Raw genomic sequence first — 110,491 nt, 5'->3', positions numbered from 1 at the left:
ATCGGGCCGAAGTACCCGATCCAGGGCGTCTTCCACAACACCAACGCGTTCCTGCAACCGGACCCGTACCACTCCTACGTTGCGGCCACCGACGAAGGCGCAGCCGAAGGGCTGCGGCTCGAGCTACCGGATCCGCGGCCGAAAGTGGTCTTCGGCTACTCGATGGGCGGCGACACCACCCGCAAGTTCCTCAACCGCTGGCCGGCCGATCGGCGCGGCGAGATCGAGGCGGTTGTCACGTTCGGCGACCCGTCGATGCCGCCGGAGGGCTCACTGTTAGGCGATGATCCCGGCGCGGGAATCTCCGGCGACTATCAGCCGGCGTGGGTGCGTGACCGGTACTGGTCGTTCTCGATCGACGGGGACTGGTATCCCCGCTCCCGCGGCTTGCTGCCGTTCCTCTATCAGATCCTCATCCGGGCAGCTTTGACGCTGGACTTCGCGAACTTCCTGTTCACGCAGCTGCCGACGCTGGCCGGCAAGCAGCTTCTCGGCATCGAAGCGACCAGCGACCCGCTCGGCGGCGCGTTGTCGGGTCTGGCTGGACTGGTCACCACTGGGCCGGCGAACAGGATCGGGGCGCTTCTGAACCCGATGGGGATTTTCGCGATCCTGCCGCAACTGGTCGAGCTGCTGTTCGACGCGGTCAAGTTCGTCGCCACCGGCGCTCACGGCCGCTACGGCGACCCAGCCTTCGCGCTGTGGGACGGGATGACCGCCGTCGACAAAGCCGCCGCGCTGGTCCGTGAACACGTTCCGGGCGGGGCGGTGCTGATCCTGTTCCCCGGAACGTGGTCGATGTGGAACTTCGGTTTCCAGTTCGACGCCGCCGCCCGGCTTCAGTAAACCCTCGGTGAAAGGGGCAACCCCGGTGAAGGAATACCTGGTCTATCTGGCGAAGTCCGTGCTGGCGTTCCTCAGTTTGGTGCTGACCAACGCGGCGACCGATCTGATGGTCAACGGCCATCCCTGGCCGGCCGACTGGCATGCCGGGCTGCGCTGGGGTGTTTCGATTCTGCTGGGCACGTGGCTGGTGTACCGGACACCCAACGGGCCGAAACCCGCCGCAGCCAGGTCCAGGAAGAACACAAGGCGACGGAAGCGCGCGTGACCTGGCGGCGCGTCGACCCCTACTTCGCGCGCCGAGTCCAACTCGTCGTCTTCCTCATCGCGATCAGCTTCGGTGTCGATTACCTGTTCACCCCCGCCGGGTCGTCATCCGCGCTGACCGCGATCGAACGCACCGTGATCCCGCTGCCACTGTGGGGGGCGGTCATCACCGCGTGCGGTGTCGCCGGCTTCCTCGTGGAGAAGTTCGTGCTCGGCGACGACCACCCGATCACCGCCACACCGCAGCGGCGGCGTTGGGGCTGGGTGTCCAACACCGCGCACGTCATCTTGTTGGCGGCGTTCGTCGCCCTGTCGGGCTCGGCGCTGCTCGACGTCGTCGCCCGCGGCATGCAGACCGGCGACTGGTATGGGTGGCGCACCGCCGCGCTGTGGGGCGGCTACGCCTACCTGAACCGCGAATTCGTACGCAGGCTCGGCGACCCGTTGTGACCGCCGACAAAGCGATCACCGATCTGATCGACAACTCGCCGCTCATCGTGGCGATCGCCATCGCCGTCTGGTTATCGCTTCCGCAGCTCGCCGAACGCTTCGCGATCATCGGCAAACTGCTGCGGCCGCTGTCGCGGCGCTGGCGGGAAAAAGCCGCGCGCCTGGAAGCCGAACGCCGCCAGCTCGCCTTGGAGGAAGCCCGCCGCCTGGCCGCCGCCGCGATGGCCGAAATGACCCCGCCGGACATCGCGCGGATGGAAGAACGGATGAAACGGCTCGACGAGCAACTCGACATCGTCCAGGACGCCGAGAATCTGCTGCGCGCCTACGTCATCTACGACGAGCTGTGGCACTTCCACGACGACCGCTCCGCCGCGCGCCACGGGAAGCGACCCAAGCAGCGGCTCACCTTCGACGCGTTCGAACGCAAATGGAAGTCGGGGTGGCGGCCGTTCGACAACGACGGCAATTTCACCGGCAACGACGACCTCGACAGCGGCGACGGAAACGGCTCGTGAACCGAACACCCGCAATGGTGCGACCATCGAGACGTGGCTGACCTGGCGGAGCTGTCCTACTTCCAGCTCGACGGCACCTACAACGGCATCATCCCCGACACGTTCGACCCCGGCCTGGACCCCGACTTCTTCAACGTGTGGTGCGACGTCACCCTGACTTTGCGGGTCGAGGGCGGACCGAAAGACGGCGCCCTGGAGTTGCGGCTCACCACGACCACGCCGCCGCGCACTGTGCTGCTGGTGCCTATCCCGGCGCGTATCGAAACCGGGGTTTTGCGGCTACCCCGCGCGGCCGCACCCGCAACGGAGACGCCGACCGCCGACCAGTACAACCAGCAGCTCGCCGCCACCGGCGTGCGGGTCCTCGCGAAGTCCGCGGTGCTCGAGCTCGGCGCGGGCAGGCTGCTGTGCGATGTGAGGTTCGGGCGGGCGAGCATCCTGGGCCAGCAGTGGCAGTTCCGCGACTTCACGTTCGAGGTGCCCACCGTCGAGGACTACGACCCGGCCGATCCGGTGAAGCTCGATTTGACGACCGTCCCCCGCTACATCCCGCCGGCGACGTGACCGTGCGCCGTGCGGTGGCCGCGATCATCGTGGGGTTGCTGTTCGGCTGGGCGGCCGGGTTGGCCGCAAGTTACATCGCGTTATGTGTGATCGGCGTCGGTGACTAGGCCTGCCGCTGCGAGTGATTCGTCGGTCGGCTGCGGATCGTGTGGATTGTCGATCCAATCGGCGCGGTCCAGATGCGCCCAGCGTGAGATCGTCGCGTCGCTGTGGGTGTCGGCCACCGAGTAGAGGCGGATCTTGCCGCCACACACCTCGCACACGCCGTTACGTTGCGCCCTGGCCACGGGTCACACTTTATGCCACGGCTGGCAACCGTAGCTGGCGAACGCGTAGTCACTAGGGTCGATGCGCACCCGCAGAGGGCCTTGCGAAATGTCGACGATCTTGCCGGTGTCGATCGTGTTCTCGATCGTCAACGTCGGCCCCGACAGCCGCGCCCAGGTGCAGCCGCGGCTCCCGGGTCGCGGCCCAGCCGTTTCGATCCAACCCGCCATGATGCCGGTGCTCAGCACACCGCCGCCGGAGACGCGGTAGATGCCATCAGCTTTCGGGACGGCATCGCACGTCGGGCCGATATTGCCGCAGCCGCGCGGTTTCGTCTCGGTGGGACCAGCAGAAGATGCCCGGCTCGTCGTCGGCGTCGGCGCGGCGCCGGAATCCTGATGCTGCGAGCAGCTTCTGACCGCGCCCACCAGCATCAGCACCGCGATCACGACGGCGCCGATCCGTGCCCACACCGGAATCCGCGCAACCACGTCGCTGAACGAATCCATCGCGCGGAAACTCAGCGCTTGGTGTCAGGGCACAGCGCCGTCTGCGCGGCGTCGACCATCGCCCGCGCCAACCACGGCTGCACATACACCGGCACCACCAGCTGGTTCACCGTGTCGTCGTGCGAAACCCCCGACCGCAGCAGATCACAGGCACGGTGCCCCTGCGAGACGTAGATGGCGTTGTTGACCGGGCCGCCGATCACGCCCGGCGTGTTGCCCATGATCGCCAGATAGTCGCCGTCCGGATCAGCGTGCGCGACACCCGCCCCGAAGACAGCAAACACAGCTACTGATGCGGCGATTCCGGTAGTCCACCCCTTGGTCCCCATGTTGGCGAAGCGTAACAGCTAACACTCAGGCAGCGCCTCGGAATGGATCGAGACGACCAATGGCATCGTGGCGGCGCATATCGGGGACTTTCGTGTAGATCTGCGTTGTCGCCACAGACTTGTGTCGCAGCAGCTCCTGCACGGTTCGCAAATCGGCACCGTCTTCGAGCAGCGTCGTCCCAGTCCAGTGCCGCAACGAATGTGGTGTCCCGCGAGCGCCAGCCCGCCGCATCGCCTGCCCGATGATGTCCGACACACTCTTGCCGTGAACATGGTCCCCGAGCCGGCGGCTGTTGGCCGGGAACCACCAGCCGCGCCGCGGCATGGTTTCGGCCACCTCGACCAGCAGCGGATGCAGCGGCAGCCAATTTACCGACCCGCCCTTGCCTTCCACATACAGCCGCGGGCCGAGGACATCGACATGTTCGCCGCGCACCCGCGCGATTTCTGAAACCCGCAGACCGGCCAGCGCCGCGAGCAGAATCATGACGCGGGTGCGGTGGTGCATCGGCGTCAGCAGCAGTCGCACCAGGTCGTCATCGGACACCGGCCGCGGAACGCGATCGGGATACCGTGGCGGCGCGACCTTCACCATCGGGTTGTCGGTGCGGTATCCGACGATCGTCAGCCATTTGAACCAGGCCCGCAGGTAGCTGTTGTAGGTGGCGGCAGTCGCCGCCGACCATTCGGTGTGGCGGCTCAGCCAGCGCACCACGTCGATGGCCTGGGCGGCCAGCGGTGACACGTGCTGCTCTTCGGCGAATTGCTCGATAACACGCACGCGCTCACCGACTGTGACCGGTGAGAGTTTCCCGGCCAGCTGCCACAGCATCCATTCCTGCACTACCGGATCAGGCACCATTGCCCCCTCAGCAAATCTATATTTGCCCCGACCGAGGCAGCAGTGAACCACCTTCTCGTTTGCGCCCGCAAACTTACGTCACCGTCAGTCAAGAATGTTTCGGACAAAACCCATCGCTCCGTCCGAAACGTCAGCTCAGCCAAGCCAAAATGAGACGGCGCCGCGAAGCCAGCGCGCATGATGCTCAGCGACCTCCGCGCGGCACATAACCCACGCCGTCAGGGCCGAAACACCGTCATCGCCGATCCCGTCCGGCAAGTTCTCGCCACGCCGAAAGTCAGCCGCATCACTGCGATCCTGGGCAGCTTCCCGCTCCCAACGCGCAGCCGTATCCGCCAGCTCCCGGAGTAGGCCAGTGAACGCTTGGCTTTCAAGCAGCTGTGTGGCACTGTCCGTGTCGCCTTTGTCGGCGAACAACCTGCGCGCGGTCACCACATGCCGGCTGTCTTTGCCCATCAGCCCGATCTCCGCCGCGAAGCCGTGTATTGCGCCAGGTTGCAGCCTTGCCGATGCGCCCAGCGAAGCCGCTTATGCCGACCGCAGAACCATCGTTTGCAATGCCGACAGAAGTGCGTTGCAGTGCTTGAGCACCGGGCATCGTTGATTGGGTCGACGGTCGCGCACTTCTCGATCGCTTCACCCGGCGACTTCATGCGGCGACCCTCGACGGCTCGAGACGGCCAACTTCCGAAAGTCTGCGGCGATGAATCGGTCTAGTAATCCGCAGGTCCTAGGTTCGAGTCCTAGTGGGGGCACTGAAGAGTCCAGGCGTTTGCCGCACGCTGCGAAGGCCTTGGTTCGACGGACGGTCCCTGGCTAATGCGATTTGCTGGGAAACTCCTGAAAGCGGTGGCGGATCCGCCGAGACGCGATAAACTCCTCGATGTCCGTCACGATGAGGTCGCGGGCAGCCACCAAGGCCGTAACACTCGGCGCCGTCGCTCGAGGGCGCCGAAAGTTCCCGAAGGAACACGATGAAGATTCGCGTCACCTTGACCGCTGCCGCTGTGGCCGGGTTCGCCAGCCTAGGCTTCGCACTTGCTGCACCCGCGTCCGCCACCTGCGACGACGGCAGCCACGAGCCGTGCTTCACAGGAGACGGACCCTTCTGGCTGGACACGCCCAATAACTACGCGAAGTTCGTGCCGAAGACCATCAACAACTGGGCGAATTTCCCGGCCGACACGGTCCAGGGATATCAGAACGCGTTCGCCCAAACCATCAAGCAATACACCGGAATCGACATCGCCCCGAGCTCGCAGACCGCAACGTCGAGCAGCGTGACCGGCGCCAAGACACCGTCAACCGGCACCGGGTCGTCTGCGAATTCGACCGCGGGAACCTCCTCGTCCACGAAGTAAAACGCATCGGGTTGTCGCCGTCGATCCTGAGCCGACGAATCAGGTTCTCCGACAACGCTTTTGAAGCTCACGATTAGTGTCCGCGCAGCCGTCTAGTCGCCCTCGCTATTGCCCTTCTTGCCCGGCTTGTTGTGCCCTGGCGGCACCTTCGGCGGCACGGGCGGAAGCACGATCGACGACGGCGGCGACGTCATCGCAGGAGTGCTCGGCGGCGGTGGCGACGGCACCGTCGTGCTGGTGGTGACGGGCTGGGGCTGCGGCGTTCCGCCCGAGTCCACTGCGAGCAAAATCACACCGAGTACCAGAGCGGCGAACACCAAACCGAGCACCAGCAGCAGCCCCCGTCGGCTCGGAGGTCCGACTGTCGGCATCGGCGGAGGTATCGCCACGGGCACCGGCGTCGTCATCACCCGAGTACCCGGGCGGCCAGCCGGCATGGGCGGCTGGCCGTTGAGCGCAGCACGCATCGCCCGCGCGTTCGGGAAGCGCAGAGCCGGATCGCGCGCCATAGCCCGCTCGATCACCGCGGCTAGCGCCGGGCTCACGTCCGGACGCAGCATCAACAGCGGTGGCGGCTGCTCATGCAGAATCGCTTGCGCCAGCGCTGCGATGTTCTCCTGCATGAACGGCCGGCGGCCCGTCAGCGCCTCGTATCCCACCACGCCCACGGCATAGACGTCGTCAGCGGCGGTGGCCGGCCTGCCGAGCACCCGGTCGGGGCTGAGGTACGCCATCGTGCCGAACACTTGGCCGGCTGCCGTGAAGTTGGTGCTTCCCGCCGTCTTCGCGATCCCGAAGTCGCTGACCTTCGCCTCGCCCGAGGAAGTGAACAAGATGTTGGCGGGCTTGATGTCGCGATGCAGAATGCCCGCATCGTGCGCGGCGGACAGCGCAGCGAGCACGTCGTCGAGCACAGCGCACACCAGCGGCTGCGGCAGCGGGCCGCGCACGATCTTGTCGTGCAACGATTCCCCGGTCAGCCGCTCCATGACGATGAACGGGACGCCATTGTGCTCGCCCGTATCGTGCACGGCGACGATGTGTGCGCAATCCAGTGCAGCGGCCGCACGCGCCTCGGCTTCGAACCGGCGGCGATTGTCCGCCTGCGCGTCGATCGCGGGGTGCAGCAGCTTGATCGCCACCGGCCGGGCCAATCGTGTGTCCCAGCCGTCGCGGACCTCCGCCATACCGCCACGACCCAGCACGCCACGAAGCTCGTAGCGGCCACCGAGCAACTCGGGGGCCTTCACCCTGGCTACGTTAACCGGACGGTGCCCGGCTAAACCCCGGCGACTGGGCAGTAGTGGGTGGGCTTGTGCCGCTCGTCGAGCGGCGGCAGGTTGCGCGCCGGCGTTTCTGGCAATGGTGCGTCCGCCGGTATCCGCCCCGCCGCGCGGTCCAGGCCCCCCCGGGCCCGCGGGTGCTTGCGCAGACGCGGCGGCAGCAACGAGAACACCACCCGCACAAGTTCGCCGAACCGCCGGTGCAGCCATTCGTCGCGGGCTGACCAGCTGAAGCCCAGCAAGTCACGCACCGGCTGGTCGTACAGCCCCACGCACAGCCACACCATGAACGGCGCGACGACGTGGCGCTGTAGCGGAGTGAACAAGAAGTCCGGAATCCATTTCGCGAACCAAGGTTTGGGATAGTGCGCCAGGTCGAGCACGTCCCGCGTCGCCTTGTTGTCCTCCAGCACCTCGCGGCACATGTAGTCCCAGTACTCCTGGAACTCCTCCCACGTCTTGGGCACCGGACGCATGCTCATGCCATACATCCGGTACCAGGTGACGTGCTCGTCGAACAGCTGGCGCTTCTCGTCTTCGGTGATGCCGCCACAGAACCGCTCGGCCACGTGGATGGTGCCCATGAAGAACGTGGCGTGCGCCCAGTAGAAGACGTCAGGGTTCAGCGCGTGATAGCGGCGGCCTTTCGCGTCGACGCCCTTGATGTCGGTGTGATAGTCGCGTACCTGGGCGCCGGTGAGCGGCGCGCGGTCGCCGTCGAACACCACGCCGCCGATCGGGTACAGCGACCGCAGCACTCGGGGCCACGGCTCCCGTGGGAAGGTCGAATGCTGCTCGACGGCCGCGCCGAGTTGCGGGTGCATGTTCTGCATCGAGCCGGCCCACGGCCCCTGAAGCATGCCGCGCCAGTCGCCGAAGTACTTCCACGTCAGCGAGTCGGGACCCAACGGTTCGGGTGGCGCGTCGTAACCGCCAGAGGTCACCGGACAGCCGGCGGCAACCGGTTCGCTGGTCAGCGCGCGAGCATCAGACGTATGTTGAGTCACTGGTGACGAGTCCCCATCAGGGCCGGAGCCAAAACTGACTACGTGCGTTGTCAATCGTGGAGTCTAGGAGAGCCGTGCCGACCGGTCAACGAGGGACCCGTGTTCCCGCGAAGAGCGATAGGCGCGGCCGCTGGTCGGGTGTGCCGATCGAGGACCGCCAGGCGCTGCGCCGCGGCGAGCTCGTGGCGGCGGGCGTCACGTTGCTCGGCCGCGCCGACGGACCCGCACTCACCGTGCGGGCGGTGTGCCGCGAAGCCGGGCTAACCGAACGCTATTTCTACGAAAGCTTCTCGGACAGAGACCAATTCGTGCGGGCCGTCTACGACGACGTGTGCGCGCGTGCGATGGCGACGTTGATGTCAGCCACCACCCCGCGTGAAGCGGTCGAGCGGTTCGTCGCGCTGATGGTCGACGACCCGGTCCGCGGCCGGGTACTGCTGCTGGCCCCCGAGGTCGAGCCGGTTCTCGTGCGCTCCGGCGCGGAATGGATGCCCAGCTTCATCGAGCTGCTGCAGCGCAAGCTCACCACGATCAGCGATCCGGCGCTGCAGAACATGGTCGCGACGGGGCTGATCGGCGCGCTGACCGCTCTTTTCACCGCTTACTTGGACGGCCGGCTGACCGCCACGCGCGAACAGTTCATCGACTACTGCGTCGCGATGCTGCTGAGCCGGGCCAGTTATCTGGAGCGTTCGTCGGCAACCTGAGCGTCTAGCGCTGGTTCTCGGCGGTGACGTTCTGCTCGGACTGCGCCTGCTGCTGTTGCTGGGCCTCATACGCGGCCCGGCCGAGCTGCGACTGCCGCGAGTAGCCCGGCTGCTGCGGAGACGCCACATTCGCGTAGCAGTTGAGGTAGACGTACACCGTGTTCTCCGCGGCGGTGCCGGTGCCGTTGACGAAGTTGGCGTGCTGGATTCGGTCGATCACGCACTTGTCTTCGTCGGCTTTGTCCCCCACCCTCGTCGCCACGATCGGCGTCAGCCCCGCCTGCGACAGCACTTCCTTGGCCTGCCCGTAGTACTTACCCGTGACGTCGCTGAGTGTGTCCGCGCTCGCCAGGCCCTGGCCCAGCAAGGCCATCGCCACACCGGCGACCCCCACGGCGCCTACACCGACAACAATGAGGTTCCTCACGTCTGGCGACCTCCGGTATTCGTCTTGCGGCGGGATTTATTCAGCCTCATCAGGGCAGACGCCCCACGCGGATATTATCGCCCGCCGCCCTGCCGCGCATTACCCCGAACGGCGCGGTGGCTTGAATGTCACCGGCGTACACAGATATATTGCGTGCAACCAATAGGTACAGATAACTGGGAGGGTCTCCCGGACGCGAGGAGGACAAAGCGCCCATGCCGCAAGACCTCACCGACTTGCACCTTCTGCACGAGCTGGAGCCGGTGGTCGAGAAGCTTCTCAACCGTCACCTGGCGATGTCGAAAGAGTGGAACCCGCACGACTACATCCCGTGGTCGGACGGCAAGAACTACTACGCGCTCGGCGGGCACGACTGGGATCCCGAGGAAGCCAAGCTGTCAGACGTCGCCCAGGTGGCGATGGTCCAGAACCTGCTGACCGAGGACAACCTGCCGTCGTATCACCGCGAGATCGCGATGAACTTCGGCATGGACGGCGCCTGGGGCACCTGGGTGAACCGCTGGACAGCCGAGGAGAACCGGCACGGCATCGCGCTGCGCGACTACCTCGTCGTCACCCGCGCGGTCGACCCGGTAGAGCTGGAGAAGCTTCGCGTCGAGCAGATGACCCGCGGGTTCAGCCCGGGCCAGAACCAGCAGGGTGACCTGTTCGCCGAGAGCCTCTTCGACTCCGTCATCTACGTGACGTTCCAGGAGCTGGCCACCCGCATCTCGCACCGCAACACCGGCAAGGCCTGCAACGAGACCGTCGCCGACCAACTGCTGCAACGGGTTTCGGCCGACGAGAACCTGCACATGATCTTCTACCGCGACGTGTCCGAGGCCGGTCTGGAGATCGCGCCGAACCAGGCGATGAAGTCGCTGCACCGGGTGCTGCGCAACTTCAAGATGCCCGGCTACACCGTGCCGGAGTTCCGCCGCAAGGCCGTGATCATCGCGGTCGGCGGCGTGTACGACCCGCGCGTGCACCTCGACGACGTCGTGATGCCGGTGCTCAAGAAGTGGCGGATCTTCGAGCGCGAGGACTTCACCGGCGAGGCGGCCAAGCTGCGCGACGACCTCGGTGTGCTGGTCGAGGAGCTGGAAGAGGCCTGCGAGAAGTTCGAGGAGTCCAAGCGCCGGCGGCTCGAGCGCGAGGCTCGCCGGGCCGAGAAGCTGACCGCCAAGCGGGTCCTGGCGTCGGCTCGGGGCTAGTGCATGGCCCAGTGCAGGGCGTGAAGCATCCAGCGCCCGCGGCGGCGTTGCGGATCGGGCCCATCGCGTTGCGCAGCCCGGTGGTGCTGGCGCCGATGGCCGGGGTCACCAATGTCGCCTTCCGAACGCTGTGCCGCGAGCAGGAGATCGCCCGCGCGGGCACCGTCAGCGGGCTCTACGTCTGCGAGATGGTGACGGCCCGCGCGCTCGTCGAACGCCATCCGGCGACCATGCACATGATCACGTTCGCCCCCGACGAACAGCCGCGGTCACTGCAGCTGTACAGCGTGGACCCGGATACCACGTTCGCGGCGGCGCGGATGATCGCCGACGAGGGCCTGGCCGACCACATCGACATGAACTTCGGCTGCCCGGTGCCCAAGGTCACCCGACGCGGCGGCGGCGCCGCGCTGCCGTTCAAGCGCCGGCTGTTCGGGCGGATCGTCGGCGCCGCGGTGCGGGCCACCGAACACGCCGGAATCCCCGTGACGGTCAAGTTCCGGATCGGGATCGACGACGCACACCCCACGCATCTCGATGCCGGCCGGATCGCCGAGCAGGAAGGCGCCGCCGCCGTGGCACTGCACGCCCGCACGGCCGCCCAGCGGTACTCGGGCACCGCCGACTGGAGCCAGATCGCCGCGCTCAAGGAGCACGTCCGCTCGGTCCCGGTGCTGGGCAACGGCGACATCTTCGACGCCGACGACGCCGTCGCGATGATGGCCACCACGGGCTGCGACGGCGTGGTGATCGGCCGCGGCTGCCTGGGCCGGCCATGGCTGTTCGCGGAGCTCTCGGCCGCGCTGACCGGCGCTACGGCGCCGACGCCGCCCACGCTGGGCGAGGTCGCGCAGATCATCCGGAGGCACGGCGAGCTGCTGGCCGCTCACTTCGGCGAAGACAAGGGCATGCGCGACATCCGCAAGCACATCGCCTGGTACCTGCACGGATTCCCGGCCGGCGCCGAGCTCAGGCGGGCGCTGGCCCTGGTGAAGACGCTCGCCGAGCTCGACAGCCTGCTCGCGCAGCTGGACCCCGACGTCCCGTTCCCGGCCGCTGCGACCGGACCCCGCGGCCGGCAGGGCTCACCGGCGTCCGTGGCGCTGCCGCACAACTGGCTGTCGGATCCCGACGACTGCGCGGTGCCGGCCGGCGCGGAGCTTATGCACTCTGGAGGCTGAACCGAGACGGTTCCGAAATCGCAGCGCTCAGCATGCCTCAGTACGATAAGGCCCGGGCTGCGTCCCGCTCAGGTGGCGGATGCAAGGCTTTGCCTGCTACAAGACATAGTGCTGCGTGTAGATACGTCGCGCACCGTGAGCACGCGGTAGCGCCCAAGCTGTACCCATTTCGTAGGTCGGAGGCCGGTAACACATGAGTGATGGCGACAGGATCTTTCCTGATGCCACTCCCGGTTCCGGCGGCTCCGACGACAGTCACTGGCTTACCCGAACTCCGCGGCCCGCGACGTTAGCCGCGCCGTGGGAACGCGCGGGAATTCTGAAATCCGAGGCGCCGAGCGGCAACCACGCCGACGGCGTGCCCGTCGCCGAGCTTCTCGCCAAGGTGGGCGCGACGACGAACGGCCGGCGGACGTCGCGGCGCCGCGCCGGCGACGAGCCCCGATCCCAACCACCCGACGAGCAGGATGCGGTCACCGCGACCATCCCGGCCGTCCCGCCGTCCGAGATCCCTGATCTCGCCGTCGCGCGGCCACCCCGTGCCACGGTGGTCCTGCCGCGAGTAGACGACGACGCTGTCGCCGAGCAGCCGAACCGCAGAAAAAGGCGCCGCCGACCCGCGGCCACGGCCGGCCGCGCTGCTGCCGCCATCCTGTCCGTCGCCGCGCTGGCGATGACGGGAGCGGCCTGGCACTGGAGCACCTCCAAGGACAACCGGCTCAACCTGATCTCGGCGCTGGACCCCAACTCGCACGACGTCGTCGACCCCAACGCCCAGTACGGCGACGAGAACTTCCTCATCGTCGGCGTCGACAGCCGGTTCGGCGAGAACGCCAACATGGGCGCCGGCGACACCGAAGAGGCAGGCGGCGCCCGCTCGGACACGGTGATGCTGGTCAACATCCCGGCCAGCCGCAAACGCGTTGTGGCCGTGTCGTTTCCGCGTGACCTCGCGATCAAGCCGACGCTGTGCGATGCCTGGGATCCGCAGACCGGCAAGTACGGGCCCGTCTACGACGAACAGTCCGGCACATACGGGCCGCGACAGGTCTACACCGAGACCAAACTGAACTCGGCGTACTCGTTCGGCGGGCCGAAGTGCCTGGTGAAGGTGATCCAGAAGCTCTCGGGGTTGTCGATCAACCGGTTCATGGCGATCGACTTCGCGGGCTTCGCGAAGATGGTCGACGCGCTCGGCGGCGTGAAGGTGTGCAGCACCACCCCGCTGGAGGACTACGAGCTGGGCACGGTACTGCCCAAGGCCGGGTGGCAGACCGTTGACGGCCGCACCGCGCTGAACTACGTCCGCGCGCGGCAGGTCACCACCGAGAGCAACGGCGACTACGGCCGCATCAAGCGCCAGCAGCTGTTCCTGTCGTCGCTGCTGCGGTCGCTGATCTCCAACGACGTGTTCTTCAACCTCAACAAGCTCAACGACGTCGTCAACACGTTCATCAACGACAGCTACGTCGACAACGTCCAGACCAAGGACCTCGTCGACCTCGGCCAGTCGATCCAGGGCATCTCCGCCGGCCGGATCACGTTCCTCACGGTGCCGACGGGCCAGACCGACTCCGAGGGCAACGAACCGCTGCGCACCGAGGACAACCGCGCGCTGTTCGACGCGATCATCAACGACGACCCGCTGCCGGGCGAGAACAACCAGAACGAGACCACCACCCCCACCTCCGGCCCCACCGGTGGGTCGAGCTCCGTTCTCGCCAGCAGCAGCCCACCGGCCGCAGCCGCCCCACGCGACACCGGCGAGCTCGTCGACGCAGTGACCACCGAGCCGCAACGCGTCACCGTGCACGTCTCCAACTCCACCGGTCAAGACGGGCTCGCCGCGACCGCGGCAAATGAATTGGAGCAGCACGGTTTTCGAGTCCTCAGCCCCGACGACTATCCCAGCTCGCTAGAGTCCACCACGGTGTTCTTCTCGCCGGGCAACGAAGAGGCGGCTGCCACCGTCGCCGCGGCGTTCCCCCACCCGCAGATGGAACGGAAGACGGGAATGGGCAACGTCGTGCAGGTGGTGCTGGGCAACGACTTCAACGCTGTCAATGCGCCGCCGCCCAGTGGGTCCTCGGTACAGGTGCACCTGACGCACAACGCCCACACCACGCCCACCCCGCTGCCCGAGGACCTGAGCGTCACCAACGCCGCCGATATCCGCTGCGAGCGGTAACGGCCGTTCACCGCGTGTTCATGCGCGGCTCGTGACCGCGACAGATGTCAGAACGTAGGGTGGGAACATGCGCACGGCCTACCACGAGCAGCTCGACGCACTGACCGCGCAACTCGGTGAGATGTGCGGGATGGCCGGTGTCGCGATGGAACGTGCGACCCAGGCGCTGCTGCAGGCCGATCTGGTGCTGGCCGAACAAGTCATCGACGACCACGACCAGATCAGCGCCTTGAGCGTGCGGGCCGAGGAGGCCGCTTTCGTGCTGTTAGCGCTGCAGGCCCCGGTCGCCGGCGATTTGCGGGCGATCGTCAGCTCCATTCAGATGGTTGCTGACGTCGACCGCATGGGCGCGCTCGCGCTGCACGTCGCCAAGATCGCTCGCCGTCGCCATCCGCAGCATGCACTGCCGGAGGAAGTCAACGGCTACTTCGCCGAAATGGGCCGTGTCGCAGTCGAATTGGGTAACGCCGCACAAGAGGTGGTGGCGTCGCGCGATCCGGAGAAGGCCGCCCGGCTACGCGAAGAAGACGACGCGATGGACGACCTGCACCGTCATCTGTTCAGCGTGCTGATGGACCGCGAGTGGAAGCACGGCGTGGCCGCCGCGGTGGACGTGACGCTGCTGGGCCGGTTCTACGAGCGGTTCGCCGACCACGCAGTCGAAATCGGCCGGCGTGTGATCTTCCAGGCCACCGGCAAGCTGCCGGAAGAGGACGGTTTGCCCACCGGGACCCAACATTGAGTGTGCGTTGAGGACGCGGACCTCTCGCACTTCAGCGCCCTGAACGCACACTCAACGCATGCGGTCAGCCGAAGCGGCCGGAGATGTAGTCCTCCGTCGCCTTCTGGCTCGGATTGGAGAAGATCTTCTCGGTGTCGTCGAGCTCGATGAGCCGGCCCGGCTTTCCGGCGGCCTCGAGGTTGAAAAACGCCGTCTGATCGCTCACCCGTGCCGCCTGCTGCATGTTGTGCGTCACGATCACGATCGTGAAATCCAGCTTCAACTCGGCGATCAGGTCCTCGATGGCCAGCGTGGAGATGGGGTCCAGCGCCGAGCACGGCTCGTCCATCAGCAGCACGTCGGGCTGCACCGCGATCGCCCGCGCAATGCACAGGCGCTGCTGCTGACCGCCCGACAATGAACCGCCGGGCTTGTCGAGGCGGTCCTTCACCTCGTTCCACAGGTTCGCCCCCTTGAGCGAACGTTCGGCGACCTCGTCCAGCGTCTTGCGGTTGCGCACACCCTGGAGCTTCAGCCCGGCCACCACATTGTCGCGAATCGACATGGTAGGGAACGGATTTGGGCGTTGAAAGACCATGCCAATGGTCTTGCGCACACCGACCGGGTCGACGCCGGGGCCGTAGATGTCCTCGCCGTCGAGGAGCACCGAGCCCTCGACACGGGCGCCGGGGATGACCTCGTGCATGCGGTTGAGCGTGCGCAACACCGTCGACTTGCCGCAGCCCGACGGACCGATGAACGCGGTGACGCTGCGCGGCGGCACCGACAGCGAGACGTCAGCGACGGCGTGGAACTCGCCGTAGTAGATGTTGACGTCCTTGAGGTCCAGACGCTTGGCCATGGCCGGTGCCGTCCTCCTAGGTCTTCTTCGGGGCAAACAGCTTCGCGACGAGTCGCGCCCCGATATTCAGTATGGCAATCAACAGGATCAGTGTCAGCGCCGCGCCCCAGAGCCGGTCGGTGGGCACCGGATTGGCGCCCGCACCCGCGGACGTCTGGTCGTACATCATCCCGGGCAGCGAGCCCATGAACCCGTGGAACATGTCGAAGTTCATCGCCTGCGAGTAACCGACCAGGATCAGCAGCGGGGCGGTCTCGCCCATGACCCGCGCCAACGCCAGCATGACGCCGGTGACGATGCCTGACAGCGCGGTCGGAACCACGATCCTGGCAATCGTTTTCCACTTCGGCACGCCCAATGCGTAGCTGGCCTCGCGCAGGTCCATCGGCACCACCCGCAGCATCTCCTCGGTGGCCCGCACGATCACCGGAATCATCAAGAGCACCAATGCAAGTGACACCGCAAACCCGGACCGTTGAAAGCCCAGCGTGGCCACCCACAACGCGTAGACGAACAATGCGGCGACAATCGACGGCACGCCGGTGAGGATGTCGACCATGAACGTGGTCAGCTTACCCAATCGCGTTGCGCCGCCGTACTCGACGAGATAGATGGCGACGAAGATTCCGACCGGGATCGAGATCGCCGCGCACACCAAACCTTGCAGCAGGGTGCCGACGACCGCGTGGTAGACACCCCCGCCGGGAGTGAACGCCGTCATGCCCGCCTGCGAATGCCACCACCAGCCGGCGGATGCGACGGTCTTGAATCCCTTGACCACCACAGCGACGAGCACCCAGATCAGCGGTATCAGTGCGACGACCATCGAGAGCGCGACCAACGTGGCGGCAAGGTAATTGGCGGCCCTACGACGCAGGCTGACGCTTTGGAACGTCGGCACCTTCACCGGCCGGTCGAGCGTCGTCACGTCGACTTCTTTCCGGTAACAGCCGCTCGCGCAAGGGAATTGACGACGAACGTCAGGACGAACAGCACCAGGCCCGCGGCGATGTAGGCGCCGGCTTTGTATTGGTCGTTGAATTCCGATGCGGCAGCGGCGATCTTGCTGGCGAACGTGTACCCGCCGTCGAAGAGCGACCAGTGGAATGCGGCCTGGGTGCCACGCAGGATGATCAGCAACGCGATCGTCTCGCCGAGCGCCCGGCCGAGGCCGAGCATCGCGCCGCTGACATACCCGGACCGGCCGAACGGCAGCACCGTCGTCTTCACCACCTCCCACCGGGTGGCGCCGAGCGCCAACGCCGCTTCGATCTGCCCGGTGGGGGTCTGCACGAACACCTCCCGAGTAACCGCGGTGATGATCGGCAGAATCATCACCGCAAGCACGATGCCGGCGGTGAAGATTGTCCCGCCGCCGATCACCGAGGCATTACCCGTCGCGAAAAGCGGTATCCACGAGAGGTTTTCGTTCAGCCACGCTGCCAGCGGCCGCAGCTGCGGCGCCAGCACGTACAGGCCCCACACGCCGTAGATGATCGACGGCACCGCCGCGAGCAGATCCACCATGTAGGCCAGCGGCCCGGCGACGCGGCGCGGGGCGTACTGGGTGAGGAAGATCGCGATGCCCAAAGCCACCGGCATCGCCAACAGCAGTGCGAACAACGAGACCAACACCGTGACCTGAAGCAGTTCGGCCACGCCGAACTTCATCGCCGACGTGTCGGTGGTCACCCAGTTGCCGCCGTAGAGCAGGAAGTTCTCGGTGTTGCGCGCCAACGCGGGGATTGCGCGCCACAGCAGGAAGAACCCGATCGCGGCGATCAGCACCACGATGAGGATTCCGGAGCCCTGCGCCAGCCACTGGAACACGCGATCGCCGAGCCGGACTTTTGCGTGCCGAGACGGGTCCAGCGACAGCGGCGGCGGGGAACCGAACGGCTGGGCCAGGGCCTCAGCCGAACCCGAATTCAGTGGATTGATTTCTGACACGCCGACACTATCGCTGTTGACCTCGGCTTCCATTCTCACAGCAGACCCACCGCTTGCCCACACCGGCTATTGGATCGCGTCGACCGATTGCTGCAATCGCTGCTTGAACACGTCGGGCAGCGGAATGTAGCCGGCCGACGACAGCGCTGACTGACCCTGGTTGGCCGCGACCGTCAGGAAGGACTTCACCGCGGCGGCGGTGTCGGGGTCGTAGCCCTTGGAGCAGACGATCTCGTAGGTGGCCAGCACCAGCGGGTAGGCGCCCGGCTCCTTCGAGCCGTACAGCGAGTCCAGGTCTAGGACGAGGTCTTTGCCGTCGGAGGCAAACTTGGCCCCGGCGATCGCCTTGCCGGCCGATTCGTCGGTCAGCGCCACCGCGCCGCCACCGCTGTCGATCTGCGCGTACGGCAGATTCGCCTGCGTAGCGAAGCCTTTCTCGACGTAGCCGATGCCGCCCGGTGTGGCCTGCACCGCCTGGACCACTCCCGCGGACTTCTGCGCGCCTTCGCCCGCACCGCCCTGGAACTCCTTGCCGGCGCCTTTGGTCCACGATTCGGGCGCGGCCGTCGTCAAGTACTTCTGGAAATTGTCGGTGGTGCCCGACGAATCCGAGCGGTAGATCGCGGTGACCTTGGTGTCGGGCAGCGACACCCCGCTGTTGAGCGCGGCGATCGCCGGGTCGTTCCACGTGGTCACCACACCGGTGAAGATCTTCGCGATCACGTCGGCGTTGAGAGCGAGCTTGTCGACGCCCGGCAGGTTGTAGGCCAGCGCGACCGGGCCGAAGACCAGCGGAAGGTTCCAGGCGGGGTTGCCGCCGCAGCGCTTGGCGGCCGAATCCACCTGGTCTTTGGCCAGCGGCGAATCGGAGCCGGCGAAGTCGACTTGCTTGGCGATGAACTGCGCAACGCCGGCCCCGGAGCCCGTCGGGTTGTAGGACAGGTTCTTGCCGGGGCAGGCCTGGCCCCACGTCTGGTTGAAGACCCCGATCGCGTTCTGCTGCGCGGTGGAGCCCTCCGCTGTCAGCGAATTCTTGCCGGCGCAATTGGGCTTCGCGCCGTTGCCGGGCGACGCCGTGCCCGCGTTGTTGTCGCTGCCGCATGCCGACAGCGACAGCGCGGCGATCACGGCCGCTGACGCCGTCGCAGCACACGCCTTCCCGAACCCGTTGAGCTTCACCGTGTGTTGACCCTTTCTGAGCCGAAGCCGGAACCGGCCGCCGATACCTCCGGCAACGTATGCGGCCGGGGTAGACGAACGGCTCATGGCACGTGAACGGAGGGTGAACAGGCCCGTGAACACCGCGGATAGGGCCGACTACCGGCTTTGAGCGTAGGCGGTGTCCACGCCGAAGACCTCGAACCCGAGCCGCCGGTAGGTGCGCACGGCGGCCGCGTTGTCGGCTTCCGTGTAGAGCATCACCGTCGGCTCAGGCGCACCGGACAGCCGCTCCGCGAGGTAGTGCAGCCCGACCAGCGTCAGCGCTGTGCCCAGCCCGCGATTGTGGGCGTCGGGGTCGACCCCGAGCACGTACACCTCGCCCAGGTGGTCGGAATGCACCTTGGTCCAGTGAAAACCCAGCAACTTGTGGGTGTGCTCGTCGAACGCCAGGAACAGCCCCTGCGCGTCGAACCAGGATGCGGACCGCCGCTCGGCGAGGTGGTCGGGTGTCCAGCCGCCCTGCTCGGGATGCCACGCGAAGGCCGCGTTGTTGACCCGCAGCAGCTCGGCGTCGTCGTCGGCACCGCGATAGGTGCGCACCTGCACGCCCGCGGGAACCGTGGCCGGCGGCAGGTCGCGCAGTGGGCGGCTCATCTGCCATAGCTCGCGAACGGGCGTGAAGCCGAGCGCGGCAGCGGCTGCGCGGGCCGGCTCGAGGTTGCCGTGCGCCCAGAACCGAGTGGTGGCACCGGCCTCGTCGACCGCGGCTTTGACCAGCGCCGCGCCGACGCCGCGACGCCGGGCATCGGGGGCCACCACCAACTCGGCGACCGGCTCGGCGGTGTCGGTGCGCGGGGCGAGGTTGAGGTAGCCGACGACGCGGTCGCCGTCGGCGGCCAGCAGGTGCTTGGTCCGGCTCAGCGGCAATTCACGCAGCACCTGCTCGCCCACCGGCGCGATGCCGTCTTCGCGCGTGGCCGCCGCAACCACGTCGCGTATCTGGTCTTGGTCGCCCGGCGACAGGCTCGTCCGCCAGCCGAGCTCGGTCACGGAGTGCGCAGCGCGTCGGACACCGGGCGGGCCAGCTCGTCAGGCGCAGGAGCGTACTCGGCCTCCTCGTCGTCGTCGAGGTCAGCTTCAGCGGACGGCCGGCCGCGGGCGGGACGCACCGCCTTGTAGCCCACGTTGCGTACGGTGCCGATCAGCGACTCGTGTTCGCTGCCCAGCTTGGCCCGTAGCCGCCGCACGTGGACGTCGACCGTGCGTGTGCCGCCGAAGAAGTCGTAGCCCCACACCTCTTGCAGCAGCTGAGCCCTGGTGAACACGCGCCCGGCATGCTGCGCGAGGTATTTCAGCAGCTCGAATTCCTTGTAGGTGAGGTCGAGCGGCCGACCGCGCAGCCGTGCCGTATAGGTGCCTTCGTCGATGACCAACTCGCCCAGCGTGATCTTGCCGGCGTTTTCCTGGTTGGCTGCGCCGCCGCGGCGACCGACGAGCAGACGCAGCCGCGCGTCGATCTCGGCGGGTCCGGTGCCCGGCAGCAGGATGTCGTCGAGACCCCAGTCGACATTGACCGCGACCAGACCCCCTTCGTTGACTACGGCGACCACCGGCACCGAGCTTCCCGTGGTGCCCAGCAGCCGGCACAGTCCCCGCGCCGCAGCCAGGTCGGTGCGCGCGTCGACGATCGCCACATCGGCACTGCCCGCCTCCAGCAGCGACGACACCTCGCTGGGCGCCCTGCGCACGTGGTGCGGCAGCAGCGACAACGACGGCAGCACTGACTCCGGATGCGGGTCGGCAGTGAGTAGCAGTAGATCCAACACACCCTCCAGCGCGCGGGTGTACGACGCTTCGACGTACCTGCGATATCAGCACGACCGCGGGCTGACACCCTTGTTCGCTTGCCGCTTCTGCGCCGCCATCACTGTTCGCCGCATCCGCTCAAGCAATCTAACGATAACGCGCGACCTGCGAATTAGCCCTCCGGGATGCCTGCTCGTCGGGCCGAACCGCCAGAATGTGCGGGTGCGCGGACTGCTGATCGGGCTGACGGTGATGCTGGTCGCAGTGGCCGGCGGCGTCGGAGTGGACTTCGGCACCGCGATCTACGCCGAGTACCGGTTCGCGCGCACGCTGCGCGCCGAGGCGGGGCTGGGCTTTGACCCGTGGGTCGGCATTCTCGGATTTCCGTTCATCCCGCAGGCTCTGCGCCACCACTACGACGAGGTCGAGATCAAGGCCACCGGGGTCGACCGGCCCGTGATCGGCCGGGCCGGCCTCGAGGCCACCCTGCACGGCGTCGACCTGACTTCGGCATCGTGGCTTGTCCGGCCGCACGCAGCGCTACCGGTCGGCAAGACCGAAAGCCGCATCATCATCGACTCGACACATCTGGGCCGGTTCATGGGTATCAACGACCTGCTCGTCGAGGCCCCGCCCAAAGACACCAACGACGCGACCGGCGGTACCACGGAGTCGGGCATCTCCAGCAGCATCGGCCTGGTCTTCACCGGCACTCCGAAGTCAGCGGGGCTCGGCAAGCGGGTGAGCGTGTCGGTGGACCTGTCGATGACCGGGCCGGACCACACCACGCTGGTGTTCACGGCGACGGGCATCGTCACCGGCCCGGGTACCGCTGACCAGACGGTGCCCGACGACAAGCTGCCTGCCGTGCTCGCCGCCTTCAGCAAGCACCTGCCAGGCCAGAAGCTGCCGTTCGGTATCGCCCCGAACCGGGAGGGTGCTCGGGGCTCGGATGTGATCATCGAAGGCATTGCGCAGGGACTAACCGTGCGGCTGGACGAGTTCACAGTGTCATGACGCCTTCTCTGGTCGCCGTGCTGTGGGTGATCGCTGCGGCCCTCGCTGTGGCCGTCGTGGTCGGGGTGCTGATCAACCGGCGTTCCGGGGCGCTGCGGGACAGCACTGAAGTCGATGCCGTGCCGGACACCGCAGATCTGGGGCTGTCCCGGACGGGACCGACGATCGTGCACTTCAGCGCGGTGTGGTGCGGGCCGTGCGCGGCGGTGCGCCGGGTGGTCAACCAGGTGTGCCGCGACCTGCCCGACGTGGCGCACGTGGAGATCGATATGGACGCGAATCCTGTTGCAGCGCAACGTCTTTCGGTGTTGTCGCTGCCGACCACGGTCATCTTCGACGCGGACGGTCGGCAGCGCTACCGCACGGCCGGCGTCCCCAAGCCCGCTGACCTGCGGTCGAAGCTGGTACCGCTGTTGGCTCGATCGCACCGCGATTAGGTAAGCTTGCCGACGTGTCCGCCCGCCTCGAGCAGATGCTCACCAAGCGCCGCGCAGTCGATCTGTGCCGCACCGCGGGTTGTTTCTGTCGCTGTTGCCGCTGAGCGCGTCTCGCTCGTCGCGGCACGGAGCCGTGCGATTCCAGCCAGCTCGTCCAGCACAGGAGTATCTGTATGTCGACCACCACCAGTGAAGTAGATGTTCGCGGTCCCCGGTTCGCCGCGTGGCTGACCAGCGGCGTCCTGGTGGTCACGCTGCTGGTGTCAGCCGTCAGTCCGTCGGCTGCCGCGGTCATCCTCGCGCTGCAGGCCGCGGTGTTCGCCGTCAGCGCACTGCGTGGGCCGCGGCGCAGCCCGTACGGGCTGATCTTCGCCAAGCTCGTCGCTCCCTGGCTCGGGCCGGTCACCGAACGCGAGCCCGTCGCGCCGCTCAAGTTCGCCCAGCTCGTCGGCTTTGTGTTCGCGGTCCTCGGCGTAGCAGGATTCGCTGCGGGGTGGGTGCTGCTCGGCGAGATCGCCACAGCGTTCGCATTGGTGGCCGCGTTCCTCAACGCGGCGTTCGGCATCTGCCTGGGCTGCCAGCTGTATCCGCTGGTCGCCCGCATTCGACACCGTCAGGTAAGGAAAGGAAATTCATGGCTCGCTCCGACGTCCTAGTCACAGCTGACTGGGCGGAGAGCAATCTCGACGCTCCCAACACCGTCTTCGTCGAAGTCGACGAGGACACCAGCGCCTACGACAACGGCCACATCCCCGGCGCGATCAAGCTGGACTGGCGCAAAGACCTGCAGGACCCGGTGAAGCGCGATTTCGTCGACGCAGAGCAGTTCTCGAAGCTGCTGTCCGAGCGCGGAATCTCCAACGACGACACCGTGATCCTGTACGGCGGCAACAACAACTGGTTCGCGGCGTACGCCTACTGGTACTTCAAGCTGTACGGGCACGAGAAGGTGAAGCTGCTCGACGGTGGCCGCAAGAAGTGGGAGCTCGACGGGCGTCCCCTGTCCACCGACACCGTGCAGCGTGAGCCCACCAGTTACACCGCCAAGCAGCCCGACAACAGCATCCGCGCTTTCCGCGACGAGGTGCTCGCCGCCATCGGTGAGAAGAACCTCGTCGATGTGCGCTCCCCCGACGAGTTCTCGGGCAAGATCCTCGCGCCCGCGCACTTGCCGCAGGAGCAGAGCCAGCGCGCCGGCCATATTCCGAGCGCCATCAACGTCCCCTGGAGTAAGGCCGCCAACGAGGACGGCACCTTCAAGTCCGACGAGGATCTGAAGAAGCTGTACGCGGAAGCCGGTCTGGACGACTCCAAGGAGACGATCGCGTACTGCCGCATCGGGGAGCGGTCGTCGCACACCTGGTTCGTGCTGCACGAGCTGCTCGGGCATCGAAACGTCAAGAACTACGACGGAAGTTGGACGGAATACGGCTCTCTGGTGGGGGCCCCGATCGAGTTGGGAAGCTGAATATGTGCTCTGCACCAAAGCAAGGACAGACGCTGCCGGCCAGTGTCGACGTCGAAAAGGAGACGGTGATCACCGGCCGGGTGGTCGACGGCTCCGGACAGCCGGTGGGCGGCGCGTTCGTGCGCCTGCTGGACAGCTCCGACGAGTTCACCGCCGAGGTCGTCGCGTCGGCAACCGGTGACTTCCGGTTCTTCGCAGCGCCCGGCCAGTGGACCGTGCGGGCGCTGTCGTCGGTGGGCAGCGGCGACGCGGTCGTCGCCCCGAACGGCGCGGGCATCCACGAGGTCGACGTCAAGGTCGCCTGACCGCACCACCCCTTCACCGCGAGGGTGCGTGTCGGTACACCGACACGCCGGTGCTCGGTGTACCGCAGCGCACGCTCGTCATGGCGCGGCCGTGCGTCGAGACCAGCCGGCACTAGACTCGTGCCCGTGGTGCTCTTCTACGAGATCCTGCTGGTGGCGTGCACTGTGGTGATCGCGTGGTTCGCGCTGTATGTGGTGTACCGACTGATTTCCGACGACTCGTGAGCTCATCTCATCCAGAGCCTGGATCCGGTGACCGGGCGGTGGCCGCGGCGGCCGAGCGTGCCAAGACGACGGCGTCGCGCAACATCCCCGTCTTCGAAGACCTGCCGCTGCCCGCAGACACCGCGAACCTGCGCGAGGGCGCCAATCTGCACGGCGCGTTGCTGGCGCTGCTGCCGCTGGTCGGTGTCTGGCGCGGCGAGGGCGAGGGCCGTGGACCGCACGGCGACTACCGCTTCGGCCAGCAAATCATCGTCTCCCACGACGGGCGCGACTACCTGAACTGGGAGGCGCGGTCGTGGCGGCTCACCGACAAGGGTGAGTACGACGAGCCCGCTCTGCGTGAGACGGGCTTCTGGCGGTTCGTCAAAGATCCCACCGACCCGGCCGAAACTCAGGCGATCGAGCTGCTGCTCGCGCATTCGGCCGGTTACGTCGAGTTGTTCTACGGCCGCCCGCTGAACCAGTCGTCGTGGGAATTGGTCACAGATGCGTTGGCGCGCAGTCGATCTGGAGTGCTCGTCGGCGGCGCCAAGCGACTCTACGGCATTGTCGAGGGCGGCGATCTGGCCTACGTCGAGGAGCGGGTCGACGCTGACGGCGGTCTGGTGCCGCACCTGTCGGCGCGGCTGTCGCGCTACGCGGGCTGACACGTAAAGACCCGGAAATGGGGCGGCCCCCGAGCCGTGGTTCCCAGTTGGACAGACCGGGAGCTCGGGGGCCGGGTGACTGCGGGGAATTACCAGCGCCTGCCGGCGGGGGATTCTCCGCTGGCGGCTGCTAGCCGGCAGTCACCTCACGTGTCCATAAGCCAATCAATTCTCGGACCACCTCCTTTCCCGTGTACGCGCGAAGGTACCACTGACGCCGAAAGAGCCGGTAGCGATTTTCTTCCGGGCCGCGCCGGCCGCCTTGCGACGGTTCCAACTACGCGGCCTGTGCTGGTCGCAAAGAAGGACCGCGTCGCCTACCGCCTCGAGGTTTCGCTCAGCGGTCGCTGACGATCGCGAGGTCGACGAGCTCGCGTAGCTCCGCCGCCTGCGGCGCTTCCGGTAGCTCCCGGCCGTCGAGGGTGTGCACCCGCGCGGCCAGAGTGATACTCGATACTAGCCAAACCCCGTGCGCGCCAAGCAGATCGGCAAGCCGAAGGGGCCGGTACTCACAGCGGTAGCCCTTCTCGGCGGCCACGGTGAACAGCGCCTGCTGCGTGGTGCCATGCAGAATCGGCATCGTCGGCGGCGGTGTCTGCAGTCCGTCGGGCGTCGCGATCACCACCGTCGAGCGCGGCCCTTCGAGGACGTAGCCGTCGGTGCTGACGAAGATCACGTCGCCCGCGCCGCGCTCGGCCGCGTACCGCAGCGCCGCCATGTTCACCGCGTACGACAGCGTCTTCGCGCCTGCCAACAACCACGGCGCGCCCGCCGCCGTCGTCGGCATGCCGCGCGCCAATGTCAGCGCGGCCAGCCCGTCACGGCGCGCCGACGCCACGCGGTCCGGCAGCTGGCCGACGGTGACGTACGCGGTCGGCGGCCCGCCGCTTTCGCGGCCGCGGCTGTACACCCAGCGCATGACGCCTTCGTCTGCACTGTGCGCCGCCCACCGCGCCGAGGCCGCCGCCGCGGTCTGGCGCCAGGCGTCGGCATCCGGCGCGGGCAAGCCCATCAACGAGGCCGACTGCTTCAGCCGCTGCAGATGCGCGTCGAGCAGACATGGCGTTCCGTCGCGCACCAGCAGCGTTTCGAAGATGCCGTCGCCCCGCACGGCGGCCAGGTCGTCGGCGAACAGCAGCGGCGCCTGCGGATCGTGGAACTGCCCGTCCAAGGTGACGAGAACTGACATGGGCAACACCGTAACGGCTGACCGTACAGTTGAATGCGTGACAGCCGTTCCAGCCCCAGCCCCCGACAGCGGGGTCACCTGGCATTTCGGCGACCCTTTCGGTGAGCAGCGTGCCGCGCTCACAGACGCGGTCGTCGTCGACCGCTCGCACCGCGGGGTCATCACGCTGACCGGTGGTGAGCGCCTGTCGTGGCTGCACCAACTCTGCTCTCAGCACGTCGCGGACCTTCCTGACCGCGCGACCGTCGAGAACCTCAGCCTCGACGGCCAGGGCCGCGTCGAGGACCACTGGCTCCAAACCGAACTGGGCGGTGTCAGCTACCTCGACACTGAGCCGTGGCGGGCGCAGCCGCTGCTGGCCTACCTCCAGCGGATGGTGTTCTGGGCCGACGTGGCCCCCGAAGCCGCCGACTACGGGGTGCTGTCGCTGCTGGGTCCCGCGCTCACCGACCCCAAGGTGGCCAATGCCCTCGGTGTCGACGACCTGGAGCAAGACGCGGTGACACCGCTGCCGGAAGGCGGGTTCGTGCGCCGCATGCCCACCAGCGCCGACGGTCCGGCCGTGGCGCTGGACGTGGTGATCCCACGCGCGCAGGTGGCCGCGGTACAACAGCGGCTGCAGGCGAATGGAGTCAGGCCCGCGGGCATCTGGGCGTACGAAGCACATCGGGTGGCGGCGCTGCGGCCGCGGCTGGGCGTGGACACCGATGAGCGGACGATTCCGCACGAGGTGGGCTGGATCGGTGCCGCCGTCCACCTCGACAAGGGCTGCTACCGCGGACAGGAGACCGTCGCGCGGGTGCACAATCTCGGCCGGCCGCCTCGCATGCTGGTGCTGACGCACTTGGAGAGTACCGAGAAGCGTCCCGTCACCGGAGCGCCGCTCACCGCGGGCGGCCGGACCGTCGGGCGGGTCGGCACCGTCGTCGACCACGTCGATCTCGGCCCCGTGGCGCTCGCACTGGTGAAGCGGGGCGTGACGGCCGACACACCGCTGACGGTCGGCACCGAGGACGGCGAGCTGGCGGTGGCGATCGACCCGGACACCGTCCCCGCTGACGACGGCTTGGGCGCCGGCCGCGCCGCGGTCGACCGGCTGCGGGGCGTCAGCAGGTGAGTGCGTCAGACGGGCAAGCCCTGACAGCGCATGGGGCGCGGGCACGGTAAAGTGTTGGCAGGACTAACAAACACACACTCAGATCGGAGCCGCCTTCAGATCGGGCCGCTCCGTTATTGCGCGAGGGGGTTCCCCCATGGGCCGCGGCCGGGCGAAGGCGAAACAGACGAAGGTTGCCCGGGAGCTGAAATACAGCTCCCCGCAGACTGATTTCGAGCGGCTCCAACGCGAGCTGTCGGGCGGTGCCGACGACGTCGACGTCGACAGCGGCGATCGCTGGGACGACGACGGCGGCGACTGGCGGCGCTGACCCTCCCGCTGAATCCGGCTCAGAAGCGCGGATGCCGTCCCACAAGTTCCACCCGGGTACTGCTTTTTCCAGCTTTGTTCACCGTGCCCAGCACCCAGCAGCTCAAATGACGGGCCGTCAGGACGGCCAGCGCACGGTCCGTGTCGTCGGGGCTGACCACGGCGACCATGCCGACGCCCATGTTGAAGGTCTTCTCCATCTCGGTGCGGTCGATGCGGCCGCGCTGGGCGATCATCTGGAACACCGGCGCCGGCGTCCAGGTTCCGCGGTCGAGTTCGGCCCGCAGGCCGTGCGGGATCACCCGCGCCAGGTTGCCCGCCAATCCTCCGCCGGTGACGTGGCAGAACGTCCGCACCTGCGTCTCGGCGGCCAGCGCTAGGCAGTCTTTGGCGTAGATGCGGGTGGGCTCGAGCAGTTCTTCACCGAGTGTGCGCCCGAATTCCTCGACATGGCCCTCGAGGTTCATCCGGTCGATTTCCAGCAGCACGTGGCGAGCCAGCGAATAGCCGTTGGAGTGCAATCCCGTCGACGCCATCGCGATCACCACGTCACCGGGACGCACGCGGTCGGGCCCCAGCACGTCGTCGGCCTCCACGATCCCGATCCCGGTGGCCGACACGTCGTACGCGTCTGGCGCCATCAGGCCCGGGTGTTCGGCGGTTTCACCGCCCAGCAGCGCACAGCCGGCCTGCACGCAACCTTCCGCGATGCCCGCTGCCAGGGCCGCGATCCGCTCGGGGACGACGCGGCCGACGGCGATGTAGTCCTGCAGCAACAGTGGCTCGGCGCCGCACACCACGAGGTCGTCGACGACCATTGCGACCAGGTCCAGACCGATGGTGTCGTGCTTGTCCATCGCCTGGGCGATCGCGACCTTGGTGCCGACGCCGTCGGTCGATGCGGCCAGCAGCGGTTCGCGGTAGTTGCCCTTCAGTGCGAACAGCCCGGCGAACCCGCCGAGACCGTCGACCACCTCGGGCCGGCTGGCCTTCTGCGCCAGCGGTTTGAGCAACTCCACGGCTCGTTCGCCGGCCTCGATATCCACCCCCGAGGACGCGTACGAGATGCCGGGATCCCGAGCCCGTTCGCTCACGTGGCGTCGATCCGCCCGGCCACTTCGATCATCGCGTGCAAGGCTACCGGTATGTGCCGCCGCGATGTCTGAACGGCGGGCGATCCGGTGCTCAGCTCGGCCGCTTCCCGCGCACCCACTGCAGCGAGCCGACATTCTTCGTGCGCACGCCCACGAACCCGTGTTCTTCGAGGATGTCGCCGAGTTCGTCGTCACCGAAGAAGCGGGCACCCGCGTTCGGGAGCATCTGCCACAGCCTTCCCGGCTGGCCGACCGTGGGGACCATGACGGCCAGCCGCCCGCCGGGCCGCAACACGCGTGCGATCTGTGCGATGGCAGCCGCGGGCTCGGGAACCAGCTGCAGCACCGCGATCGACACCACGGCATCGACGGTGTTGTCGCGCAGCGGCAGCCGCTGGGCGTCGGCCCGCAAGAATGCGACATTCGGCTTCCGGTTGGCGCGAACCGCCCGGGCCAGCATCGGCTCGGAGATGTCGATGCCCAGCGCCAGCCCGTCGGGGCCCGCGGCCTCTGCCAGCGAGGCGGTGACGTTTCCCGGGCCGCTGCCGACGTCCAGCGCGACTCCCCCGCGCGGAATGTCCAGCCAGTCGACGGGGTGCTGCCACGCGCTGAACAGCTTGCGCGCCAATGCCTGCGCGTTGTCGTAGAACAGCGACCCGAGCGTCGACGCCCAGACCTTCTGGATTGCGCCGGTGTTCGTGGGGACTTCGGCGGAGCTGCCCAGCAGGTCAAGGTAGCCCTTGCTGATATCGGGGTCGGTCGGAGGGTCGGCGAGCAGTTCCAGGGCTCGGCTCAGGGCTGGCGGCATCGTGGCGGTCATGCGTTCAATCCTGCCGTGCCGCAGCTCCGAATAGCATGCGGGAAGCGTCGACGCGAGGGGAGCCGGGATGCGCTGCGTGGTGACGGGCGCGACGGGGTACGTCGGTGGCCGGCTGATCCCGCGCCTGCTCGAGCGGGGTTACGACGTGCGCGCACTGGCCCGCACGCCCAGCAAGCTCGCGAACGTGCCGTGGCGTGACGACGCCGAGGTGGTCAGGGCCGATCTTGCCGACGCGGACTCGCTGGTGGCCGCGTTCGACGGCGCCGACGTCGTCTACTACCTCGTGCACTCGATGGGCACGTCGCGCGATTTCGCGCGGGCCGAAGAGCGTGCGGCCCATAACGTCGTCGCGGCAGCGCGCCGTACCGGTGTCCGTCGGCTGGTGTACTTGGGCGGGTTGCACCCGCGCGGCGCCCAGCTCTCCCCGCATTTGGCGTCGCGTACCAGGGTCGGCGAGGTGCTGCTGGCCTCGGGCATCGAAACCGTGGTGCTGCAGGCCGGCGTGATCATCGGGTCCGGCTCGGCGTCGTTCGAGATGATCCGCCACCTGACCGACCGGCTGCCGGTGATGACGACGCCGAAGTGGGTGCACAACAAAATCCAGCCGATCGCGATCAGCGACGTGCTGCACTACCTCGTCGAGGCGGCCACTGCCGCCGTTGCAGAATCGCGGGCGTGGGACATCGGCGGTCCCGACGTCCTCGAGTACGGCGAGATGATGCAGATCTACGCCGACGTCGCGGGTCTGCATCGGCGCGGAATCGTCGTTTTGCCGTTCCTCACCCCGGCAATCGCCAGCTGGTGGGTGGGACTGGTGACGCCGATCCCGTCGGGCCTGGCCCGGCCGCTGGTGGAATCCCTGCACTGCGACGCGGTGATGGACAACCACGACATCGACGCCGTGATCCCGCCCCCGTCGAGTGGGCTGATCGGCTACCGCGAGTCAGTCACATTGGCGCTCAAGGAGATAGAAGACGGCCGCGTCGCGGCGTCATGGTCCAACGCACCCTTCGAACCGCTGCCCAGCGACCCGGACTGGGCAGGAGCGGTGGCTCACACTTTGAAGCGGTCGGGGTGGACATCGGCCGGCGAAGACCAGCTCTGGGCAGCGATCGAAAGCGTTGCGACTCAAGCTGATTGGCGGGTCGCGTCGGAGGAACCGGGCCGGCTGCTGCTACTGCGCAAAGATCTCCGCGTCGGTGTCGCGTGGCTGCAGCTGCGGGTCGGGACGGTAGCCGGCAGGGGAAGCACGTATCACCAACGAATGCTGTTCTACCCCAGGGGGACTCCCGGGTCCGCATACTGGTACGGCGGGCTTCGGCGGCACCGCAGGAAGTTCCGGCGGACCTTCCGCGAGGTGTTGGACCGCGCTACCGCTTCGCGGCCGCTAGGGGCGGCGCAACGCTGACGCGTTGTCGTTCTCGGCTACCACCGCTGCGCCGCTGCGGGCTGCGTTCTCCAGCATCTGCTCGATCACGTTCTTGCCCAAGGCTGTTTCACTGGGCAGCTCGATCGGATACACACCGTCGAAGCAGGCGCAGCACAGTCGCGAAGCGGGCTGCTCGCTGGCGGCGATCATGCCGTGCAGCGACACGTAGCCCAGGGTGTCGGCGCCGATCGCGTGCCGCACCGCCGCCACCATCTCGGCTTCGTCGGCCTGATTCCTCGGCGCGTTGGCGATCAACTCCGCAGGGGTGGCGAAGTCGATGCCGTAGAAGCACGGCCACTTCACCGGTGGGGAGGCGATGCGCACGTGCACTTCGACAGCACCGGCTTCGCGCAGCATCCGCACGAGCGCGCGTTGCGTGTTTCCCCGCACGATCGAATCGTCGACCACAATCAGCCGCTTGCCGCGGATCACTTCGCGCAACGGGTTGAGTTTCAGCCGGATGCCCAGTTGACGGATCGTCTGCGAGGGCTGGATGAACGTGCGGCCCACGTACGCGTTCTTGGTCAGGCCCTGGCCGTACGGGATGCCGGACTCCTGCGCATAACCGACCGCGGCCGGCGTGCCGGATTCCGGCACGCCGATCACCAGGTCGGCGTCTACCGGATGCTCGCGGGCCAGCCGTCGGCCGATGTCCACCCTGGTCTTGTGTACCGAGCGGCCGGCGATCGTGCTGTCCGGGCGGGCCAGGTAGACGTATTCGAAGATGCAGCCCTTGGGGGTGGGGTTGGCGAACCGCGACGACCGCACCCCGTCGGCGTCGATGGCCAGCAGCTCCCCCGGCTCGATGTCGCGGACGAACGACGCACCGACGATGTCCAGCGCGGCGGTCTCGGAGGCCACCACCCAGCCACGGTCCAGCCGGCCCAGCGACAGCGGCCGCACGCCGTACGGGTCACGCGCGGCGTACAGAGTGTTTTCGTCCATGAAGGTCAGGCAGAACGCGCCGCGGACCGTCGGCAGGAGCTCCAGGGCAGCCTGCTCCAACGTGGAGTCGGCCGCGCCGTGAGCTAAAAGCGCGCCCATGATGTCGGAGTCGGTGGTCGCGGTCCCGTGCCGGCGCGTGTCGACCAGCCCCAGGTCGCGTGCCTTCTTCACCAGCTCGCTGGTGTTCACCAGATTGCCGTTGTGCCCGAGCGCCACGCCCGTGCCCGCGGCGGTGTTGCGGAACACCGGCTGGGCGTTTTCCCAGGTGGTAGACCCGGTCGTGGAGTAACGGCAGTGCCCGATCGCGACGTGACCCTGCATCGCCGCGAGCGTCTGCTCCTCGAACACCTGGCTGACCAGGCCGAGGTCCTTGAACACCAGCACCTGGGAGCCGTCGGCGACGGCGATGCCGGCCGCCTCCTGCCCGCGGTGCTGCAGGGCGTAGAGGCCGTAATACGTGAGTTTGGCGACTTCCTCGCCGGGCGCCCAGACGCCGAAGACGCCGCATTCCTCGCGGGGTGGATTGTCAGGGCCGTCGGTGTGCTGGCCGGTCACGGTATGGCTGCTCCCAGAGGGGTCGGTGACATGGCCGAGTCTACGGTCATCACGGTCAAGTCACGAAAAGCGCGGCGTGGTGTCGTGAGCGATTCAACACAATTTCCGGCGCATCCATTTCACGGGAGCGCCACGAGTGGCAGATGTGCCGCGATGTCACCGGCGCGCGAGCCGGACAGCTGCAGCGCACCCGACTCGGCAGCCTCGACCGCCGACACCAGGCCGGTGACCAACAACAACCACGTTCTGGCGTCGGTTTCGACGACATTGGGCGGGGTGCCGCGGCGATGCTGCGGCCCGGCGATGCACTGCACGGCGACGAAGGGCGGAATCCTGAGTTCGACGGTGGCGCCGGGAGCCGACGCGGCCAGGGTGCGAGCGGTCAGCCGGACCGCCGCCCCGAGCTGCTCACGCCCCGGTTGCGGAAGCGAGCCGTCGCGCAGCCAGTCGGCGACGGCGAGCACCGCGGCGCGCGTCTGCGCGGGATCGACGGGTCGACGGGAGGGCACGCCGCGGGATCCTACGGCGTTCGGCGGGCAGGCTGCCGCGTCGCCAGCACGGCGACCGCGCCGGCCTCGTTGATCGCGAGATGGGCGAGCATCGGCGCCGCAAGGCTGCCGGACCGCTCGACCAGCCAGCCGAAGGCCCAGCCGGCCGCGCCGGTGACGGCGACGGTGCCGATCACGGGTTCACCTGCCGCACGCGCGTCGGGAATGTGCGACAACCCGAACACGACCGCCTGCACCAGCCGGCCGGTCCGGCCCCCGAACGCGTCGGCGGCCAGCGTCGCCAGCACTCCCCGGTAGGCGGACTCCTCGGACCACACGGTGCCGACCGGGATCTGCAGACAAAGCCAACGAGCCGGCCTGGTCGGCGCGCCGCGCTCGGCCATGTGATTGCGCACCTGCGGGATCGCGGTGCTCGCCGCGACAGCCCCCGCTATACCGACCGCCGCAGCCGTACCGAGGCGCAACCCCGTCCACAGCGCGGGCGGCCGCAGACCCAGCGGCGGTTTGACGGCCACCACCAGGCCAGCGGCCAGTGCGGCCTGCAGCAGCGGATCGCGTCGCGGCACCGCGCGCCAGGCAAGCAGAGCCGCTGCCAGTGCGAGGGTTTGAATCCCGCGAAACGAGTTGTGCCGCATCAGAATTCGGGACCGCCCGCCGCTTCGGCTTTCTCCAGTGCGCGCCGGATGCGTTCGGTGTCGGCGGCGGTCCAGCCCTCCGGCGGGGCGACCGCGGCCCAGCCGTCCAGCACGCTGTTGCCGTAGTTGTGGCCGTGGCCCGCCGGCATGCCGGCCGCATTGGTCATGTCGAACCCGACTTGCCAGAACGTGATGATCGGGTACCACCGCATCGTCGCGGTGCGGTGGTAGCCAGGTGGTTCACGCAGCCAGTCGGGCCGGTCGAACAGCAGATCGGGCGACCACCACACGATCGGGTCGGAGGCGTGCTGCAGGAACAACACCCGCGTGCCCCGCCACGGCGGTGCGGCGACCTGGGCCACGTCGTAGCCCTGCGAGAACCTCACCGTGCGTCCGTTGTCGTAGCGCGGCTGGACCTCCGGAGTGCCGGGGTCGCGACGCACGGTCAGCGCATGCCACAGCGGGCTCGCGTTGGGCGGGCCGACCCACAGCACCGACGAGAACCCCATCTGCTCGATGTCGGGCAGGAACCCGAACGCGGCTTGACCCGCCATCGAGCCGAGACTCTCGCCGTAGAGCGCCAACTTGGGCCGCCGGTCTGGCGGATGCTGTGCCCAAAGCCCGTGCACCGCGTCGATCAGGTGCTTGCCGGAGTTCATCGACGTCTGCCGGTCGGCCAGGAACGAGATCCAGCTCGGTAGATACGAATACTGCAGCGCGACGATCGCCGTATCGCCGTTGTACATGGACTCGATCGCGCGAGCGGCGATCGGATCGACCCAGCCGGTGCCGGTGGTGGGGACGATCACCAGCAGCTTGCGGTCGAACGCACCGGTGCGGCGCAGTTCGGACAGGATCACGTTCACCCGCTGGTCTTCGGTGTCGGCGGTGGCGAGTCCGGCGTAGACCCGGATGGGTTCTTTGGCAGGGCGGCCGTTGAGTTCGGTCAGCTCGTCGGCGTGCGGACCGGTGGCCACGAAGTTCCGGCCCTGGTAGCCCAGCGTATCCCAGTCGGCGAAAGAACTTGCGCTGCCTGACCTTTCGGGTTGGTTCGGCTGGACGACCCCTTCTTTGGTGCTGAGGTTCTGGGGCTGAAAGATCGCGCTCGCCCCGGCGATGAACCCGCGAAACAGGACACCGTTGACCAGGGTGACGACGACCGCGACGACGATTGCGGTGCCGATGAACAGCGCGACCTCGTCGTTGACGCGCCACCGCCGAATGAAGTAGCGGGCCAGGGTTTTGACGGTGTCGAGCAGCACCCGCGACACCCCGACGAGCACGCCGCCGACCACCAGCGCGATCAGCAGCGTGCGCAGATAGCCCACGGTGGACGGGCCCTCGATGCCCATCAGCTCGGACACCTGCCGTTGCCAGGTTGCCGCGGGAATGATCATCAGCACGCTGGCCGACGCGGACAACGCCACCGTGGCTGCCTTCAGCCCGTACAGCACCCGCGGGCTCGGCGGCCACCAGTCCCGCTGTCTTATCAAGGGCCGCAACAGTTTTGCCAGCACCACGCCGAGGCCGTAGCCGATGCCGGCGTTGATGCCACCGATCAAGCCTTGGAACAACCAGTCCCGCGGCAGCAGCGACGGCGTCAGTGACAGGCAGAAGAACAGCGCGCCCACCGCGACACCGACGAAGTCGAGCCGGACCAACCCCCACGCCCACACCAGCACCGGATGGCGTCGGCGGGTCTGCTCGACGTCGGTGCCCGGTGCTGCGGTGCCGGACTCTGCGTCGGTGATCTGGGCGGCGGTCTTCACCGAAAGTCCGCCTACCCGAACAACTCTGGCAGCACCCGCTCGGAGGTGGTACGCAGTTCCTCGAGCGACACCGCGAACAGACCCCGCACCTCCACCGCAGCGCTGTGCCGATCCACGACGCCGATGCGGGTGGCCGGCAGGCCGTGCGCCTGGCACAGCGCCTGCACCTGGTCCACCTGTGTCTGCGGGACCGCGACCAGCACACGGCCGGCCGATTCGGAGAACAGCGCGACGAAGGGATCGGCCCCACCGAAAAGTTCTATGCGGCAACCGATTTCACCGCCCAGCGCCGACTCGACCACCGCCTGGATCAGCCCGCCTTCGGACAGGTCGTGCGCCGCGGACACCAGCCCGTCGCGCGAGGCGGCGGACAGCACGTCGGCCAGCGCGCGCTCACGCTGCAGGTCGACGACGGGCGGCCGCCCGCCCAGATGGTCGGCCGTCACTTGGGCCCACACTGATCCGTCGAACTCGTCGCGGGTCTCGCCGAGCAGGAACAGAATCTCATCGGCTCGGGTGCCGAAAGCGGTAGGAATGCGCCGTGATACGTCGTCGAGCACGCCGAGCACACCGACCACTGGAGTCGGAAGGATCGGGGTGGCGCCGGTCTGGTTGTAGAAGCTCACGTTGCCGCCGGTCACCGGGATGCCCAGCTCGGCACAGCCGTCGGCCAGGCCGCGAACCGCCTGCGCGAACTGCCACATCACACCGGGGTCTTCGGGGGAGCCGAAATTCAGACAGTTGGTGACGGCCACCGGGGTGGCCCCCGTGACGGCGACGTTGCGGTAAGCCTCCGCGAGTGCGAGTTGGGCGCCGGCGTACGGGTCGAGTTGGGTGTAGCGGCCATTGGCATCGGTGGACACCGCGATGCCGCGGCCGGTCCGTTCGTCGATGCGCAGCACACCGGCGTCGGCACGCACCGCCAGCACGGTGTTGCCGCGCACGTAGCGGTCGTACTGTTCGGTGATGAACGCGCGGCTGCACAAATGCGGACTGCCAAGCAGTGCAAGCAAAGTCGCGCGCAGTTCCTCGGCTGTCGCTGGCCGCGGCAGCCGGGCCGACGTGTCGGCGTTCAGCGCGTCCTGGCTGTCGGGCCGCGCGACGGGACGCTGATACACCGGGCCTTCGTGAGCGACCGTGCGGGGCGGAACGTCGACCACGGTCTCGCCGTGCCAGGTGATGTGCAGCCGGTCGCCGTCGGTGACTTCGCCGATCACCGTGGCGGGCACCTCCCACTTGCGGCACACCGCCAGAAATGCGTCGACGTTGTCCGGCTTGACCACCGCACACATCCGCTCCTGCGATTCGCTGGCCAGCACCTCGGCGGGTGTCATGTTCGCGGTCCGCAGAGGCACCTTGTCCAGCTCGATCGCCATGCCTTGTCCGCCGGCAGACGCCAATTCCGATGTGGCGCAGGATAATCCGGCGCCCCCGAGGTCTTGGATGCCCACCACCAAATCGGCGGCGTACAGCTCCAGGCAGCACTCGATGAGCACCTTCTCCATGAACGGGTCGCCCACCTGCACGCTGGGCAGCTTCTTGCGGCCCGACCCGCTCTCGTCACCGGAGAACGTGTCGGACGCCAGCACGCTCACCCCGCCGATGCCGTCCAGTCCCGTGCGGGCGCCGAACAGGATGATCTTGTTGCCAGTGCCGGACGCGAACGCCAGGTGCAGGTCCTCTTTGCGCAGGGCGCCCACGCACAACGCGTTCACCAGAGGGTTGCCGGCATACGACGCGTCGAACACCGTCTCGCCGCCGATGTTCGGCAGGCCCAGCGAATTTCCGTAGCCGCCGATGCCGCGGACCACCCCGTCGACCACGCGGCGGGTGTCCGGCGCGTCGGCGGCGCCGAAGCGCAGCTGGTCCATCACCGCCACCGGCCGCGCGCCCATCGCCATGATGTCGCGCACGATGCCGCCCACGCCGGTCGCCGCGCCCTGGTACGGCTCCACGTAGCTCGGGTGGTTGTGCGACTCGACCTTGAATGTCACCGCCCAACCGTCACCGATGTCGACCACGCCGGCGTTCTCGCCGATGCCCGCCAGCATCGCCTTGCGCATCTCGTCGGTGGTGGTCTCGCCGAAGTAGCGCAGGTGGACCTTCGACGACTTGTAGGAGCAGTGCTCGCTCCACATCACCGAGTACATTGCCAGCTCGGCGTCGGTGGGCCGGCGGCCGAGGATGTCGCGGATGCGGGCGTACTCGTCGTCCTTGAGGCCCAGCTCACGGTACGGCTGGGGCAGGTCCGGCGTGGCCGCCGCGTGCTTCACAGTGTCCAGCGTGGCCGTCGTCTGCGATGACCCGCTTGCGCGAAGAGCATGTCCAGCCGTCACCCCGACAGCTTAAGTTCTCGGGCCGACGAGGACCTGCCGGCCACGCGCCGGGCGCCGGGCTAGCTGCTGCCGGCCACGCAGAAAGCGTTGCCCTCCGGGTCCGCCAGCACCACCCAGCGGAAGTTGTCCCCGATGGAGTGCCGCCCCGTCTCGGAGGCACCCGCCGCTGTGAGGCGTTGCACTTCGGCGTCGACGTCGGCGGCGGAAAAGTCCAGGTGCACGCGGTTCTTTCCGGGAGTGGGGTCGGGGACCTTCTGGAAGCCGAGCCGTGGGCCTTCCGAGCGGATGACGACGGTGAACTCGCCGGGAATCAGCTCTTGGGTCTTGCCGTCGAACTGCTCGGCCCACCACGCCGCGAGCGTCGCAGGATCGGTGCAGTCGAAGGTGACCATCTCGACGTTGAGTGCCATCCCCTCAATTTATCGACTCATTGAGGTGACAGAAAGGCCTGCAGGGCGGCCGAATACGCCGCCACGTCGTCGGCACCCATCAGCTCCCGGGCGGAGTGCATGGCCAGCTGCGGGGCGCCGACGTCGACGGTCGGGATCCCGGTGCGCGCCGAGGTCATCGGACCGATCGTGGACCCGCAAGGCAGATCGGCGCGGTGCTCGTAGCGCTGCAACGGCACCCCCGCCTGCTCGCAGGCCAACGCGAACACCGATGCCGATCGTCCGTCGGTGGCATAGCGCAGATTGGGTTGCACCTTGAGCACCGGGCCCGCGTTCACCTCGATCAGGTGCGCGGGCTCGTGGCGGTCGGGATAGTTCGGGTGCGTGGCGTGGGCCATGTCCCCCGAGGCCACCACCGAACCCCGCAGGCGCCGCAGGTAGTCTTCGCGAGTCCCGCCCTGCGCCAACACGATTCGCTCAAGAACGGTGGTCAGCAGGTTGGACTGGGCGCCGTGGTCGGAGGTCGAGCCCACCTCCTCGTGGTCGAACAGCGCCAGCACCGGCAGGTACCCGTCGGGCTCGGCCGCCACAAACGCCTCCACGCCCGCGTAGCAGGTGGCCTGGTTGTCCAGCCGCGGCGCGCTGACCAGATCGCGTTCGGCCCCGATCAATTGCGACGGCTGCACGTCGTGGGTCATCAGGTCGGCGCCGAGCACGTCGTCAACGTCCACGCCGGCCCGCTCGGCCACATACGCCAGAAAAGAGCGGCCGCCACTGCCCACACCCCACACCGCGTTCACGTGCCGCTGCGGGTCCAGCTTCACGCCGTTGCGGTCCTCTGCGAGGTGGATCGCCAACTGCGGCACCCGAAGTAGCGGCTCGTCGACGCACACCAGCAGCTCGCGCACCGAACCGCCGTCGCGCACCACCAACCGGCCGCTGATCCCCAGGTCCCGGTCCAGCCACGAGTTCAGCCACGCACCCCCGTACGGTTGCAGCGCGACCACCTGCCAGCCGCTGACGAACCGGTCGGGGTGTTGCTTCACCCGCAGGTTGGGGCTGTCGGTGTGGCCGCCGAGGATCCGGAACCCAAGTCCCGCACCGTCGGCCGCATTCCAAGCGACCAACGAGCCGGCGCGCACCGTGAAGTAGCGTCCGTCGCCGGGCCACCGATCGGTCTCCGCGAGTTCGGTGTAGCCGGCGGCGCTCAACCGCTCAGCGACGGTGGCGCAGACGTGGTACGGCGACGGCGACGCGTCGATGAACTCGCACAGTCCGATCGCACTGGCTCGCGACATGTTGTCCATCTTCGCTGCCGTCGTGCGCCGGGATCGGACTAGGGTCGTTTCGTGCCCCCGGCTCTGCCGCAACCCGTCCTGGCGCCGCTGACCCCGTCGGCGATCTTTCTGGTCGCAACCGTCAACGAAGGCGGCGAGGCCACCGTGCACGACGCGCTGCCAGAGATTTCCGGACTGGTACGCGCGGTGGGTTTCCGCGACCCCACCAAGAACCTGTCGGTGGTGGCGTCGATCGGATCGGACGCGTGGGACCGGTTGTTCTCTGGTCCGCGTCCGGCGGAGCTGCATCCGTTCGCCGAACTGCGCGGGCCACGCCACGTCGCCCCGGCGACGCCTGGGGACCTGCTGTTCCACATTCGCGCGGAGAGCATGGATTTCTGCTTCGAACTGGCCGCCAAGATCGTCGACGCGATGGGTGAGGCGATCACCGTCGTCGACGAGGTGCACGGTTTCCGCTTCTTCGACAACCGTGATCTGCTCGGCTTCGTCGACGGCACCGAGAACCCCGACGGCCCGCTGGCCGAGGCCGCGGTGTTCGTCGGCGACGAGGACCCCGAGTTCGCCGGCGGCAGCTACGTGATCGTGCAGCGCTACCTGCACGACATGGCGGCGTGGAACGCCCTGACCGTCGACGAGCAGGAGCGCGTGATCGGTCGGACCAAGCTCGACGACATCGAGCTCGACGACGACGAGAAGCCCGCCGACTCGCACGTCGCACTGAACGTGATCACCGACGACGACGGTCGCGAGCGTAAGATCGTCCGGCACAACATGCCGTTCGGGGAAATCGGAAAGCCGGAATTCGGAACGTATTTCATCGGCTATGCAGCCACACCGGATGTCACCGAGCAGATGCTGCGCAACATGTTCTTCGGCGATCCGCCCGGCAAAACCGACCGGATCCTCGACTTCTCCACCGCAGTCACCGGCGGCCTGTTCTTCAGCCCGGTACTCGACTTTCTCAACAGCCCGCCGCCGCTGCCCGCAGCCACCGCCTCGAGCTGTGACGGGTCACTGGTAATCGGCAGCCTGAAAGGAATCAGCGGATGAACAACCTGTATCGGGAACTGGCTCCGATCACCGAACTTGCTTGGGCGCAAATCGAATTGGAGGCCAGCAGGACGTTCAAGCGGCACATCGCCGGCCGGCGCGTGATCGACGTCAGCGAGCCGGGCGGGCCGGTACGGGCGGCCATCAGCACCGGCCATCTGCTCGACGTCGCGCCGCCCAGCGAAGGCGTGGTGGCACATCTGCGAGAGAGCAAACCCCTTGTGCGCCTGCGGGTTCCATTCACGCTGCGCCGCTCCGACATCGACGACGTGGAGCGCGGCTCCCAAGACTCGGACTGGGATCCGGTCAAAGACGCCGCGAAGAAGCTGGCGTTCGTCGAGGACCGGGCGATCTTCGAGGGTTATCAGGCCGCCGGCATCGCCGGGATCCGCCAGACGACGTCCAACCAGGTGCTGACGCTGCCTGAGGACGCCCGCCAGATTCCCGACGTGATCAGCCAAGCGCTGTCGGAATTGCGGCTCGCCGGCGTCGACGGCCCGTACGCGCTGCTGTTGTCGGCCGACACCTACACCGCGGTCAGCGAGACCACCGAGCACGGTTATCCGATCCTCGAGCACCTCAACAGAATCGTGCGCGGCGACATCATCTGGGCGCCGGCCATCGACGGTGCGTTCGTGCTGACCACCCGCGGCGGCGATTTCGACCTGCAGCTGGGCACCGACGTGTCGATCGGTTACACCAGCCACGACGCCGACACCGTGCAGTTGTACCTCGAGGAGACGTTGACGTTCTTGGTTTACACCGCCGAGGCGTCGGTCGCGCTGACACCCCAGTAGCCCCCGTGCTCCTCCTGCCCCGCGAGCGGGCGTGTCTGCACGCCGACACGCCGGTGCTAGCCGTGCACCAGCGCACGCTCACGCCCGGGAGCTAAGCCGCCAGAACCGCGTCCAGCGCCGAGTGGAACAGCCCCAGACCGTGATCGGACGGGCCGGTGAGCGGCTCGGTGGCGTGCTCGGGATGCGGCATGAGCCCGACGACGCGGCGGTTGGCCGAGCAGATGCCCGCGATGTCACGCAGCGAACCGTTCGGGTTGTCGCAGTAACGAAACACCACCCGGTCCTCGGCCTCGAGCTTGTCCAGCACCGCCTCGCTGGCCACGTAGCGGCCCTCGCCGGACTTCAGCGGCACCAGCAGTTCCGCACCCGGCTCGTAGCGCGACGTCCACGTCGTCGCCGTCGACACCACCTCGAGCCGCAGATCGCGGCAGACGAAATGCAGTCCGGCGTTGCGGGTCAGCGCCCCCGGCAGCAGACCGGCTTCGCACAGCACCTGAAAACCGTTGCAAATACCCAACACTGGCATGCCGCGGCCGGCGGCTTCGATCACCGCGCCCATCACCGGCGCGAACCGCGCGATCGCGCCGGCGCGTAGATAGTCGCCGTAGGAGAAGCCGCCCGGCACCACGACAGCGTCGACGCCCTTGAGGTCGGCGTCGGCATGCCACAGGCTGACGGCCTGCGCCCCGGCGAGCCGGGCCGCGCGGGCGGCGTCGACGTCGTCGAGGGTGCCGGGGAACGTGATGATCCCCATGCGTGCGGTCATGACGGCTCCCTGGTGACGGTCCAGTCCTCGATCACGGTGTTCGCCAGCAGGGACTCGGCGATCTCGGCGACCGTGGAATCGTCGACGGTGTCGTCGACCTCCAATTCAAACCGCTTGCCTTGCCGCACATCTGAGATGCCTGCATGACCCAGCCGGTTCAACGCGCCGACGATCGCCTGCCCTTGCGGGTCGAGGATCTCGGCTTTGGGCATGACGTTGACCACCACCCGCGCCACGCGCTGCTCCTCGCTTGTCGTTTCGACCTTCGGCGACAACTCTACCGACGAGCGCGCCAGGTCACCGGCATGAGGCGATGTACGCGCCGCAGAGCGGGGCCACCAGCGCGTCCAGTACCTGCTGGTCAGGGACCATCGGCCAGCTGACCGCCGGTGGTGACGACGCCCACATCGCCAACTCGACCACCGAACTGCTCTGCGGGTGCGACACCAGATACTGGTGCAGCACCATCGGTGCGGTGCCGGCGACGCTGAACACCGCGGCCAGCTTGCCCGGCTCCTCGAGCGTGATCGACGGCGACGCATATGGCGCAGTGACCTGGCACGCATGCAGCGACGCGGTGGCGGCGCGCACCACGTCGTCGGCAAGCTGGCCGCCGTACCAAGACTCGCCGCGCCAGTGCAGCACCTGCACCTGAAGTTGCCACTGCCCAGGCGGATTCGCGACGGTCGCCTTGGCCGCGACCGCGAAACCCCTGGGGTCGTTGAACACCGGCGGGCTGGCGCACACCTCCTCGAAGTAGAACCGCGGACGCTGTTGCGGCACCGCAATACCCGCCGGATGGGGCCAGGAGTAACGGTTGAACAGCGGAATCGCGGCCGGGTCCACCCAGGCCGTCGCCGGAATGCGGTCGCAGTTCGGTGGGCAGGTGGTGGGTTCGGCGCGGGCGAACGGCTGGCCGAACAAGCTGAAAGCTGCCGTCATCGCGGCTACGCTCACGGCTGCCAGCACCCGGGTCACCGACCACCCCCTAACCGGCCAGGATACCCAGCGGGCGGCGCGACGGCGCACAATCGGGAACATGCAACTGACGCATTTCGGTCACTCCTGCCTGCTTGCCACGTTTCCCGGCGACGGCGCCGACACGACGCTGCTGTTCGACCCCGGTGTGTTCTCGCACGGGTTCGAGGGCATCACCGGCCTGTCGGCGATCCTCATCACGCACCAGCATCCGGATCATGTCGACACGTCTCGGCTTCCCGCGCTGATCGACGCCAACCCCGACGCGGCGCTGTACGCCGATCCACAGACCGCCGCACAGCTCGGCGAGCCCTGGCAGCCGGTGCACGCTGGCGACGAGCTGACCGTGCGCGGCTTGCGGGTGCGCGGCGTCGGCGGAGTGCACGCGGTCATCCACCCGGAAATCCCACTGGTGGACAACATTTCGTTTCTCGTCGGCGATGCCGACCATCCGGCGCGGCTCATGCATCCGGGTGACGCGCTCTACATCCCGCGTGAGCCGGTCGACGTGCTCGCGCTGCCCGCCGCCGCTCCGTGGATGAAGATTTCCGAAGCTGTGGAGTACTTGCGTGCCGTAAATCCCAACAGCGCCATACCAATTCACCAGGGCATCGTCAACCCTGCGGCCTACGGCATCTACTACCAACGCTTCGCGGAGATGGGCAGCGCAGATTTCCGGGTGCTGGAGCCGGAAAACGCGACTGAATTCTAGGTGACGCGCTAGGCGGCGTCGACGAGCGATGGCCGGTCCGGACGGTTCGGCCGCCAGTGGTAGACGCCTGGCGTGGCGCCGTGCATCAACGCCAGGTCGACCGCGTCGATCATGGCTTGCCGTGGTCCCGGACTACGCAATTGCTTCGCCGACACCGTAATCCGGACGATACCGCCACGCCGTGCCGTCCGCTCGGCCGCGGTCACGACCGTACGGCACCACCACGGCTCGGTGAGGAAGCCGGCTCCGATCCCGACGACGCGTGCGCGTTCGGTCGTGTGCCGCACCAGGTCGCTGACACCACTCATGCTGGCTAGGACGCGAAAGCCGTTGCGCGGCAGCACTTGTTCGGCGCCCTTCGATGCAAACCAGCCGGGCGGGGCGAATAACCTTGTGCGCAGGCCTATTTGCTCCATGGCCCGATTGGCAGCAATCAGCCGCAGATTCGCTTCATGTGCCGCCAATGCCGCGAACTCCGGCAGCCGCCGCTTGGTTGCGGTGGCGTCATAGCCGTGCAGCACCACTGCGTCGCCCTGGCCGCGACGCGACCTCAGCCACTCGACGGTCGCGCCGTCGTCGCAGAGCCGGTAGCCGGCCAGCCGCGGCGCGACCAGGAACGACACCGGCACCTTGCGCACGTCCAGCAGGTCGCAGAATTTCCCGACGTCTTCGACATTGCGGTCGCGGACACCGGAGATCGACACGATGAGCTCTCCAGGCACGCCGTGAGCGTGGCGTCTCGAGGTGTCCGCCCGGTGTCGTACACGCCGATCCCAAGTGGCTAACCCGCGAACAGGATCCGCGCGATCCGCTCCGCGGTGGTCAGCGGATCGGTCGCAGCGACCTCGTCGGGCACCGCGCGGTTGAGCCACAGCATCGCGAACCCGTGCACCAGCGACCACGCGGCGAGCTCGGCGCCGGTGGGGTCTGCCTTGGCGTGGGCGTCGACCAGGGTCGCCACCCCACGCGAGAGCTCCGCTCCGGCTGCCGCCTGGGCCGCTGACAGCTCCGCGTCGGCGGGGTTCACCAGTGAGCGGTCGAACATCACCGCGTAGTGCCCGGGATGGTCTATCGCGAAGCGCACATAGGCCAGCGCCGCGTTGACGAACTCGCCGCGGGCCGCCTTCAGCGCCTCGCACAACAGCCAAAAGCCTTCCGCCGCAAGCGCTGTGAACAGACCGCGACGATCCGCGAAGTGGTGGGCCGGCGCGGCGTGCGAAACGCCCGCCTTGCGTGCCAGCTGCCGTAGCGAGACACCGTCGGCACCCTGCTGGGCCACCAGGCGGGCGGCCTCGGCCAGGATCACTGCCCGCAGATCGCCGTGGTGGTACTGCGGGCGGGTAGCGGCGCTCATCAGTGCATCGTAGCCGGCCAACTTGACACTGGCTAGATAAAGCGCTTACGGTCGGAGGATACATCTTGTCACTGTCTAGATCGGAGGCCGCTCGATGGCTCCCCTGCTGACGCTTCTCGTCGTCACGCTGACTGCCCGCTGCGCAGGTTGGCTCGGATGGGGCTACGCGGACGGCTGGCCGGCCGCCACGGCCGTCGGCCTGGCGGCGATGTTCGCCGTGACCGGGGTCGCGCACTTCGTCAACCCACTGCGCGACGGGCTGATCGCGATCGTGCCGCCGCGGCTTCCGGCGCCAAGCCTGCTCGTCACGGTCACCGGTGTTCTGGAGCTGCTCGGCGCGGTGGGGCTGCTCATTCCACAGACCCGGGTCGCGGCCGCCGTCTGCCTCGCGGTGCTGCTGGTGGCAATGTTCCCGGCCAACGTGTACGCCGCCGGGGCCAAGCGGTCAGAGCACGCTCCCAACACCCCGCTGGTTCCGCGCACGCTGATGCAGGGGCTATTCCTTGCCGGCGCGGTGCTGGTCGCGGTCGGGTGACCAGGCTCCTGCCGTGGCCAACACCCACGCGTACTGGAATGCGACTTCTTTCCACCGCTCATAGCGCCCGCTGATACCGCCGTGCCCGGCGCTCATCTCGGTCTTCAGCAGCACCGGCCGGTCGTCGGTCTTGGTATACCGCAGGGCCGCAACCCATTTCGCAGGCTCGACGTAATACACCCGCGTGTCGTGCAGCGACGTCATCGCGAGGATGTGCGGGTAGTCCACGGGCGCCACGTTCTCGTACGGCGAATACGACTTCATGTAGAAGTAGACGTCCTTGTCCCGCAACGGGTTTCCCCATTCGTCCCATTCCGTCACGGTCAGCGGCAGCAACGGGTTCAAGATCGTGGTGAGCGGGTCGACGAACGGCACCTGCGCGAGGATTCCCGCGAACAGCCCGGGGGCCATGTTCGCCACCGCGCCCATCAAGAGTCCTCCGGCGCTGCCGCCCATCGCCACCAGGTTCCGCGCCTCGGTCACTCCGGTGTCGGCGAGGTGCGTTGCGGAGCTGACGAAGTCGGTGAATGTGTTCTTCTTCTTGAGCAGCTTTCCGTTTTCGTACCACAGCCGGCCCATCTCACCGCCCCCGCGCACGTGGGCGACGACGAACACCATGCCGCGGTCCAGCAGTGACAGCCGGGCGATCGAGAACCTGGGGTCCTCACACAACTCGTAGGCGCCGTAACCGTAGATCAGTGCAGCCGCCGGCAACGTCACGTCACGACGGTGGATGATCGACAGGGGCACCCGCGCGCCGTCGGAGGCCACGGCCCAGTCGCGGCGTTCGACGTAGTCGTCACGACGGTAGTCGCCCAGCACCGGCTGTTCGCGCAGGAGTGTCAATTCACCAGTGGCCAACTCGAGGTCGTACACCCGCACCGGGGTGATGAACGACGTCGCGCCGATGCGCATCATCGGCGAATCCCAGGTGGGGTTCGCGCCCAGGCCGGCCGACGTCAACGCGGAATCGAACGAAATCTCCTCCGGTTCGCCGTAATTGCCGTCCTCGCTCACCGGCCATACTTGGATGCGGGGCAGCGCCTCACGCCGGTAGCTGACCACGAAGTGCCGGGCGAAGGCGTCGACGCCGTCGATCCGTACGTCGTCTCGGTGAGCGATCAACGTGCGCTGCGCCGACGGGTCGGACACCGGCGCCTCCACCAACGTGAAGTTCACCGCGCCGTCGTTGTGCACGATCAGAAACTTGTCCTGGCCGCCGATGACGGCATGGTCCAACGAGTACTCCACCCCTTCCCGACGCGGCAGCACGACGGTGAACGCAGCCTGCGGATCCGTCGCATCGGCGTAGCGGATTTCCGACGTGATGGCAGATCCAGCGGCGATCAAGATGTAGGCGTCGCTGCGGGTGCGTCCGACCGCCAGCCAGAACCGCTCGTCGGGCTCGTGGTACACCTGCTCGGCGGGCTGTCCCGAGCCCAGCCCGTAGCGCCACACGGTGTCGGGGCGCCACGCCTCGTCGACGGTGACGTAGTACACGGTGCGGCTGTCAGCGGCCCAGGTGACCCCCGCGCCTATCCCGGCGATCTCGTCCGGGTAGCGCTGCGTGGTACGTAAATCCTTGAACCGCAAGGTGTATCGCTCGTCACCGACCACGTCAACGGAGTAAGCGAGGATGTGTCCGTCTTTGCTGACGCTGCACGCACCGAGCGCAAAGAACGTGTGTCCCTCCGCTTCCTCGTTCTCGTCGAGCAGCACCTGCTCGCCGGGGACCTCGGTGTGCTCGTCGAATTTCGGCGGCGACCAGTCTGCGGAATCGGCGACGGGACAGCGGCATTGCACGGCGTACTGCTTTCCTTCGAAGCTGCGGCCGTAGTACCACCACGCCCCGCGCCGCGTCGGTACCGACAGATCCGTCTTTTTGGTGCGCGACTTGATCTCGTCGAAAATGTGCTGTCGCAGCGGCGCAAGGTGCTCGGTCAGCTTCTCCGTGTAGTCGTTCTCGGCGGTCAGATGATCGATGACCTCAGGGCTGGACTTGTCGCGCAACCACTCGTACGGGTCGACGAACACATCGCCGTGGTGCTCGCGTACATGGTCGATGCGCTTGGCCTGCGGGGGCACCGGATGCGTCATGCCGGGCCGATCCACTCGTCGAACCGCAGACCCGAAATGCGTTCGTAGGCTTCGATGTAACGGTCTCGGGTGGCGTCGACGATCTCAGGGGGCAAAGGCGGAGGTGGCTCGCCGCTGTCACGGTCCCAGCCGGACTCTGGACCCGTCAGCCAGTTGCGGACGAACTGCTTGTCGAAGCTGTGCTGCCGTACGCCGGGCCGGTACTCGTCGGCCGGCCAGTACCGCGACGAGTCGGGCGTGAACACCTCGTCGGCGAGCACCAGCGCGTCGTGCTCGTCGACGCCGAATTCGAATTTGGTGTCCGCGATGATGATTCCCCGCTGCAGCGCATGCTCGGCGGCTTGCCGGTAGATCCGTAACGTCAGGTCGCGAAGCGCAGCGGCGCGGTCGGCGCCCACCAGCGTGACGACGTCGTCGTACGTGATGTTCTCGTCGTGCAGCCCCAATTCAGCTTTCGTCGCCGGTGTGAACAGCGGCTCGTCGAAGCGGCTGGCTTCCGCCAGACCTGGCGGAAGCTCGATGCCGCACAAGGCGCCGGTCTTCTGGTAGTCCAGCAGTCCCGATCCGGTGAGGTAACCGCGCGCCACGCATTCGACCGGCAGCATGGTCAAGCGGCGCACCACCAGCGCGCGGCCGAGCACGTCGCCCGGGATGCGGGGATCATCGGGCGGCCCGGCTAGGTGGTTGGGCGCGTCGACCAAGCTGAAGAAGAACACGCTCATCGCAGTGAGGATGCGGCCTTTGTCCGGGATCGCCGACTGCAGCACATAGTCGAAGGCGGAGATCCGGTCGGTGGCGACGAACAGCAGGTGCTGGTCGTCGACCTCGTACAGCTCGCGTACCTTGCCGCTGGCCAGATGACGGTAGTCGCTCAGTTCGGGACGCACCACCGCGTCAGCCTAGACGCCGATGCGCTGTGTTGGGATCGTGGCCATGAGTAGCCGTCATCTGCCTTACGCCAGCAGACCCGCTCGCACGGCCGGTCAAATCGTCAGCGACATCGTCGCGGTGGGATGGACGGCGCTGTGGGTGTGGATCGCGATGGCCGTGCACGCCGCGATATCGACGATCGCCGAGGCTGGCCAGCGCGTGGAAACCGGCGCCACCGGGGTGGCCAGCAATCTGGAGTCCGCTGGCCACAGTGCAGGCAGGGTGCCGTGGATCGGCCAAGCGCTCAGCAAGCCGCTCAGCGCCGCGGGTGATGCGGCCCATGACATCGCCGGCGCGGGCCACAGTTTGGACACCACGGCCAGCTGGCTGGCGGTGCTGCTGGCCGTGGCGGTGGCTGCACCGCCATTCCTGGCGGTCGTGACGCCCTGGCTGCTGCTGCGTCTGCGGTTCTTCCTTCGCAAGCGCCGGCTGATCGAGCTTGCCGCCACCCCCGCCGGCGAGCAGCTGCTCGCGTTGCGCGCGCTGGCCAATCGGCCGCTGCGACGGTTGGCTGCGGTCAGCGCGGACCCGGTAGGCGCGTGGCGCCGCGAAGACCCACGGGCAATCCGCGGCCTGGCTGCGCTGGAACTACGAGCGGCCGGCGTCGGCACCATCCGGAGCGACGTGTAGCAGACGAAGTTCGAGTAGACACCCGCACAACGTCGCTTTCGGCAATGTCAAGCGGTCAGTACGACACCGCGAGCACGACGACGTCGACCGCGAGCAGCACCAACGCCAACACCGGCACCACGACGCCCCAAGCGCGCTTGGCCGTGAAGAACGACGCAATGATCGTCGCCGCCGCGACCACGGGCGCGCCGTAGAACAGCACGCCGAATACCGCAGAACCGGGGCCCTCGCAGGTCTGGCCCGTGCAACCAGCCGTGCTGATCACTCCGGCGATGCCGACGATCACCGCGACGATCGCCACCGGCACGGTCGCCAGCGCGAGCACCCAGTTGACCAGTACTTTCGCCCGGCCGCTGCGGTGCTCGCGGGCGGTCACAGGGTCGGCAGTTGCGACGTTCGATTGCACCTCTTGGTCAGCCATAGGCGTCGGGTACCCGCGACGGCGGGTCACTGACACCCCATCCGATGATCAGTGCCGCCAAGCACGCGCCGCAGCCGCTGCCACTGCGCACGTCACCAGCGTCCAGGCAGCCAACGCCATCCAGAAGACGACCCACGAGATCATGAGGAACGGCCGCCAGCCGGTTTCGACGCACATCGCGAATGTGGCACCCGAGTACATCCCCAGCGGGAACACCGTGGCCCACCACGCACCGGTGACTGGGAAGCGAAAATGGCGGACGGTCAGGTAAACCAGCGGCGCCAGCCAGAGCGAGGCCAGAACCCACGTCACGACGGTCACCGAACGGATCGTGCCGAGCAACGCGTCGCCGGTGCCGATCACCAGCGCCGCCCGGTGCAATCGATCGCCGGCAAGCGTCACGATCGCCAAACCGCCCATCAGAATCCAGCTGTCCGGCCGCCAGATGTCGTCAGTGGGTGCCGTTGCGGCGCGCCACAGAATCAGCCAAGTCATCAGCCCGTAGATGGCGATGGCCAACACCCATGCCGCCAACGCGACTTCGAACGCCATGCGTGAGCGGGTCAGTACCGCGATGTGTGCAGTCACGATGGAGAGCCCCGCGGTCGCAACGCTGGACAACTCCCATGCGCCGCGGGCGCGGTCGCGCAGGCCCCTCCATCGGTACGGCCACATGGAGCGAACCAGCAACGGCGCCAGCACAATCCATGCCACCCACGCGAGCACACCCAATGTCCAGATCACCGCGCGACGATCCTCGAACCGGGCGCCCACCACCGCGCACGCCGCGACGAACGTGAACAGCCGGACCGTCACGTCAGGATCGGACAGTATGAACGGAAAGCGCTGGGCGGCAACGTCTTTGGCGGCTATCAGCAACACCATGATCACCAGCGCGAGCACGGCGACACCGGCCAGGACGTCGCTGATCACCTCGTAACGGTGGTCGTGGGCCGAGACCGACACGATGCCGGTGGCCATCACGGCGGCGAAGACGTCAGGCGACAATCCGACGTCGGCGACGCGAAAGCCCACGAGGCGCTACAGGATTGCGCCGGGACTGTATTTCGCCGCTTCCGGGTAGTGGCTCACCAGGTCGTCGACGGCGGCCACCACGGCGTCGACCTGGTCTGCGGCGGAACCCACGAACGCGGTCCGGTCGGCCAGCGCGGCGTCGAGCGCCGCACGATCCAGCGGCAGCCTCGGATCGGCGGCCAACCGGTCCAGCAGATCCGGCTCGGCGCCGCGCTCGCGCATCGCCAGCGCCACCGCGACCGCGTGCTCCTTGATCACCTCGTGTGCGGCTTCCCTGCCCATCCCGGCACGCACAGCCGCCATCAATATCCGGGTGGTCGCCAGGAACGGCAGATAACGGTTGAGCTCGCGTTCGACCACCGCGGGGTAGGCGCCGAACTCCTCGAGCACCGTCAGGAACGTCTCGATCTGCCCGTCGATCGCGAAAAACGCATCCGGCAATGCGACTCGGCGGACCACCGAGCAGAACACGTCGCCCTCGTTCCACTGCGCGCCGGCCAGTTCAGCGGCCATCGACGCATACCCCCGCAGCACCACCTGAAGCCCGTTGACGCGTTCGCAGCTGCGGGTGTTCATCTTGTGCGGCATCGCCGAGGAGCCCACCTGGCCGGGCGCAAATCCCTCCGTGACAAGTTCATGGCCGGCCATCAGCCGGATGGTGTGCGCCAGCGACGACGGTCCGGCGCCGAGCTGGACGAGCGCCGAGACGGCGTCGTGGTCCAACGAGCGTGGATACACCTGGCCGACACTGCTGAAAACCTTTGTGAATCCTAGGAAACCGGCCACCCGGTGCTCCAGCTCGGCAACCTTGCCGCCGTCGCCGCCGAACAAGTCGAGCATGTCCTGGCCGGTTCCCATCGGGCCTTTGATGCCTCGCAGCGGGTAACGGTCGATCAACTCCCGCACCCGGCTCAGCGCGATCAGCGTTTCTTCGGCAGCCGACGCGAAACGCTTGCCCAGCGTGGTCGCCTGCGCCGCGACGTTGTGGCTGCGGCCTGCCATCACCAGGTCGCGGTACTGGACCGCGCGCTCGGCCAGGCGGGCGGCCACCGCGACGCCGTGGGCGTGGACGAGTTCGAGGGACCGCCGTACCTGGAGTTGTTCGACGTTCTCGGTGAGGTCGCGGCTCGTCATCCCCTTGTGGACGTGCTCGTGGCCGGCCAGCGCATTGAACTCCTCGATGCGGGCCTTGACGTCGTGGCGCAGCACCCGCTCCCGCTCGCGTATCGACGCCAAATCCACGGCATCGACCACGTTTTCGTAGTCCGACAAGCACGACGGCGCAACGTCGCCGATCTGAGCGCCCAATTCGATCTGGGCGCTCAGCACCGCGAGCCACAGCCGCCGCTCGGCGACGATCTTGGCCTCTGGCGACCAGATGGCCACCATCTCGTCGCTGGCGTAGCGTGCGGCCAGCACGTTCGGAATCGTCACAACGACACAGCTTACGGTCGTGCGGCAGGGTGATGGCATGTACTTCGTCGGCCTCGACCTCGCGTGGTCGGCAGCCAACCGATCCGGCATCGCGGTTCTCGACGTGAACGGCCGACTCAGACACCTCGACACAAAGGTCCATGACGCTGAAATCCTCAGTGCCATTGACCCGTTCGCTCGCCGTGACTGCGTGCTCGGCATCGACGCACCGCTGGTCGTGGCCAACTCCGCCGGGCAGCGGCCGGCGGAGCGCGCGCTGAACGCCGATTTCCGGCGGTTCGAGGCGGGCGCCCATCCGGCGAACACCACATTGCCGGTGTTCGCCACAGGTATCCGCGGCGGCCGCCTCGCCGGAGCCCTCGACCTGGACATCGACCCGCACTCGAGCGCACCGCGGCGCGCGCTCGAGGTCTATCCGCACCCGGCGACGATCGTGCTGTTCGGGCTGGCCAAAACGCTCAAGTACAAGCGGCGCCGCGGCCGAACAGTGGCCGACCGCAGAACAGCGCTGTTGCGTCTGATGGCGCTCACCGAAGGACTCCTCGGCGCCACACCCACACTGCATGTCGCCGACGAGCCGGCCTGGCAGGCGCTACGCGACGCGGTCACCGCGGCCACCAGGCCGTCACAGCTGGACAAGGCGGAGCACCCCGTCGACGCGGTGCTGTGTGCCTACGTCGCCCGATATGCGCACCACCGACCCGACGACGTCACCGTGTACGGCGACGTCCACACCGGCTACATCGTCACGCCCGCGCTGCGGGCCGGTGAATTCGCAAGGGACGCAAGCTCTTAAGCCAGCGGGGCAAGCACATCGATCACGTCGACCAGGGCGGCCTTGGCGGTGGTGCGCAGATTGCCGCCGTCGTCGACCAGCGCCGCCACCACGGCCCCGTCGACGGCGTACATCAGCGCGTTCACCCGGTCCCCGCGCACCGTACGTCCGCAGCGTTCCAAGGCTTCGACGACGCCGGTGGTGCGCTGCTCGCGGATCCGGCGCTGGACGTCACGCAGCCACGGATGCCGTGCACAGGCGACGTACCGCTCGTAGCGCGAAATCAGCTCTTCGCTCATGTGGGCAGGCGCGTTGTCGTCGAGAAGCAGGTCGACGAGCACGTCAGCGGTGGCTTCCACACCGCGCCGGCGCCGCGGCAGGTCGGTGACGCGGGCACGTAGTTTGGCGATCTCCTGGGCACCGACGTACTCGACGGCCTGAGTCAGCAGATCGTCGAGAGACGAGAAATAGTAGGTCGTCGACGCCAGCGGCAGGCCAGCCCGGCGGGCCACTGCGCGATGACGGACTGCGTCGAAGCCGCCCTCGCACAGCAACTCGGCGGCTGCGCTCACCAACGCGTGCCGCCGGCGCTCGCCCTTGGGGGTGACCGCAGCTGTCACGCCCCTGATGCTGCCAGCCGCATAGCCGCTTATCTGTGGTTTCGGAAATACGTAATGGGGGCAGCAAAAGCCGCGAACTCGCGATGGCAAGATGTGCGCCATGCCTAGCCTGAGTCGCCGCGCGGTTCTGCGACTCAGCGCCAGCGCCGCGGTGGGCGCGGCGGGTGCCGTCGCGTTCGGCACCGCGCTCGAGTCCAGACCGTCGACGGCCGTGCCGGACGTGGCCATGACCGGCGTCGGCGCGCCGCTTGCCCCGCCGCCGTCGGAGCCGCAGCCGACAGCCGCGCCCACGATGGTCACCGGGTCGTTCGTCTCTTCGGCCCGCGGCGGCGTCTCGACCAATTGGGCGATAGCCCGCCCGCCCGGGCAAACCGCAGCGCTGCGGCCCGTGATCGCGTTGCACGGCAAAGGCGGTGACGCGGCCAGCGTGATGGCAGGCGGCGTCGAGCAGGGGCTGGCACAGGCGGTCGCCTCTGGTCTGCCGCCATTCGCGGTGGTCAGTGTCGACGGCGGCGGCAGCTACTGGCACAAGCGGGTTTCAGGTGAGGACTCCGGCGCGATGGTGCTCACCGAGCTGCTGCCATTGCTACAGACGCAGGGACTGGACACTTCGCGGGTCGGTTTTCTGGGCTGGTCGATGGGCGGCTACGGCGCATTGCTGCTGGGAGCGCGGCTCGGCGCGGCCCGCACCGCCGCGATCTGCGCGGTCAGCCCGGCGCTATGGACGACGCCTGGTGCCGCGGCACCAGGTGCGTTCGACAGCGCCGAGGACTGGTCGGCGAACACGGTGTTCGGCCTGCCCGCGCTCGCGTCGATTCCCATTCGCGTGGACTGCGGCACCAGCGATCCGTTCTATTCGGCCACCAAGCAGTTCGTCGCCCAGCTGCCCAATCCGCCGGCGGGTAGCTTCTCGCCCGGCGGGCACGACGCGGGCTTTTGGAGTCAGCAGCTTCCTGGCGAACTGCAATGGATGGCTCCCCTGCTCACCGCTTGAGCGCAGGCCTAGAGCTTGATCCGGCCCTCAGCGGCCGCCAATGCGATATCACTGCGAAAATGCCCGCCAGGCAAGCGAATTGACGCGATCTTTCGGTAGGCCGCTTCCCGGGCGGCGGCCAAGTCCGGGCCGGTGCCGACCACCGACAACACCCGCCCGCCGGTGGAGATCAACGCGCCGTCGTCGCGACGGCCGGTCCCGGCATGCAGCACGCCGTCCTGCTCGGCGCCGACGATCACGTCACCCAGCCGCGGCCGGCCGGGATAGTTCTCCGCGGCCAGTACCACCGTCACCGCGGCGCCGGGACGCCACTGCGGGGCGGGCTGCTCGGCCAGCCGGCCGGTTGCGGCCCCATGCAACAGCTGACCTAGCGGGCTCTCGAGCAGGGCCAGCACCGCCTGCGTCTCCGGATCCCCGAAGCGGCAATTGAACTCGACCACTGCGGGGCCGGCGGAGGTGATCGCCAGCCCGGCATAAAGCACTCCGCTGAACGGGCAGCCGCGTCGTACCAGCTCGGCGGCCACCGGCGTGACGATCTCGGAGACGATCTGCCGCGTCAGGTCGTCGGGCAGCCACGGCAGCGGCGAGTAGGCGCCCATGCCGCCGGTGTTCGGCCCAATATCGTTGTCGCCCACCCGTTTGAAGTCCTGCGCGGGCAACAAAGGCACGACGGTCTCGCCGTCGACGACGCACAGCATCGACACCTCGGGCCCGTCGAGGAAGGATTCCAGCAGCACCGGATGGCCGTCGTCGAGCAACCCCGCGGCATGCGCGCGAGCGGCAGCGCGGTCGGCGGTCACCACCACGCCTTTACCCGCCGCTAGACCGTCGTCCTTGACCACCCAGGCTTTGTCTTGTGTGTGCTCGGGGCCGAACCGGTCCAGCGCGGCGTCCAGATGCGCGGGGTTGTCGACGATTTCGCTGCGCGCAGTGCGCACACCGGCTGCGGCCATCACGTCTTTGGCGAAGGCCTTGGACCCTTCGATCTGAGCGGCGGCGGCGCTCGGGCCGAAGCACGCAATGCCGGCGGCTCGCACGGCATCGGCGACGCCGAGCACCAGCGGCACCTCGGGGCCGATCACCACCAGGTCGGCGTTCGTCGCGTCGGCAAGCTTGGCGACGGCCTCGCCGGAGCTGACGTCGACGGCGTGTTGCTCGGCGACCGCGGCAATACCCGCGTTGCCGGGGGCGGCGATCAGCGCGTCGACGCCGGGATCGCGGCGCAGCGCCATGACGAGTGCATGTTCGCGGGCACCGGAGCCGATCACAAGAACGCGCACAGCAGCCCACCCTAATCGCTCTCCCCTTGCGCGCGGACCATACACCTAGCGGCATGGTGTATGGTCGTTGTGACGCCGCTTACAAGGAGGTCTGCGATGAGCCGCTGTCCGTTCGGTCCCGGTTTCGACTTCACCGACCCGGATGTGCTCCTGCAGGGCATGCCCGTCGCGCAGTTCGCCGAGCTGCGCAGGACCGCGCCGGTCTGGTGGAACGAGCAGCCGCCCGGCTCCACTGTCTTCGACGACGGCGGATACTGGGTGATCAGCCGTCATGACGACATCAAGGCGATCAGCAGGAACAACGACGCATGGTCGACGCATGCCAAAGGCGCGGTGATGCGCTTCCCCGAAGGCATGACGCCCGAACAGCTCGAGCTCACCAAGGCGCTGCTGATCAACCACGACGCGCCGGCGCACACGCGGCTGCGCAAGCTGGTCTCGCGGCTCTTCACGCCCAGAGCAGTCGCGACGCTCGAGGACAAGCTCGCGAAGGCGGCTCACGAGATCGTCCGGTCCGCCGCAGAGAAAGAGACCGGCAACTTCGTCGACGACATCGCGATGAAACTTCCGCTGCAGGCGATCGCGGACCTCATCGGCGTGCCGGAGACCGACCGCGAGCGGTTGTTCGAATGGACCAACTCGATCATGAACACCGACGACCCGGATTTCGACGACGACCCGACGGCAGCCAACGCGGAGCTGATGGCCTACGCCTACACGATGGCTGAGGAGCGGCGGCGCTGCCCTGCCGACGACATCGTCACCCGGCTGATCCAGGCCGACATCGACGGCGACGTGCTCGACGACACCGAATTCGCCTTTTTCGTGATCCTGCTCGCGGTCGCCGGCAACGAGACCACGCGCAACGCGATGACGCACGGCATGAACGCGTTCTTCGACAACCCCGACCAGTGGGAGCTGTTCAAGCGGGAGCGGCCCGACACAGCCGTCGACGAGATCATCCGCTGGGCCACCCCGGTGCACTGCTTCCAGCGAACCGCCCTGGTAGACACCGAAGTCGGCGGCGTCACGATTCGCAAGGGCCAGCGCGCCGGGCTGTTCTACAGCTCGGCCAACTTCGACGAGTCGGTGTTCGAGTCGCCGTTCCGGTTCGACATCATGCGAAATCCCAACCCGCACTTGTCGTTTGGCGGCAACGGCGCCCACTATTGCATCGGCGCGAACCTTGCCCGCATGGAGATCAAGCTGATCTTCAACGAGATCGCCGATATCATGCCCGACATTGCGAAAATCGGCGAACCTCAGCGGCTGCGGTCCGGGTGGATCAACGGCGTCAAGGAATTGGCGGTCGCCTACCGGCCGTGACGAACCACGCGTGAAGTACTACATCAGCACCGGCTATCTCGACACCACCGAGATCGTCGAGATCGCCAAGGTCGCTGACGACCTCGGTTACGACGGACTCGGAATCCCCGAGCACGTCGTCAATCTGGAAACTCTGGCCACGCCGTACCCGTACACGAAGGACGGGCGACGACGGTGGGAGCCGTTCACCGACTGGCCCGACCCGTGGGTGCTGATCGGTGCGCTCGCCCAGGTCACGACGCACCTGCACTTCGTCACCACCGTGTACGTGCCCGCACTGCGCGATCCGTTCGTCGCCGCCAAGGCGATCGGCACGGCGGCGCTGTTGTCGGGCGGCCGCGTCGAGCTCGGCGTCGGAGTCGGTTGGTGCGCCGAGGAATTCGAGCTTCTCGGTGCGGCGTTCGCCGATCGGGGCAAGCGCACCGAGGAGATGCTCGCGCTGATGCGGGCGTTGTGGTCGCCGGGCTGGACCGAGTTCGACGGCGAGTTCTACCACGTCCCGCGGCTGGAGATGTCGCCCGCGCCACCGCACATCCCGGTCTGGGTCGGCGGACTGAGCGACGTCGCGCTGCGCCGCGCCGCCCGCTACGACGGCTGGGTGGGCGATCTGGTCACCACCGAACGCGCCGTCGCGATAGCACAGCAGCTGCGGCAGTACCGTGCCGAGATCGGGCTCCCCGTAGACGATTTCGCGATTCTGGCCCCTCTGGTCGACGCGTTCTCACCCGACGACTACGCTCGCGCTGAGCAGGGCGGGGTGACGCACATCTTGACGATGCCGTGGATGTTCTACACCGGGGCCGACGCCACGCTCGCCGAGAAGGTCGACGGCATGAAGCGGTTCCGCCGAGACCAGGGGTTGGACCGTCAGCGGTAGTAGATGTCGAGCGTCTGCACCAAGCCGTTGTCGTTGAGCGTGAAGATGTCGACGGTATGCACGGTGGTGTCGTCGTTGAGAGGGCTGGTCCCTTCCAATTGCGCCACTTCGACATTGCCCTGCTCGATACTGCGCGCCAGCGTCATCCGCACCTGCCCGGCGAAGATCACGTCGGCGTGAAAGTCGGCGATCTCCGTGTGCCCGTGGTCGGTGCCCACCGGGTGCGTCAGTGTGGCGTCTTCGGCGAAAAGCGCTAGCAATGCGGACGTATCGGCGTTGTTGACGGCTTCGACGTACCGTTCGGCCACGCTCATGCGTCCTCCAGTCCCCGACGGCATGCCGCCTACTGCGGCACGTGAACTACCCGCACCCAATGTAGCGTCAGACGTCGCGCAGTAGAGCCATCGATGCCGACTTGCGACCATACGACATTATGCTCGACGTATGGTCGGTCGTGGCGAAGCTCGCGCCTGATGCGCACGCACGGCTGGTCCGGGTCCGCGCCCGCCAGCGACGAGGAGGCCGTCGCGCGCATCCTCGCCGCGGCCAGCAACGCGATCGACACTCACGGCGCCGACATCAGCATCGCCGACGTGGCCCGCACGCTCGGCGTGACCAGGCAAACGGTGTATCGCTACTTCCCCAGCACCGACGCGCTGCTGGCCGCGGCCGCCACCAACGCCGCGATGGGCTATCTCGACAGGCTGGCCAATCACATCGCGGGCATCAACGATCCCGCCGAAGCCGCGGTCGAAGGTATTGCCACCACACTGGAATGGCTTCCGCACGACAAACACATCGGTCTTCTGCTGGGCCCCGACCGGGCGAGCGCATTCAGCGCTGACGTCACCTCCGACGTCGCTTTGGAGTTCGCCCGCACCATGCTCGGCCGGTTCGACGTGGATTGGGCCGCCGCCGGATTCACCGATGCCGAGCTCGACGAGCTGGCCGAGCATCTGCTGCGCATCATCCAGTCGTTCGTGATCGACCCCGGGCGGCCGCCGCGCACGGGCGCGAAGCTGCGCCGCTATCTGCGCCGCTGGGTGGCGCCGGCGCTCTCCGCGAAGGACGCCTTGAACGCCTGACAGCAACGTTGGCCAACTGCCCCCATCGCGCGCGGAATGGCGGTTATATGGTGACTGGCCAGTCGAGGACGGGGGCGCCAATGAAGCGACTCAGCGGTTGGGACGCGATGCTGCTGTACAGCGAGACGCCCAACGTGCACATGCACACGATCAAGGCCGGCATCATCGACGTGTCCAGATTCGACGGCACGCCCGACATCGACACGTTCCGCGAGATCCTGCGTCACCGCCTGCACAAGCTCGACCCGCTGCGATTCCAGCTCGTCGACATCCCGTTCAAGTTCCACCACCCAATGTGGCGCGAGCACGTCGACGTCGACCTCGACTACCACGTTCGGCCGCTGCGGCTGCCCAGCCCGGGCGGTCGTCGCGAGTTCGACGAGGCCGTCGGCGAGATCGCCAGCACGCCGCTGGACCGCAGCAAGCCACTGTGGGTGATGTATTTCGTCGACGGACTCGCCGACGGCAACGTCGCGGTCGTCAACAAGGTTCACCACGCTCTGGCCGACGGCGTAGCCTCGGGCAACTTGATTGCCCGCGCGATGGACATGTGGAACGGCCCCGACGACGACGGCACGTACGAAACCGATCCTCCCCCAAGCCGATCCGAGCTCATCAACGCTGCGTTCCGCGATCATCTCCGCCAGATCGGGCGCATCCCGGGCACCGTCAGGTACACCGCTGAGGGCATCGGCCGGGTGCGTCGCAGCTCGCGCAAGGTCTCCACGCTCACCCGGCCGTTCACTCCGCCACCGACATTTCTGAACCACGCCCTCACCCCCGAGCGCCGGTTCGCCACCGCCGCGCTTGCGCTCGACGACGTCAAGGAAACCCGCAAGGAGCTGGGCGTCACGATCAACGACGTGGTGCTGACGATCGCGACCGGAGCAGTGCGCAAACTGCTGCTGAAGTACGACGGCCACGCGCCCGGGCCGCTGCTGGTGTCGGTGCCGGTGAGCATCGACCCGGACCCAAACCGCATCTGGGGCAACAAGTTCACCACGCTGTCGGTCGCGGCGCCCACGCACATCAGCGATCCCGTGCAACGCGTCCACGAGGTGCACGCCGCTGCGCAGTCTGCCAAGGAGGCCCACCACCTCATGGGGCCTGAACTGTTCGGGCGGTGGGCGGCCTACTTCCCGCCGGCTCCTGTCGAGCTGATGTCCCAACGGCTGGCGCGCAGCGAAAAGCCGACGAAACTGCTCAATTTCGCGGTGTCCAACGTTCCCGGTCCGCGTGAACGTGGCACGGTGGCGGGTGCGGTGGTGCGCGAATTCTATTCCGTCGGTCCACTCATCGCCGGCAGCGGGCTGAACATCACGGTGTGGAGCTATGCGGATCAGCTCAGCATCTCGGTGCTCACCGATGGCGCCACTGTCGACGATCCGCATGAGGTGACCGAAGCGATGGTCGACGACTTCCGCGAATTACGCCGCGGTGCAGGGCTTTCCGAGCAGCTCACCCCACTGGCCAACGCGCTGTAGTCGCGTTCCGCGAGCGTGCGTGTCTGCCCACCGACACGCCGTGTCGTGGTGTGCAAGACCGCACGCTCGCGGCGCCCGAACGTGCGCCGCCGTCACACGACGGTCAACGGCAGCGAGCGGCGCGGCTCGAACTCGAACGTGGCGCCGCGGCTGACCTTGGCCACCGACACCTCACCGAACTCCGGTGCCGGCTCGTCGCGCCGGACGACGCGCGCTGACCACTCGGTGTCGGACCCGTTGACCTCGACGTCGAGGTACGGGTCGACCGCCCGGACAATCGCTTGCAGCGGTCGAACTTCCGCCGGCGTGCACAACGCGATCCACGCCCCGTCGTCGTGGGCCGGTGACCGACGAACCCGCACGGTGTCGGCACTGAACTCCGCACCGACGTAAGCGGCGGGGTTGAACAGCGGATGCAGTTCGAGGACACGCAGCACCGGCACGTCCAGCGCCCGGTGGATGCGTTCGGCGGCCACGCCCGCGATGCCGATCAGCTGCTTGGTGCAGATCTCCCGAGCCTGCTGTTCGTCGCGCGCACGTTTGCCTACCGCAAGCACGAACGACAGGTTCAGCAGATGCATTTGCAGACACACCTCGTCGGCGATGCGCACCAACGCCGAATGGGAGAAGGCGCCGAAGTCGAGATCCGACACCAGCGGCCCCGAGTAGTCGGCCTGTCCGTCGTCGTCGGGATCGATCTGGTCGAGATCTATTGTGGCTGCGCTTTTTTGGCTGATCGTCGCCAGAGCCGGATGGTCGGGCACCGGTGGATACGAATCGTCGATGACGACGGTCCACCGGCAGTGCGGGTGCCGGTCAGCCGGCACGCGCGGCGGCCGGTGCACCGGGCGGATCTGGGCCTTGCGGTTGGTCGCCACCGCGGTCGCGTCGAACGTGGGGTCTTCGATGTCGTGGCACATGCCGCGCACGTATTCCTCGCCCATCGGCTCGACGTCCAGCAGCGCCCCGCAGTGGTCGAGGTGGAATTCACCGTGCCAACGGTCGTGAACCGTGTATCGGAAATCCATGAACTGCGGAGGGGCACCGATGTCGAGCTGAAGGCCCTTGAAGATCGTGATGACGTCGTCGCCTTCGTAGCGCAGCGCCTTCTGCATTCGCTTGGTGTAGATCGGGCTGGACCCCATCCACTCCTCGATTGCGATCTGCAACATCTCCGGACGGCCGAAAGCCTGGATGCACCAGGCCATTCCGGATCTGTCGATCAGTTGCCCGATCAGCAACAGCTCCGGTACCAAGCGGGCGAGCTCGTTGCGGCTGAGGCTGGCGTACCTACTGGTCATCGAATGTCTTGCCGGTGTGCATCTTGACCGCCGCGTTCACGTTGGCCTTCTTGTCGACGCCTTCGCCCTTCTCAGCGGCCTTCTTGTGCTTGGCGATCACGCGTTTGACCACGCCGTTGAACCCCGAGCCGCGCGGGAATCCGAGGTAGTGCGTGAGGAAGATCGACATTTCCAGCAGCTCGTGCTCGGTGAGCTCACCGTTCTGCAGCGCCGCATTGACCTGGATTTCGGCCAGGCTCTGTTCGCCGAGCGCGGTCACCACCGACAGAGTCATTATTCGCTTGTCGCGCATCGACAGCCCCGGCCTCGTCCAGATGCTGCCGAAGAGGTGCTCGACGGTGAGGTCGAAGAACTCGTCGCCCTGCACGTCGGGCATCTCCCAGCCGTAGACCTCGTTCATCTTCTCGAGGCCCTTGCGGCGCAACTCGTCCATGGTCACTCCTTCGATCCAGACTCGGCGGTGTGCGGCACACCAAGTCCTTCGGCGAGTCGTTGCAAAGCAACTTCCGCCAGCGGCAGATCGACGTCGACCGCGTCACCCAGCGCCAGCGCCAGACTGAGATCCTTCTCACCCAGTCCGCGGGTGTGAGTGAACGCGTCGTAGAGCCAGTGGTCCGGTGGCAACGGCTTCATGTCCTCGCGCACCATGATCGCCCCCGGTCCACCGGTGAGCGCGTCGGTGTGACGGACCACCCGGCCCAGCGCCTGCAAGCTCAGACCCGACGCTTCGGCAAGCTTCATCGCTTCGCAGGCTGCCGCATAGGAGGTGAACGTCAACATGTTGCGCGCCAACTTCATTCGAGTTCCGGCACCCGGCTCGCCGGCGTGGATCACCAGCGATGCCCATTGCTTGAACACCGGCTTGATCCGCTCATAGACATCGCGCTGGGCACCGACCATGGTGGCCAACTCACCCTTCTCGGCCGCTCCCCCGCCACCGCTCACCGGGGCGTCGACGATGTGGATGCCTTGCGGCTCGAGCTCTCTGGCGAGCTCCACCGCGGTCACGTCGCTGATGGTCGAATGGATGGCGATCACACTGCCGCGCTTGGCGTTCCGGGACAATTCACCCACCACGTCGCGCACCTGTTCGTCGTTCAGCACCGTCACGCTGATGACGTCGGCGGCCGCCACGTCGGCAAGGCTGTCAGCCGCCTGAGCTCCCGCCTCGACGAACGGGGTCATCGCCTCGGCGCGAACGTCGTACACGATCAGTCCGCCCGGCCAGTCGACCAGTCGCCGAGCCATCGGCGCGCCCATGTTGCCCAGACCGATGTAACCCAGTTTCGGTGTGCTGTTCTGCTCCTCGCCACTCATTTGCGAGCTCCTCACGACCGAATGATCTGGCCGCCGTCGACATTGAAGATCTGCCCGGTGATCCACGACGCTTGATCGGAGAGCAGAAACAGACACATGCCCACCAGATCCTCAGGAGTGCCCATGCGGCTCAACGGGATTCCCTTGACGATGTCGGCCACCATCTCTTGTGGCGTGGTGGTCCTGGTGGCCTCCGTGTCGATAGGGCCCGGTGCAATCGCGTTGATCCGGATGTTCATGCCGCCCAGCTCACGCGAAAGCTGTTGAGTCAGACCGTTGATGCCGACCTTGGCCAGCCCGTAGTAGTTCGAGTACAGCCACGCCGCGGTCGACGACTGGTTGACGATCGCACCGCCGCCCCGCTTGGCCATCTTCTTGTACACCGCGCGGGTGCACACCAACGCGCCGTCCAGGTTCACGCTCATGAACTTCTTGTAGTAGTCCCAGTCGACGGTGATCAGGAAGTCGAGCTTCATGCCGCCGTAGATGGCGGCGTTGTTCACCAGGTAGTCGATGCCCCCGAACTCGGCCAGCGTGCGGTCGGCCATCGCCTTGGCCGACTCGGTGTCCGATACGTCGACGGGCACGTGGATGGACGTGCCGCCGTCGGCGACGATCTGCTTGGCCACCCGCTCGCCGGCTTCGGTGTTGATGTCGGCCACCACCACGGCGGCGCCTTCACGCGCCAACGCCTCGGCGTAAGCCTGGCCGATGCCGCCGCCCGATCCGGTGACGATCGCGACCTTGTTGTCGAACCTCATCTACTTCCTCTCCTGCCGAGTGTGGACTTGATCCGCGCCGATTGCGAGGTTGCGTGGATCAACAAGACACTCGGCGCTAGACGGCCTCCGCGACGAGCTTGGTCTCCAGGTATTCCTCGAAGCCGGCCAGTCCCATCTCGCGGCCGATCCCGGACTGCTTGTAGCCGCCGAACGGTGCGTCGCCGGAGTACCACACTCCGCCGTTGACGTTGATGGTGCCGGTCCGGAATCGCGACACCACCCAATTCACGCGTTCGGGATCGGCGCCGAACACCGTGCCGGACAAGCCGTACGGAGAATCGTTGGCGATGCGGACCGCGTCGGCGTCGCCGTCGTGTGGCAGCACCACGAGTACCGGCCCGAAGATCTCTTCGCGGGCCACCCGGGCGTCGTTGGTCAGGCCAGTGATCACTGTGGGCTCGATGAAGAACCCCGCCGACTTGTCAGCGGGCCGACCGCCACCGCAGGCGAACGAACCCCCTTCGTCGCGTGCGAGATCCAGGTATCCCTGGACCCGGTCGCGCTGCTTCGCCGAGATCAGCGGCCCGCAGATGGTCGACGGATCCGTCGGGTCACCGGGCGCCAGCCCCGCCATCGTTCCTGCCGCCACCGCCACGGCCTCGTCGTAGCGATCACGCGGCACCACCAGCCGGGTGGTGATTGCGCAGCCCTGCCCGGCGTGGGTGGCAACCGTGAACGCGGCCACTGCACATGCGCTGTTGAGGTCGGCGTCGTCGAGCACCAAGAACGCCGACTTGCCGCCGAGTTCGAGGAAGACCTTCTTGATGGTCTGCGCGGCGGCGGCCATTACGGCCCGGCCTGTGGCGGTGGAGCCGGTGAATGACACCAGGTCTACGCGGGGATCCTCGGACAGTTGCGCACCCAGCCGGTGATCGCTGGACGTCACGATGTTGACGACACCGGGCGGAATGTCGGTCTTCTCCTTGATGATTCGACCGACCTCAGCCGCACACCATGGGGTGTCCGGCGCCGGCTTGAGCACCACGGTATTGCCGGCGGCAAGGGCGGGTCCCAGTTTGGCGAAGTTGATCTGGTGCGGGAAGTTCCATGGCGTGATGGCGCCGACGACGCCGAACGGCTCCCGCACGATGGTGCGCTTGGTCTTGATTCCCAGCGGCGATGCCAACCCGAGATCTTGTGTCCACGAATAAGTTTCAGCCGTCTCGATGGCGAACGCGAGATCGTCGACCGGACCCTGCAGCTGAGCACTGTGGGTGAGGGCCACCGGAGCGCCGACCTCCGCGACCGTGATTTCGCGCAGCAACTCGATTTCGTCATTGAGCGCGTCACGCAATTGGCGCAGGCAGTGCACGCGCAACTCGACGTCGCGCGACCAGTCGGACTCGTCGAACGCGGCCCGGGCGGCCCCGATTGCACGGTCCATGTCAGCCGCATCGGCATCGGCAGCCTCACCCAGCGGCTCCTCGGTGGCCGGGTTGACAGTGGTGAAGGTGCCCCCGCCGGCGCCGACGAGTTCGCCGTCGATCAACAGCTCGGTCACCTTCGTCGCCGATGTGGTCATTGTCAGAATTCCCCCTGGACAGGTGTCTGCTAACGCTGGTTCGGACAGTAGTTGCCTGACCCGGCAAAGGCAAGGGCGGGAGCTACGAAGGAGCGGCTGCGACCACAAAAATCCAGCTGAACAGCCCGATAGAGGCCGTGCTTGTGTATGCAAGCGATCGTGCTATATCTTGGACACATGTCCAGTCAAGCGCTCACCGCCGTCACAGATCTGGGCGCTCGCCGACGCAATCGCCGCCAAGAAGAAACCATCCGCAAGGTGCTCGACGCCGCGGTCCAGATGTTGCGCGAGACGTCGTACTCGGAACTCACCATGCGCGCCGTCGCGGCTCGGGCGGGCGTGGCGCCCGCCACCGCATACACCTACTTCTCGTCGAAGAACGCGTTGATCGCCGAGGTGTATCTGCGCCTGGTCCGCGAGGTGCCGATGTTCACCGACGTGAACCAGACCACCCAGGAACGAGTGACCGCCCAGCTGCGCGAGCTCGCGCTGTTGGTTGCCGACGAACCCGAGCTGGCGGCCGCGGCCACCACCGCGCTAATGGGCGACGAACCCGAAGTCAAAGTGGTGCGCGACAAGATCGGTGCGGAGGTGCGCCGGCGCATCGCGTCTGCACTGGGTCCGGGTGCGTGGCCGGAGGTGCTGACCACGCTGGAGATGATTTTCTACGGCGCGCTGGTGCAGGCCGGCACCAAGTCGCTGACCTACTACCAGATGGCCGACCGGCTCGACAGTGTGATCGGGCTGATCATGGGAGGGGCCGAGTGACGCAAACCGCCTCAGACGCAGTCGTTTTCAATCCCTACGACTACGACTTCCACGAGGACCCGTATCCCACCTACCGACGGTTGCGCGACGAGGCGCCGCTGTACCGCAACGACGAACTCGACTTCTGGGCGCTGTCGCGGCACAAGGACGTACTGCAGGGCTTCCGCAATACCAACGAGCTCTCCAACGTGTACGGCGTGTCGCTGGACCCCATCTCCCGCACGCCGCACGCCCACCGGGTGATGTCCTTTCTCGCACTCGACGACCCGGCACACTTGCGGCTGCGCACACTGGTGTCAAAAGGCTTCACTCCCAGGCGCATCCGCGAACTCGAGCCACGGGTCACCGAACTGGCGGTGCAGCATCTCGATTCGGCTCTGCAGGCCGAAAGCTTCGACTACGTGACGGAATTCGCCGGCAAGCTGCCAATGGATGTGATTTCGGAGCTGATGGGCGTGCCGGAATCCGACCGCGCCGACATCCGCGCGCTCGCCGACGGTGTGCTGCACCGCGAAGAAGGCATCGCCGACGTGCCGCCCTCGGCGATCGAGTCGTCCGTCACGCTGATGACCTACTACGCCGACATGGTCAAGCAGCGCCGGGCCAAACCGACCGACGACCTGACGTCCGCGCTGCTGGAGGCGGAGATCGACGGGGACCGGCTCACCGACGAAGAGATCATGGCGTTTCTGATGCTCATGGTGGTCGCCGGCAATGAAACCACCACCAAATTGCTGGCCAACGCCGTTTACTGGGGACACAAGAACCCCGACCAACTCGCGCCGGTATACCAGGATCATTCGCGTATTCCGCTGTGGGTCGAGGAAACCCTCCGCTATGACACGTCGAGCCAGATTCTCGCCCGCCACGTGGCCGAAGACCTGACGCTGTACGACACCACCATTCCGGCCGGCGACACGCTGCTTTTGTTGCCCGGCTCCGCCAATCGCGACGACAGAGTGTTCGACGCCCCCGACGAGTACCGGATCGGTCGCGAGATCGGTTCCAAGCTGGTCAGTTTCGGCAGCGGCGCGCACTTCTGCCTCGGCGCACACCTCGCCCGCATGGAGGCCCGGGTAGCCCTCACCGAATTGTTCAAGCGCATCAGCCACTACGAGGTCGACGAAAACGGGGCTGTGCGAGTGCATTCCAGTAATGTCCGCGGGTTCGCGCACCTGCCGATCAGGGTGGAGACCAACTGATGCCCAGATTCGAGCCGCATCCCGAACGGCGCCCCACCATCGTCGCCGGTGCCTCGTCGGGCATCGGTGCCGCGACCGCCGTCGAACTCGGCCGGCGCGGATTTCCGGTGGCGCTCGGTGCCCGGCGCGTCGACAAATGCGACGAGATCGCCCGGCAGATCCGCGCCGACGGCGGCGAGGCGATCGCTCTTCCGCTCGACGTCACCGACCCGGAGTCGGTCAAGGGGTTCGTGCACCGGGCCACCGACGAGCTGGGCGACATCGAAGTTCTGGTCGCCGGCGCAGGTGACACCTTCTTCGGTCGGCTACACGAAATCAGCACCGACACTTTCGAATCCCAAATCCAGATCCACCTGATCGGCGCCAATCGGTTGGCCACGGCCGTGTTGCCCGGGATGGTCGAACGCCAGCGCGGCGACGTGATCTTCGTCGGCTCCGATGTCGCGTTGCGTCAACGGCCGCACATGGGGGCGTACGGCGCGGCCAAGGCGGCATTGATCGCTATGGTCACGAACTTCCAGATGGAACTGGAGGGCACTGGGGTGCGGGCATCAATCGTGCATCCCGGACCGACGAAAACCGGTATGGGATGGAGTCTTCCGCCCGAATCAATCGGTCCGATGCTCGAGGACTGGGCCAAGTGGGGACAAGCCCGCCATGACTATTTCCTGCGTGCGTCAGATCTGGCGCGGGCGATCGCGTTCGTCGCCGAAACGCCGCGCGGCGGCTACATCGTGTCCATGGAGGTGCAGCCCGAGGCGCCGCTGGCGAATGCGAAAGAACACCAGCAGCTCAAATACCCGGATTCGGAGTCGTGATGACAAGCCAAGAGCTGAAAGAAGTCCCACGCGTTTCAGGTGGTGAGGAAGAACACGGCCACCTCGAGGAGTTCCGCACCGACCCGATCGGGCTGATGCAGCGGGTCCGCGACGAGTGCGGCGACGTGGGCTGGTTCCAGCTGGCGGGCAAGCACGTGATCCTGCTGTCCGGCGCGGAGGCCAACGAGTTCTTCTTCCGCTCGTCCGACGAGGAACTCGACCAGGCCGAGGCCTATCCGTTCATGACGCCGATCTTCGGCAAGGGCGTGGTCTTCGACGCCAGCCCCGAACGCCGCAAGGAGATGCTGCACAACTCTGCGCTACGCGGCGAACACATGAAGAGCCACGCCACCACGATCGAGCGCGAAGTGCGCCGCATGATCGAAAACTGGGGCGACACAGGTGAAATCGACCTGCTCGACTTCTTCGCCGAGCTCACCATCTACACGTCGACCGCATGCCTGATCGGCCCGAAGTTCCGCAATCAGCTCGACTCTCGGTTCGCGCGTTACTACCACCAACTCGAGCGCGGCACCGATCCGCTGTGCTACGTCGATCCGTACCTGCCGATCGAAAGCTTCCGCATCCGCGACGAGGCCCGTAAGGGCTTGGTGGATCTGGTGCAGCAGATCATGAACGACCGCATCGCGAACCCGCCGGCCGACAAGAGTGAGCGCGACATGCTCGACGTGCTGGTGTCGATCAAGAACGAGGACGGGAGCGCCCGGTTCTCGGCCGACGAGATCACAGGCATGTTCATCTCCCTGATGTTCGCCGGCCACCACACCAGTTCGGGCACCGCGTCGTGGACGCTGATCGAATTGCTGCGTCACCCCGACGTGTACGCGCAGGTGATCGAGGAGCTCGACGATCTCTACGCCGACGGTCAAGCGGTGAACTTTCATGCGCTGCGCCAGATTCCCAAGCTCGAGAACGTGCTCAAGGAAACGCTGCGGCTGCATCCGCCGCTGATCATTCTGATGCGGGTGGCCAAGGGCGAGTTCGAAGTTCAGGGTTTCCCGATTCACGAGGGCGATCTGGTGGCCGCGTCGCCAGCGATCTCCAACCGGATTCCCGAGGACTTCCCCGAACCCGACGTGTTCGACCCCGACCGCTACGAAAAGCCGCGCCAAGAGGACCTGATCAACCGCTGGACATGGATTCCGTTCGGCGCCGGCCGGCACCGCTGCGTGGGCGCAGCATTCGCCACCATGCAGATCAAAGCAATCTTTTCGGTGCTGTTGCGCGAGTACGAGTTCGAGATGGCACAGCCGTCAGAGAGCTACCGCAACGACCATTCGAAGATGGTGGTGCAGCTGGCCCAGCCCGCCAAGGTCCGCTACCGCAAGCGAGGGTGAAGAGGTCTCGATGGGCTACCGGATCGAGGTTGACCTGGACCTGTGCCAGGGCCATGCGATGTGTGAAGTCGAGGCGCCCAACTACTTCAAGGTGCCCAAGCGCGGACAGGTGCAAATCCTCAACGACCGTCCGCCCGAAGAAGATCGAGGCGAAATCGAACAAGCCGTCTGGGCCTGCCCCACCCAAGCGTTGTCCATCCGAGAAGAGGAAGACTGATGCCGTCATTGCCCCGTGAGCAGTTGGAGGAGTTCGTCGAGAAGTGGCTCGAGGCCAACCGCGAAGCCGAACGCAAAGGTGACTGGCGCGGCCTCGCCGACTTCTACACTGAAGACGCCACGTACGGCTGGAACATCGGCCCCAAAGAAGACGTGATGTGCGTCGGGATCGACGAGATCCGCGACATCGCGCTCGGCCAGGAAATGGAAGGCCTGGAGGGCTGGAGGTACCCGTATCAGCGGGTGATCATCGACGACAAGATCGGCGAGATCGTCGGCTTCTGGAAGCAGGTCGCGACGAGTGCGGACGGAACCGACCAGGAGGTCTACGGCATCGGCGGCAGCTGGTTCCGGCTCACCGACGCCGACGAAACCGTCAAGATCGAATGGCAGCGCGACTTCTTCGACTTCGGTCATGTCTCGGCCCTGTACATGGATTTGATCAAAGCGGGCAAGCTCAGTGCGGGCATGCAGAAGCGCATCGAACGCGGCCTGTCCGGTGAGAGAGTGCCGGGATACTTCCCGCTCGGAAAGGCACCGGTACCCATCTGGTGAGCCAACCACCCGGTTGGCCCCTATGTGAGCCACCTAACTACGCTGTCGCTGGAAAGTACGTACACCGCGTTTGACTGAAAGCAGGACTCGGATGAAGACCAAAGGCGCTCTCCTCTGGGAGTTCAACCAACCGTGGTCGATTGAGGAAATCGAGATCGGCGACCCGGTCAAGGACGAAGTCAAGATCCAGATGGAAGCGTCGGGCATGTGCCACTCCGACCACCACCTGGTCACCGGCGGCATCCCGATGGGCGGCTTCCCGGTGCTCGGCGGACACGAGGGTGCCGGCGTCGTCACCGAGGTCGGCCCCGGCGTCGAAGACATCGCGCCCGGCGACCACGTCGTGCTGTCGTTCATCCCGTCGTGCGGCCGGTGTCCGTCCTGTCAGGCGGGGATGCGCAATCTCTGCGACCTGGGCGCCGGTCTGCTGAACGGCGCAGCGGTCTCCGACGGCACCTTCCGCATCCAGGCCCGCGGCCAGAACGTCTTCCCGATGACGCTGCTGGGCACCTTCTCGCCGTACATGGTGGTGCACAAGAGCTCGGTGGTGAAGATCGATCCGTCTATTCCATTCGAGGTCGCCTGCCTGGTCGGCTGCGGTGTCACCACGGGTTACGGGTCGGCGACGCGCTCGGCCGACGTGCGCCCCGGCGACGACGTCGCGATCGTCGGTGTAGGCGGGGTCGGCATGGCCGCGCTGCAGGGTGCGGTCAACGCCGGTGCACGCCGCATCTTCGTGATCGACCCGGTGGAGTGGAAGCGCGACCAGGCGCTGAAATTCGGTGCGACGCATGTGTATCCGGACATCGAATCCGCATTGGGCGGCATCGCCGAGGTGACCTGGGGGCTGATGGCTCAGAAGGTGATCGTGACGGTCGGTGAGCTGCACGGTCAGGACATCGACAACTACGTCAACATCACGGCCAAGGGCGGCACCTGTGTGCTGACGGCCATCGGCAGCCTGCTCGACACCAACGTCACGCTGAACCTGGCAATGCTGACCCTGATGCAGAAGCGGGTGCAGGGCACCATCTTCGGTGGCGGCAACCCGCACCACGACATTCCCCTGCTGCTGTCGATGTACAAGGCCGGCAAGCTCAATCTCGACGACATGATCACCCGGCAGTACAAGCTGGAGCAGATCAACGAGGGCTACCAGGACATGCTGGACGGCCGCAACATTCGCGGCGTGATCCGCTACACCGAGGCCGACCGGTAGGCCACCCATGCCGGCTCCGGTCCGTGTGTTTCAGGTGGCGTCGGGCAACGTCGGCACCGAGATGATCAAGCGGATCACCAAGCACCCGGACCTGGAACTGGTGGGGCTGCATTGCTACTCCGCCGATAAGGTCGGCCGCGATGCCGGAGAGATCGCCGGCATCGGGCCGATCGGGGTGACAGCCACCGGCTCCGTCGACGACATCGTGGCGGCCAAGCCGGATTGTGTGACGTTTCACGGGGTTTGGCCCGATGTCAGGCTGTACGAAAGAGCGCTCGAGGCGGGCATCAACGTGGTGACCACCGCCGACTGGGTGACCGGACACCACCGCAACACCAATCACCGGATGGCCGACGGGCGCACCGAAGCGCAGGTTTTGCAGACCGCGTGTGAGCGGGGCGATGCGACGTTCTACGGCACCGGCATGAATCCCGGTCTGGCCCAGATTCTGACGATCGTGCACTCGGCCGACGTGGCCGACATCGAGAAGGTGACGTGCATCGAGTCGGTGGACGTCTCATGCCACCACTCGGCGCCGACCTGGGCGAACTGCGGCTACGGCCGCCCGGTCGACGATCCGGAAGTGCCTCGCATGCTCGAGCTCGGCACCCGGGTGTTCGAGGACGGCGTGCGGATGATGGCGGACTGCCTCGACATCGAACTCGACGAGGTGGTCTTCGAATTCGAACTGGGCGCCTGCACCAAAGACGTCGATCTTGGCTGGTACCAGCTGCCCACGGGATCCGTTGGCAGCAGCTCCTTTTCGTACGTCGGCAAGGCAGCCGGCGTGCCGCGCGTCGAGCTGCGCCTGGAGTGGCAGATGACTCCGCACACCGAACCGCACTGGGACATCCAGGGCTGCTACATCACCAAGATCGACGGCGACCCCGTGATCTACAGCAAGCACATGATCCTGCCGAAGCCGGGAACCGACTTCAGCTCGCCGGAGGCGTTCGCATCCATCGGTATGACCGTCACCGGGATGCCTGCGCTCAACGCGATCCGCGCCGTCGTCGACGCACCTGCCGGCATCGTCACCAGTGCCGACCTTCCGTTGCGCGCCTTCGCCGGCCGATTCGCCGCGAGATGACCTCGGTGGCACCGCGAACGTGACTCCAGCGCGAAAATTCGGCCGAGATTTCGCGTTGAGCGCACGCTCGGCGAACCAGTTCCCGCATCTGCTGGCGCCCGGCCGGATCGGCACGATGACCGTGCGCAACCGGTTGGTGATGTCGCCGATGGAGACGATGTACGGGACTCCCGACGGGCTGCCCTCGACACGCACGCGTGACTACTTCGCGGCTCGTGCCCGCGGCGGCGTCGGCCTGATCACGGTGGGCGCCACAGGGATTGATCCACTGCACCCGGAGACTCCCGGCGGTTTGCATCTGGGTACCGACGCTGCGGTGGCCGCGCACCGCGCGTTGGTGGACGCCGTGCACGAACACGGTGCAAAGATCCAGCCGCAAATTGTGCACGCCGGTCCCGACGGACTCGGCCCAGAGATGCACGGGGTGACGTCACTGGGGCCGTCGGTGATCCCGTCATATTTGACTGGGCGCCCCTCGGCGGAAGCCACCCCGAAGCAGATCGTCGAAATCATCGACCTCTTCAAGGCCGCTGTGCGGCGCGCCGTGGAGGCGGGCTACGACGGCATCGAACTCCACGCCGCACACGGTTACATGTTCCTCGGCTCTTTTCTTGCGCCACAGCGCAATCGGCGCACCGACGAGTATCGCGGTGATTCGGTGAGAGGCCGGATTCGGGTCGTGCTCGAAACGCTCGCAGCGATCCGCGCCGAGGTCGGCAACGACTTCCCGATCACCTTGCGCATTTCCGGTTACGAGCGGGTGGCCGGCGGCCGACCGATCTACGACACCGCGTTGATCGCACCGCAATTGGCGACGGCCGGCGTGGACGCATTCCACGTCAGCGGCGGCGTGATCGACCGGCTGGTCACCGGAATGGTCAACAGCGCCGACGACGGCGACGCGCTGAACGTCGGCGCCGCTGCAGCCGTGCGACAGGTGGTGGACGTGCCGGTGATCGCCGTGGGCCGCATTCACGATCCGCGCCGTGCCGAGCGGATTCTCGCCGAGGGTCACGCCGACTTCATCGCGATGGGCCGACCGCTTCTGGCCGACGAGCAACTACCGGCCAAGCTGCAGACCGGCCGCGCGGACCGCATCCGGTATTGCATCTCATGCGAGAACTGCATCGACGCAATGGAGCAACGCTTTTCGGTGGACTGCGCGGTCAATCCACGCACCGGCAAGGAGCGGGAGCTCAGCATCGATCGCGCACCACGCAGCAAGCGCGTCGTGGTGGTCGGCGGCGGTCCGGCCGGCCTGGAGGCCGCACGTGTCGCCAGCGAACGCGGCCACCGCGTCACGCTGTTCGAACGCAACCGGCAGCTCGGCGGCGCGCTGCTGTGGGCGTCGATATTGCATCCCGAAAACGAGCCGTTCCTGCGGTATCTGCGTCGCGAGATCGCCGACGCCGCAGTCGACGTGCAGCTAGGCCACGCCGTGGGAACTGCTGACGTCGTCGGGGCAGCGCCGGACGCGGTGATCGTCGCGACCGGCGGCAAGGTGGTCACGCCGTCGATCCCCGGTGCGGATCTACCTCATGTCACCACTGGGCCGATGCTGCGAGAACTGCTTGCCGGACAATCCAATCCGGCGCAGCCGCGGTGGCAGCAGCTCGGTGCGAAGGTGCTGTCCGGATGGGGGCGACATCTTGTCCGGCCTGATCTCGTGCGGGCAGCGACCCGTGCGTGGATGCCGCTGGGACGCCGGGTCGCGATCGTCGGCGCCGACCTGGTGGCGCTGGAACTGGCCGAGTTCCTTGCGGCCCGCGGACGGCTGGTGACGGTGCTGGAGGGGGGAACGGCGATCGCGCCGGAGATCGGCAACAAACGCAAGACCGAGCACATGGACCGGCTTGATCGACTCGGCGTCACCGTGCACGTGCGTTCACCGGTCACCCGAATTACCCGCAGCGGGTTGGTGTTTCAGCCCGCGGCCGGCTCGCCGCGCGAGCTCGAGGCGGACAATGTCGTGCTGGCCGGATCGCTGACGCCCGACACGTCGCTTCACGACTCGCTGACGGCTGCGCTGCCGCACCTGACGGTCAGCGCTGCCGGCGACTGCACGGGACTCGGCCTGATTCGTAAGGCCACCGAAGACGGCGCACGGGCAGCCTGTGCCATCTGAACTGTCGAAAGAAAGGTGATCCAATGTCCGACAATGTGATTGCAGCCTCTCCGGCGCTGACGGCGTCGCAAGCGTCGTGGCGCTGCGTACAAGCAGGTGACCGCGAAGGCTGGCTGGCGCTGATGGCCGACGACGTCCTCATCGAAGACCCGATCGGCGAGGCCGTCACCAATCCGGACGGAAAAGGTGTCCGGGGTAAAGCTGCCGTCAGCGAGTTCTTCGACAACACGATCGGCCGCAGCAAGGCCACCATCACGTGCGAGGAGACCTTCCCGTCCAGCTCGCCCCACGAGATCGCCCATGTCCTATTGCTGCACAACAAGTTCGACGGGTTCAGCACCACCGTGCGCGGGGTCTTCACCTACCGCGTCAACGACGCCGGTCTGCTGACGAACCTGCGCGGCTACTGGAACATGGACATGATGCAGGTCTCGAAGGACTGAACTCAACCCCGCGAGCGTGCGGGTCTGCACACTTCCGCACCGGCGTGTCTCGTACACCCGCGCACGCTCGCGCCCACCCGTGACGCGCTAACCACCCGATGCCGGGAACAGCCTGCGGGCGGATCGCTCCAGCCGGTCGGCGATCGCGGAATACGTCACGTAACCCATCCCGGCGTGGACAAGCGCGCCCGTGTAGAGCAATTCGAGTGCCTCGACCAAGCCAGGCTCTGCGTCGGGGCCCACGGCGTCGACCAAGCGCCCGCGGATCTCCCGCGCAATGCGGTCACGCAGATGCTCGACGTCGGGATCTCGGCCCAGCAGAGCGTTGGTCACCGCGCCGGCGAACTCCGGCTCGTCGGCCACCAGCAGTGCAATGTCCCGCAGCACCGCGACCACCCGCTCCACCGGCAGCTGGCCGTCATCCGGCTCAGGCGCCGACGACGCCAGCCGGCGCCAGAACACCTCCGCGACAAGGTGCTCCTTCGACGAGAAGTACGTGTAGGCGGTCGCCGCCCCCACTCCCGCCTCCGCGGCCACCAGGCGAATGGTCAAGCCGCTGAAGCCTTCTCGCGCGAGAACGGCCAGCGCGGCGTTGCTCAAGCGCTGGATCGTGTCGGCCTGCCTGGCCGTGAGCCGGCGTCGGGTCGACTCCCTGGACACCGAGTCGGACACGTGTCCAGACACTACTGGATCACATCCATGCGAGCAATCGCCCTGCCACCCGACCGACAGAATCCAGGCGTTAAGTTGAGAACATGACCGACACCCAGCAGCTTTTCGCCCTCGCGGAGCAAGTCACCGGATTCATGCCGGCTGACGAGGGCCGTGCGCTCTACGAGGCGGCGCTGCAGTACCTGCGCGACGGTGTCGGCGTGGAAATCGGTACTTACTGCGGCAAATCCACGCTCTTGCTCGGTGCCGCCGCACAACAGCGAAACAGCGTGTTGTACACCGTCGACCACCACCACGGCTCCGAGGAACACCAGCCGGGTTGGGAATATCACGACGCGTCGATGGTCGATCCGGTCACCGGTCGGTTCGACACGCTGCCGACGCTTCGACGCACGCTTGACGCGGCAGACCTCGACGACCATGTGGTCGCCGTCGTCGGCAAGTCGACCACCGTCGCCAAGGGCTGGGCCACCCCGCTGCAGATGGTGTTCATCGACGGCGGCCACAGCGAAGCGGCCGCCAGGGCGGACTTCGACGGCTGGGCGAAGTGGGTCACCCGCGGCGGCGCGCTGATCATCCACGACGTCTTTCCCAATCCCACCGAGGGTGGTCAGGCGCCATATCACATCTATTGTCGCGCAATCGATTCCGGTCAGTTCCAGCAAGTGTCGGCGACCGGCTCGCTGCGGGTCCTGGAGCGGACGGGCGGCCAGGCCGGCGACGACGTCACGTAGTCACGCAGACGCAGTCGAAGTCGGCTTGCAGGCCCAGCGGCAGCTCGGTGCCGCGGAACAAGCCGCTGGCGGGAGTGGCGCCCGACAACGCGTCGGCGGCAAGGATCATCGCGGCGCCCGTCCACGTGGTCCGCTCTTCCGGCCACCGCTTGCCGTCGGCGAACACCAGCCCGGTCCAATACGATCCGTCTTCCTCACGCAGATGCTGCATCGCCGTGAACTGCTCGATAGCCGCGCCGCGATAGCCGATGGCGTCCAGAGCCATCACCAGCTCGCAGGTTTCGGCGCCGGTCACCCACGGCCGGTCGGCGACGCACCGCACTCCCAAACCGGTGACGACGAAATCTCTCCACCGCCGCTCGATTCGGGCGGTGGCTGCCGGGCCGCGCAGTGCGCCGCCGAGGATCGGGTAGTACCAATCCATCGAGTGACGGTCCTTCTCCTGGAACGCATCCGGGTGCGCGACGATCGCGTGGCCCAACCGGCCGACGGCCACTTCCCATTCCGGCTGCGGCTCACCGAGGAACTCGGCGAGCGCCAACGCGCACCTCATGCTGTGGAAAACGCTCGCACAGCCGGTCAGCAACGCTTCTGGTACTGGGCCGATTTCGCTTCGAGCCCAACAAATCTCGCCATACCCGATCTGCAGATCCAGCACGAAGTCCATCGCGGCGCTGACCACGGGCCACATCGCGGTGGCGAAACCCCGGTCACCGGTGACCAGCACGTGGTGCCACACCCCCGCCGCGATGTACGCGCAGAAGTTGCTGTCGCTGTTCGCGTCCTCGACAGCCCCGCCCCGTAGCTGGATGGGCCACGAGCCATCCGCGCGCTGCATCTGGCGGCACCACTCGAACGCCGCCCGCGCCGGCCCGAAAAGACCCGCGGCGGTCAGCGCCATCGCACATTCCACGTGATCCCACGGGTCGGTGTGCCCGCCGGGGAACCACGGAATCGCACCTGACGACTCCTGCGCGGCAGCGATCGACAGTGCCGTCTGCCTGCACTGCTCTTCGGTGAGAACGCCCGGCACAGAAGGCAATTCGTGACTGCGCCTCATGCGGTGCCCCGGTTGTCTGCCCGACCGGCGAGAACCCGCGCTTGCAGCGGCTTGACGAAATACATGGCCACACTCTTTCCCACCAGCGGATTGAGCACCGCTTCTGCCGCCCGGGTGAGCACGGGTCGGCGGGTCAGATCCCACACCAGCATCTTGTGATAAGCGGCCACCGCGGGATGCTGCGGACGCGACACCCCTACTGCACATTTGAGCCACCAGAACGGTGAGTGCAAACCGTGCGCGTGATGCGTACGCGTGCGGGTCAGACCGGCCGCCGCGAACTTGTCGCGCAGGGCGCTGGCCCGGTAGATGCGCACGTGGCCGCCCTCGTTGCTGTGATACTCGTCGGAAAGCCACCAGCACACCTGCTCGGGAAACCAGCGTGGGACTGTAACAGCAAGCGTCCCACCGACTTTCAAGACACGGATCAGCTCGGCGATCACTGCGTCGTCGTCGGGAATGTGCTCGAGTATCTCCGAGGCGATCACGCAGTCGAACGTCTCGTCGGCATACGGCAGGGCCGCGGCGTCACCCACCACCGCCTCGGCCTTGGCGCTCGGCGGCGCCTCACCGCCCTGCGCCATCGCGGTCAGAATCTCCTGGACGCCGCGAACTTCCTCAGCGTTCTGGTCGAACGCCACGACGTCTGCGCCGCGCCGGTACGCCTCGAAGGCGTGCCGTCCCGCACCGCAGCCCACGTCGATCACTTTGGTCGACGGCCCGATGCCAAGCCGGTCGAAATCCACTGTCAGCATTCATCATTCCTTCTACCGGACACTCTGGCGATCGCCTGTTCGTACACACGCACAGTCTGCGCGGCCACCGATTCCCAGCTGAACACTTCGAGCGCACGGCGGCGGCCGGCTTCACCGAGCTTGCGCCGCTTGTGTGGGGAGTCCAGCAGTGCCCCTAGCGCACGGGTCAATTCGCCGACGTCGGCAGGCGGCACCAATTCGGCGCAGGTGCCGTCGGTGCCCAGCACTTCGGGCAGTGCGCCCACCCGGCTGGCCACGACCGGCGTGCCGCTGGCCATGGCTTCCACCGCGGGCAGCGAAAACCCTTCGTAGAGCGAGGGTATGCACGCCACCTCCGCGGAGGCGAACAACGCGGCAAGTTCCTCGTCCGGCAGTCCACTGGTGACGTGGACGATGTCGGAGATCCCGAGTTCTGCAATGAGCTTGTGTGTGGGGCCGTTCGGCTCGACTTTGGCGACCAGTTGGAGCTCTAGGTCACGTTCGACGCGCAGTCTCGCCACCGCCTGCAGCAGCGTCGCCACACCTTTGAGCGGGGTGTCAGCGCTGGCGATCGCGATGATCCGGCCCGGCCGGCGCGGTGTCGCCGAGGGTTTGAACATCGTGGTGTTGACGCCCAGGGGGACGACGTGTAGCTGATCTGGTGACACCCCGAAGTCGGTGGCGATGTCGGTGGCCGACGACGACGACACCGTCAGCAGCTCTGGAATCTGACGGGCAACGTGCTGCTGCATTTTCAAAAAGCCATACCATCTGTGCACCAACGGTTTTCGCCACCACGATGCCGCGGCCAGATCCAGGATCCGGTCGCGGGTGATCGGATGATGGACGGTGGCCACCACCGGCAGCCCCGTGGCGGCGATTTTGAGCAACCCGGTGCCGAGGCTCTGGTTGTCGTGCACGACGTCGAAGTCGCCGGCCCGCTTGGCGAGCAGCCGCGCGGCGCGCAGACTGAACGTGCGGGGCTCGGGGAAACCGGCCGACCACATCGTCACCAACTCCAGAAGGTCGATCCGATCGCGAATCTCGTTGGGCCAGGGCACTCGGAACGGGTCCGGTTCGCGGTAGAGGTCGAGGCTGGGCACTTCGGTGAAGCGCACCCGCGGGTCGAGCAGTTCGGGATAGGGCTGACCGGAGAACACCTCCACCTCATGGCCGAGCTCCACCAACCCATGGCTGAGATGCCGGACGTAGACTCCCTGCCCACCGCAGTGCGTCTTACTGCGATACGACAACAAGGCAATCCGCATACTCACTCTTTCCGTTCGCTCGCCCGACTACGGTGCGCTGTCGGCAGCGCTCTCGCATCTTCGAGACTCGAATCTGCCATATGACGTGCGGCGATCCGGGCGCGGGTGGCGCAGTGGCATCTCAGCAGGTCGCAAGCCGACACCATCAGAGCAGACGGTCGCCGGCCGCCGCGTCCGCACCGCCCAGCGCGGGCCCTGTGCGCGAGGCCGGCGCGCTCATGCGAAACTCGGACGGTAGCTGGACATGTGTCCGGACTATAGTTCGACACCCACATGGGCGCAACGCGCGACGGGAGCGGCAGACATGGACGAACGCCTGCTAGCGGGCCGCGCCGCAGTGGTGGTGGGCGGTAGCCGTGGGATAGGCAAGGCCGTCTGCGCACTCCTCGGCCGGTGCGGCGCGAGCGTCGTCGTCAATGGCCGCGACCCCGACGCGGCCGAAAGTACCGCCGCATCGATCGTTCAAAGCGGCAGCCGCGCCGTCGCCCACGCCGGCTCGCCTTCGGACGAAGCGACGGCAAACGAGTTGGTCGCCGCCTGCGAGCGCGAGTTCGGCCGGATCGACGTCCTCGTCAACTGCGCCGGCATCCCGGAACCGCCCGGGTCGTCGATCCTGAACGTCACCACCGCGGAGTTCGCCGAGCTTCTCGACGCACATCTGTGGACGGTCTTCCACACGTGTCGCGCGGCCGCGCCGAAGATGGCCGCCCAACGCAGCGGCGCGATCGTGAACACAAGCTCGTTCGCGTTCCTCGGCGACTATGGCGGCACCGGCTATCCGGCCGGCAAAGGCGCCGTCAACGGGCTGACCCTCGCGATTGCCGCCGAGCTGAAAGAACACGGCGTGCGCGCCAACGTCGTCTGCCCGGGCGCCAAGACGCGGCTGTCCAGCGGCCGCGACTACGAAGACCAGATCGTCCGGCTGCAGCGGCGCGGTCTGCTCGACGACACGGCGGCCGAAATCGCCTTGGACGCACCCCCGCCGGAGTACGCGGCGCCCATCTACGCCTATCTGGCCAGTGACATGGCCGCTGGCGTCACCGGCCAGATCTTCGTCGCCTCAGGCGGTTTCGTCGGCAAATTCGACCGGCCCACACCCACCGTCCTCGGCTACCGCGACCACGCCGACTCGCCGCCGTGGTCACTCGCCGAACTTCACACCATGGTCAACCCAGAGAGGTCGCACTGATGCTGCTCATCTCCGACGACAACCGTGTGCGCACGCTGACGCTGAACCGCCCCGAGGCGCTCAACGCATTCAACGAGGCGCTGTACATCCAAACGGCTCAGGCGCTTTCAGATGCCGCCGACGAACCAGACGTCGCCGTGGTCGTGATCACCGGCGCCGGGCGGGCGTTCAGCGCGGGCGCCGACCTCGTCGAGATGCAGCAGAACATCACCAATCCGCGCGGCGACGGCGGCCAGCACGGGTTTTTCACGATGCTCGACGAGCTCGCCGGGTTTCCCAAGCCGTTGATCTGCGCGGTCAACGGTGTCGGCGTCGGCATCGGCGCGACGATCCTCGGCTTCGCCGATCTGGCGTTCATGTCCAGCAATGCGCGACTGAAGTGCCCGTTCACCAGTCTGGGCGTCGCACCCGAGGCTGCGTCGTCATACCTGTTGCCGCGCCAGGTGGGTCGGCAGAATGCCGCCTGGATCCTGCTGTCGTCCGAGTGGATCAACGCTCAGCAAGCATACGAAATGGGACTGGTGTGGAAGGTCTGCGAGCCGGACGAGCTACTCGCAGAGACGTATCGGCACGCGGACGTGCTTGCGGCCAAACCGATTCCGAGTCTGATGGCGGTCAAGACCACCATGGCCGCACCGCTGCGCCCGCAGATCGACGCCGCCATCGAACGAGAGAAGGCCTGTTTCGTGGAGCTGGTGGGGGCCGCAGCCAATGCCGCCGCGCTGCAGGAGTTCGCGTCGCGCGGCCAGGACAAGAGCTAGTCGCGTCGGCGATAGGTTGTGCCGCGTGGGTCGCGCACCCACAGTTCGCCGTCGCCGGCGGTCGCACCCTGCGCGATCAGCGCTCGCTTGAGGACCTTGTGCGTGGCGGTGCTGGGCAGATCCGAGGCGATTCGCACGTACCGGGGCCACGCCTTCGGCGACAGATCGGACTGCGCAGAGAGGAACTCCTCGAACGCCGACGGTGTCAATGTGGCGCCGTCCTGCAGCACGATGGCGGCCATCACCTGGTCCCCGACGTTCTCGTCGGGGACCGCATACACTGCGACGCGGTTACACTGCCGTAGCCGCAACAGGATTCGCTCGATGGGTGCCGCTGCGAGGTTTTCACCGTCCACCCGCATCCAGTCCGCGGTCCGGCCGGCGAGGTAGATCCAGCCGTCAGCGTCCCGGTAGGCCAAGTCGCCCGACCAGTACATCCCGTGTCGCGTGCGTTCGGCATTGGCGGCGTCGTCGTTGTAGTAGCCCGTGAAGAACCCGGTGCCTTGGGTGTTCACCAGTTCACCGATGGCTTCGTCGGCGTTGACCAGTGCGCCGTCCTTGTCGAAGCGCGCGACCGGGCACTCCTGCAGCGTCTCGCTGTCGTAGATCGCGACACCTGGAAAGCCTTTTCCGATAGAGCCTTTCGGGGTGTCCGGCTCGCGGGTCACGATCACCGCGTTCTCGGTGGACCCGAAGCCGTCCCATACTTGGACGCCGAAGCGCCGCCCGAACTCCTCGATGTCGCGGTCGCTGGCCTCGTTGCCGAACGCGACGCGCAGCGGGTTGTCTGCGTCGTCGGAGTGTTCCGGGGTGGCGAGCACATAGGCCAGTGGTTTGCCGACGTAGTTCATGTAGGTGGCGCCGTAACGGCGGATGTCGTGCAGGAAGTTCGATGCCGAGAACTTCGCCGGTGCGATCGCCGCGCCGCTCACCAGCGCCACAGCCCAGCCTGCGACCACGGCGTTGGAGTGAAACAGCGGCATCGACACATAGCACGTATCGTTCCGGGTGATCGAAAAACGTTCCGCCAGAGCCTGTCCCGACATCAGCACCATGAAGTGCGACACCTGTACCGCCTTGGGGTCACCGCTGGTGCCGGAGGTGAAGATCATCATGTAGGTGTCCATCGCGCCGACTTCGCGATGCGGGCGCAGTTCGCCGGCGTCCTTCACCAGCCGTCGCCACTCTTCGGTCGACGTGTCCAGCAGACGGATCCCGGTCAGGTCGAGACCGTCGAGCAATGGCCGGTGCGCGGCATCGGTGACCAGTATCTGGCAGTCGGCGCGCCTCATGTCAGCAACCAGAGCCGCACCCCGGCGCGTGGTATTGATGCCGCACAACACATATCCGCCCAACCCGGCGGCCGCCATCTGGGTGAGCATGTCGGGACTGTTGCCCAGCAGCGTACCGACATGCATGGGGCGATCGGGGTCGGCGAGGGCGAGCAGCGCTGCCGCCGCCCGGGCCGCCTCACCCAGATGCTCGCGCCACGTCCACTGCCGGTCCTCGTGCTTCACCGCAACTGCGCCATCGTCCATGCGGGCCCGAAGCAGTTGCTGCACAGTGTCAGTCATGGCCTGCCCCGTAGATCGTGCGCAACCAGATCGCCACGGCGCCGTCCTTGAGCTGTTCATGTGAGAGCGGGCCGCCGACGGTCAGCCGCTCGAGCAGCCGGTCGTTGAACTCCAAAAGCATGCTGGCAAGCACTGTTGCATCCGGTCCGCCGGGGGCGCGACCGGCCCGGCGTTCCGTCTCGATCATCGACGCGACGGCCGGTACGAACGACTGCCGGTCGCTGTCCCACATCTCCCGGACCGCGGCGCTGCTGGCGCGGGCTTCGAGCATTGCTTGGAACAGGTACTGATGGCGTTGCCAGGTGTCGAACAGCGCGTCCGTCATCGCCCGGATCCGGCGCTCCGGCGTCGTATCCGCCTGGGTCAGCAGATCGGTGGCGACGAACGCGTCGTCGTACATCTGCTCCATGAGCGCGGCGACCGCGGCCGCCTTGTTTTCGAAGTAGAAGTAGAAGGCGGACCGGGTGACGCCCGCGCGGCGAGAGATGTCGGCGATGTTGATCGACTCGAAGCTCGACTCCTGCAGATGGTGATGCAGCGACTCCAGAATCGCGACGCGCCGCTGATCGCTGCGTGGCGGCTGGCGCCGGTCGGTGGGCGTGCGCACGCGTTCCCCTTTCCACGCCGGACTGACGTCACGCTAGCGGGCATTTTGACGCGCGTCAAAGGTTCTTGACGCATGTCGATCGAGCCGCTTGTATGTCGGGATGGGCTTCGACACGATCATCCGTAACGGCCGCTGGTTCGACGGCTCAGGCGGTCCGTCGGCAATCCGCAGCATCGGCATCCGCGATGGACGAGTCGCCGCGATCAGCCCGCACCCGCTCGACGAGACCGGCTCCCCGCAGGTGATCGACGCCTCGGGCAAGTGGGTGCTTCCGGGCATGGTCGACGTTCACACCCATTACGACATCGAGGTGCTCGAAGGGCCGTCGCTGTCGGAGTCGCTGCGTCACGGCGTGACGACGGTGCTGCTCGGGTCCTGTTCGCTGTCGACCGTCCACGTGGACGCGGTGGACGCCGGTGACCTGTTCGGGCGCGTCGAGGCGATCCCCCGGGAGCACGTCATCAGAGCTGTCGAGAAGAACAAGACCTGGGCCAACTCCCGCGAATACGTCGACGCGCTACAAGCGCGTCCACTCGGGCCGAATGTGGCCGCGTTCATCGGCCATTCCGACATGCGGGCGGCAACCATGGGCCTGGACCGGGCCACTCGCAAGGACGTGCGGCCCACCGACGCCGAGCAGGCATGCATGGAACGGATGCTCACCGACGCGCTGGACGCGGGCTTCGTCGGAATGTCAAGCCAGCAGCTGCTTTTCGACAGGCTCGACGGCGACACCTGCCGGTCACGCACGCTGCCGTCGACGTACGCCAGACCCCGCGAATTGCGCCGGCTGAAGTCGCTGCTGCGGCGGCGCGGCCGAATCCTGCAGTCCGGCCCGGATATCCAGAACCCGCTCGACGTCGGCTCGCAGATCGCCCAGTCGCTGGGCATCATCCGCAAGCCGTTGAAGACCAGCCTGTTGTCGGCGGCCGACATCAAGGCCAACCCGTTCGTCGTCCACGCGACGGGCCCGCTGGCGCGGGCGGTCAACGCGCTCGGTGCCGACTTCCGTTGGCAGCACCTTCCGGTGCCGTTCGAGGTGTACGCCGACGGCATCGACTTGGTGATCTTCGAGGAGTTCGGTTCGGGCGCAGCGGCTTTGCACCTCAAAGAGGAGGTTGCCCGCAATCAGCTGCTGCGCGACGAGAATTATCGCAGGCAGTTCCGCAAGGACTACGACAGCAAGTACGGGCCGCGGGTGTGGCACCGCGACTTCTTCGACGCGCAGATCGTCAATTGCCCGGATTATTCGTTGGTCGGCAAGTCGTTCGGCGACGTGGGCAAGGAGCGAGGGCTGCACCCAGTCGACGCGTTCCTCGACCTGGTCCTCGAGTACGGTACCGCCTTGCGTTGGCGCACGACGATTTCCAATCACCGGCCCGCCGTGCTGAGAAAGCTGGCGCGAGACCCGGCTATCCAGATGGGCTTCTCCGACGCCGGAGCGCACCTGCGCAACATGGCGTTCTACAACTTCGGGCTGCGGCTGCTGAGGCATGTGCGCGACGCCGAAACCGCTGGGACACCGTTCATGTCGGTCGAGCAGGCGGTGCATCGGCTCACCGGCGAACTCGCCGACTGGTACCAGCTCGACGCGGGGCATCTACGCATTGGCGATCGCGCCGACGTGGTGGTAGTCGATCCCGACCATCTCGACGCATCGCTCGACGCGTATGCAGAGGAGAAGGTGCAGCAGTATGCCGGGCTGTCACGGATGGTGAATCGCAACGACGCGACGGTGAGTGCGGTGCTGGTGGCCGGACGCGTTGTCGTCCGCGACGGGCAGCCCACCGAGATCGTCGGCAAGCAGCGCACCGGCCGCTTTCTGCGCGCGGGCGCCACGTCCAGCGCGCCGGCCTACAGCGGCGAGCCGACGGCGGCCGCAGTATGAACGTAGCGGACGCCATTCTCGCTCTCTGGCAAGCGCTTTCGCGCCGCGACTGGGATGCGGTGCAACGGCTCCTCGCCGACGACTGCATCTACGTCGATATGCCGGTCGGTCCGACCGCTGCCGCTCGGGGACCCGTCGACATTGTCAAGCGGCTGAAGATCGGTCTGGAGCCGCTGGCCCACTACGTCAACCACGACGGGCTGCTGCTCACCAACGGCACCGACGCGATGTACGAGCACTCGGAGACATGGACATGGCCGAGCGGTGAGACAGCAGTGCTGCCGTTCGTCACCGTGCACCGCGTGGTCGACGGGAAAATCGCGCTGTGGAAAGACTATTGGGACATGGGCACGCTGACCGCGCAGGCGCCGCCGGACTGGCTGGAGCAGCTGGCAGGCGCCGACACCTCGTGGCTGTTCGACGCGACCGGCTTGATCTGACGTCGGCCACCGGTGCATGCTCGTGCCCATGGCGACTGTGTTCACCAAAATCATCAACGGCGAACTGCCGGGACGTTTCGTGTACGAGGACGACGAGGTCGTCGCATTCCTGACGATCCAGCCGATGACGCAAGGCCACACGCTGGTGGTTCCGCGCGCGGAGATCGACCAATGGCAAGACGTCGACCCGCAGGCGTTCAACAAGGTGATGGGCGTGGCGCAGTTGATCGGAAAGGCGGTGTGCAAGGCGTTCGGCGCGGAGCGCGCCGGGCTGATCATCGCCGGGCTGGAGGTTCCTCACCTCCACGTCCATGTGTTCCCCGCCTACAACCTCACCGATTTCGGCTTCGCGAACGTCGACCGCAATCCATCGGAGGAATCACTGGACGAGGCGCAGGCGAAAATCAAAGAGGCGCTGGCTCAACTGACCTGAGCTGGCTCCTGCATATCCGGCGCGGCCACGTCGGCGATCCGGGGCAGATGCACCTGAAACCGGCAGCCCTGGCCGGGCGCGGTGACGACGCTGACGGTGCCGCCGTGCGCGTACACCAGCGAGTCGACGATCGACAAACCCAGACCTGTGCCGCCGCTGGCGCGGGCGCGCGACGAATCCGCGCGGTAGAAGCGCTCGAACACCCGCTGCGCGTCGTCCTCGCTCATGCCGGGACCCTCGTCGATGACCTCGAGCACCGCGTCGTCGCCGGCGGTCCCGACGCGCACTGTGATGGCTGCGGTGTCGGGCGTGTGCTGCAGTGCATTCGACACCAAGTTGCTCAGCACCTGGCGCAGACGGGCCTCGTCACCGATCACCTCCGGTGTGCCGGGGCCGTCGAACACTTCCATGGTGATGCGGCGGTTCGGTGCGATCGACTGAGCGTCGTGCACGGCGTCGGTGGCAAGCGCGAGAAGGTCGACGCGGTGCTGTTCGAGTGGACGTTGGGCGTCGAGGCGCGCCAGCAGAAGCAGGTCCTCGACAAGCAAACCCATTCTGCGCGACTCGCTTTCGATGCGCGACATCAGCATCTCGACGTCACGGGCAGCGCCTTGCCGGTACAGTTCGGCGAACCCGCGGATCGTCGTCAACGGGGTTCGCAGTTCGTGGCTGGCGTCAGTGATGAAGCGCCGCATCCGTTCCTCGGAGGTGCGCGCCTGGGCGGCCGACAGGTCGGAAGCGGCCACCGCGCGCTGGATCTGCGCGAGCATTCCGTTGAGCGCCAAGGAAAGTCGGCCGACCTCGGTATGCGGGTCGCGCTGCGGGATGCGGCGGTCGAGCTGTCCGGCGGCGATCGCGGCCGCCGTCTGTTCCACTTCGGCCAGCGGCCGTAGGCTGCGGTGCACCACGATGTAGCCCGCAATGCCGAGCACCAGCAGCACTGCGAGCCCGATGCCGACCTGCGACCAGGTCAGCGCGCGGACCGTCGACTGGACGTCGGACAGGTCCATGGCCACGGTGATCAGTTCACCGCGGCCGCCGTGCACGGTGACGGCCCGCCACTGAGTGTTGGAATCGTCGATCGAGCCGACGGTGACGGGCTGGTCGCCCACGTCGTTGTCGTCGGGCAGGGCCGGTTCAGCGTCGCGGTCGTTGATGGCCATCCAGGTCCGGCCATCGGGACCGATGCCGCGCACGTAGAAGTTCGACGGCGGCCGTGCCGGGTTGGGACCCTCGATGGGCGGCTGGGGTAACCGGCGGGGCGCCTGCGCCCAGCCGCGGGAGGCGTCCATCAAGGTTTGGTCGACGCGGTTGATCAGGCTGTGGCGCAGGATCGAGGTCACGGCGATGCCCGACGCCAGCAAACCAAAACCGACGAGTACCAGCATCGCGGCCACGAGGCTCACCCGAAGGGGCACACCTTGGGGGCGCTGGAAGGGCATGGCCCTTATTGTCCGCTCCTAGCGCGGTTCACGAAGCACGTATCCGACGCCGCGCAGGGTGTGCAGCAGGCGCTTCTCGCCGGTGTCGATCTTGCGGCGCAGATAGGACACATAGGACTCGACGACGTTGACGTCACCGCCGAAGTCGTAGCGCCAGACGTGGTCGAGGATCTTCGGCTTGCTCAGCACGGTGCCAGCGTTGATCATGAAATACCGCAAGAGGGTGAACTCGGTGGGCGACAGCGACACCGGTTCGCCGGCCTTCCACACTTCATGGGTCTCTTCGTCGAGTTCGATGTCGGCGAACGTCAGCCGCGCGCTGCGAGGTTGTTCGCTTCCCTTACCGGCGCGGCGCAGGATCACCCGCAGCCGTGCAACCACTTCTTCGAGGCTGAACGGTTTGGTGACGTAGTCGTCGCCGCCGAGGGTCAGACCAGTTATCTTGTCCTGCAACGTATCTCGAGCCGTCAGGAACAGCGCCGGGGCGTCGATGCCGTCAGCGCGCAGTCGGCGCAGCACACCGAACCCGTCCATGCCGGGCATCATCACGTCGAGGATCACCGCGTCGGGCCGCACCTCGCGGGCACGATCGAGAGCGGCCGGACCGTTCGATGCGGTATGGACCTCGAAACCCTGGAACTTCAGGCTGACGGAGAGCAACTCGACGATGTTGGTCTCGTCGTCGACCACCAACACTTTGGCTTCGGGTTGCGGGTCTGCTAGCGGTGCCGCACTCATGCCGGACAATGTCCACCCCCCGGTTGAGGGAAAGCTGCAGCATACCTGGGAGCTTGCTGTGAGTTCGAGATCGCGCGTGCGCGGAAACCGCGTGTGAAGTGCCTAGACTACGAACATGGACCTGAGCAAACGGATGGCGACGGTCTTCATCGCCCCGGCGAAAATCGGCTTGGCCGCCGCTGATGCGAGCTTGTCCGCCGCGAGCCTCGGAGTGGGTCTGGCGCGCAAGGCGCTGGGTGACGCGGGTGAGACGCAGGGCTCGATCGGCCTGCGCAACATCGACTCGACGATCGACAAAGCCAACCGCCTCGCCCGCATGCTCGACGACAACGCACCGCTGGGCCGCGCGTTGGCGCCGGGTGGCCCCGTCGAGCAGCTGATGCGGCCCGGTGGTCCGATCGACCGGCTCATGGCGGAAGGCGGCGTCCTGGAACGTGCGGTGGCGCCCGGCGGGTTGGTCGATCAGTTGCTTGCCGAAGAGGGACTGGTCGAGCGGTTGCTGTCCGAGGATGGCCTGCTCGAGAGATTGATGGCAAAGGGCGGTCTGGTGGACATGCTGACGGCCCGCAACGGTCCGCTGGAACAGATCGCCTTTGTCGCTGAGACGATGAACCGGTTGGCGCCGAACTTGGAGGCGTTGTCGCCGACGGTGGACATGCTCAGGGATGCGGTCGAATCGTTGAGCACGATGACGAGTCCGCTCACCAACATCGCCGACCGGTTCGCCCTGCGGGCACGGCCCCGGCGTCCTGCACGACCGATCGTGCCGTCGGAACGCATCATCGAAAACGACGACGAGCGCTGACAACTGGAGCCGCGTGAGAGACTCGAACTCTCGCCATTCGCCTTACAAGGGCGACGCTCTACCAACTGAGCTAACGCGGCAGGGGTCGACTCGCTGAGTCTTGCGCGATTCTACGACGCAGATGATCGACTGGTGCTGCGCGGCCATTGCTGGGGCCGAAGGCGAAGTGTCGGTGTCCGAGGTCACCGGTCACGGCACCGGGCAATCTTTGCGATGCATGCGGCGGGTACCTTGGCTGCAGGATCGGCGCCGCCGGCGATGCCGCCGCCGAGCATGCCGCGCAGCACCAGGAGAAACCCGCCATGACCGCTGAGACCACGCGTGAGCGCCCTGCGCCGCAGCCGCGCGGCGGTCAGGTGACTGCTCAGCGGCGCAACGTCATCTTCGTCGCGATCTTGCTCGGCATGCTGCTGGCCGCCCTCGACCAGACCATCGTGGCCACCGCACTGCCCACCGTGGTGGCCGACTTGGGCGGCGCCGGCCACCAGTCATGGGTGGTGACGAGCTATCTGCTCGCGTCGACGATCGTCACCGCCATCGTCGGCAAGCTCGGAGATCTCTTCGGCCGCAAGACCGTCTTCATCACCGGCGTGCTCTTCTTTCTCGTGGGGTCGGTGCTCTGCGGCGTCGCGGGGTCGATGGCCATGCTGGTGGTTTCACGCGCACTGCAGGGCGTCGGCGGCGGCGCGATCATGGTGACCGCCACCGCCGTGATCGGCGAGGTAATTCCGTTGCGTGAACGCGGCCGCTATCAAGGCGCACTGGGCGCCGTGTTCGGTGTCACCACCGTCATCGGGCCGCTGCTGGGTGGGTTCTTCACCGACCACCTGAGTTGGCGATGGGCGTTTTGGATCAACGTTCCGGTGGGCGCAGTGGTGATCGCCGTCGCCGTCGCCGCGATCCCGGCGCTGGGCCGAACGGCGCGACCGGTGATCGACTACGCGGGCATCGTGTTCGTCGGGCTGGCCGCGACCGGTTTGACCCTGGCCACCAGTTGGGGTGGCAGCACCTACGCGTGGTCCTCGCCCATGATCATCGGCCTGTTCGTCGGCTCTGCCCTGGCGCTCGCGGTTTTCGTGTTCGTCGAATTGCGAGCGGCCGAACCGATTCTGCCTATTCGGCTGTTCGCTGATCCGGTATTCACGGTGTGCTGCGTGCTCTCGTTCGTGGTCGGCTTCGCGATGTTGGGCGCCTTGACGTTCTTGCCGACCTACATGCAATTCGTCGACGGGGTGTCGGCGACTGTGTCGGGACTGCGGACGCTTCCGATGGTCGCCGGCCTCTTAGTCACCTCGATGACCAGTGGTGTCATCGTCGGGCGCACCGGCCGCTACAAGGTATTTCCCGTGGCCGGCACCGCGGTGATGGCCGTGGGTTTTCTGCTGCTGTCCCGAATGGATGCCGACACCTCGGCGCTCGAGCAGTCATTGAGCCTGCTGGTGCTGGGTGCCGGCATCGGCATGTGCATGCAGGTGCTGATCCTGATCGTGCAGAACACTGTCGACTTCGCCGACCTCGGCGTGGCCACCTCCGGGGTGACGTTCTTCCGGACCATCGGCAGCTCGTTCGGCGCGGCGATCTTCGGCTCGCTGTTCGCCAACTTCCTGTCCGATCGGATCGGCGGCGCGCTCAGCGTCAGCGGCGCGCCCCCGGTCGCGGCCCAATCACCCGAAGCACTACATCAGCTGCCCCACCGGACGGCCGCCCCGATCATCGGCGCCTACGCCGACGCGCTCGATCTCGTATTCCTCTGCGCTGCACCGGTTGCCGTCGTCGGATTTGTGTTGGCGCTCTTCCTCAAGCAGGTCCCGCTGCGCAACACCGCCGCCGGGCACAGCGCCGACATAGGCGAGGGCTTCGCGATGCCCACCAACGAAACCTCGCAGCAAGTACTCGAGAATGCGGTCGGTCGGCTCCTGCGCCAAGCCTCCGGCGTCCAGCTGCGTACGCTGGCCAGCCGCCCCGGAAGCCAACTCGATGTGGCTCAACTGTGGGCGCTGCTCCAGATCTACCGCTTCGCCCAAGCCGCCGGTGAAGCACGTCTCGGCGACATCGCCGAGCACTACCGGATACCTCGCGAGGTGGTGGAGCCGCCGTTCCATCAGCTCGTCGCCGGAGGTTACGCACAGCGCACCGGTGACCGCTTCTGGTTGACGCCAACGGGCGCTCACCAGATCGAGTATGTCCGCGAGAGCCTCGTCGGCTGGCTGACCGACCAGCTCGCCCGCTCGTCGGAGTTCGAGGGACGACCCGATCGCCAGCGCGTGCACACCGCTTTGCAGCGGATCTCCCAAAACGTCCTCGTTCAGCGCGACTGGTCCGACGACAGCACACGCCCGTTCCGCATGCGGATCTCACCGCCTTCTCCCAACGCACCCACCCGCCCGATGCAGAGCCAGGCGCCTCGAGTGCCCGGCAACGAGCCAACCCGGCCGGTACGAATTCGCCCGCCGCGCAAAGACATTGGCGGCCCGCCACCGCCCGCCCGGCCGCAACCGGGACACCGAGGCCGATGGCGCTGACCGCTACTCGCGGCCGGCCGAAACCCAGGTGAGGTCTTCGAAGCGGTCCCCGGCCACCTTCGACGCCACGCCATCCAGCGCGGCCAACTGCTCCGCACCAAGCGCCACCGCCAACGCACCCACGTTTTCGTCCACCCTCGCGGACCGTCGGGTTCCCGGAATGGGCACCGTTGTCACGCCGAACGTCTCGCCACGCTGAATCAGCCACGCCAACGCCACCTGTGCGGGGGTGGCTGCCAATTCCTCGGCGACCGACTTGATCACGTCGACCACCGCGAAGTTGGCATCGAGGGCGCCGTCGCGGAATCGCGGCATGTTGCGGCGAAAGTCACTGCCCGACGCCAAATCGTCGGCCGAACGGATGGTGCCAGTGAGGAAACCCCGGCCCAGCGGTGAGTACGGCACAAAACCGACGCCAAGTTCGGCGGCGGTCGGCACGACCCGGCGCTCCACGTCGCGGCTCCAGATCGACCACTCGCTCTGCACGGCGGCGATCGGGTGTACGGCGACGGCAGCTCGAAGCTCGTCGGCCGTCACCTCTGACAACCTCAGGTGCCGCACCTTACCGGCGGCTACCAGCTCGGCCATCGCGCCCACCGTCTCCTCGATCGGCACCTTCGGGTCGCGGCGATGCATGTAGTAGAGATCGACCACGTCGGTGCCCAGCCGGCGCAAACTCTCGTCGATGCATTGCCGGACGTAAGCGGCATCTCCGCGAACCGACGGGCGGCCCGCCGCCCGGTCCGCCGGGTTACCCTGGATGCCGAATTTCGTTGCGAGGGTTACCTCGTCGCGGCGGTCCTGTAAGACCTTGGCGATGAGCCGTTCGTTGTCACCCCCACCGTATACGTTCGCAGTGTCGATGAAGGTGACGCCGATGTCGAGGCAATGATGAAGTGTCGCAAGCGATTCGGTGTCGTCGACCGAGCCGTAGACCGGGGTCAACGCCATCGCACCGAAGCCGATCGCGCTCACCGTCAGTCCGTCGCCGAGTTTGACAGTCGGAACCGGAGTGGTCATCATCTGCTCCTCGTATTCACATGGCCCATTTCGGCATCGCAGCGCGTGCCCGGTCAAGGCGCTGACCGCCCCTACAACATGTCTGCGGCCGAGGCTATGCCCGCTGCGGTCAGCTTTCGTCTGCCGCCTCAGCCGGCGAAGTGTGTGAACCGAGGTCGCCGAAGATAGCGGGCCGCCGCGACGGCTGGTACCCATGCACGCCTTCGGCGTATGCAGACTCGGCGTGCTGGGTGAAATCGACGCCAGTCTTCTCGTCCTCGGCGCTCACCCGAAAACCCATCAGCTTGTCGATGGCCTTCGCCAGCCCGAACGACATCGCGAACGCGTACAACCCGACCACCGCCGCGGCAAGCGCCTGTCTGCCCAGCTGCGCGAATCCGCCGTGATAGAACAGCCCTTGCGGACCGCCCGTCATCACCTGGGTGGCCAGCAGACCGATCAACAGCACGCCCACGAGGCCACCCACGAAGTGCACGCCCACCACGTCGAGCGAATCGTCATAGCCGAATCGAAACTTCAACCCGATCGCGAACGAGCACACGATGCCCGCCGCCACGCCCACAACTGCTGCGCCGAGGGTGTTGACCGTTCCGCACGACGGAGTGATTGCGACCAAGCCAGCGACGACACCCGATGCCGCACCGAACGTCGTGGGCTTGCCGTCGCGAATCCGTTCCACCGCCAGCCAACCGAGCATGCCGAGACACCCGGCCACGAGGGTGTTGAGGAAGATCGCTGCCGCGGTTCCGTTGGCCGCTAACGCCGAACCAGCGTTGAACCCGAACCACCCGAACCACAGCAGGCCGACACCGAGCAACACGAACGGCAGGTTGTGCGGGCGCATCGCGTCCTTCTTGAACCCGATACGCGGACCCAGCACCAGCGCCAGCGCCAGCGCGGACGCGCCGGAGACGATCTCGACCACCAGACCGCCGGCGTAGTCGAGGACACCGAGCTTGAACAGCCAGCCGCCGGGCGCCCACACCCAGTGCGCCACCACGGCGTAGACCGCGACGGCCCAGAGGGGAACGAACACCATCCAGGCCGAGAACTTCGCGCGGTCGGCAATAGCGCCGCTCACCAGAGCGGCGGTGACGATCGCGAACGCAAGCTGGAAGGTGGCGAACAGCAGTTCCGGCACCGCGCCGTGGGCGGTGTCCGGTGCGATGCCCGCCATCGCGACGTGCGAAAGGTCGCCGAGCAGCCCGCCTGCGCCGTTGCCGGAAAAGGCCAGTGTGTAGCCGACGAGCAACCAGGCCACGGTCACCAGCGGGATCGCGATGAAGCTCATCATGATCATGTTGAGGACACCCGTTGTCCGCACCATTCCGCCGTAGAAGATCGCCAAGCCGGGCGTCATCAGCAACACCAGAGCGGTGCTGGCCAACAGCCAAGCGGTCGCCGCGGGATCGATCGAATGCACGCCGGCTCCTTTGACGAGCTTCTTCTGACGGTCCCGACGAGGATGTCGTCGGCGCGTTTCGTCCGCGCGGCAAGAGTGTTTCGGGGATGTTTCGTGTTGCGGTGGGGTTACCGGACGCTCACGAGAAGGCCGAATGGCCTCGAGCAGAATTGTCGGCGATCGTCAGGTCGACGCTGGTGGCTCAACGTCGGGGCCGCACCTGCGGATCGCCTCCACGACGAGCCCATCTACGCGCAACCCTCTCGAACAGCTCGCCGCTCAAGCAGAATGCTTCCCGCCTGTGCGATGAGCTAAACCCGCGAAGCGCACCCGAACCGCGCAATGACGTTGCCGGTGCGCATAAGCTGAAGCCGTCATTGGGCGTTTCTTGCGAGGAGCTGTGGCGATGAGCAAGCGAGTGCGACGGATGGCCGCGATCTTCGTGATGTCGGCAGCGCCGATGGCAGCGGCGATCGCCTCGCCGGCGGTCGGCTGGGCCGACTGCGGCGGCCGCACGTGGGATCCGGTCGCCAAGCTGTGTTATCCATTGCCACCGGCGCCGGACTGGTATCAAGCCGCGCCCTCGTGGGCGCAGCCGTGGGCGCCACCCTGGGCGCCGCCGCCACCACCACCTCCTCCGGTCCCCGTGCCGTTCGCCTTTCAGATGACGCCCGACGGCCCGCAGCCGCTGCCACAGCAGCTGAAGCCGATCTGGGATCCGCGGTTCAACGCCTGGAGTTGGGTCCCGATATAGGGGGTGTGTCGAACCGCCTCACGCGAACTGGGGTCGGCGCTTCTCCAGAAACGCGGTGATGCCCTCGTTCCCGTCAGCGGAGTCCGCGCACGCCGCGATGAGCCGGCCCTCCAATTCCATTTGCTCCTCGAGCCCGGCCCTGAACGACGTCAGCAGCAGCTTCTTCACGGCCGAGGCGGATCCTTTTGCGCCGCTTGCTATTTGGTCAGCCAGTGCGTCCACGCGTGCCGCGAGCTCAGTGGCCGCCACCACTTCGGTGACCAAGCCCCACTGCAACGCCTCCGCAGCAGACAGCTTGCGGTTGGTCAACATAAGCTCCTGGGTCTTGCGCATGCCGATCAGCCGCGGCAGAAAGAACGAAGAACTGCCGTCGGGACTGAGCCCTGCCGCGGTGTAGGCCATCGTGAACGATGCGGTGTCGGCTGCCAGGACCAGGTCAGCGGTGACCGCCAGGCTGAAACCCGCCCCCGCGGCCGCCCCGTTGACCGCGCTGATGACGACCGCATCCGTGCGGGCCAGCGTCGAGATCGCCCGGTGCAGGTCGTCGGCGATGGTCTTGACGTAGTGGCCGCGCGTGGTCGAGGACGAGGCCATCCCGCGAAGGTCTCCGCCGGCGCTGAAAAACCGGCCTGCGCCAGTGAGCACCACCACCTTGGTGCGGTCGTCGTCGCAACGCCGCGCCACGTCGGCGAGCTCACGGGTCATCGTGTCGTTCATCGCGTTCGCGGCGTCGGGCCGGTTCAACGTGATGCGGCAAATGGGACCTGAGCGTTCGAAAGCGATGGCCTCGTACTGGGTCATTCGGCAACCCTATCGACAGGCCTTGTCCATATGGGGGGCGTGCACCACGACACCAGGAGGGTCGCAATGACGTCGATCAGCCCAGATGCCATCCGCTCGTTCTTCTCCGTCGACCGGCCGGCGTACCGCGTGCAGGCGGTGGTGGACAGCTGGCGCCGCATCGACGACTTCTTCGCCGCACCCTTAAAGGGTTGAGCTCATGTGCACCTACCTGACAGACCGCAGCGGATCGACCGAACCGCCTCGGCGCGCGAAAGCTGCTCCGTCACAGTGGAATTCGTGGAGCGCCGCGTCGGGTCTAGGTGACGACGCCGCGCAGCCCTTCTTCGCCGAACACCGGTTCGAGCATCGCGGTGAAGTCCGGACCGCGGCGCAGCGACTGCCCGCCATCGACGTTGATGATCTGGCCGGTGATCCAGCTCGCCGCATCGCTGAGCAAGAACAGCGACAGCATGGCGACGTCTTCGACCTCGCCGACCCGGGGCAGCGGGGTGTTGATGCGGTAGTCCTGCAGGACACCAGGGGTTTGCATGATCGGCTCGACCAGATCGGTGCGGATCAGTCCGGGCCGGATTCCGTTGACGCGCACCCACGATGGTCCGAGTTCGTCGGCGGCCACCTTCATCAGGTGGTCGACCGCCGACTTGGTGGGTCCGTACGCGCCGAACCACCGGTGGGTGTTGCTCGCAGCGATCGACGAGATCGCGACGAACGAGCCGCCGCCACCGCGCACCATCTCGCGTGCCGAGTGCTTCAGCACGTACATCGTCCCGTTGACGTTCAGGTCGACGGTGCGCTGCCAGGCCTCCGAATCGATCTGGGTGATCGGGCCGATGGTCTGCGAACCACCGGCGCAGTGCACCACACCGTGCAGCCGCCCGCTCCACGCAGCCGCCGCCTCGACCGCTCGGCCCGTCTCGTCCTCGCTGGTGACATCGGTCGGCTCATAGCGGACCTCGCCTTCGCCGTCAGCACCCGCCTGGATTTCGGCCACCGCGTCGGCGAGCCGGTCCGCATTGCGGCCGACGATCATCACGCGAGCACCGGCGCTCACCAGTGCCGCGGCCACGCCTTTGCCGATTCCGCTGCCGCCGCCGGTGACAAGGTACGTCCGGTCGGACAAAGAGAATTGCTTTGCGAAGTCAGACATCATCGGGAGCGTACGTCACGGATGTCCCGGCCAACCACACCGGCGCCGACGCCCGACGCGATCGTGCAGCCCAGCCCGGAGCCGCCTAGCCGAGGGCCGCCTTCGCATAGAGTTGTCGTATGCCCGCAAAATCTGACCCAGCTGAAATCGGCGACGTGGAACCGTTGGCTGACAGCACCGCTCGCCAGGCGCGTCGGGTGGTCGCGGCGTACGCGACCGACGCCGACGAGTGCCGGATCTTCCTTTCGATGCTCGGCATTGGACCCGCGAAGAACGAGTCATAGATGAGTCCGTCGGCGGACGATGCCGGCACGACCAGCGGACGCGGAACGGGCTCAGAGTTCGTCGTGGTGGCCAACCGGCTGCCCGTCGACATGGAGCGCCTGCCCGACGGCACCACCGCTTGGAAACGCAGCCCCGGTGGGCTGGTCACCGCGCTGGAACCGCTGCTGCGCCGGCGAAGCGGCGCCTGGATCGGCTGGCCCGGCGTTCCCAGCACTGACGAGGAACCCATCTATCAAGACGGCGTGCACCTGTATCCGGTTTCTCTGAGCGAGAACGACGTCGCCGAATACTACGAAGGCTTCTCGAACGCGACACTGTGGCCGCTGTATCACGACGTGATCGTCAAACCGATGTACCACCGGGAGTGGTGGGACCGCTACGTCGACGTGAACCGGCGCTTCGCCGAGGCCACGTCGCGTGCCGCGGCGCGGAACGCCACGGTGTGGGTGCAGGACTACCAACTCCAACTGGTGCCCAAGATGCTGCGCGAACTGCGCCCGGACCTGACGATCGGGTTCTTCCTGCACATCCCGTTCCCGCCGGTCGAGTTGTTCATGCAAATGCCTTGGCGCACAGCGATTGTCGACGGGCTGCTGGGCGCCGATCTGGTCGGCTTTCATCTGCCCGGGGGCGCACAGAACTTCCTGATCCTGGCCCGGCGGCTGCTGGGCGCCAACACCTCCCGCGGATCCGTCGGTGTGCGTTCGAGATTCGGTGAAGTCGAATGCGGCTCCCGCACAGTGCGCGTGGGCGCATTCCCCATCTCGATCGACTCCGCTGAACTCGACCGCAAGGGCCGCGAACGCAGCATCCGCCAACGCGCCAAGCAGATCAGGGCAGAACTGGGCAACCCGCGCAAAGTGCTGCTCGGTGTCGACAGGCTGGATTACACCAAGGGCATCGACGTTCGCCTGAAAGCATTTTCGGAACTTCTCGCTGAGGACCGCGCCAAGCGCGACGACACCGTGTTCGTTCAGCTGGCCACGCCCAGCCGCGAACGCGTCGAAAGCTACAAGGTGCTGCGCGAAGACATCGAACGGCAAGTCGGCCACATCAACGGTGAATACGGCGAAGTCGGCCACCCGGTGGTGCACTACCTGCACCGCCCCGTGCCGCGGAACGAGCTCATCGCGTTCTATGTGGCCGCCGACGTCATGCTGGTGACGCCGCTGCGAGACGGCATGAACCTGGTGGCGAAGGAGTACGTGGCCTGCCGCAGCGACCTCGGCGGTGCGCTGGTGCTCAGCGAATTCACCGGCGCCGCAAACGAATTGCGCCAAGCCTACCTGGTCAACCCGCACGACTTGGAGGGAGTCAAGGATTCCATCGAGGCGGCGCTGAACCAGTCCCCGGAGGACGGCCGCCGACGGATGCGCGCGCTTCGCCGCCAGGTGCTGACCCATGACGTCGACCGCTGGGCGCGCTCATTTTTGGACGCCCTGGCCGGGCGGCTGGAGTCTTAGAGGACTTTGATCGAGTTGATCAGCCACTTACCGTCGACGCGCTGGTAATCCACCCGGATTCGGCTGCCGTTGTATAGCGGCTGCCGTGATTTGTCGGTCCAGGTCTGGTTCAGGTACACCATCACCGCGCCGGAATTGCGATGCGCCTCCATTACTCCCACACCGACGACGTTGACCTGGCTCACCATCTGACGGTCCCGCGCCTGGGGGATGATGTCCTTGTTGGCCTCGTCTCGGAACTGCCGCCGGAATTCGGGTGTGAACATCAGGTAGGCGTTGTCGAGGGCGCGCTCGACTGTCTGAAAGTCGTAGCCGAAAATCTTGGGTACCTGGACCTTCGCCAGCGGCGGAAGTTCCTCGCGCGCTTGCTGTTCGGCGCGCAGCTCCACCCGGTTCCAGTACAGCCAGCCTCCCGCACCGGCGAGCGCGACGAACGCAGCGGCGAGCATACTCACCAATCCGGTGACGAGCCAGCGCATCAACTGCCCCCGTCGGGATACTTCATGTCGGTGGTGGTCATCTTCCCCGTATCGAAGTCCTGGTGGACCACAACCCGCCAGCGCATCGGCTTCGACGGCATGTTGTTGCCGTCCCTGTCGCTTTGGGTGATCCTCATCGAAACCAGCACGGTGGCATCGTTGCTCACGGAGTCGAAGCTCTCCAGCGCTGCCCCGTTGACCACCGCCTCGGAGCTGTGGCCAGTGCCACGCAAGAAGGCTTTCAGGTTCGCGATGTGATCATTGCGTGCCCATTCGTCGCGCAGTCCACCGCTGATCTGGCCGTAGAACTGGTCGACGCTTTGTTCGACGCTGTCCGGTTTGAACGTGTACATATTCACCAGCGTCTGGGTGGCGGTGTCGACGAATCGCTGGTAGCGGGCCTGCACCAGTTCCGCCTGGTGTTGTTGCCGCAACATGAGACCCACCAGGCTGCCCAAAGCCAGGATGCCGACGATGACGACCGCGGACGCCACCGCCGCCACAAGCCGCCGATGCGCGGGCCGGCGCGGCGTACGTTTCGGCTTGCGCGGCTTGGGTGCTTCATCGACCTGCTTGTCAACCCGGACGGTGGTCGTCGCCGCCGGCGTACTGGCGGCAGGTCCGGCCGGCCGGACCGCACGACGGCGCACCGGCGTCGCGGTGGAGGTTTCGCGGGTCGTCACTAGGTCTGCCTCGGATCGAGCATGAGATCTACCCACTTCTCTTGGGGGCGCAGTCGGTCGGCGCCGGGCGCATATATCGCGGTGTTCCCATGCGCGTCGACGAACTTGCCGCTGTGCTGGTCGTAGGTGCTGTATGAAACACCGCTGGCCCCGGGCTGTGCCACCTGTCCCGGAGGAAGCACCTCGGGATTCGGCGGCGGCGGCGGCGCCGGTGCCGGCCCAGGCTGCGGCACCACCGGCGGATAGGGCCCCGGCGACAGCGGCGGTGGCTGCGGGTTGGCTGGCGGCGGCCAGGCATCCGGATACGGCGCAGGCGGCACCCATGCCGTCAGCGGAGGTGGCGGCCCGTTGTCGTTTGGCGGCGGTGGCACCGGCCACGGCTGATGTGGCGCCGGGCCAGGCCCGGGCTGCGCGCCGGGCGGCAGCGCACCCGGCGGCACGGGGTAGCCCGGATCCGGATCGGCTTCGGGCGGGATGTACGGATACTTATTAGGCGGCAAGACGTTTCGCGGATCGGTCACTGGTGTCCCGGTGGGCACCGGCGGGCCACGCCACGCATTGTTCCCGAGGGGAACGTACCCGCGAGGATCGCGGCACAGCTGGATCGTCGGGGCTCGCTTGCCGGGGAATTCCTGGCAGGGATAGTTCCGCGCTCCGCGCACCGCGCTCGGATCGTTTTGCGGCACTTTGCAGTACATGTCCTTCGGAAGGTCACGGACGGTCTGATCCGCCGGTGGCCGGATGAACTGCGGCGGCAGGAAGCCCACGGAGCACGGCGGCGGGTCGCCGAGGTCGATCTTGAAGTCCAGCTTGGCGCCTTCGTCGTACGGGACACCACCGCCGCTGGTCACCAGCCCCGCTATCAGCGCCGGGAAGATGACCAAGGCTTGCTCGATCGACTTGTTGTAGATGACGCCGACGCGACCGAGGTTGGCCAGGCTGGCGGCCAGCACAGGGAACGACGGCCGGATGCCGGCGAACGTGTTGCTGGCCTCGCCGGCCGCGCCCGGCGCGGTGGTGAGCACTGCACGAAACTGCGGATCGGCTTGGCGCAGTTCAGTGGTGAATCGGGCCAGCCCGTCAGACAGCGACCGGATGTCGTCGCCGCTGCGGATTTGCGCCTGCAGGAATGGTCCGACCTGGTCGATGAGCTGCTCGGTATCCGGCCAATTCGCGTTGGCCTCGTCGACCAGCAGGCGCGCCGACTGGATGAGCCGGGCCAGCTCGGGGCCGGTGCCGTTGAACGCCTTGAACGTTTCGCGTAACAGGTCTTGCAGCCGGGTGTTGCTGATGCTGCTCACCAACCGGTCTGCTTCCTTCAGCAGTCCTTCGACGTCCTGGCCGATGAAGGTGCGGTCCTGCTCGATGCGCGATCCGTCGTGCAGGCCGCTCTTGGACGGGTTCTTCGGCGGCACCAAATCCACGTACTGTTCACCGACCGCCGACACACTCTTGACGGTGGCGGTGACGTTGTCCGGGATCTTGTATTTGGTGTTGAGCCGCATGTGGGCCTCGACGCTGTCATCGGTCAGCGACACCGCTTCCACGCGTCCGACCGTGACACCGCGGTAGGTCACGTTGGCATTCTTGTAAAGCCCGCCACCGGATTTGAAGTCCGCCGTGATGTTGTAGGCACCAATGCCCAACCGGGCCGGCACGTGGAGGTAGAACACGGCGATCGCGCCGACGCAGATGACGGTGACGATCGCGAAGATCGTCAACTGGATACGCGCCAATCGATCAAGTATCAACTCGGTGGCACCTCTTGCCCGGAGGCGGTACCGGGCGGAATCTTGAACGGATCAGCCGCTTGGCCGTTGAGGTTCGCAAACGACCCGATCAGCCAGTCCGGCGGATTGACCACCTCGTTGATGTGCTGCATGTTCGGGTCGAAGAACGACGTCGTGAAGATGGACTCGCCGAGCCGGCGGATGGTGAGGTCGAAGGTGACGAACACGTTGAGGTAGTCGCCACGGACGGCTCGGCGCAGATAGCGGGTGGTGAACGGGAAGGTTGGCAAGAGGTCCAAATCCGAGATGACGTCGGCCCTGTTGTCGTTGATCGGTTTGATCACCGCGTACAGGTCCTTAAAGTCCGCCGCGATGTCGTCCTTTGTCTCGGACAGTACGTGTGCCGCCACCGTCGCGAAGCTCTGCAATGCCGCGAACGTGTCGACGATGTTCTTGCGGTTGTCGTTGAGCACCTTCAATGCGGCAGGCAGGGTGTCGAGCGCTCGGCTGAGGCTGTCCTTGTGGGCGGCCAACGTGCTTGCCAGTCTGTTGAGCCCATCCGCGGTCGCGATGATGTCGTTAGTTTGCGCATTCAGCGCAGCGGTGAACTCGGCGAGCCGCGGGATCAGATCAATGAACTGCCCCTGGCGACCGGCGACGGCCGCGTATGCCTCGTCGGCGATGTCGCCGAGCGCGCCGAGATTGCCTTTGTTCACCACGACCCCGAGCGCCGACAGCACTTCTTCGGTCGTCGGGTAGCGGCTGCCGTTGGCCAACGTGATCTTCGATCCGTCCTTGAGCTGACCAACCGGTCGTTGCCCGATCGGCGCAGCCAGCTCGACGTGCTGGGAACCCAGCAGAGACGTCTGCGCCACCCGCGCCACCGCGTTGGCCGGCAGCTTGATGTTCTGGTCCAGCGAAAGCTTGACTGCCGCATAGAAACTGCCGTCCGGCCTCTGTACGGCCGTCACGCCGGACACGCTGCCCACCGTCACGTCGTTGACCATCACCGGCGAGTTCTGCGGCATCGTCGCCACGTCGGGAACTTCGACGGTGATGCTGTAGGCCCCGGGACCGTGGCCGGCCGTACCCGGCATGCTCAGCGAATTCAGGCCGCCGAACTGGCATCCGCCCAGCAGCACCATCCCCGAACCGAGGGCGACAGTGCGCACGCCACCGCGGCGCAGCTTGCGGGACAGCCCTGGCAGCACCGTGCGGGACATGCTGAGCGGCAGAACTTTTCGCGTCATCCGCCGGCCCCCGGCTGTGGGGGCGCCACTGGCTGCATCGGCGCGACACCTTCGGCCGGATAGGGCGCACCGGAATCCGGCGATGACGGGCCGGGCAGCGGAGGTGACGTTTGGGGCCCCGGCGGCGGCCCTCCGGGTTGCAGAAACTGCGGCTGTGCCGGCGGCGGCGGCCCCGGCGCAACATTCGGCGGCAACATCAGCGTGCCCGGACCGGTGTCGCCGATGCGCGGCGGAGTCCGGCCCTCGGCCGGAACCCACTGCAAATACGGCAGATACGTCTTGGCCTTGGCTTCGGTCGCCGGGGTGTCGTAGAGGATCTGACCCTTGTACGCAGTCATCGTGTTGATTGGATGGAACAGCAGCGGCGGGTAGTTCATTGCAAGCCGGCGCAGCACGGGCGCCATTCTCTCGCGGCAGATCTCGGTCCGCTTGATGTTGTCCACGTAGAAGTTGCCCTCGAACACACCACCACAGATGAACTGCACCGGGTTGGCGAAGTTCGGCAGTGATAGCAACCCTGTTGCGGCGCCCTGCGCGGGATCGTAGATGTTGTAGAAGTTGGCCAAACCGTTCGGCGCGACGTGCAGAATCTGCTCGATGTCCTCGGACTGGTCCGAGAACAGCTTGGTGAGCTGAGACAGCTTGTCGATCTGGCTGATCAGCACAGAGTTGTGCTCGCTCAGGAATCCGCGCACATCCTCCAGTGCCTGGTTCAAAGTGCCGAGCGTGTTGTCGAGGCTGGTCGAACTGTCAGCGAGCACCTGCGACACCGACGCCAGATGCCCACTGAATTGCATGATCTGCTGGTTGCTCTGCGACAGCGCATTGATCAAAATCTTTAGGTTCTTGACGGTGCCGAAGAGATCCGTGCGGGAATCGCCGAGCCGGCCGGCGGTCTGTGACAGCTCACGCAGCGCCTGACGGAACGATTCGCCGTTGCCGTCGAACGTGTCGGCGGCCTGGTTGAGGAACTCACTGAGGGGGCCCCGCATCGACCCCGCTTGTGGCCCAAGGGAAGCGCTGAGCTTGGTCAGCTCCGACTTCACCTCGTCCCATTCCACCGGCACCGCAGTGCGATCCAGCCCGATCGTCGCGCCATCGGCCATCATCGGCCCGCTCTTGTAGGCAGGAGCGAGCTGAATGAAGCGAGCAGACACGATGTTAGGCGCCATGACCACGGCGTGGGCGTCCACCGGAACCTTCACGCCATCCTTCACCGACATCGTAACTTTGACCGACTGCGGTTGCGGCTCAATGGACTCCACACTGCCGACCGGCACGCCGACGATGCGGACGTCGTCACCGGGGTAGAGTCCGACGGCCGACGTGAAGTAGCCGATGACCTTGTGGCCCTTCCGGCCGGGCCACACAAAATAGATGCCCGCGACCAGTACGACCACCAACACGGCGACCAGGACGTAGCGGACCCACCTCGGCCGACGGGATGCAATCTGTGCCGTCATGGCGACTTCGGCCTAATGATCAGTCGCTCCGAGATGAAGCCGCGCAAGTAGTCCGCGAGGCTGTCGGGCAGCTTGCCGGGCTGGAAGTAGGAGTCCAGCAAGACTTCTGTGAGCTGAGGCGGTGGCAGGCCGTACAGGTTGACGTGGAAGCCCGGCCCCGACGCCACCACCTCGCCCAGTGTGGTGGCGTACGGCGGAAGTCGCCGCAGCGCCTCACTGATGTGGTCACGCCGCTGCAGCAGGTTGTCGAGCACCGCGTTGAGCTTGCGCAACGCCGGACCGAACTCGCGGCGATTGTCGGCGACGAATCCCGAAATCTGCTCAGACACCGGCTGAATGCTGGAGATCAATGTGCTGATGGCGGCGCGGCGTTCATCGAGCGCGGCGAACAGCTGGTTGCCGTCGACCACCAGCTGGTTCACCTGACCCGCCCGGTCGGCCAGCACCTTGGTGACAGAGCGCGCACGCTCGAGCATCTGCGCGAGCGCCTCGTCGTTGGCGTTGATGCTGCGCGACAGCGCCGCAACGCCGTCGAGCGCTTGGCGCAGCTGCGGCGTCGCGTCGCGCAGCGATTCCGTCAGTAACCCGAGGGCGTGGGTGAACCTTTGCTTGTCCAGATCGTTGGCCGTTTGTCCGAGATCCTGAAGCGCGTTGTTCAGGGTGTACGGCGTGGTAGTGCGGTTCAGCGGGATCGTGGTGGACGACCCCCGGCCGGCAGGCGTTATCGCCAGCGACTTCTCGCCGAGGATGGTGTCGGTCTTGATCGACACCAACGACTGGTCGCCCACTTTGATCTTACGATCGACGGTGAAAGTCACCTTCGCGACATCCTCGGCCAGCGCAATGCTTTTCACCTGCCCCACCGCAAGTCCCGAGATGTTGACACTGTTGCCGGGCGAGATCCCGCCGGCGTCGGTGAAATACGCCTCGTACGTCTTGCCTTGCGGCCAGAACGGCAGCTTGTTGTAGCCGAAGGAGACCAGCACGACGCTGACCACCAGCACGATGCCGATGACTCCGGTGCGAAGTGGATTGCGGCCCTCACCCATTATCCGAGCACCTGCCCTTCGACGGGTCTGGGGCAGCACCCACAGGTATCAGCATGTCGCTGTCCGAAGGCGTCGCGCCGGGCGTTCCCGGCGGCCCTATCGACGGCCCGTTGATCTTGATACGTGTCGAACAATAGAAGATGTTGAAGAACGCGCCGTAGGCGCCAAGGCCGCTCAGCCGCAGGTAGTTCTCGGCGAGCGGATCGACCACTCGGTTGATCTCGTCCTTGCGGTTGTCCATTTCCGTCGCGAGCGGCCGCAGATTCTCCAGCACACCCTGGATCGGGCGGCGCGAATTCCGAAGTGTGTCAGTCAGATCTGACGCAGCCGAGGCCAGCGGGTTAAGCGCACCGGCGATCGGATCACGGCCTTCGGCCAGTCCGGTCACCAATTTCTGCAACTGGTCGATGCTTTCGTTGAATTGGGCGCTTTTCTGGTCAACTGTGGTGAGCACGGTGTTGAGATTGTGGATCACATCAGAAACGACCTGGTAGCGGTCCGCCAGGGTCCGGCTGAACGAACCGGTGCTGGACAGCAGGTCTGCCAGCGCGCCGCCCTGGCCCTGCAGCAGCTCGATGATCGCATTGCTGATCTGATTGACCTTGTCGCCGCTGAGCCCTTTCAGCACCGGGCGCAACCCGCCGAGCAGTGCGTCGAGATCGAGCGCCGGCTCGGTGTGCTGAATTGTGCCGCCCGGCGGCACTTTTCGCAACTCTCCCGGACCGGAGGTGATTTCGAGGTATCGGTCACCGACGAGGTTTTGGTAGCGGATCACGGCCTTGGTGGACGTGTACATCTGATAACGCTTGTCGACGGCGAAGGTGACCTCGACCTTGTTGTCCGGATTGAGCTTGAGGTCCTTGACGCTGCCGACCGGAATGCCGGCGATGCGAACGTCATTGCCGCCCTTGAGCCTAGACGCGTTCTCGAAGACGGCGTGGTAGGTGTTGGTCGACGAAAACCGGAATTGCCCGAATACCACCACCAGGCCAGCGGTCACCAGCAGCATCACGACAGCGAAGATGCTGACCTTCAGGAGAACTTCGCGTTGCCCCGACACTAGAAATCGTCCCGCTCTGCGAATGCGCCGTTGAACAAGAACTGCAGCGTCGAAGGTGCGTCCACCTGCACCTCGGTGAACGGCTCATAGGGGACGTAGGCGTTGTCGGTGACCAAAAAAGGTGCCTTGAACCAGGACCCACCGAACTGCTTGGTGGGTATCTTCGGCAGGCCTCGGCAGTTCGGACCGCCCGTCGCGTTCACGATGGGCAGGCTCTCGGGGTAGGTGTACGCCGGTACGCCGAGGAGGAAGTTCGACGACGTGAACAGCCCGGGGCGGGTGCCACCGATGGCCGGGTTGAACTGGTCGATCGCCTGCTTGATGCCCTGGACGATGCAGCCGAACTCCGGCGAGTAGTCCGAGAGTACCTTGAGCGGCACGCGGAACCGCTGCAGCGCAGCGATCAGGTCCTCCTGCGCAGGCTCGAGCGTGGCAGTTCCGTTGTCCGCCAATCCCGTTGCCGCGAGCAACGTTGCGTTGAGGTTGTCCCGCTCTTCGACGATGGTGTTGCTGATGGTGGGCACGTTGTCGATCACCGTGGCGAGGTCGGGTGCGGCGTCGCCGTAGATGTTGCCCACCGCAGCGGCCTGCTGGAAGTCCGACTGCAGCGTCGGCATCTTCGGATTGATCTTGGCCAGGAACTGGTTCAGGCCCGACAGCGTGGCGCCGGCGTCATCACCCCGGCCACGTAACCCCTCCGCGACCGCCGACAAAGTCGCATTCAAGTCGATCGGGTTGATCTTGTGCAGCAGCTCGACCAACGTCTGGAACAACGTGTTGACCTCGAGCTGCACCGAGGAGACGTGCACGGTGGCGCCGGGCTGCAGCGATTTGCCCGAAGGCTTCGGCGGCGGAATGAATTCCACCGACTTGGCGCCGAAGATCGTGTTGCTGGCAATGCGCACGTCGGCATTCCACGGGATGTAGCGCATCTGACCGCTGTCGATTGCGGCCGTCAATTTGGCCTGGTCGCCCGAGTACGCGATGTCTTTGACCTTGCCGATCTGGATTCCGCGGTACTTGACCTTTGCGTCCTTCTCCATCACCAGGCCGGCGCGCGGCGACGTGATGGTCACGGTATCGGTGGAGGTGAAAGCGGCTGTGGTAGCGAGGTAGGTCAGCACGGCGAAAGCCACGATCACGGTCGCCAACACTGCGGCCGCGATCCTGACGGAGCGCGTACGTGACCCGGAATTCGCCATCTTCCCCCTCTATCCGGAAAGGTTGAAATTACCGGACGGGCCGTACACGGCGAGAGAAATGCACAAAGTAATCACTACAACCACAATGAGCGACGTACGCACCGCCTGCCCCACCGCGATGCCGACTCCCACCGGCCCCCCGGACGCGTTGTAGCCGTAGTAGGTGTGCACCAGCATCACCGCGATCGACATGGCGATCGCCTGCGAGAACGACCACAGCAAATCCGTGGGAATCAGAAACGTGTTGAAGTAGTGGTCGTACAAGCCGCCTGACTGCCCATTGATATAGACAGTGGTGAAGCGAGCCGCGAAGAACGCCGCCAGCACCGACAGCGAGTAGAGCGGAACGATCGCGATCAACCCTGCGACGATCCGGGTGGACACCAGGTACGACACGGAGTGAATCGCCATGGCCTCGAACGCGTCGATCTCTTCCGAGACCCGCTGGGCACCTAATTGCGCCGTGGTGCCCGCGCCGATGGTGGCGGCCAGCGCAATCCCCGCGATCACCGGCGCGACGATGCGGACATTGAGGAACGCCGACAAGAACCCCGTGAGCGCTTCGATGCCGATGTTGCCGAGCGACGAGAAGCCCTGCACCGCGATGACCCCGCCAGAGGCCAAGGTCAAAAACGTCGCCACGCCCACGGTGCCTCCGATCACCAGCAAAGCACCGCTGCCCAGCGTCATCTCGGCGATCAGCCGGACCGTTTCCTTGCGGTAGCGCGTGACAGCGTTGGGAATCCACCGAAGCGACTCTGCGTAGAACAGCGCCTGCTCGCCAAAGGTGTCCACGGCATTGGGGACGCCGGTCAATACGCGCCGCAGCCGCAGGGTTACGTCGTAGCTCATGGTTACCGGGCCAGCACTCGGACGCCGATCGCGGTCATCAGGACGTTGATCACGAACAGACAGATGAACGCGTAGACCACGGTTTCGTTGACCGCATTACCCACGCCCTTCGGGCCGCCCTTCACGGTCAGCCCCCGGTAACAGCCCACCAGGCCCGCGCAGACGCCGAACAGTAGCGCCTTGACCTCGGCGAGCACCAGCTCGCCTAGGCCGGTCAAGACTGTGAGTCCGTCGATGAAGGCGCCGGGATTGACGCCTTGCAGCAGCACCGAGAACACGTAGCCGCCGGACAGGCCGATTGCGCACACCAGCCCGTTGAGCAGCAGCGCGACCAACGTCGACGCCAGCACGCGTGGCACCACTAGCCGCTGGATCGGGTCGATGCCGAGTACGCGCATCGCGTCGATCTCTTCGCGGATGGTGCGGGCGCCCAGGTCTGCGCAGATCGCGGTGGCGCCGGCCCCGGCGACCACCAGTACGGTGACCACAGGCCCCAGCTGGGTGATCGTTCCGAACGCAGTGCCGGCCCCGGACAGGTCAGCGGCACCGATCTCACGCAGCAGGATGTTGAGTGTAAAGGCGACCAGCACCGTGAATGGGATCGCCACCAGCAGCGTCGGCACCAGTGACACGCGGGCAATCATCCACATCTGCTCGAGGAACTCGCGGAACTGAAACGGCCGGCGGAAAGCCGCCCGCAGCGTGGCGCCAGACATTTCGAAGAAGCCGCCCACGGCCCGAGCCGGAACCGCGAGCTGATCCTTCACTCGGCCCCCTTTCCCGGGCGTGCGGGCAAGATCACTGCTCACGGGCGAAGCCGGTGAATTGGCTGGCGCGGCGCTTTTCCCACCCCCCGACAGGACGCGAGGCTGTGTGAGCCGGATCATACTAACTAGAACAAGTTCGGGGAGTCAAAGATGGGAGAAAGTAACCGTAGCTCCATACTCTTCCTGTTCGAAGCTTGCTGTGAGCTAGATCTCTAGAACGTGTTCTAGGTGTCAAGGTGCCGTCGGTTGACGGTGGCGTCATTATCGGCCTCCCATCAGCTGGGTCGCCGCGAACGTCAGCTCAGGATCCCGGTCAGCAAAGTATTTCTGCAAGGTGGCGCTGAGTTCGTCCGCTGCCCAGGCTGGGCCATCGGCGGTGAACCGCTGCTCGGCGGTGGGCGCAGCGACCAGCGTGATCGACGGCCCGTAGACAATGAACAGTTGCCCGTTGACCGCTTCGGCAGCCGGTGAGGCCAAGAAACGCACCAGCGTGACCACATGGTCAGGCGACAGCGGGTCGATGTCGGCGTCCGCGGGTGCCTCGCCGAACACGTCGGCAGTCATGGCGGTGCGGGCCCGCGGGCAGATCGCGTTGGCACACACACCGTAGCGGCGCAGCGCCCTGGCCGCGGACAGCGTCAGCGCGGTGATGCCGGCCTTGGCGGCTCCGTAATTGGCCTGTCCGGCCGGGCCGGACAGGCCGGCTTCCGACGAGGTGTTGATGAGCCGGCCCCAGGTCTGCCCGCCCGCCTCTTTGGCGCGCGCCCGCCAATACGCGGCGGCGTTGCGGGTCAGCAGGAAATGCCCACGCAGATGAATCCTGATGACGAGGTCCCAGTCCTCGTCGGTCATGTTGAACAGCATCCGGTCGCGAGTGATCCCGGCATTGTTGACGACGATGTCGAGGCCGCCTTCACGCTCAGCGGCGGACACCATCTCGTCGGCGGTCGACCGTTCGGCGACATCGCCGGCCACCGCGACACCCTTGCTGCCCGCAGCCTTGATTTCGTCGAACACATCAGATGCGTCCAGCGCCGCGGCCAGGTCGTTGACGATCACGGTTGCGCCTGCGTGGGCCAGCCCGATCGCTTCGGCCCGACCCAGGCCGGCCGCGGCACCGGTGATCACCGCGACGCGACCGGACAGATCGGTCAACTGATCGGCCTGACGGCCAGCCTCATGCCCCTCAGATGCGCTCAAGTTATGAATACCTCTAGTCCTTCCGCAACAACGCGGCGCGGGGGCATTCGGCGATCGCCTGCTCGGCCAGGTTCTCCTCGTCGGCCGGCACCGGATCCTTCTTCACCACCGCGTAGTCCTCGTCGTCGAGATCGAATAGGTCTGGCGC

Annotated in this window: 120 protein-coding genes and 1 tRNA gene (1 of these 121 cut by a window edge); 54 read left to right on the top strand and 67 right to left on the bottom strand. The window is 66.7% G+C overall.

Going from position 1 to position 110,491, the window contains the following annotated elements:
• The 5 genes in view from AC5Y4C_RS07955 to AC5Y4C_RS07935 are tightly spaced (at most 33 nt apart) and all read left to right on the top strand, a layout consistent with a single transcriptional unit that may run on beyond the window.
• Positions 1-846 carry the 3' portion of a hypothetical protein gene (locus AC5Y4C_RS07955; protein WP_500008184.1) on the top strand. It extends 276 nt beyond the left edge of the window, so the window shows 846 of its 1,122 coding nt (coding positions 277-1,122); its start codon lies off the left edge, out of view; it ends in the stop codon at positions 844-846.
• Positions 847-871: 25 nt separating this feature from the next.
• Positions 872-1,111 (top strand): hypothetical protein, encoded by a 240-nt coding sequence (locus tag AC5Y4C_RS07950; protein ID WP_500008182.1) that lies wholly within the window; start codon positions 872-874, stop codon positions 1,109-1,111.
• The gene (locus AC5Y4C_RS07945; RefSeq protein WP_500008180.1) at positions 1,108-1,560 is read left to right on the top strand and encodes a hypothetical protein; all 453 of its coding nucleotides are present in this window, start codon (positions 1,108-1,110) and stop codon (positions 1,558-1,560) included. The genes AC5Y4C_RS07950 and AC5Y4C_RS07945 overlap by 4 nt, the downstream gene beginning before the upstream one ends.
• Positions 1,557-2,078: a hypothetical protein gene (locus AC5Y4C_RS07940; RefSeq protein WP_500008178.1), complete on the top strand. Its 522-nt coding sequence runs from the start codon at positions 1,557-1,559 to the stop codon at positions 2,076-2,078. The genes AC5Y4C_RS07945 and AC5Y4C_RS07940 overlap by 4 nt, the downstream gene beginning before the upstream one ends.
• A 33-nt stretch (positions 2,079-2,111) precedes the next feature.
• Entirely contained in the window at positions 2,112-2,642 is a 531-nt protein-coding gene (locus AC5Y4C_RS07935) for a hypothetical protein (RefSeq protein ID WP_500008176.1), read from the top strand.
• Positions 2,643-2,722: 80 nt separating this feature from the next.
• On the opposite strand, the gene AC5Y4C_RS07930 is transcribed toward AC5Y4C_RS07935, so the two are convergent.
• The 5 genes from AC5Y4C_RS07930 to AC5Y4C_RS07910 form a co-directional block, all read right to left on the bottom strand.
• A complete protein-coding gene (locus tag AC5Y4C_RS07930; RefSeq protein ID WP_500008174.1) occupies positions 2,723-2,929 on the bottom strand; it encodes a hypothetical protein in 207 nt (68 codons plus the stop codon).
• Positions 2,930-2,932: 3 nt separating this feature from the next.
• Positions 2,933-3,418 (bottom strand): Rv1352/Rv1906c domain-containing protein, encoded by a 486-nt coding sequence (locus AC5Y4C_RS07925; protein ID WP_500008172.1) that lies wholly within the window; start codon positions 3,416-3,418, stop codon positions 2,933-2,935.
• Between the two features lie 11 nt (positions 3,419-3,429).
• Positions 3,430-3,747 (bottom strand): DUF732 domain-containing protein, encoded by a 318-nt coding sequence (locus tag AC5Y4C_RS07920; RefSeq protein WP_500008171.1) that lies wholly within the window; start codon positions 3,745-3,747, stop codon positions 3,430-3,432.
• A 25-nt stretch (positions 3,748-3,772) separates the two neighbouring features.
• Entirely contained in the window at positions 3,773-4,609 is an 837-nt protein-coding gene (locus tag AC5Y4C_RS07915; RefSeq protein ID WP_500008169.1) for a tyrosine-type recombinase/integrase, read from the bottom strand.
• A 135-nt stretch (positions 4,610-4,744) separates the two neighbouring features.
• On the bottom strand, positions 4,745-5,065 hold the full coding sequence (locus AC5Y4C_RS07910) for a hypothetical protein (protein WP_500008167.1): 321 nt from the start codon (positions 5,063-5,065) through the stop codon (positions 4,745-4,747).
• A gap of 518 nt (positions 5,066-5,583) precedes the next feature.
• Here AC5Y4C_RS07910 and AC5Y4C_RS07905 point away from each other — a divergent pair.
• The gene (locus AC5Y4C_RS07905) at positions 5,584-5,970 is read left to right on the top strand and encodes a hypothetical protein (protein ID WP_499914012.1); all 387 of its coding nucleotides are present in this window, start codon (positions 5,584-5,586) and stop codon (positions 5,968-5,970) included.
• A gap of 92 nt (positions 5,971-6,062) precedes the next feature.
• Here AC5Y4C_RS07905 and AC5Y4C_RS07900 read toward each other — a convergent pair whose 3' ends face one another.
• Together AC5Y4C_RS07900 and AC5Y4C_RS07895 are read right to left on the bottom strand one after the other, a co-directional pair.
• The gene (locus AC5Y4C_RS07900; RefSeq protein ID WP_499961585.1) at positions 6,063-7,220 is read right to left on the bottom strand and encodes a serine/threonine-protein kinase; all 1,158 of its coding nucleotides are present in this window, start codon (positions 7,218-7,220) and stop codon (positions 6,063-6,065) included.
• 29 nt (positions 7,221-7,249) lie between these two features.
• Entirely contained in the window at positions 7,250-8,260 is a 1,011-nt protein-coding gene (locus AC5Y4C_RS07895; RefSeq protein WP_499961584.1) for an oxygenase MpaB family protein, read from the bottom strand.
• 74 nt (positions 8,261-8,334) lie between these two features.
• Between AC5Y4C_RS07895 and AC5Y4C_RS07890 the strand changes: the two genes are divergently transcribed.
• Positions 8,335-8,967 (top strand): TetR/AcrR family transcriptional regulator, encoded by a 633-nt coding sequence (locus AC5Y4C_RS07890; protein ID WP_499906833.1) that lies wholly within the window; start codon positions 8,335-8,337, stop codon positions 8,965-8,967.
• Positions 8,968-8,971: 4 nt separating this feature from the next.
• Here the strand turns inward: AC5Y4C_RS07890 and AC5Y4C_RS07885 are convergent, their stop codons facing one another.
• Positions 8,972-9,394, bottom strand: a complete 423-nt coding sequence (locus tag AC5Y4C_RS07885) for a PASTA domain-containing protein (RefSeq protein WP_499906835.1) — start codon at positions 9,392-9,394, stop codon at positions 8,972-8,974.
• A 215-nt stretch (positions 9,395-9,609) separates the two neighbouring features.
• Between AC5Y4C_RS07885 and AC5Y4C_RS07880 the strand changes: the two genes are divergently transcribed.
• The 4 genes from AC5Y4C_RS07880 to phoU all read left to right on the top strand — a co-directional run bounded on the left by AC5Y4C_RS07880 (position 9,610) and on the right by phoU (position 14,719).
• The gene (locus AC5Y4C_RS07880; protein ID WP_499906837.1) at positions 9,610-10,608 is read left to right on the top strand and encodes an acyl-ACP desaturase; all 999 of its coding nucleotides are present in this window, start codon (positions 9,610-9,612) and stop codon (positions 10,606-10,608) included.
• 20 nt (positions 10,609-10,628) lie between these two features.
• Positions 10,629-11,789, top strand: coding sequence for a tRNA dihydrouridine synthase DusB (dusB, locus tag AC5Y4C_RS07875; protein ID WP_499961582.1), 1,161 nt, complete (start codon positions 10,629-10,631; stop codon positions 11,787-11,789).
• Between the two features lie 193 nt (positions 11,790-11,982).
• Complete coding sequence (locus tag AC5Y4C_RS07870; RefSeq protein ID WP_499906841.1) at positions 11,983-13,977, top strand: LCP family protein; 1,995 nt, start codon at positions 11,983-11,985, stop codon at positions 13,975-13,977.
• A 67-nt stretch (positions 13,978-14,044) separates the two neighbouring features.
• A complete protein-coding gene (gene phoU / locus AC5Y4C_RS07865) occupies positions 14,045-14,719 on the top strand; it encodes a phosphate signaling complex protein PhoU (RefSeq protein WP_499906843.1) in 675 nt (224 codons plus the stop codon).
• A gap of 64 nt (positions 14,720-14,783) precedes the next feature.
• Here the strand turns inward: phoU and pstB are convergent, their stop codons facing one another.
• The 6 genes from pstB to AC5Y4C_RS07835 all read right to left on the bottom strand — a co-directional run bounded on the left by pstB (position 14,784) and on the right by AC5Y4C_RS07835 (position 20,497).
• Positions 14,784-15,560, bottom strand: coding sequence for a phosphate ABC transporter ATP-binding protein PstB (gene pstB / locus AC5Y4C_RS07860; protein WP_499961581.1), 777 nt, complete (start codon positions 15,558-15,560; stop codon positions 14,784-14,786).
• Between the two features lie 16 nt (positions 15,561-15,576).
• Positions 15,577-16,488, bottom strand: a complete 912-nt coding sequence (gene pstA, locus AC5Y4C_RS07855; protein ID WP_499961579.1) for a phosphate ABC transporter permease PstA — start codon at positions 16,486-16,488, stop codon at positions 15,577-15,579.
• On the bottom strand, positions 16,485-17,510 hold the full coding sequence (pstC, locus tag AC5Y4C_RS07850) for a phosphate ABC transporter permease subunit PstC (protein WP_499961577.1): 1,026 nt from the start codon (positions 17,508-17,510) through the stop codon (positions 16,485-16,487). Before pstC ends, pstA begins: the two co-directional genes overlap by 4 nt.
• Positions 17,511-17,576: 66 nt before the next feature.
• Positions 17,577-18,689, bottom strand: coding sequence for a phosphate ABC transporter substrate-binding protein PstS (pstS, locus tag AC5Y4C_RS07845; RefSeq protein WP_499961753.1), 1,113 nt, complete (start codon positions 18,687-18,689; stop codon positions 17,577-17,579).
• Positions 18,690-18,827: 138 nt separating this feature from the next.
• Positions 18,828-19,721 carry a mycothiol synthase gene (mshD, locus tag AC5Y4C_RS07840; RefSeq protein ID WP_499961576.1) on the bottom strand — a complete coding sequence of 298 codons (894 nt, stop codon included), beginning with the start codon at positions 19,719-19,721 and terminating at the stop codon, positions 18,828-18,830.
• Positions 19,718-20,497: a winged helix-turn-helix transcriptional regulator gene (locus tag AC5Y4C_RS07835; RefSeq protein WP_499906854.1), complete on the bottom strand. Its 780-nt coding sequence runs from the start codon at positions 20,495-20,497 to the stop codon at positions 19,718-19,720. The genes mshD and AC5Y4C_RS07835 overlap by 4 nt, the downstream gene beginning before the upstream one ends.
• Positions 20,498-20,693: 196 nt before the next feature.
• Between AC5Y4C_RS07835 and lmeA the strand changes: the two genes are divergently transcribed.
• The 7 genes from lmeA (at position 20,694) to AC5Y4C_RS07800 (ending at position 24,576) form a co-directional block, all read left to right on the top strand.
• On the top strand, positions 20,694-21,494 hold the full coding sequence (gene lmeA, locus AC5Y4C_RS07830; RefSeq protein ID WP_499961574.1) for a mannan chain length control protein LmeA: 801 nt from the start codon (positions 20,694-20,696) through the stop codon (positions 21,492-21,494).
• Positions 21,491-21,931 carry a thioredoxin family protein gene (locus tag AC5Y4C_RS07825; RefSeq protein ID WP_499906862.1) on the top strand — a complete coding sequence of 147 codons (441 nt, stop codon included), beginning with the start codon at positions 21,491-21,493 and terminating at the stop codon, positions 21,929-21,931. The genes lmeA and AC5Y4C_RS07825 overlap by 4 nt, the downstream gene beginning before the upstream one ends.
• Before the next feature lie 14 nt (positions 21,932-21,945).
• On the top strand, positions 21,946-22,035 hold the full coding sequence (locus tag AC5Y4C_RS07820; RefSeq protein WP_499906864.1) for an Ms5788A family Cys-rich leader peptide: 90 nt from the start codon (positions 21,946-21,948) through the stop codon (positions 22,033-22,035).
• Positions 22,036-22,098: 63 nt separating this feature from the next.
• Positions 22,099-22,587, top strand: coding sequence for a DUF4395 domain-containing protein (locus tag AC5Y4C_RS07815; RefSeq protein ID WP_499907462.1), 489 nt, complete (start codon positions 22,099-22,101; stop codon positions 22,585-22,587).
• Complete coding sequence (locus tag AC5Y4C_RS07810) at positions 22,566-23,399, top strand: sulfurtransferase (protein WP_499906866.1); 834 nt, start codon at positions 22,566-22,568, stop codon at positions 23,397-23,399. The genes AC5Y4C_RS07815 and AC5Y4C_RS07810 overlap by 22 nt, the downstream gene beginning before the upstream one ends.
• A 2-nt stretch (positions 23,400-23,401) precedes the next feature.
• Positions 23,402-23,704 carry a DUF1416 domain-containing protein gene (locus AC5Y4C_RS07805; protein WP_499906868.1) on the top strand — a complete coding sequence of 101 codons (303 nt, stop codon included), beginning with the start codon at positions 23,402-23,404 and terminating at the stop codon, positions 23,702-23,704.
• Positions 23,705-23,925: 221 nt separating this feature from the next.
• A complete protein-coding gene (locus tag AC5Y4C_RS07800; protein ID WP_499961573.1) occupies positions 23,926-24,576 on the top strand; it encodes a heme-binding beta-barrel domain-containing protein in 651 nt (216 codons plus the stop codon).
• A gap of 337 nt (positions 24,577-24,913) precedes the next feature.
• On the opposite strand, the gene AC5Y4C_RS07795 is transcribed toward AC5Y4C_RS07800, so the two are convergent.
• The gene (locus AC5Y4C_RS07795) at positions 24,914-25,765 is read right to left on the bottom strand and encodes an aminodeoxychorismate lyase (RefSeq protein ID WP_499961572.1); all 852 of its coding nucleotides are present in this window, start codon (positions 25,763-25,765) and stop codon (positions 24,914-24,916) included.
• Here AC5Y4C_RS07795 and ygfZ point away from each other — a divergent pair.
• Together ygfZ and AC5Y4C_RS07785 are read left to right on the top strand one after the other, a co-directional pair.
• On the top strand, positions 25,764-26,882 hold the full coding sequence (gene ygfZ / locus AC5Y4C_RS07790) for a CAF17-like 4Fe-4S cluster assembly/insertion protein YgfZ (RefSeq protein WP_499961570.1): 1,119 nt from the start codon (positions 25,764-25,766) through the stop codon (positions 26,880-26,882). The two genes, AC5Y4C_RS07795 and ygfZ, sit on opposite strands and share 2 nt — an antisense overlap.
• 136 nt (positions 26,883-27,018) lie before the next feature.
• Positions 27,019-27,192, top strand: coding sequence for a DUF3073 domain-containing protein (locus tag AC5Y4C_RS07785; protein ID WP_499906876.1), 174 nt, complete (start codon positions 27,019-27,021; stop codon positions 27,190-27,192).
• Between the two features lie 19 nt (positions 27,193-27,211).
• On the opposite strand, the gene purM is transcribed toward AC5Y4C_RS07785, so the two are convergent.
• Positions 27,212-28,285 (bottom strand): phosphoribosylformylglycinamidine cyclo-ligase, encoded by a 1,074-nt coding sequence (gene purM, locus AC5Y4C_RS07780; protein WP_499951638.1) that lies wholly within the window; start codon positions 28,283-28,285, stop codon positions 27,212-27,214.
• 91 nt (positions 28,286-28,376) lie between these two features.
• Positions 28,377-29,105 (bottom strand): class I SAM-dependent methyltransferase, encoded by a 729-nt coding sequence (locus AC5Y4C_RS07775; RefSeq protein ID WP_499961568.1) that lies wholly within the window; start codon positions 29,103-29,105, stop codon positions 28,377-28,379.
• Between the two features lie 67 nt (positions 29,106-29,172).
• Between AC5Y4C_RS07775 and AC5Y4C_RS07770 the strand changes: the two genes are divergently transcribed.
• Positions 29,173-30,513 carry an NAD(P)H-binding protein gene (locus AC5Y4C_RS07770; RefSeq protein ID WP_499961566.1) on the top strand — a complete coding sequence of 447 codons (1,341 nt, stop codon included), beginning with the start codon at positions 29,173-29,175 and terminating at the stop codon, positions 30,511-30,513.
• On the opposite strand, the gene purF is transcribed toward AC5Y4C_RS07770, so the two are convergent.
• The 7 genes from purF to AC5Y4C_RS07735 form a co-directional block, all read right to left on the bottom strand.
• Positions 30,493-32,034: an amidophosphoribosyltransferase gene (gene purF, locus AC5Y4C_RS07765; protein ID WP_499961565.1), complete on the bottom strand. Its 1,542-nt coding sequence runs from the start codon at positions 32,032-32,034 to the stop codon at positions 30,493-30,495. The two genes, AC5Y4C_RS07770 and purF, sit on opposite strands and share 21 nt — an antisense overlap.
• 119 nt (positions 32,035-32,153) lie before the next feature.
• Positions 32,154-32,543, bottom strand: a complete 390-nt coding sequence (locus AC5Y4C_RS07760) for a sterol carrier family protein (RefSeq protein WP_499961563.1) — start codon at positions 32,541-32,543, stop codon at positions 32,154-32,156.
• 11 nt (positions 32,544-32,554) lie between these two features.
• Entirely contained in the window at positions 32,555-33,178 is a 624-nt protein-coding gene (locus AC5Y4C_RS07755) for an Rv0804 family intramembrane glutamic endopeptidase (RefSeq protein ID WP_499961562.1), read from the bottom strand.
• Positions 33,178-34,929 (bottom strand): alpha/beta hydrolase, encoded by a 1,752-nt coding sequence (locus AC5Y4C_RS07750; RefSeq protein WP_499951726.1) that lies wholly within the window; start codon positions 34,927-34,929, stop codon positions 33,178-33,180. Before AC5Y4C_RS07750 ends, AC5Y4C_RS07755 begins: the two co-directional genes overlap by 1 nt.
• 29 nt (positions 34,930-34,958) lie before the next feature.
• Positions 34,959-37,229: a phosphoribosylformylglycinamidine synthase subunit PurL gene (gene purL / locus AC5Y4C_RS07745; protein WP_499951728.1), complete on the bottom strand. Its 2,271-nt coding sequence runs from the start codon at positions 37,227-37,229 to the stop codon at positions 34,959-34,961.
• A 113-nt stretch (positions 37,230-37,342) separates the two neighbouring features.
• Positions 37,343-37,693 carry a VOC family protein gene (locus tag AC5Y4C_RS07740; protein ID WP_499906891.1) on the bottom strand — a complete coding sequence of 117 codons (351 nt, stop codon included), beginning with the start codon at positions 37,691-37,693 and terminating at the stop codon, positions 37,343-37,345.
• Between the two features lie 17 nt (positions 37,694-37,710).
• Positions 37,711-38,970 carry a M18 family aminopeptidase gene (locus AC5Y4C_RS07735; RefSeq protein WP_499951649.1) on the bottom strand — a complete coding sequence of 420 codons (1,260 nt, stop codon included), beginning with the start codon at positions 38,968-38,970 and terminating at the stop codon, positions 37,711-37,713.
• A gap of 51 nt (positions 38,971-39,021) precedes the next feature.
• On the opposite strand from AC5Y4C_RS07735, the gene AC5Y4C_RS07730 reads away from it, so the two are divergent.
• Both AC5Y4C_RS07730 and AC5Y4C_RS07725 read left to right on the top strand, forming a co-directional pair.
• A complete protein-coding gene (locus AC5Y4C_RS07730; protein ID WP_499951651.1) occupies positions 39,022-40,020 on the top strand; it encodes a Dyp-type peroxidase in 999 nt (332 codons plus the stop codon).
• The gene (locus AC5Y4C_RS07725; protein WP_499951653.1) at positions 40,017-40,817 is read left to right on the top strand and encodes a family 1 encapsulin nanocompartment shell protein; all 801 of its coding nucleotides are present in this window, start codon (positions 40,017-40,019) and stop codon (positions 40,815-40,817) included. The genes AC5Y4C_RS07730 and AC5Y4C_RS07725 overlap by 4 nt, the downstream gene beginning before the upstream one ends.
• A gap of 91 nt (positions 40,818-40,908) precedes the next feature.
• Here AC5Y4C_RS07725 and purQ read toward each other — a convergent pair whose 3' ends face one another.
• The 3 genes from purQ to AC5Y4C_RS07710 form a co-directional block, all read right to left on the bottom strand.
• Positions 40,909-41,583, bottom strand: coding sequence for a phosphoribosylformylglycinamidine synthase subunit PurQ (gene purQ, locus AC5Y4C_RS07720; RefSeq protein WP_499951656.1), 675 nt, complete (start codon positions 41,581-41,583; stop codon positions 40,909-40,911).
• Positions 41,580-41,819, bottom strand: coding sequence for a phosphoribosylformylglycinamidine synthase subunit PurS (gene purS / locus AC5Y4C_RS07715; protein WP_499906901.1), 240 nt, complete (start codon positions 41,817-41,819; stop codon positions 41,580-41,582). The genes purQ and purS overlap by 4 nt, the downstream gene beginning before the upstream one ends.
• A 61-nt stretch (positions 41,820-41,880) precedes the next feature.
• Positions 41,881-42,525: an ATPase gene (locus AC5Y4C_RS07710; protein WP_499951658.1), complete on the bottom strand. Its 645-nt coding sequence runs from the start codon at positions 42,523-42,525 to the stop codon at positions 41,881-41,883.
• Between the two features lie 97 nt (positions 42,526-42,622).
• Between AC5Y4C_RS07710 and AC5Y4C_RS07705 the strand changes: the two genes are divergently transcribed.
• Positions 42,623-43,273, top strand: a complete 651-nt coding sequence (locus AC5Y4C_RS07705; RefSeq protein ID WP_499906903.1) for an MBL fold metallo-hydrolase — start codon at positions 42,623-42,625, stop codon at positions 43,271-43,273.
• An 8-nt stretch (positions 43,274-43,281) separates the two neighbouring features.
• Here AC5Y4C_RS07705 and AC5Y4C_RS07700 read toward each other — a convergent pair whose 3' ends face one another.
• Together AC5Y4C_RS07700 and AC5Y4C_RS07695 are read right to left on the bottom strand one after the other, a co-directional pair.
• Positions 43,282-43,995: a DUF2334 domain-containing protein gene (locus AC5Y4C_RS07700; RefSeq protein ID WP_499951659.1), complete on the bottom strand. Its 714-nt coding sequence runs from the start codon at positions 43,993-43,995 to the stop codon at positions 43,282-43,284.
• Between the two features lie 59 nt (positions 43,996-44,054).
• Positions 44,055-44,627, bottom strand: a complete 573-nt coding sequence (locus AC5Y4C_RS07695) for a TetR/AcrR family transcriptional regulator (RefSeq protein ID WP_499906906.1) — start codon at positions 44,625-44,627, stop codon at positions 44,055-44,057.
• Between the two features lie 94 nt (positions 44,628-44,721).
• On the opposite strand from AC5Y4C_RS07695, the gene AC5Y4C_RS07690 reads away from it, so the two are divergent.
• Complete coding sequence (locus AC5Y4C_RS07690) at positions 44,722-45,162, top strand: DoxX family protein (RefSeq protein WP_499951661.1); 441 nt, start codon at positions 44,722-44,724, stop codon at positions 45,160-45,162.
• On the opposite strand, the gene AC5Y4C_RS07685 is transcribed toward AC5Y4C_RS07690, so the two are convergent.
• Positions 45,124-47,259 (bottom strand): S9 family peptidase, encoded by a 2,136-nt coding sequence (locus tag AC5Y4C_RS07685; protein WP_499951729.1) that lies wholly within the window; start codon positions 47,257-47,259, stop codon positions 45,124-45,126. The two genes, AC5Y4C_RS07690 and AC5Y4C_RS07685, sit on opposite strands and share 39 nt — an antisense overlap.
• Positions 47,256-48,146 (bottom strand): phosphoribosylaminoimidazolesuccinocarboxamide synthase, encoded by an 891-nt coding sequence (locus AC5Y4C_RS07680; protein ID WP_499951731.1) that lies wholly within the window; start codon positions 48,144-48,146, stop codon positions 47,256-47,258. Before AC5Y4C_RS07680 ends, AC5Y4C_RS07685 begins: the two co-directional genes overlap by 4 nt.
• Positions 48,147-48,192: 46 nt before the next feature.
• Here AC5Y4C_RS07680 and AC5Y4C_RS07675 point away from each other — a divergent pair, with 46 nt between their 5' ends.
• Complete coding sequence (locus AC5Y4C_RS07675) at positions 48,193-48,819, top strand: hypothetical protein (RefSeq protein ID WP_499951663.1); 627 nt, start codon at positions 48,193-48,195, stop codon at positions 48,817-48,819.
• Positions 48,820-48,874: 55 nt separating this feature from the next.
• On the opposite strand, the gene AC5Y4C_RS07670 is transcribed toward AC5Y4C_RS07675, so the two are convergent.
• The 3 genes from AC5Y4C_RS07670 to purB are packed head-to-tail and all read right to left on the bottom strand — an operon-like array spanning position 48,875 to position 51,709.
• Positions 48,875-49,240 (bottom strand): hypothetical protein, encoded by a 366-nt coding sequence (locus AC5Y4C_RS07670; RefSeq protein WP_499951665.1) that lies wholly within the window; start codon positions 49,238-49,240, stop codon positions 48,875-48,877.
• Between the two features lie 48 nt (positions 49,241-49,288).
• Positions 49,289-50,275, bottom strand: coding sequence for a tellurite resistance/C4-dicarboxylate transporter family protein (locus AC5Y4C_RS07665; protein ID WP_499951666.1), 987 nt, complete (start codon positions 50,273-50,275; stop codon positions 49,289-49,291).
• A gap of 6 nt (positions 50,276-50,281) precedes the next feature.
• Entirely contained in the window at positions 50,282-51,709 is a 1,428-nt protein-coding gene (gene purB / locus AC5Y4C_RS07660) for an adenylosuccinate lyase (RefSeq protein WP_499961559.1), read from the bottom strand.
• Positions 51,710-51,728: 19 nt separating this feature from the next.
• Here purB and AC5Y4C_RS07655 point away from each other — a divergent pair, with 19 nt between their 5' ends.
• Positions 51,729-52,505 carry a DUF429 domain-containing protein gene (locus tag AC5Y4C_RS07655; RefSeq protein ID WP_499951671.1) on the top strand — a complete coding sequence of 259 codons (777 nt, stop codon included), beginning with the start codon at positions 51,729-51,731 and terminating at the stop codon, positions 52,503-52,505.
• On the opposite strand, the gene AC5Y4C_RS07650 is transcribed toward AC5Y4C_RS07655, so the two are convergent.
• Positions 52,502-53,104 carry a TetR/AcrR family transcriptional regulator gene (locus AC5Y4C_RS07650; protein WP_499906922.1) on the bottom strand — a complete coding sequence of 201 codons (603 nt, stop codon included), beginning with the start codon at positions 53,102-53,104 and terminating at the stop codon, positions 52,502-52,504. The genes AC5Y4C_RS07655 and AC5Y4C_RS07650 overlap by 4 nt on opposite strands.
• 91 nt (positions 53,105-53,195) lie before the next feature.
• Here AC5Y4C_RS07650 and AC5Y4C_RS07645 point away from each other — a divergent pair, with 91 nt between their 5' ends.
• Positions 53,196-54,098, top strand: coding sequence for an alpha/beta hydrolase (locus tag AC5Y4C_RS07645; RefSeq protein WP_499951673.1), 903 nt, complete (start codon positions 53,196-53,198; stop codon positions 54,096-54,098).
• Positions 54,099-54,106: 8 nt separating this feature from the next.
• Here AC5Y4C_RS07645 and purD read toward each other — a convergent pair whose 3' ends face one another.
• Positions 54,107-55,378, bottom strand: a complete 1,272-nt coding sequence (purD, locus tag AC5Y4C_RS07640; RefSeq protein ID WP_499951675.1) for a phosphoribosylamine--glycine ligase — start codon at positions 55,376-55,378, stop codon at positions 54,107-54,109.
• Positions 55,379-55,474: 96 nt separating this feature from the next.
• Between purD and AC5Y4C_RS07635 the strand changes: the two genes are divergently transcribed.
• A complete protein-coding gene (locus tag AC5Y4C_RS07635; protein WP_499951677.1) occupies positions 55,475-56,704 on the top strand; it encodes a cytochrome P450 in 1,230 nt (409 codons plus the stop codon).
• Positions 56,705-56,714: 10 nt separating this feature from the next.
• Complete coding sequence (locus AC5Y4C_RS07630) at positions 56,715-57,581, top strand: TIGR03619 family F420-dependent LLM class oxidoreductase (RefSeq protein ID WP_499951679.1); 867 nt, start codon at positions 56,715-56,717, stop codon at positions 57,579-57,581.
• Here AC5Y4C_RS07630 and AC5Y4C_RS07625 read toward each other — a convergent pair.
• Entirely contained in the window at positions 57,572-57,895 is a 324-nt protein-coding gene (locus AC5Y4C_RS07625) for a nuclear transport factor 2 family protein (protein ID WP_499947816.1), read from the bottom strand. The genes AC5Y4C_RS07630 and AC5Y4C_RS07625 overlap by 10 nt on opposite strands.
• 159 nt (positions 57,896-58,054) lie before the next feature.
• On the opposite strand from AC5Y4C_RS07625, the gene AC5Y4C_RS07620 reads away from it, so the two are divergent.
• Together AC5Y4C_RS07620 and AC5Y4C_RS07615 are read left to right on the top strand one after the other, a co-directional pair.
• Positions 58,055-58,666, top strand: coding sequence for a TetR/AcrR family transcriptional regulator (locus AC5Y4C_RS07620; RefSeq protein ID WP_499906935.1), 612 nt, complete (start codon positions 58,055-58,057; stop codon positions 58,664-58,666).
• Positions 58,667-58,746: 80 nt separating this feature from the next.
• Positions 58,747-60,150 (top strand): WS/DGAT/MGAT family O-acyltransferase, encoded by a 1,404-nt coding sequence (locus tag AC5Y4C_RS07615; protein ID WP_499951681.1) that lies wholly within the window; start codon positions 58,747-58,749, stop codon positions 60,148-60,150.
• 92 nt (positions 60,151-60,242) lie between these two features.
• Here the strand turns inward: AC5Y4C_RS07615 and AC5Y4C_RS07610 are convergent, their stop codons facing one another.
• The 5 genes from AC5Y4C_RS07610 to AC5Y4C_RS07590 form a co-directional block, all read right to left on the bottom strand.
• Complete coding sequence (locus AC5Y4C_RS07610; protein ID WP_499951683.1) at positions 60,243-61,451, bottom strand: hypothetical protein; 1,209 nt, start codon at positions 61,449-61,451, stop codon at positions 60,243-60,245.
• A complete protein-coding gene (locus AC5Y4C_RS07605; protein WP_499906941.1) occupies positions 61,441-61,884 on the bottom strand; it encodes a carboxymuconolactone decarboxylase family protein in 444 nt (147 codons plus the stop codon). The genes AC5Y4C_RS07610 and AC5Y4C_RS07605 overlap by 11 nt, the downstream gene beginning before the upstream one ends.
• Positions 61,885-61,886: 2 nt before the next feature.
• Entirely contained in the window at positions 61,887-62,768 is an 882-nt protein-coding gene (locus AC5Y4C_RS07600; protein WP_499906943.1) for an NAD(P)-dependent oxidoreductase, read from the bottom strand.
• Positions 62,769-62,779: 11 nt separating this feature from the next.
• Complete coding sequence (locus AC5Y4C_RS07595) at positions 62,780-63,529, bottom strand: SDR family oxidoreductase (protein ID WP_499906945.1); 750 nt, start codon at positions 63,527-63,529, stop codon at positions 62,780-62,782.
• Between the two features lie 76 nt (positions 63,530-63,605).
• Positions 63,606-65,072 carry an aldehyde dehydrogenase gene (locus AC5Y4C_RS07590; RefSeq protein WP_499906949.1) on the bottom strand — a complete coding sequence of 489 codons (1,467 nt, stop codon included), beginning with the start codon at positions 65,070-65,072 and terminating at the stop codon, positions 63,606-63,608.
• A gap of 177 nt (positions 65,073-65,249) precedes the next feature.
• Here AC5Y4C_RS07590 and AC5Y4C_RS07585 point away from each other — a divergent pair, with 177 nt between their 5' ends.
• From AC5Y4C_RS07585 to AC5Y4C_RS07540, 10 genes are all read left to right on the top strand, one after another.
• The gene (locus AC5Y4C_RS07585; protein ID WP_499906951.1) at positions 65,250-65,840 is read left to right on the top strand and encodes a TetR/AcrR family transcriptional regulator; all 591 of its coding nucleotides are present in this window, start codon (positions 65,250-65,252) and stop codon (positions 65,838-65,840) included.
• Entirely contained in the window at positions 65,837-67,042 is a 1,206-nt protein-coding gene (locus AC5Y4C_RS07580) for a cytochrome P450 (RefSeq protein WP_499906953.1), read from the top strand. Before AC5Y4C_RS07585 ends, AC5Y4C_RS07580 begins: the two co-directional genes overlap by 4 nt.
• Positions 67,042-67,860 carry an SDR family oxidoreductase gene (locus AC5Y4C_RS07575; protein WP_499906955.1) on the top strand — a complete coding sequence of 273 codons (819 nt, stop codon included), beginning with the start codon at positions 67,042-67,044 and terminating at the stop codon, positions 67,858-67,860. The genes AC5Y4C_RS07580 and AC5Y4C_RS07575 overlap by 1 nt, the downstream gene beginning before the upstream one ends.
• The gene (gene cyp51, locus AC5Y4C_RS07570; protein WP_499906957.1) at positions 67,860-69,218 is read left to right on the top strand and encodes a lanosterol 14-alpha demethylase; all 1,359 of its coding nucleotides are present in this window, start codon (positions 67,860-67,862) and stop codon (positions 69,216-69,218) included. Before AC5Y4C_RS07575 ends, cyp51 begins: the two co-directional genes overlap by 1 nt.
• Before the next feature lie 10 nt (positions 69,219-69,228).
• On the top strand, positions 69,229-69,435 hold the full coding sequence (fdx, locus tag AC5Y4C_RS07565) for a ferredoxin Fdx (protein ID WP_499906960.1): 207 nt from the start codon (positions 69,229-69,231) through the stop codon (positions 69,433-69,435).
• On the top strand, positions 69,435-69,989 hold the full coding sequence (locus AC5Y4C_RS07560) for a nuclear transport factor 2 family protein (RefSeq protein ID WP_499906962.1): 555 nt from the start codon (positions 69,435-69,437) through the stop codon (positions 69,987-69,989). Before fdx ends, AC5Y4C_RS07560 begins: the two co-directional genes overlap by 1 nt.
• A 91-nt stretch (positions 69,990-70,080) precedes the next feature.
• Complete coding sequence (locus AC5Y4C_RS07555) at positions 70,081-71,208, top strand: NDMA-dependent alcohol dehydrogenase (RefSeq protein ID WP_499906964.1); 1,128 nt, start codon at positions 70,081-70,083, stop codon at positions 71,206-71,208.
• Between the two features lie 7 nt (positions 71,209-71,215).
• Complete coding sequence (locus AC5Y4C_RS07550) at positions 71,216-72,298, top strand: NAD(P)H-dependent amine dehydrogenase family protein (protein ID WP_499906966.1); 1,083 nt, start codon at positions 71,216-71,218, stop codon at positions 72,296-72,298.
• A 55-nt stretch (positions 72,299-72,353) separates the two neighbouring features.
• On the top strand, positions 72,354-74,423 hold the full coding sequence (locus tag AC5Y4C_RS07545) for an FAD-dependent oxidoreductase (RefSeq protein WP_499906968.1): 2,070 nt from the start codon (positions 72,354-72,356) through the stop codon (positions 74,421-74,423).
• Between the two features lie 23 nt (positions 74,424-74,446).
• Positions 74,447-74,866: a nuclear transport factor 2 family protein gene (locus AC5Y4C_RS07540; RefSeq protein ID WP_499906970.1), complete on the top strand. Its 420-nt coding sequence runs from the start codon at positions 74,447-74,449 to the stop codon at positions 74,864-74,866.
• A gap of 87 nt (positions 74,867-74,953) precedes the next feature.
• On the opposite strand, the gene AC5Y4C_RS07535 is transcribed toward AC5Y4C_RS07540, so the two are convergent.
• Positions 74,954-75,526 (bottom strand): TetR/AcrR family transcriptional regulator, encoded by a 573-nt coding sequence (locus tag AC5Y4C_RS07535; protein WP_499907470.1) that lies wholly within the window; start codon positions 75,524-75,526, stop codon positions 74,954-74,956.
• Positions 75,527-75,621: 95 nt separating this feature from the next.
• On the opposite strand from AC5Y4C_RS07535, the gene AC5Y4C_RS07530 reads away from it, so the two are divergent.
• Complete coding sequence (locus tag AC5Y4C_RS07530) at positions 75,622-76,272, top strand: class I SAM-dependent methyltransferase (protein WP_499906972.1); 651 nt, start codon at positions 75,622-75,624, stop codon at positions 76,270-76,272.
• Here AC5Y4C_RS07530 and mmpH read toward each other — a convergent pair.
• From mmpH to manT, 3 genes are read right to left on the bottom strand one after another with little or no spacing between them, the layout of a single operon-like run.
• A complete protein-coding gene (gene mmpH / locus AC5Y4C_RS07525; RefSeq protein WP_499906974.1) occupies positions 76,265-77,332 on the bottom strand; it encodes an MMP endo-(1,4)-3-O-methyl-alpha-D-mannosidase in 1,068 nt (355 codons plus the stop codon). The two genes, AC5Y4C_RS07530 and mmpH, sit on opposite strands and share 8 nt — an antisense overlap.
• Entirely contained in the window at positions 77,329-78,087 is a 759-nt protein-coding gene (locus tag AC5Y4C_RS07520; RefSeq protein WP_499906976.1) for a class I SAM-dependent methyltransferase, read from the bottom strand. The genes mmpH and AC5Y4C_RS07520 overlap by 4 nt, the downstream gene beginning before the upstream one ends.
• A complete protein-coding gene (gene manT, locus AC5Y4C_RS07515; RefSeq protein WP_499906978.1) occupies positions 78,081-79,334 on the bottom strand; it encodes an MMP alpha-(1->4)-mannosyltransferase in 1,254 nt (417 codons plus the stop codon). Before manT ends, AC5Y4C_RS07520 begins: the two co-directional genes overlap by 7 nt.
• Positions 79,335-79,638: 304 nt before the next feature.
• On the opposite strand from manT, the gene AC5Y4C_RS07510 reads away from it, so the two are divergent.
• Complete coding sequence (locus AC5Y4C_RS07510; protein ID WP_499906980.1) at positions 79,639-80,523, top strand: SDR family NAD(P)-dependent oxidoreductase; 885 nt, start codon at positions 79,639-79,641, stop codon at positions 80,521-80,523.
• Positions 80,520-81,284, top strand: a complete 765-nt coding sequence (locus tag AC5Y4C_RS07505) for an enoyl-CoA hydratase/isomerase family protein (protein ID WP_499907472.1) — start codon at positions 80,520-80,522, stop codon at positions 81,282-81,284. The genes AC5Y4C_RS07510 and AC5Y4C_RS07505 overlap by 4 nt, the downstream gene beginning before the upstream one ends.
• Here the strand turns inward: AC5Y4C_RS07505 and fadD1 are convergent.
• Both fadD1 and AC5Y4C_RS07495 read right to left on the bottom strand, forming a co-directional pair.
• A complete protein-coding gene (fadD1, locus tag AC5Y4C_RS07500) occupies positions 81,281-82,858 on the bottom strand; it encodes a fatty-acid--CoA ligase FadD1 (protein ID WP_499906982.1) in 1,578 nt (525 codons plus the stop codon). The genes AC5Y4C_RS07505 and fadD1 overlap by 4 nt on opposite strands.
• Positions 82,851-83,465 (bottom strand): TetR/AcrR family transcriptional regulator, encoded by a 615-nt coding sequence (locus AC5Y4C_RS07495; protein WP_499906984.1) that lies wholly within the window; start codon positions 83,463-83,465, stop codon positions 82,851-82,853. The genes fadD1 and AC5Y4C_RS07495 overlap by 8 nt, the downstream gene beginning before the upstream one ends.
• A gap of 100 nt (positions 83,466-83,565) precedes the next feature.
• Here AC5Y4C_RS07495 and AC5Y4C_RS07490 point away from each other — a divergent pair, with 100 nt between their 5' ends.
• From AC5Y4C_RS07490 to AC5Y4C_RS07480, 3 genes are read left to right on the top strand one after another with little or no spacing between them, the layout of a single operon-like run.
• Positions 83,566-85,353 carry an N-acyl-D-amino-acid deacylase family protein gene (locus tag AC5Y4C_RS07490; protein WP_499906986.1) on the top strand — a complete coding sequence of 596 codons (1,788 nt, stop codon included), beginning with the start codon at positions 83,566-83,568 and terminating at the stop codon, positions 85,351-85,353.
• Positions 85,350-85,793: a nuclear transport factor 2 family protein gene (locus AC5Y4C_RS07485; protein WP_499906988.1), complete on the top strand. Its 444-nt coding sequence runs from the start codon at positions 85,350-85,352 to the stop codon at positions 85,791-85,793. Before AC5Y4C_RS07490 ends, AC5Y4C_RS07485 begins: the two co-directional genes overlap by 4 nt.
• A 28-nt stretch (positions 85,794-85,821) precedes the next feature.
• Positions 85,822-86,226 carry an HIT family protein gene (locus AC5Y4C_RS07480; RefSeq protein ID WP_499906990.1) on the top strand — a complete coding sequence of 135 codons (405 nt, stop codon included), beginning with the start codon at positions 85,822-85,824 and terminating at the stop codon, positions 86,224-86,226.
• Here AC5Y4C_RS07480 and AC5Y4C_RS07475 read toward each other — a convergent pair.
• Both AC5Y4C_RS07475 and AC5Y4C_RS07470 read right to left on the bottom strand, forming a co-directional pair.
• A complete protein-coding gene (locus tag AC5Y4C_RS07475) occupies positions 86,214-87,668 on the bottom strand; it encodes a sensor histidine kinase (protein ID WP_499906992.1) in 1,455 nt (484 codons plus the stop codon). The genes AC5Y4C_RS07480 and AC5Y4C_RS07475 overlap by 13 nt on opposite strands.
• Positions 87,669-87,686: 18 nt before the next feature.
• A complete protein-coding gene (locus AC5Y4C_RS07470; protein WP_499906994.1) occupies positions 87,687-88,406 on the bottom strand; it encodes a response regulator transcription factor in 720 nt (239 codons plus the stop codon).
• A 115-nt stretch (positions 88,407-88,521) separates the two neighbouring features.
• Between AC5Y4C_RS07470 and AC5Y4C_RS07465 the strand changes: the two genes are divergently transcribed.
• Positions 88,522-89,211, top strand: a complete 690-nt coding sequence (locus AC5Y4C_RS07465) for a hypothetical protein (protein ID WP_499906996.1) — start codon at positions 88,522-88,524, stop codon at positions 89,209-89,211.
• Between the two features lie 4 nt (positions 89,212-89,215).
• Here AC5Y4C_RS07465 and AC5Y4C_RS07460 read toward each other — a convergent pair.
• Positions 89,216-89,291, bottom strand: a tRNA-Thr gene (locus AC5Y4C_RS07460).
• A gap of 222 nt (positions 89,292-89,513) precedes the next feature.
• On the opposite strand from AC5Y4C_RS07460, the gene AC5Y4C_RS07455 reads away from it, so the two are divergent.
• On the top strand, positions 89,514-91,733 hold the full coding sequence (locus AC5Y4C_RS07455; protein ID WP_499906998.1) for an MDR family MFS transporter: 2,220 nt from the start codon (positions 89,514-89,516) through the stop codon (positions 91,731-91,733).
• Between the two features lie 3 nt (positions 91,734-91,736).
• Here AC5Y4C_RS07455 and AC5Y4C_RS07450 read toward each other — a convergent pair whose 3' ends face one another.
• Together AC5Y4C_RS07450 and AC5Y4C_RS07445 are read right to left on the bottom strand one after the other, a co-directional pair.
• Positions 91,737-92,753 (bottom strand): aldo/keto reductase, encoded by a 1,017-nt coding sequence (locus tag AC5Y4C_RS07450; protein ID WP_499907000.1) that lies wholly within the window; start codon positions 92,751-92,753, stop codon positions 91,737-91,739.
• A 109-nt stretch (positions 92,754-92,862) separates the two neighbouring features.
• Positions 92,863-94,176 (bottom strand): ammonium transporter, encoded by a 1,314-nt coding sequence (locus tag AC5Y4C_RS07445; RefSeq protein ID WP_499907002.1) that lies wholly within the window; start codon positions 94,174-94,176, stop codon positions 92,863-92,865.
• Positions 94,177-94,561: 385 nt separating this feature from the next.
• On the opposite strand from AC5Y4C_RS07445, the gene AC5Y4C_RS07440 reads away from it, so the two are divergent.
• Positions 94,562-94,909, top strand: a complete 348-nt coding sequence (locus AC5Y4C_RS07440) for a hypothetical protein (RefSeq protein ID WP_499907004.1) — start codon at positions 94,562-94,564, stop codon at positions 94,907-94,909.
• A gap of 18 nt (positions 94,910-94,927) precedes the next feature.
• Here AC5Y4C_RS07440 and AC5Y4C_RS07435 read toward each other — a convergent pair whose 3' ends face one another.
• Entirely contained in the window at positions 94,928-95,710 is a 783-nt protein-coding gene (locus AC5Y4C_RS07435) for an enoyl-CoA hydratase/isomerase family protein (RefSeq protein WP_499907006.1), read from the bottom strand.
• Positions 95,711-95,776: 66 nt separating this feature from the next.
• Between AC5Y4C_RS07435 and AC5Y4C_RS07430 the strand changes: the two genes are divergently transcribed.
• Positions 95,777-95,905 (top strand): hypothetical protein, encoded by a 129-nt coding sequence (locus AC5Y4C_RS07430; protein ID WP_499907008.1) that lies wholly within the window; start codon positions 95,777-95,779, stop codon positions 95,903-95,905.
• A gap of 103 nt (positions 95,906-96,008) precedes the next feature.
• Here the strand turns inward: AC5Y4C_RS07430 and AC5Y4C_RS07425 are convergent, their stop codons facing one another.
• A complete protein-coding gene (locus AC5Y4C_RS07425; RefSeq protein WP_499907010.1) occupies positions 96,009-96,860 on the bottom strand; it encodes an SDR family oxidoreductase in 852 nt (283 codons plus the stop codon).
• 119 nt (positions 96,861-96,979) lie between these two features.
• Here AC5Y4C_RS07425 and AC5Y4C_RS07420 point away from each other — a divergent pair, with 119 nt between their 5' ends.
• Complete coding sequence (locus AC5Y4C_RS07420; RefSeq protein WP_499907012.1) at positions 96,980-97,144, top strand: hypothetical protein; 165 nt, start codon at positions 96,980-96,982, stop codon at positions 97,142-97,144.
• Positions 97,145-98,608 carry an alpha,alpha-trehalose-phosphate synthase (UDP-forming) gene (locus AC5Y4C_RS07415; RefSeq protein ID WP_499907014.1) on the top strand — a complete coding sequence of 488 codons (1,464 nt, stop codon included), beginning with the start codon at positions 97,145-97,147 and terminating at the stop codon, positions 98,606-98,608.
• Here the strand turns inward: AC5Y4C_RS07415 and AC5Y4C_RS07410 are convergent.
• From AC5Y4C_RS07410 to AC5Y4C_RS07355, 12 genes are all read right to left on the bottom strand, one after another.
• Positions 98,605-99,087: a mammalian cell entry protein gene (locus tag AC5Y4C_RS07410; RefSeq protein ID WP_499907016.1), complete on the bottom strand. Its 483-nt coding sequence runs from the start codon at positions 99,085-99,087 to the stop codon at positions 98,605-98,607. The genes AC5Y4C_RS07415 and AC5Y4C_RS07410 overlap by 4 nt on opposite strands.
• On the bottom strand, positions 99,087-99,770 hold the full coding sequence (locus AC5Y4C_RS07405) for an Rv1363c family protein (RefSeq protein WP_499907018.1): 684 nt from the start codon (positions 99,768-99,770) through the stop codon (positions 99,087-99,089). The genes AC5Y4C_RS07410 and AC5Y4C_RS07405 overlap by 1 nt, the downstream gene beginning before the upstream one ends.
• Positions 99,770-101,518 carry a virulence factor Mce family protein gene (locus AC5Y4C_RS07400; RefSeq protein ID WP_499907474.1) on the bottom strand — a complete coding sequence of 583 codons (1,749 nt, stop codon included), beginning with the start codon at positions 101,516-101,518 and terminating at the stop codon, positions 99,770-99,772. Before AC5Y4C_RS07400 ends, AC5Y4C_RS07405 begins: the two co-directional genes overlap by 1 nt.
• Positions 101,518-102,750, bottom strand: coding sequence for an MCE family protein (locus AC5Y4C_RS07395; RefSeq protein WP_499907020.1), 1,233 nt, complete (start codon positions 102,748-102,750; stop codon positions 101,518-101,520). Before AC5Y4C_RS07395 ends, AC5Y4C_RS07400 begins: the two co-directional genes overlap by 1 nt.
• On the bottom strand, positions 102,747-104,213 hold the full coding sequence (locus AC5Y4C_RS07390; protein WP_499907023.1) for a virulence factor Mce family protein: 1,467 nt from the start codon (positions 104,211-104,213) through the stop codon (positions 102,747-102,749). The genes AC5Y4C_RS07395 and AC5Y4C_RS07390 overlap by 4 nt, the downstream gene beginning before the upstream one ends.
• Positions 104,210-105,262 (bottom strand): MCE family protein, encoded by a 1,053-nt coding sequence (locus tag AC5Y4C_RS07385; RefSeq protein WP_499907025.1) that lies wholly within the window; start codon positions 105,260-105,262, stop codon positions 104,210-104,212. The genes AC5Y4C_RS07390 and AC5Y4C_RS07385 overlap by 4 nt, the downstream gene beginning before the upstream one ends.
• Positions 105,255-106,322 (bottom strand): MCE family protein, encoded by a 1,068-nt coding sequence (locus AC5Y4C_RS07380; protein ID WP_499907027.1) that lies wholly within the window; start codon positions 106,320-106,322, stop codon positions 105,255-105,257. Before AC5Y4C_RS07380 ends, AC5Y4C_RS07385 begins: the two co-directional genes overlap by 8 nt.
• The gene (locus tag AC5Y4C_RS07375) at positions 106,322-107,524 is read right to left on the bottom strand and encodes an MCE family protein (RefSeq protein WP_499907029.1); all 1,203 of its coding nucleotides are present in this window, start codon (positions 107,522-107,524) and stop codon (positions 106,322-106,324) included. The genes AC5Y4C_RS07380 and AC5Y4C_RS07375 overlap by 1 nt, the downstream gene beginning before the upstream one ends.
• 9 nt (positions 107,525-107,533) lie before the next feature.
• Positions 107,534-108,376, bottom strand: coding sequence for an MlaE family ABC transporter permease (locus AC5Y4C_RS07370; RefSeq protein ID WP_499907031.1), 843 nt, complete (start codon positions 108,374-108,376; stop codon positions 107,534-107,536).
• A 2-nt stretch (positions 108,377-108,378) separates the two neighbouring features.
• A complete protein-coding gene (locus AC5Y4C_RS07365; RefSeq protein WP_499907033.1) occupies positions 108,379-109,143 on the bottom strand; it encodes an MlaE family ABC transporter permease in 765 nt (254 codons plus the stop codon).
• Between the two features lie 261 nt (positions 109,144-109,404).
• Positions 109,405-110,298 carry a 3-oxoacyl-ACP reductase gene (locus tag AC5Y4C_RS07360; RefSeq protein WP_499907477.1) on the bottom strand — a complete coding sequence of 298 codons (894 nt, stop codon included), beginning with the start codon at positions 110,296-110,298 and terminating at the stop codon, positions 109,405-109,407.
• Positions 110,299-110,356: 58 nt separating this feature from the next.
• Positions 110,357-110,491: ferredoxin (locus tag AC5Y4C_RS07355; protein WP_500008316.1), on the bottom strand; the 135-nt coding region annotated here is incomplete at its 5' end.

It is taken from the genome of Mycobacterium sp. NGS35 (assembly GCF_059812855.1).
This window is presented reverse-complemented; position numbering and strand designations above follow the sequence as displayed.

Excerpts from the sequence above, each read along its gene's own strand:
- AC5Y4C_RS07925 (WP_500008172.1), bottom strand. The coding sequence starts at position 3,418 with ATGGATTCGTTCAGCGACGTGGTTGCGCGGATTCCGGTGTGGGCACGG.
- AC5Y4C_RS07920 (WP_500008171.1), bottom strand. The coding sequence starts at position 3,747 with ATGGGGACCAAGGGGTGGACTACCGGAATCGCCGCATCAGTAGCTGTG.
- AC5Y4C_RS07915 (WP_500008169.1), bottom strand. The coding sequence starts at position 4,609 with ATGGTGCCTGATCCGGTAGTGCAGGAATGGATGCTGTGGCAGCTGGCC.
- AC5Y4C_RS07910 (WP_500008167.1), bottom strand. The coding sequence starts at position 5,065 with ATGGGCAAAGACAGCCGGCATGTGGTGACCGCGCGCAGGTTGTTCGCC.
- AC5Y4C_RS07905 (WP_499914012.1), top strand. The coding sequence starts at position 5,584 with ATGAAGATTCGCGTCACCTTGACCGCTGCCGCTGTGGCCGGGTTCGCC.
- AC5Y4C_RS07880 (WP_499906837.1), top strand. The coding sequence starts at position 9,610 with ATGCCGCAAGACCTCACCGACTTGCACCTTCTGCACGAGCTGGAGCCG.
- AC5Y4C_RS07870 (WP_499906841.1), top strand. The coding sequence starts at position 11,983 with ATGAGTGATGGCGACAGGATCTTTCCTGATGCCACTCCCGGTTCCGGC.
- phoU (WP_499906843.1), top strand. The coding sequence starts at position 14,045 with ATGCGCACGGCCTACCACGAGCAGCTCGACGCACTGACCGCGCAACTC.
- pstB (WP_499961581.1), bottom strand. The coding sequence starts at position 15,560 with ATGGCCAAGCGTCTGGACCTCAAGGACGTCAACATCTACTACGGCGAG.
- AC5Y4C_RS07825 (WP_499906862.1), top strand. The coding sequence starts at position 21,491 with ATGACGCCTTCTCTGGTCGCCGTGCTGTGGGTGATCGCTGCGGCCCTC.
- AC5Y4C_RS07810 (WP_499906866.1), top strand. The coding sequence starts at position 22,566 with ATGGCTCGCTCCGACGTCCTAGTCACAGCTGACTGGGCGGAGAGCAAT.
- AC5Y4C_RS07805 (WP_499906868.1), top strand. The coding sequence starts at position 23,402 with ATGTGCTCTGCACCAAAGCAAGGACAGACGCTGCCGGCCAGTGTCGAC.
- ygfZ (WP_499961570.1), top strand. The coding sequence starts at position 25,764 with ATGGGCAACACCGTAACGGCTGACCGTACAGTTGAATGCGTGACAGCC.
- AC5Y4C_RS07795 (WP_499961572.1), bottom strand. The coding sequence starts at position 25,765 with ATGTCAGTTCTCGTCACCTTGGACGGGCAGTTCCACGATCCGCAGGCG.
- AC5Y4C_RS07785 (WP_499906876.1), top strand. The coding sequence starts at position 27,019 with ATGGGCCGCGGCCGGGCGAAGGCGAAACAGACGAAGGTTGCCCGGGAG.
- AC5Y4C_RS07775 (WP_499961568.1), bottom strand. The coding sequence starts at position 29,105 with ATGACCGCCACGATGCCGCCAGCCCTGAGCCGAGCCCTGGAACTGCTC.
- AC5Y4C_RS07770 (WP_499961566.1), top strand. The coding sequence starts at position 29,173 with ATGCGCTGCGTGGTGACGGGCGCGACGGGGTACGTCGGTGGCCGGCTG.
- AC5Y4C_RS07755 (WP_499961562.1), bottom strand. The coding sequence starts at position 33,178 with ATGCGGCACAACTCGTTTCGCGGGATTCAAACCCTCGCACTGGCAGCG.
- AC5Y4C_RS07740 (WP_499906891.1), bottom strand. The coding sequence starts at position 37,693 with ATGGCACTCAACGTCGAGATGGTCACCTTCGACTGCACCGATCCTGCG.
- AC5Y4C_RS07735 (WP_499951649.1), bottom strand. The coding sequence starts at position 38,970 with ATGTCGCGAGCCAGTGCGATCGGACTGTGCGAGTTCATCGACGCGTCG.
- AC5Y4C_RS07725 (WP_499951653.1), top strand. The coding sequence starts at position 40,017 with ATGAACAACCTGTATCGGGAACTGGCTCCGATCACCGAACTTGCTTGG.
- purQ (WP_499951656.1), bottom strand. The coding sequence starts at position 41,583 with ATGACCGCACGCATGGGGATCATCACGTTCCCCGGCACCCTCGACGAC.
- AC5Y4C_RS07710 (WP_499951658.1), bottom strand. The coding sequence starts at position 42,525 with ATGACGGCAGCTTTCAGCTTGTTCGGCCAGCCGTTCGCCCGCGCCGAA.
- AC5Y4C_RS07705 (WP_499906903.1), top strand. The coding sequence starts at position 42,623 with ATGCAACTGACGCATTTCGGTCACTCCTGCCTGCTTGCCACGTTTCCC.
- AC5Y4C_RS07695 (WP_499906906.1), bottom strand. The coding sequence starts at position 44,627 with ATGAGCGCCGCTACCCGCCCGCAGTACCACCACGGCGATCTGCGGGCA.
- AC5Y4C_RS07690 (WP_499951661.1), top strand. The coding sequence starts at position 44,722 with ATGGCTCCCCTGCTGACGCTTCTCGTCGTCACGCTGACTGCCCGCTGC.
- AC5Y4C_RS07685 (WP_499951729.1), bottom strand. The coding sequence starts at position 47,259 with ATGACGCATCCGGTGCCCCCGCAGGCCAAGCGCATCGACCATGTACGC.
- AC5Y4C_RS07675 (WP_499951663.1), top strand. The coding sequence starts at position 48,193 with ATGAGTAGCCGTCATCTGCCTTACGCCAGCAGACCCGCTCGCACGGCC.
- AC5Y4C_RS07670 (WP_499951665.1), bottom strand. The coding sequence starts at position 49,240 with ATGGCTGACCAAGAGGTGCAATCGAACGTCGCAACTGCCGACCCTGTG.
- AC5Y4C_RS07645 (WP_499951673.1), top strand. The coding sequence starts at position 53,196 with ATGTGCGCCATGCCTAGCCTGAGTCGCCGCGCGGTTCTGCGACTCAGC.
- AC5Y4C_RS07635 (WP_499951677.1), top strand. The coding sequence starts at position 55,475 with ATGAGCCGCTGTCCGTTCGGTCCCGGTTTCGACTTCACCGACCCGGAT.
- AC5Y4C_RS07625 (WP_499947816.1), bottom strand. The coding sequence starts at position 57,895 with ATGAGCGTGGCCGAACGGTACGTCGAAGCCGTCAACAACGCCGATACG.
- AC5Y4C_RS07620 (WP_499906935.1), top strand. The coding sequence starts at position 58,055 with ATGCGCACGCACGGCTGGTCCGGGTCCGCGCCCGCCAGCGACGAGGAG.
- AC5Y4C_RS07615 (WP_499951681.1), top strand. The coding sequence starts at position 58,747 with ATGAAGCGACTCAGCGGTTGGGACGCGATGCTGCTGTACAGCGAGACG.
- AC5Y4C_RS07610 (WP_499951683.1), bottom strand. The coding sequence starts at position 61,451 with ATGACCAGTAGGTACGCCAGCCTCAGCCGCAACGAGCTCGCCCGCTTG.
- AC5Y4C_RS07605 (WP_499906941.1), bottom strand. The coding sequence starts at position 61,884 with ATGGACGAGTTGCGCCGCAAGGGCCTCGAGAAGATGAACGAGGTCTAC.
- AC5Y4C_RS07600 (WP_499906943.1), bottom strand. The coding sequence starts at position 62,768 with ATGAGTGGCGAGGAGCAGAACAGCACACCGAAACTGGGTTACATCGGT.
- AC5Y4C_RS07595 (WP_499906945.1), bottom strand. The coding sequence starts at position 63,529 with ATGAGGTTCGACAACAAGGTCGCGATCGTCACCGGATCGGGCGGCGGC.
- AC5Y4C_RS07590 (WP_499906949.1), bottom strand. The coding sequence starts at position 65,072 with ATGACCACATCGGCGACGAAGGTGACCGAGCTGTTGATCGACGGCGAA.
- AC5Y4C_RS07585 (WP_499906951.1), top strand. The coding sequence starts at position 65,250 with ATGTCCAGTCAAGCGCTCACCGCCGTCACAGATCTGGGCGCTCGCCGA.
- AC5Y4C_RS07575 (WP_499906955.1), top strand. The coding sequence starts at position 67,042 with ATGCCCAGATTCGAGCCGCATCCCGAACGGCGCCCCACCATCGTCGCC.
- cyp51 (WP_499906957.1), top strand. The coding sequence starts at position 67,860 with ATGACAAGCCAAGAGCTGAAAGAAGTCCCACGCGTTTCAGGTGGTGAG.
- fdx (WP_499906960.1), top strand. The coding sequence starts at position 69,229 with ATGGGCTACCGGATCGAGGTTGACCTGGACCTGTGCCAGGGCCATGCG.
- AC5Y4C_RS07560 (WP_499906962.1), top strand. The coding sequence starts at position 69,435 with ATGCCGTCATTGCCCCGTGAGCAGTTGGAGGAGTTCGTCGAGAAGTGG.
- AC5Y4C_RS07555 (WP_499906964.1), top strand. The coding sequence starts at position 70,081 with ATGAAGACCAAAGGCGCTCTCCTCTGGGAGTTCAACCAACCGTGGTCG.
- AC5Y4C_RS07550 (WP_499906966.1), top strand. The coding sequence starts at position 71,216 with ATGCCGGCTCCGGTCCGTGTGTTTCAGGTGGCGTCGGGCAACGTCGGC.
- AC5Y4C_RS07540 (WP_499906970.1), top strand. The coding sequence starts at position 74,447 with ATGTCCGACAATGTGATTGCAGCCTCTCCGGCGCTGACGGCGTCGCAA.
- AC5Y4C_RS07530 (WP_499906972.1), top strand. The coding sequence starts at position 75,622 with ATGACCGACACCCAGCAGCTTTTCGCCCTCGCGGAGCAAGTCACCGGA.
- mmpH (WP_499906974.1), bottom strand. The coding sequence starts at position 77,332 with ATGAGGCGCAGTCACGAATTGCCTTCTGTGCCGGGCGTTCTCACCGAA.
- AC5Y4C_RS07520 (WP_499906976.1), bottom strand. The coding sequence starts at position 78,087 with ATGCTGACAGTGGATTTCGACCGGCTTGGCATCGGGCCGTCGACCAAA.
- manT (WP_499906978.1), bottom strand. The coding sequence starts at position 79,334 with ATGCGGATTGCCTTGTTGTCGTATCGCAGTAAGACGCACTGCGGTGGG.
- AC5Y4C_RS07510 (WP_499906980.1), top strand. The coding sequence starts at position 79,639 with ATGGACGAACGCCTGCTAGCGGGCCGCGCCGCAGTGGTGGTGGGCGGT.
- fadD1 (WP_499906982.1), bottom strand. The coding sequence starts at position 82,858 with ATGACTGACACTGTGCAGCAACTGCTTCGGGCCCGCATGGACGATGGC.
- AC5Y4C_RS07490 (WP_499906986.1), top strand. The coding sequence starts at position 83,566 with ATGGGCTTCGACACGATCATCCGTAACGGCCGCTGGTTCGACGGCTCA.
- AC5Y4C_RS07485 (WP_499906988.1), top strand. The coding sequence starts at position 85,350 with ATGAACGTAGCGGACGCCATTCTCGCTCTCTGGCAAGCGCTTTCGCGC.
- AC5Y4C_RS07480 (WP_499906990.1), top strand. The coding sequence starts at position 85,822 with ATGGCGACTGTGTTCACCAAAATCATCAACGGCGAACTGCCGGGACGT.
- AC5Y4C_RS07475 (WP_499906992.1), bottom strand. The coding sequence starts at position 87,668 with ATGCCCTTCCAGCGCCCCCAAGGTGTGCCCCTTCGGGTGAGCCTCGTG.
- AC5Y4C_RS07470 (WP_499906994.1), bottom strand. The coding sequence starts at position 88,406 with ATGAGTGCGGCACCGCTAGCAGACCCGCAACCCGAAGCCAAAGTGTTG.
- AC5Y4C_RS07465 (WP_499906996.1), top strand. The coding sequence starts at position 88,522 with ATGGACCTGAGCAAACGGATGGCGACGGTCTTCATCGCCCCGGCGAAA.
- AC5Y4C_RS07455 (WP_499906998.1), top strand. The coding sequence starts at position 89,514 with ATGACCGCTGAGACCACGCGTGAGCGCCCTGCGCCGCAGCCGCGCGGC.
- AC5Y4C_RS07450 (WP_499907000.1), bottom strand. The coding sequence starts at position 92,753 with ATGACCACTCCGGTTCCGACTGTCAAACTCGGCGACGGACTGACGGTG.
- AC5Y4C_RS07440 (WP_499907004.1), top strand. The coding sequence starts at position 94,562 with ATGAGCAAGCGAGTGCGACGGATGGCCGCGATCTTCGTGATGTCGGCA.
- AC5Y4C_RS07435 (WP_499907006.1), bottom strand. The coding sequence starts at position 95,710 with ATGACCCAGTACGAGGCCATCGCTTTCGAACGCTCAGGTCCCATTTGC.
- AC5Y4C_RS07430 (WP_499907008.1), top strand. The coding sequence starts at position 95,777 with ATGACGTCGATCAGCCCAGATGCCATCCGCTCGTTCTTCTCCGTCGAC.
- AC5Y4C_RS07425 (WP_499907010.1), bottom strand. The coding sequence starts at position 96,860 with ATGTCTGACTTCGCAAAGCAATTCTCTTTGTCCGACCGGACGTACCTT.
- AC5Y4C_RS07420 (WP_499907012.1), top strand. The coding sequence starts at position 96,980 with ATGCCCGCAAAATCTGACCCAGCTGAAATCGGCGACGTGGAACCGTTG.
- AC5Y4C_RS07415 (WP_499907014.1), top strand. The coding sequence starts at position 97,145 with ATGAGTCCGTCGGCGGACGATGCCGGCACGACCAGCGGACGCGGAACG.
- AC5Y4C_RS07410 (WP_499907016.1), bottom strand. The coding sequence starts at position 99,087 with ATGCGCTGGCTCGTCACCGGATTGGTGAGTATGCTCGCCGCTGCGTTC.
- AC5Y4C_RS07395 (WP_499907020.1), bottom strand. The coding sequence starts at position 102,750 with ATGACGCGAAAAGTTCTGCCGCTCAGCATGTCCCGCACGGTGCTGCCA.
- AC5Y4C_RS07390 (WP_499907023.1), bottom strand. The coding sequence starts at position 104,213 with ATGACGGCACAGATTGCATCCCGTCGGCCGAGGTGGGTCCGCTACGTC.
- AC5Y4C_RS07385 (WP_499907025.1), bottom strand. The coding sequence starts at position 105,262 with ATGGGTGAGGGCCGCAATCCACTTCGCACCGGAGTCATCGGCATCGTG.
- AC5Y4C_RS07375 (WP_499907029.1), bottom strand. The coding sequence starts at position 107,524 with ATGGCGAATTCCGGGTCACGTACGCGCTCCGTCAGGATCGCGGCCGCA.
- AC5Y4C_RS07370 (WP_499907031.1), bottom strand. The coding sequence starts at position 108,376 with ATGAGCTACGACGTAACCCTGCGGCTGCGGCGCGTATTGACCGGCGTC.